Here is a 115,343-nt window from a genome sequence, read left to right on the forward strand (position 1 = left end):
AGTACCCAGAACACGTGATGGCCATTTTTCACCCACAGTGTTTGAACGTTATCAACGAAACGAAAAAGCCCTCATGGCTTCAATGTTGGAAATGTATGTATCAGGCGTTTCAACTCGTAAAGTATCAAAAATTGTGGAAGAACTTTGTGGTAAATCCGTCTCTAAGTCCTTCGTTTCTAGCTTAACAGAACAGCTAGAACCTATGGTTAACGAGTGGCAGAATCGTTTATTATCAGAAAAAAATTATCCTTACTTAATGACCGATGTACTCTATATAAAAGTACGAGAAGAAAATCGAGTACTCTCAAAAAGCTGTCATATAGCGATTGGAATAACCAAAGATGGCGACCGTGAAATTATCGGCTTCATGATTCAAAGTGGCGAAAGCGAAGAGACCTGGACAACATTTTTTGAATACCTAAAAGAACGCGGTTTACAAGGTACGGAACTCGTTATTTCTGATGCGCACAAAGGATTAGTCTCTGCCATTAGAAAATCCTTCACCAACGTAAGTTGGCAAAGATGCCAAGTTCACTTCCTAAGAAATATCTTTACCACCATTCCTAAAAAAAATTCAAAATCTTTCAGAGAAGCTGTTAAAGGAATTTTTAAGTTCACAGATATTAACTTAGCGCGTGAGGCTAAAAATCGATTGATTCATGATTATATCGATCAACCAAAATATTCAAAAGCTTGCGCATCATTGGATGATGGATTCGAAGACGCCTTTCAATATACCGTACAAGGAAATTCCCACAATCGACTAAAGAGTACCAATCTAATTGAACGACTGAATCAAGAAGTACGCAGAAGAGAAAAGATTATTCGCATCTTCCCCAATCAAACATCAGCCAATCGCTTAATTGGAGCCGTTCTTATGGACCTACATGATGAATGGATTTATTCTTCAAGAAAATACATCAATTTTGATAAGTAGAAATGGTAAAAACATTGTATAGCATTTTACACAGGAGTCTGGACTTGACTCTCTTTTAAAAAATCCTGTTTACAATATCTATCAATGTAATCAATAATTTCTGAATCTACATCTTTAACTTTACTCATTAAGTCATTATGTTGAAAATTTCTCAACAATAAGTAATTAATACTTATTGATACATCAAAAGAATTAAATTTTTCCTTATTAAATAACTCATTTAATAAAAATTTGATTAAATCACCATTATTCGTCTTTAATATAATTCTTAAAAATATATTGATATTATAATTTATAAAATTGTAATCAGTTAAAATAAGTCGTTTTATTTTACAAATAATTGCTTCATCTTGAAATAACTCATCTTCATAATATGCTAAATATCTAAGTACTTCATCTGAAGAGTATGTAATACCTTCTTTAGTAAAATATTTATCTAATATTTTTTTAAAATTTTCATGGTTGTGAGAATACGCTAAGTTATATAAATCATCTAAAAAATAACCTATATTATATTTATCATAGAAATAAGCAATGTCAATTTCTTTTTTATTAACGTAATGATTATACAATGCAGCATTCAATGTCTCATTTACTTCGTTAGATTTTCCTAGTTTTGTTTTATTTTCATTTAAATTTAGTTTAACTTTTCTATATGCATCAATTACTGCATTTTTAATCCTTGATGATACTAAATTTAATTCATCTTCCATAGTATTAAAAAATATATACAAATCATCTACATAACGAATAATTTGGAAACTTTCTATTTGAGGTTCATTCTGTAATACTGTCTCTAATTCATAATCAACCTTATCCAAATATATATAAGTTGCTAAATAAGATAAACTTGCACTATTTTCTACAGTAGGAAATTTGTTCCCACCGATTTGTTGTAATAATCTTTTATAAATCAAACTACTACGTGTATCAAGTACTTCTTCTCGTTCGTTTATTAATTTAAATAATAAGTTCATATCAATAGCATCAAAAAAATTGCTAATATCAAATTTATAAAAATTATCATATACACTTGAAAGTGCGTTTATATCTGCAAAAAATTTATCATAACTATTCTTATAAGAAAATTGATTTTCATTTAAATCACCTGAATAATAACACCGAACATTTTTCGACTTACGAGTGTATTCTTGATTGATATGATAACCTATTGCTTCTATGTAAAGATATACAAACGGAGAAACAAGAGACATATTTCTAAAAGAAGCACTTGTCTTTTGAGAGTAGTGAGATGGAAAATTAAAAGTGTTATATTCCTTAAAAATAGCTCCATTTTTAATAAAATTTTCAAAAAATTTTTCACTTGATATTATATTCTTACTATTTTCTGTTAACTTCGAAAATGGGTACCACTGAATGTAACTTTCTAGTTTTGACCCATTTAAATTAAAGAATGATTTACATACATTTTCCCAATCATTGAAATTTATATTAATCACTATTAAAATCCTCCCAATTAAATTACAAATTTATAATTATAATCCACCTTTATTTTTGGATTTTATTTTAAAATAAATTGTTCAAAATCTAATTTTTAGCTTTATTTGTGATAAGCTTCTCCTCGCATAATCTTAAACGCTCTATACACTTGCTCAATTAACACAACCCGCATCATTTGATGTGGAAATGTCATTTTGCTGAATGATAGTGCGTAGTTACTGCGTTGTAAGACGTCCTTGTGCAGGCCGTTTGATCCGCCAATGACGAATACAAAGTCGCTTTGCCCTTGGGTCATGCGTTGGTTTAATTCTTGGGCCAATCCTTCGGAAGATAGCATCTTTCCTTGTATTTCTAATGTAATGACTGTTGATTGCGGTTTGATTTTGGCTAGTATTCGTTGGCCTTCTTTTTCTTTTACTTGCTCGATTTCTTTGTCGCTCATATTTTCTGGTGCTTTTTCGTCTGGAACTTCTATGATGTCTATCTTGGTGTATGGGCCTAAACGTTTTTCATATTCTGCTATGGCTTGCTTCCAATATTTCTCTTTTAGTTTCCCTACAGCTAAAATGGTGATTTTCATGTCGTTTGGTCCTCCAAATTGTTATCAACTTTCCAGTTATCCACAAGTTATTAACTTGTTCACACTGTTCCCTCTTATTATACCAATATTTTTTGCAGTTTTTGATATTTTCCTGACATTTATGTCCAATTTTTAGTGTATAACTTGTGTATTTGTGGATAACTCTGTGGGCATTGTGGGTATTTCTTTTTAAATTGTACACAATTCTGGATAACTATCCCCATTTCTGTGGATAAACACCTTGATGTCTTATTACTTATCCCCTTTTTTATATCCCATATTTATCAACGGTTATCGCTTTTTTTCATAAAAAAACACTACCGTACCTCTTGTTTAAGAAATACAGTAGTATTGTTTTCAATATATTTTAGCTAGCTTTTCTACGTCGTACAGTCGCGATTAAACCTATACCTGTTATTAATACAAACATCGCTGCTGGGCTTGAACTTTGATCAGTTCCAGTTTTTGGTAACTGTTTCTCATGTGCGCTACCTTTAGGTGCTGACATGCTAGTCAATTGTTTCCCACTCTTACTTGATACAGCAGTTCCTTCTAATGTGCGACCAGAACCTTCTCTACCACTACTAACAGTTCCTCTATGCGTTGGTAACAACACAACTTTACTTGGCGCTGGTTGTTTCGCTGGATTCATCACTTTGTCTTTACCAATTGGTTGTGTATCTTTACCAGACTCACTACCTTTGCTACCTTGTTGTCCTTTAGCTGGTTGTTCACTTACTGCTGGTTTACCTAATAACATACGTTGTGGTTCTGTCGTATCATACTTAGCTAAGTTAGCTGTTTTTAAATAACTTGCTAGTACTTGATCTAATGAAATACCTTCTTCTCTAGGGCCACCGAACATACTATATCCGTCGCCACCTGATGCTGTGAAGTCATTCATCGTTACGTGATATACACGTTTTAAATCAATATTTTCAAACTTACCTGTCTCTTTATTTAAAATTTGAATAGCGTTAATTCGTTTGCCAGATGGTTTATTCATATCATAGTAAACACGGATTGAATCAGAGATATGTAGTAAACCACCATTCGCTGTTAATACTGTCTTACCATCTTTTTGTGTTGTTGGTGCGCCTAAACTATGTTCAAAAGCTGTCCAGACGTCTGAACCTTTTACATCAATTTGCGCAATCGTATTTCCAAATGGTAATACTGAAATTAAATCATAGCGTGTCACCTTACCTTTTGCGATAGAAGCGCGAATACCTCCACCATTTGTCACGGCAAAGTCAGTCTTTTTAGAGAAATTCTTAACGCCATATGCTTCCATAGCATCTGCAATCGCGTTTCCTAAATTTGTTTCACGCGTTCTAACATCATCTCTTTCTCCTTTGAAATCAATCGTATTATTTGGAATAATAACCTCTGCTGTTTGTGCTCTAAATGTTTGATCAGCTTGATTAATTTGTTCAGCTAATGCCTTGTTCGGTGTTACATTTTCAACGTCTTTAACATTAATCAATGATGGTTTAATATTTGATACCTCTCCATTGCGGTAATTAAATGTAATCTTACCGATATTCGCAAGTGCTGTACCTGTTTGTGCTAATGCATCATTGTTATAAATTTGACCATTTTGAAGTACAGTATGTGAATGTCCATCAATGACTGTAATACGTTTCTTCAATTGTGGATTTTGACTTAATTGTTTCACTAAGTAATCACCACGCCATGTTTCTTGTGTTGAAGGATCAATACCTAAATGAGATATAACAACAAATGTATCTACGTCTTTATAAATACGCATCATTTCTGCTGTCACACTTTGTAATGGATCTCTAAATTCAACACCTTTAATGCCTTCAGGTCTTGTTTTCGTCTTTGTTTCTGGTGTCGTTACGCCAATAATTCCATAACGAATACCATTTTTCGTTACAATCGTTGATGGTTTAAATGCGCGTTTCCCGTCTTTATAAACGTTAGTACTTAGCATCGGGAAGTCTAACATACCCTCTAACTTTTTCAACTGATCGTATCCAAAGTCAAATTCGTGGTTACCGACTGCCATAGCATCATAACCTACTGCATTCATTGCTTTAGCCATTTCTTCACCTTTAGACTGGTTTGAAAGTGGTAAACCTTGGAATGCGTCTCCTGCGTCTAACATTAAATCAGGCTTTTCTTGTTCTTTTACTGTTTTTAATTTAGCCATACCGATGACACGCCCTTTTTCTTCGGCTAGTCGGCCATGGATATCATTTGTATGTAATATTTTATGTGTTGTTGTTTGTGGTGCATTGGCAGCAAACATTCGTGGTGAAAGTGATGCTGTTTCAGCATTTGATAATTTGAATGTTGCTGTGCGAGTTGGTTTTTGTGTTGAGGCTTGTTGTGTATCTACATCGCGCGTTTCGTTTACTGTTGCTGAAACTGCTGTAGATGGTTTGTTAGATGGTGCGTTGGAAGTTACTTTGTTGTTTATATCATCAACTGTTCCCTGCGCTGATGCTGATACGTTGGTTGCCGCTTCTTCACCATAATGATGAGCCGCTTCCTTTGTTGGCGGTACTTGTTGCTTATCTGTTGTTGCTTTGTCTATCGTTGTTACTGCATGTGCTTTCATTGGTGTATGCTGCTCTGCCGCGTTCGAGACATGCCATAATCCCATTGCACTAAAAAGCAAAACGAGCCATACACTTGTTTTAAGTAATAAAGCTTTCATTTCGTTCCCTCCATTAACTGTCATACACCAATATATTATCATAATCCTTATATTAAAATGATTGATTTTATGTAAATTATTTATAAATTACATTTAATATCGAATTATTTTTTACATTTCAACTAGACCCTTAATTTCAACAACAGCCATTTCCCACCAACAACATAAAAAAGCACCCGATAAAGTCGTTTCACAGCAGTGCGGAACTTTATCGGATGACTCTCATTTATATTGTATATATTGGCGTTGGAATAGCTTTATCCGTATCACATAGCAATACTTCTTTTTCCGTATCAATATCGTGTTCGTTCAATACTTGGCCAACACTCATACGCGCCAAATCTTTCATGTTATTATCTTGTGATAAATGCGATAGGTAAATACGTTTCGTGTTACCTGTAATCACGTCTGTCATCGCATGACCCGCATCCTCATTAGATACATGACCCATATCGCCTAAAATACGTTGTTTCGTCTTCCATGGATAACGACACATTCTCAACATATCGACGTCATGATTACTCTCAAAAATAAACGCATCGCTGCCACGTATCATACCTTTCATACGATCAGACACGTAACCTGTATCCGTTAAAATCGTAAACTTCTTATAGTTATTATGGAAAATATAAAATTGCGGATCTATTGCATCATGTGACACGTTAAACGATTCAACATCGAAACCTGCAATAGATTTCGTTTCATAAGGGTTAAAAATGAATTTCTGATCCATAGGGATGCGACTATCTTTCTTTTCAATTGCCTGCCAAGTCTTTTCATTCGCATAAATTGGTAATTGATATTTACGCGCCAAAACACCTAATCCTTTAATATGATCAATATGTTCATGGGTTACTAAAATACCATTTAAATCTTGAATATTACGGTCAATTTGACTAAACAATTCTTCCATTTTCTTGCCAGTCAAACCAACATCAACTAATAGACTACCTTTTTCATTTTCTACAAAAGTGGCGTTACCTGTACTACCACTTGCTAATACACTCATGCGTATCAAGCGGCTCATCCTTTCTATTTAAGCAGTCAATCTCTCTAAATGACTGCAATATACATCAGTGCAAATATACGATTTTCCCTACAGAAACTATCAGTATATTAGCTGTTTTGTATACCTTTCCTATTATGTAACTTTAGTTCATCGACCGGTCTCTTATAATTAAATTTTGATAATCACGTGCAATGAATGTCCTAATTATTATAACAATGATTAGACAAATACTAAAGTTTTTAAAATAACAGTTACACTAATTTTACAATGCGGTTCTACTTAATATATGAATAAATGCGCAAGTTAGGACGCAAAAACATCAGCCATAATAAACCGTACCAGCAAAAAGCTAGCACCGCTTCTCACATATGATGAGCTTGCAATGCTAGCTTTTTACGATTCATATTAATGATTAATAATTTTAGGGTTATTATTTGTCGCTTCGACATAGTAAGTATTCGTTTTATCCTTACCGTCATGCTTCACTTTAATTTCCCAGTTTGGTTGTAACAATTGAACATTTGTTTCATTCACGACTGAGTAGTAACCGAGTCTAGCATTAATGACTTCATCACCTTTTTTCAAGTAACGATTATAATATAATGCCTCGATTGCTTTTCTCACACCAATCACTTGATGCTTTTTATCAGCACCATCTGTGGGCTTAATGTCATCCATCATTGATTGTTTATAACTAGCCGCTTTGTTATCTTCTATATTAAAGTTCAACATCGCTTTACTATTATTCAAAATCGGGAAATTATCATACGTTTGTTCGTATTTTACAGAACCAGAACTAATTTCACTTAATTGATATTCTGAACCTTTGAACACACGTTTGTTAACATAATCTTTCAAATCTTTTAAGTTATTGTCACTGACCTTTACCGATTGACTAATGTTCGCATTCAATAATTTTCCACCATCTGATGTGGTCAAATCCGAATCGCCCTTAGCTTTAGAACTAAAGTCTTTTGAACGCCCCGTAATTTGCTCTAATTTTATACCTTTAACTGATTTATTCAATATACTAGCCGGTACTTTAATTTCTTCTTGCTGAAAATTAACTTCATTGTTACTCTCAACCTCATTAATGTGTGAGCGATTGACTTTATTAACATAAATCGATACTAACACGATGTTGACAAGAATAAACACGAAAATGAAAAGTGTCTTTGTAAGTTTCCAGTTCATTTATTCAAGCCTCCCATCGTTATAAACATACCATTCGCCATCATATTCTACATACCAACGCGGTACGAGTTCACTGTTAATCTGCACTTCAATGTGATTATGATCTGAGTTATCCTGCATTTCGTAACCGATAGCGATGTTTGTTACTTTTTCAAAATTAATATCACTATTATTCGCTAAGCTTGAACGTACAGACTCTAATTTCGGCAATGTTTTATTATCCTCACTATTTAAAACAACGTCGGTGCGCAATAACGAACGACGATAATCAAAGACGCCTTTTTCACCCCAAGTGACTTGAATTTGATTAGAGCCTTCTTTATTAAACGTTGGATAACCGTTAAGGAAACGTTGATATGTTAACTCGCCTGACTGATTATTCGTACTAAACAATCTGAAGTCTTCGTTTAAGAAACCACCATGACCATTAATAAAATCAAAGGTTCCTGGAATTGTTTCTTCCATTTTGCTGGAACTTGCTTCATCTTCGGACAAGTTTTTATAATGGTATTTTTCATTTTTATCGTTATAGTTTGCGACACCTGTATTATTGTTGTAGGTTGTAACACCACTCTTTGAACTACGAACGATGGTTGAATCGTCAAATAGTATAGCATTCATTTTCTCAACACTAATCGTGTTAAATACCATGCGATATGTTTTTAACTTTTCAGGTTTACTTGGTGCAAAAACATGCGTCGTACGATCAATTGTATCTTTGTTTGTGATGATATCTGTGTATGGTTGCATATCTTTTTTCACTGCTGCTAATGCATCTAAAAAATGATCATTTTTCATTGTAGTTGTTAATTTTACGTAATCGTGGCGATCTTTGCTTATAGCATAAAGCACGATATTATCATCAGCATCATGATCTATGACCAAACGATTGAAATTGAAATGATTTGGTACTTTCGCATTCATGTTCAGTACTTGGCCAAGATATGTTGATAACGGTAAATCATACGTAAAATCGAATAATGTAAAATCACTGCTCAAATCAGGAATCATCAAGTTATGATTACGACGAACATGCTCCACGGACTTCACTTCTTTATTTTTTAAAGGTTTCGTCAGCTTATTCACATTAGAAACCGTCGCGATCGTACCTTCTGGATGATCATTTTTCGAATGAATAATCTGAAATGGCGTAATAGTTGTATCCATTTTGGCTGTCATAGGTGTCGTTAAAGGTTTCGTTTCACTCTTCTTACTATCTGTATTGTCGACATTTGCAATATCAGGAGAAAAGTTCCATACCATATATGTCAATACGACACTCATCAAGACGAGTAGTGCTAAAATGACAGATTTAATATGTTCCTTATTATTCATCCCAATCACCGTCTTCAATGACTTCACATGGAAGTGTGATAAAGATAGATGTGCCTTGACCTTCTACACTGTTTGCCCAAATACGACCATTGTGAGCTTCCACAATCTCTTTCGAAATGGCTAGTCCTAATCCAGTACCACCCATTTTACGCGTACGTGCCTTATCTACACGATAGAATCGGTCGAATATCTTATCGACTTTATTAATAGGAATACCGATGCCATTATCTTTAATACGAATCGTCATTCGATTATAAAGTGGATTTTGTTTCACGTGGAACTCGACACGTTTATCGCCTCTAGAATATTTCATCGCATTTGTAATGACATTATCAAATACTTGCGTCATTTTATCAGGATCAAATTCTGTGAAAATCGTCTTTTTCGGAATATCTCGGATAAATGTTGTATCTTTCGCAGACATTTCATGTCGATTAATAATTTTATTAATGAACATGTTAAAGTCGATAATTTCTTTATTGATTTGATCAGACTCATTATCCATTTTAGATAACTGTAGCAAGTCATTGACCAGTCGAATCATTCGTTCTGTTTCTTCACGGGTAACAGATAAAAATTGTGGCGCAAGTTCCTCATCTTTCCATGCACCTTCTTCAAGTGCTTCAATGTAACTATTCATGGAAGTTAAAGGTGTACGTAACTCATGTGATACATTGGCAACAAATTCACGACGCTCACGTTCAACTTGTTGTTGTTCAGTAACGTCATGTAACACAGCAATATAACCAGTTACAAATCCTGTTTCCTGCACAATCGTACTAAAGTTAACACGTGCGATTAGACCTTCTTCTTCATTTAAATCTAATAAGAAACTATCATTATTCTCTTGAATTTCTTCCAGTTTAAATTCATCTTCAAGACTTAATACACTTAACATGTAATAACCGATGATGTCTTCTTTCGCCATACCAAGCATCTTAAGTGCCATATCATTGACGATACGAATACGTCCACGACGGTCTGTTGCAATAATACCATCACTCATATGGGTGATAACTGAGTCCAGTCTACGTTTCTCACTTTCAGTATTAGCCTGCGCTTCTTGTACACGTTTAGACAAGTTATTAAATGCTAAAGCTAATTCGCCAATTTCATCATTACCATAAATCTTCACACGTTGCGTATAGTTACCTCTGGACATTTCGACCGTCTGGTTACGCATATCGGTGATTGGTTTGGTAATCGTTCGCGCTATAAAGAATCCTAGGATGACTGTGATTAATAATGAAATAGCTGTACCAACAATGAATATTTGATTTATATTATTTAATTGGTTATAAACGTCATTAATTTTTGATTCGATATAAATATTACCAATTACCTTTTTATCGACTTTAACGGGGATATTATATACCCAGACACGGTCCTTACCACCGCCATAATCTTTTAAAATTAAATGATCGTTTGATTGTCCTAGTGATAGTGCTTTTTGGACAGAACTATCATTCGCTTTTTGATTGATTAGACTACGGTTAGACTGCTTCGTCGTCGCAATAATAATTTGGTCTTTATCTATAAAACGAATTTCTCCAATTTCTTGACGGTTGGCATACTCACTTAATAAATTTTGAATATCTTTTTGTGCATTTACGGAGCCCTTTTCGTCATATACTTTTTCAATACTAATTTCTAATTGTTTAGCGTACTGCGTAATATTCTTCTTAAAATTATCAAGCAGCTCTTTTTCAAGGTTATTTGTAAAATACAGCCCGATAATTTGCATACCAATGATAATCAGTAATACATAAACAATTACAAGTTTAGTATGAAGGGATTGTAGTTGTTTTAGCCACTTCATTCGTTTCGACCTCTACTCATGTTGTTGGAGGAAATATCCAACGCCTCTACGCGTAACAATGTATTCAGGATGTGACGGATCATCTTCAATCTTTTCACGTAAACGACGAATCGTTACATCGACCGTACGTACATCGCCAAAGTAATCATAGCCCCATACTGTTTGTAATAAATGTTCACGTGTCATTACTTGTCCCATATGTTTTGATAAATAATGGAACAATTCAAATTCACGATGTGTTAATTCAATATCTTCGCCACGTTTTTTAATAGAATATGCGTCTGGATAAATCACAATATCTTTAATTGTGATTTCATTCGTTACATTTCCAGTGTCTTGTGCTGGTTGTGAGTAATGACGACGTAAGTTCGCTTTCACACGTGCGATTAATTCACGCGTACTAAACGGTTTCGTTACATAGTCATCTGCACCTAGTTCTAAACCAAGCACTTTATCAATTTCTGAATCTTTAGCAGTAAGCATTATAATTGGCATTTCGTATTTTTTGCGCACTTCACGACATACTTCCATACCATCACGACCAGGTAACATAATATCTAATAATACGATGTCTGGTTCTTCTTCATAAATTAAGTCGACTGCATCATTACCATCGTATGCACAGTACACATCGTATCCTTCTTTTTTTAAGTTAAATTCTAAAATATCAGCAATCGGTTTTTCATCATCAACTACAACAACTTTTCTAGCCATTTGCATAAACCTCTTTTCTTAAATCATTAATATTATTTTATCATTTTTTGTTCTTTATCGTTTATGTTTGTGTAAAAAATCACAGGATGTCGCTTACTATTTTTGTTATTGTGCGCATTTTCCGTCTTATAACGTATAGTAACCTATTATATAATTTACCATTTATAAGCTATTAATTCTATTTTCCAATATAAACTTATATATTAATATTTTTTATTAGTTTCTCACGGCGGATTGTGATAATGATATTTAACACAATCATGAGGGCCCTATTCCAATAATAAAATTAGGGTAATGGCAACTTCTAGTTGCACGTCATTGCTCAGAAAATAAATATCATTATTCGTTACTTTAACAATTGATGTTATGGAGAATTGGTGGCATATCACAACGAAGAAATATGTTGACAGTAGCATATGTTTGTATGTCTAATAAAGTTTTTTGTCTACGTTTATCTTTCATATCCAACCACTAAGTTACTTGAGGTTCATACATTATAAAGAAAATGGACGAACAGATAAATCAATATGATTATCATTCGTCCATATGTCTTTTATTAATATAATATTAAACGCAAAAAAATGCCTATCCTCTTGGATAGGCATTTGTACGGTCTCGACGGGAATCGAACCCGCGATCTCCTGCGTGACAGGCAGGCGTGTTAACCGCTACACTACGAGACCTAAAAAATGGTGACTCCTACGGGACTCGAACCCGTGTTACCGCCGTGAAAGGGCGGTGTCTTAACCGCTTGACCAAGGAGCCGTTCTTAAGCACAAGATAGATTATAGCACAGCCAATCTTGCCATGACAAGATATTTTTTACATAATTTTGCTATTATTTTTTGAAGAATGTTATAAGTGAAAAATTGCATTTTATTGGCAGTCTATTTATTATAATAATTACGCTATTTTTGAAATTTTTCCATTTTAGATACTTTCATTTACACTTACGTCTACTCTATTTTAATAGCTATTTTCGACATCAGACTTCTTACATTCAAGTATTTCATCTTAATTTTCGTTAAATATCATCTAATCTTCTAAATTATGACTAACAAATATCACCTTTACATTAGTATTTTTTATCTAATTAATCGAATCGATACAGAAGCAAACATAGCAAAAGCCTCCTACCAATAAAGATAGAAGGCTCATGTATTTATAATCATTGTGCATGACTTATATAAAGTTCTACCACAATTCTTTTAATAGGTTTGTTTGTTCTCTATCTGGACCAACTGAGAAGATAGAAATTTGTACATTACATAATTCTGAAATACGCTCTAAATATTTACGTGCATTTTCAGGTAATTCTTCTAAAGTACGCACATTTGTTACGTCTTCTGTCCAACCTGGTAACTCTTCAAAGATTGGTTTACAACGTTTTAATTGATCTAAGTTTGCTGGGTACTCAGTAATTTCTTTACCGTCTAATTCATAAGCTGTACAAATTTTCACTGTGTCTAGGCCTGTTAAAACATCAATTGAGTTAATAGATAAATCTGTAATACCACTTACACGACGAGAGTGACGTAATACAACTGAATCAAACCAACCTACACGACGAGGACGTCCTGTTGTTGTACCGTATTCACGACCAACTTCTCTAATATGATGTCCATCTTCATCGAATAATTCAGTAGGGAATGGACCATCACCAACACGTGATGTATAAGCTTTACATACACCAATTACCTTTGAAACGAATGTAGGACCTACACCTGTACCAACAGTAACGTTACCTGCAATTGGATTACTTGATGTAACGAATGGATATGTACCATGGTCGATATCTAACATTACACCTTGCGCACCTTCGAAAAGTACCTTTTCATCTGCTACAAATGCATCGTCTAAGATTTTTGATGTGTCTGTTACAAATTCTTTTAGACGTTGACCTGCTGCATAATATTCTTCAAAGATATCATCAAATGATGGACATGTTTCGTTAAACATACCTTTGAAATATGCTTGTTTATATTCAATGTTTGATTTTAATAATCTTTCGAATGTTTCTTTTTCAAGTAAATCTGCCATACGAATACCGATACGTTGAACTTTGTCTACATATGCTGGACCGATACCTTTTTTAGTTGTACCAATCTTATTGTCACCACGTAAACGTTCTTCATATTCATCTTGTGCTAAGTGATATGGTAAAATCACTTGCGCACGATTAGATATACGTAAATTACTTGTAGGAATGCCACGTTCATTTAATCCGTCTAATTCTTTCAATAGTGCAACTGGATCAACAACGACTCCGTTACCGATTACCGCTAATTTGTCTTTGTAAAAGATACCAGATGGTACTAAATGTAATTTATATGTTTCTCCGCCAAATTGAATGGTATGGCCTGCATTATTACCACCTGAAAAACGCGCGATAACATCTGACTGTTCTGCCAAGAAATCCGTTATTTTTCCTTTTCCTTCGTCTCCCCATTGTGTCCCAACTACTACGATTGATGACATGTGAGCACCTCCAAGTTTTTCTCATTTAACCATTTGATATTCTACCAATATCGAGACCATAATGCAAATAAAAATCGAACATTGCTTTTCGGCCTTTTTAAAAGAAAAATCATTTTAATAAATAGTCTTCAACGTCCTAAAAATACTTTAACAGAGGTGTTTCCAGCACTAATTCATCACTTAAAATACACAAACTTAACATATATCAACCCGTTCAGAACGAAATAAAAACCGTACAATTTTATCATTGGAATGATTATTGTACGGAAAAACTTTTTTTACATCATATCTGCATGTGCATAATCGATATCGGTAAATTTATTATATTGTTTCATAAAGTGTAACTTAACTGTGCCTGTTGGACCATTACGTTGCTTAGCAATGATGATTTCAATTTCACCGTTTTCATCATTCGTTTGTGGCTCAAAACCACCATCATCGTCTTCATCTTCATCGCCGCCACGGTTATAGTAATCATCACGGTATAAGAATGCAACGATATCGGCATCTTGCTCAATCGAACCAGATTCACGAATATCACTCATCATTGGACGTTTATCTTGTCGTTGTTCAACACCACGAGATAACTGACTTAATGCGATAACTGGACATTCTAATTCACGGGATAATGCTTTTAATGTACGAGAGATTTCAGAAACTTCCTGTTGTCTGTTATCGGACGCACGTGAACCACTACCTTGAATCAACTGTAAGTAGTCAATCACAATCATGTCTAAGCCATGTTCTTGCTTTAATCGACGACATTTAGAACGTAGATCATTAATTCGAATACCCGGTGTATCATCAATAAAAATCTTCGTACGTGATAATTTACCTACCGCTATAGTAAAACGACTCCAATCTTCCTCAGTCATAGTACCCGTTCTTAAGCGGTTTGAGTCAACATTACCAGAACTACAAATCATACGTGTGGCTAACTGATCAGCACCCATCTCTAGTGAGAAAATACCAACTGTATACATATCTTCATGCGTTGCAACTTTTTGTGCAATATTAAGTGCGAACGCAGTCTTACCTACAGATGGACGCGCTGCAAGGATAATTAAATCATTTCGGTTGAACCCTGCTGTCATTTGGTCTAAATCTCGATATCCTGTAGGAATACCTGGTGTTTGACCACTATTTTGATCAAGCTCTTCAGCTGTTTCATATACTTGTCCTAAGACGTCTCGAATGTCTTTAAAGCCATCGCTTTCACGAGAAGATGATAGCTCTAAAATTCGACGTTCTGCATCGCTTAAAATCGCATCTAGTTCAAGTTCATCATTATATCCATCATTGGCAATACTATCTGCAGTTTGAATCAATCTACGTTTTAATGCATGCTTAGAAACGATATCAGTATAATACTGAACATTTCGCGTCGTTGGTACATTTGTAGATAACTCTGCAAGATATTGCGGGCCACCCGCTTCATTCAACGTACCTTCCGTCGATAATTGATCCATCAATGTTACAACATCAATTTCTTTATTATCTTCATTTAAGTGCATCATTGCACGGAAAATATGTTGATGGGCACCCCTATAAAATGACTCAGGAAGCAACACTTCCTGAGTAGTATTAATCAATTCTGGATCTATAATAATTGAACCTAAGACAGACTGTTCAGCTTCATTGTTATGTGGCATTTGATTTTGCTCATACATTCTATCCATGAATGGTTACACCTCTTATTTCAATCCAACTTTATTGTTCAACTGTGTGTACGCGAATTGTACCTTCAACTTCTTTATCTAATTTAACAGGTACATTCGTATATCCTAGGGAATGAATTCCATTTGGTAAATCCATTTTACGTTTATCAATTTTAATATCATGTTGTGCTTTTAGTGCTTCAGCAATTTGTTTTGTACTTACTGATCCAAACAATTTACCACCTTCACCAGTTTTTGCTGATACTTCAACTTCAATGTTTGATAAAGTTTCTTTTAATGCTTTAGCATCTTCAATTTCTTGTTGGCGTTCTTGTTTTGCACGTTTTTTCTGTAACTCTAATTGTTTAAGGTTACCTGGTGTTGCTTCTACAGCATAATTCTTTTTCAATAAGAAGTTATTTGCATAACCTACTGGTACTTCTTTAACTTCACCTTTTTTACCTTTACCTTTAACATCTTGTGTAAAAATTACTTTCATGCATCTTCACTCCTACTTAATTGTTCTGTAATTGCTTGTTGTAATTGTGCTATCGCCTCTTCGACTGTCACACCTTTAAGTTGTGTTGCAGCATTGGTTAAATGTCCACCGCCACCAAGTGCTTCCATTGTTAACTGGACATTTACTGAACCGAGTGAACGCGCAGATATACCAATCAGATTATCTTCACGTCTCGCAACAACATATGATGCTTCAATACCTTCTAAACTTAACAGTTCATCTGCTGCTTGTGCAACTGTTACTGGATGATAAATTTTATCTTCTGAACCATGCGCAATGGCTATGCCATTATCTTCGACTTTTACAGTTCGAATTAATTCAGATCGATTAATGTAAGTATCCACATCATCTTTTAAGAAATGTTGCGTTAAAATCGTATCTGCACCATGTGCACGTAGATAACTCGCTGCATCGAATGTTCTTGATCCTGTTCGTAATGTAAAGTTTCTTGTATCTACAATAATACCTGCATACATCACTGTTGATTCAAGACGTGTTAAACGTTGTTCTGTTGGTTGATATTCCAGTAACTCTGTTACCAATTCAGCTGTCGAACTTGCATATGGTTCCATATATACCAACAATGGGTTAGAGATGAAGCTTTCACCACGTCTATGATGATCGATAACAACTTTACGATTTGCTTTATTTAAGACATTTTCATCTAAAACCAGTTCCGGTTTATGCGTATCAACAATCACTACGGTTGTCTTAGATGTCATCATATCCCAAGCATCATCTGATGTAATAAATCGCTCTCTTAACTCTGGCTTTTTATCAATTTCGTTCATCACGCGTCGTAATGTTGGATCAATGTCAGTTTCATTTAATACGATGTATGCTTCTAAATTATTCATCATTGCAAATCTAGACACACCGATTGCTGCACCAATTGCATCTAAGTCAGGACGTTTATGTCCCATGATAATGACTTTGTCACCCTCTGCAAGAATATCTTTTAACGCATGTGAGATCACACGTGCTCTTACACGAGTACGTTTCTCCATCGGGTCAGTCTTACCGCCATAGAAACGCACATTACCATTAATACTTTTAATTGCAACTTGGTCGCCACCGCGTCCTAATGCTAAGTCTAGGCCTGATTGTGATAATTCACCTAAGTCGATTAAATTTTCAGTACCTTCACCAACACCAATACTCAATGTTAATTGGGCACGATAACCAACACTTTTTTCACGTAATTGACTCAAGATATCAAATTTAGATTCTTCTAAGTCAGCTAATATTTTTTGATTTAAATAGGCTACGAATTGATCGGAACTATACCTTTTAAAGAATATATTATACTCAGTCGCCCATCGACTAATGACACGCGTTACCATTGAATTGATTTCCGAACGCTGCGTATCATTCATATTTTGAGTAATCTCATCGTAGTTATCTAAAAATAATGTCGCAATGATTGGTTTAGAATTTTCATATAGTTCATTTGTTTGTACTTGTTCAGTTATATCAAAGAAATAGAGGCAGTGATCATTCTCAGAATAACGTACTTGGAAATGATACTGATTATATTCTATTTCAACGGATTTCACTCTATCTAATTGCTTTAAAATGTTTGGAAATACTTCATTTACAGATTCAGAAATGACGTTTGCTTCCATATGATCTGTCATAAATTGGTTAACCCATTCGATGTGATCATTTTCATCTAAAACAATGATACCAATTGGTAAATGTTTGATTGCTTTATTATTTGTTGTCGAAATTTGAGCACTCAAACCATCTACATAACTATCCATTTTCATTAAAGCTTGTCTGAATAAAACGATGCTAACAATAATCATCACGACAAGAACGATAGATGCAATTAATGCTATAAGACTATTAAAGATAAACCATACACCCATTAAAACAATTGCTGTGATGATCATGATGACAAATGGTATTAGTAAAGCTTTCTTAGTGGACTGCCGATTCATTATTCCACCTCTATTCACTTTCTAGAATTATTTTTCATGATTCGCTTCAAATTCAAACTTAAATCGATAACACCAAGTAGTCCTACAATATGTGTCGTAGGTGTCAGTATTGTACCGATAATCAATAGTAAAATCGTTACTGCATTCGGCAAACCTTTCGCTTTACCAAAGAAATGAATAACACTTAAACCTTGAATATACATCACTAATGATAACACAAGTTGGAAGTTTAAAAGAATGCTCTGGAACACACTCGGTTGACCTGTAAATAATAAACATATGATAACAATAATGTATATCCATAATAAAATACCGCTCATTTGCCACGCGAAAAGTGGCTTAAATACAGGTGTAGCGATTTTAAATTTTCGTAAAATCGGAAATGTAACGATTAAGTTAATTAAGACGATTAAAAATGTAATGATAATGATGAAACCTGGTAATTGAACGGTCGCTTGTCTAAACCCTTCTTCTAATATTTGGGTCATATTCGCATCGGCACCGCTCATCGTAATCGCTTCATGTAATGTTTGCTTGAAAGGTTTTACTATGCTCGCTGATGGTGGAATTCTTCCGAATGTTTGTAGTAACATAAAAGCGATTAATGAAATTAAGCTCATCGCTACTGTTGTTACGTACAATATTCTTTCTTTAGACGTTTTTTCTTTAAGCAATTGACCAATAATTAAACTTGCAATTAAGACTAATATGATAGCACTTAAAACGAAAGTATTACCTAAAACAGTTGTTATAATTACTGTAATAAGTGCACTAATCCCGAAAGATTGTATTGATTTATTCCATAAAACGATACCTGGTATGGTTGCAAATAATGCAAATATTAGTCCTAAACCAGGCACTAGATATAAAGCTAAAGCGACAAATACCAACGTAATCGTTGCAATCATTGTTGCTTTAGGTTGTATTTTTGAAAACACATAAGCCACTCCCATATTTTTAACTATAGCTATTATTTTAACCTCTTTAATGGAAATTAACAATTTATAGATTGTATGCTTCTATTTCATTTAATTGAATAATAACTTTCATGTTTTATAAGTAATTAACATACTCATTTAAATCGCTTTTGTGTGCTTTCATTTTCAACATGATTATTTAATCCCACTACATAGCAATCAAACTTTATTTAGATTTACAATTCATTTCCACTCTCATGTACTCTAGATGTTTTTGAATATGATAACTATGATTTAGTGGCTTCATTCTTTGAAAATATATATTATTACTTGCGCTTAAAATGCTTTAAATTCAAAAAATGATATAAGTTAGGTGCCCAGGTACTAAAGTTTAATAAAAATCCGTCATGACCAACGTTATCAGGTACAAAGAAATGACGATGATATTTAAAACGTTCACCTAAAGCACGAACTTGATCGTCCGGATATAGCAAATCATCTATGAATCCCATCGTTAACACTTTTGTTTCTAAATTTTTAAAAACATGCGTTACGTCTGTGCGACCGCGGTCAATGTTGTGACTATCCAATACATCTAGCAGTGTCAGATAACAATTCAAATCAAAATGTTCTTTAAATTTATTACCTTGATGTTGTTGGTATGTGACTACTTCATCCGGCGTGAAACGTTCATCATAACTTTTTGATGATCGATATGTCAAAAAACCTAATTGGCGTGCAATACTTAGACCTTCCTTACCACCAAGATGAATGGCTTGCCTTGCAATTTCATTGAAAGCTCTACTATAAGATGATGTTCGGCTTGTTGCAGCAAGAATAATGGCTTTATCTACTTCAAACTGTTGATTGTAAAGTAGTTCCATTGCTTGCATACCTCCAAGACTTCCCCCTATTAAAATATTAATTTTGTCATAACCAAGGGCTTGTATACCTCGTTCATTCGCTCTGACAATATCTCTTAATGTTAATTTTTTAGGAAAATGAGGGTCGTTTAAAGGTGAGCTTGAACCGAAAGGACTACCAATAACATCAAATGTTAAAAATTGATAATCGTGAATGGGAATATATCCCCCATCAATAATTTCTCGCCACCACCCCGGATAATCATCTGTTCCATATGTTAAATGATTGCCAGTTAATGCATGACAAACTACAACTAATGGTTGTCCATGATAACCGACATGCTCATATCTCAAACGCAAGTTATCTATGACTTCCCCAGATTCTGTAATAAATTTCCCTAGATTTAAAGTATCTACTGTGTAATTTGTCATTGTTCTTTCCTCCTTAAACAAAAAAACTTCTCACCCTATTGAAAAGTAAGAAGTCTTTATACTTATCATTCGAGTAACTCGTTGGTTTTAGCACCGTGCTATAAAGTCGGTTGCTGAAGTATCACAGGGCCAAGTCCCTCAACTTCTCACAATAAGAAATATGAAATTGTTATGTGTTAGTTGAGATTCAGTGATGAATTACTTTTATCATTTAAAATGTTGTTATCATAGTCATGCGTTAGCCAAATCGCTTACGTATACACGATTCCCAATCTTAACATAGACGATTTGCATATCAGAATTTTCTGATTACTAACAGTTTACCTAAGTTTAAATATCTGTTCAATGATTTTCAGTTATTTTTAAAAGAAAAATCGTAATGCTGCCATGATAACAATCCCACTAATAATTGTAATAGTTAAACTACGCGTGATTATAGATAAAATAACCGTCGGAATGAGCGCGATAATGTAAGGGATGTTTAATGTATACCCCTCACCATGAGGCGTCTGCTGAATAATGCTGTCAATGACAAGTGCCGTAAATAGTGTGATTGGAATAAATGATAGCCATCTAACCACGACATCAGGCAATTGCACTTTTGAAATCATGATAAAAGGTATAATTCGAATTAATAGCGTTACGATACCACACAATAAAATAAGTATTAACATGTTCATATGAGTTATCATCGTTCCATCATCACTCCTAACGCTGCTGAAATTGTGGCTGCAATTAATATTGCTAGATATGAAGGCATAAACATACTTAGCGATAACATCATTACTATGACGGCAATAATGAGTACTATGTAAATTCTTAATCGCGATTTAGTAATTGATTCAAATTGCGCAATGGCCAAAAAGATAAACATAGCTGTGATAGCAAAGTCTAACCCTAACGTTTGCGGATTTGAGATATATTCGCCAAATAAAGCCCCAGCTACACACGAAATTGCCCAAAATAAATATGCTGTGATATTAAGCCCATGCATCCAGCGATCATTGATAGCTTCTCCTTTTAAATAAGGTGTAATGGCAACGCCAAACGTTTCGTCAGTTACTAATGAACCTAATCCAACACGGTTCCAAAACCCATATGTCTTGAAGTTTGGTGCAAGCGACATACTTAAAAGGAACATTCTTGAATTTACGATAAATACAGTTAGTACAATCGCTGATATCGGTGTACCTGCTATAAACAATGCGCACATAATAAATTGCGCAGCACCGGCATATATAACAAGACATAACAAGATAATTTCTAAAATACTAAAGTTTTGAGACGAAGCCACAATACCAAATGAAATACCAACACCGGCATAACCCAATAATGTTGGGATACACTCTTGCACGCCTTGTCTAAAACTTAAATGCGTTGTCATCTCAATTACCTCCTTTGTCACTTTTCATTTATATAATTACGAAAAAATAATATACCTAGTCTAATACAGTTCTATACCCTAAGCAATAACATTAGACGTCGGTTTGTCTGAGGTTAGACATACCGATGTCTTGAAATACTTCCGTCTTAACTTTTTAGTTTTGAGAATTTTCAATATTTTATTTAAGACTACCTCCATATTTTCTACGGATTTGTAGTTGTTTTTAAGTACTAATTTTATAATTTTTTATATCTAATGATGAGTCTGGGATATTGATTCGTGTCTCAAACACTTATAATCATCATCCCCTCACCCCCTACCCTACTGCATCGATATTACTCATACTACATCAACGAAATCAGTTTTTTATCGCTTAATTTCCTATAATAGTTTTGCTCAATTTTGTTACGTTTTAGATTGTTTTAGTTCATCATAATTATCCCGTATTGTTGCTATAATGAAATGCGTTCACCCCATTAAACCACAAACTTAATTTATTGTTGTTATGTGCATTGGCTCACTATTATACTTTTACAGCACAAAAAAAGTGGCGACAGCTTCGTCACCACTTTTTAAAATATTATTTAAAGTATCTTGCCCTTGCTTTAAGTATACGTAGATATATACTTTTTTAAAGTTTGTAGCTAAAGCCTTTATTTAACTGGTTTTGAAATTTGAGTTTTACCACCCATAAATGGTACTAATGCTTCTGGAATTGTTACTGTTCCATCTTCATTTTGGTAATTTTCAACAATAGCAGCAAATGTACGTCCAACTGCTAAACCACTACCATTTAATGTATGTGCTAATTCTGGTTTAGCTGCTTTGTCACGCTTGAAGCGGATGTTAGCACGACGCGCTTGGAAATCCGTACAGTTTGAGCATGAACTAATTTCTTTATAATCATTGTAGCTTGGTAACCAAACTTCTAAATCATATGTTTTGCTTGCACTAAATCCAATATCACCTGTACATAAAATAACACGACGGTATGGTAAACCTAACTCTTCTAGAATTGCTTCTGCGTTTGTTGTCATTTCTTCTAAAGCATTCCATGAATCTTCTGGTTGTTCAAAACATACCATTTCCACTTTATCGAATTGATGTAAACGAATTAATCCTCTTGTATCTCTACCTGCTGATCCTGCTTCACTTCGGAAACATGCAGATTGACCAGTGAATTTTTCAGGAAGTACACCTGGTTGAATAATTTCATTACGATAGAAATTCGTTAATGGTACTTCAGCAGTTGGAATTGTATATAATCCTTCTTTTTCTACTTTAAATAAATCTTCTTCAAATTTAGGTAATTGACCTGTACCATACATTGTATCTGCGTTCACAAGCTGTGGTACCATCATTTCTGTATAACCATGTTGTGTTGTATGTTTTGTAATCATATAGTTCATTAAAGCACGCTCTAATTGCGCACCTTCATTTGTTAAATATACAAAACGCGCACCTGAAACTTTTGCTGCACGATCAAAATCAGCCATTTTCAATTCTTCTACAATATCCCAATGTGCTTTTGGTTCAAATGAAAACTCACGTGGTGTACCCCACTTTTTAACTTCAACGTTATCTTCATCAGATTCACCTTGAGGTACATCATCACTTATTAAATTTGGAATACGACAAAGGATACCTGTCATTTTATTATCAATTTCATTTAATTGACTATCTTTTTCTTTAATATCGTCACCTAATGTGCGCATTTCAGCAATCACATCATCAGCATTTTCTTTATTACGTTTTTTTAATGCGATTTCTTCACTTACTTTATTACGACGTGCTTTCATTTCTTCTGTTGCACTAATTAATTTACGTCGTTGCTCATCCAATTCTAAAATTTCATCTACAACTTTTGGATCATCTCCGCGTAATTCAATTTTGCTCTTAACTGTGTCAGGCTCATTTCTGAATAATCTAATGTCTAACATTAACCTTCATCCTTTCCCAAATAATTATCATTTATTATGGAATGACGTACGTCTTTATTTTTTAGAAAATAAAAAAAGACCACATCCCTACAAGGGACGTGGTCTACGCGTTGCCACCCTATTTAACAATTTAAGTTATAAAGATACACTAAACCTAAATTGCACTTCACTAAAATAACGGTTATCACCGATTGTTCTTTTAAATTAAGTAGGTAGATTCATATATATGTTGATTCTTGTTCACACTAACCACAAGCTCTCTGATATCGAACACTATATATTACTTGTCCTACGAACAATGTCTTATTAAGTTATTTTTAATATAGCAAACTATATTTGCTTTTTCAAGTAACGATTTCAAACATCACTCATGTCGATTTAGTGACATGCAGTCGTTTGATAAATTGATTGCTTTAAATACTGTGCAACCGCTTCAATATCTTTATGAAATTGACGGTCATGTGTAATGGATGGCACGATACTTCGAAACTCCTCATATTTACGACGTGTTTTTGGTGATAAACCTTCAACACCTTTTAACTCTGCTGCTTGTAATGCAATAACACATTCGATTGCCAGCACACGTCTTGCATTTTCAATAATTTGATAACCATGTCTAGCAGCTGTAGTTCCCATAGATACGTGATCTTCTTGGTTCGCAGATGAAGTGATAGAATCAACACTCGCTGGATGCGCTAAAGTTTTATTTTCAGAAACGAGACTTGCAGCAGCATATTGCATAATCATCGCGCCACTTTGCAATCCTGGCTCTGGACTAAGAAACGCTGGTAAATCACCATTTAATTGAGGATTTACTAGTCGCTCTAAACGACGTTCCGATACGTTTGCTAATTCACTTACACCTAATTTAAGATGATCTAATGCAAAAGCAATAGGTTGTCCATGGAAGTTACCACCTGAAATAACAAACGTTTCATTTGCTTCCTCAAATATAAGTGGATTATCATTAGCCGCATTCATTTCAAATTCTAATTGCTGTTTAACATAATTGAATACTTGAAAACTCGCGCCATGGATTTGTGGTATACAACGCAACGTATATGCATCTTGTACACGTATTTCTGCTTGTCGCGTCGTTAATGTTGATCCTTCTAACCAATCACGCATACGCGCTGCCACATTAATCTGTTCTTGAAAATTACGAACAGCGTGCACATCATGTCTATATGCATCTATAATGCCATTAAGAGACTGATGCGTTAATGCAGCAATCCATTCAGATTGGTAACCTAAATCTTCTGATTCTATATAACTAATGACACCTTGAGCTGTCATAGCTTGCGTACCATTAATCAATGCTAAACCTTCTTTAGCCTGAAGGTTCAAAGGTTGTCTATTTAATTCTCTTAATACATCGTCACTATCCTTTTCTTCCCCTCTGTACAATACTTTCCCTTCACCAATTAATGCTAATGCTAAATGTGATAATGGCGCTAAATCTCCTGATGCACCGAGAGAGCCTTGCTGTGGAATTATCGGTATAATACGTTCATTTATAAAAAATTGTAATTGTCTCACTAATTCTAAAGTGGCACCTGAATGACCTTTTAATAATGTATTCAATCGTAAAATCATCATGACTAATGCTACTTCTTTTGAAAATGGCTCACCTAGTCCACAGGCATGTGAGCGTATCAGATTCACTTGTAATTCATTATATTGCGTCGGGTCTATACGTACATCACTAAATAACCCAAAACCTGTAGTAATACCGTAAACCGTTTCCTCATTTTCAATAATACGTTCAACTACCGCTCTACTTTTTTTGACACGTTCTAACGCATCATCAATAATTTCAATCTTTGATTGTTGTTGTAAAAATGATTTAATATCCTCAATTGTTAGTGTTTCACCATCTAAATATAAAGTCATATATGTTACCCCCTTGTTTATATTAAGTAACCCATCCTTCTTGAAGTATACGTTTTCATTTTTATTGAAACAATGGTTTTACGTACATTTATAACCTATTATCAGAGCACTATTGTAGTGCGTTAAAGGATATTAAGATTGTTGTAAGCATATTTAATAATTTATCTATTGACGAATTGCATATACAGGTATAGTATTTTCTATTGTATTTAACGACAAATAATAATGAATTCAGAAATTTATAATACATTTTGTTAAAAGTTACTATATATTTTTAAAATTGAATAAATTCGGAAAAGGCTTTTACATGGGAGGTTATATCACTATGGAAACGTTAAATTCTATTAACATTCCTAAGCGTAAAGAAGATTCACATAAAGGTGATTATGGCAAAATTTTATTAATTGGTGGATCTGCTAACTTAGGTGGTGCCATTATGTTAGCGGCTCGTGCATGTGTATTTAGCGGTAGTGGTTTAATCACTGTAGCTACACATCCAACAAATCATTCAGCATTACATTCTCGTTGCCCAGAAGCGATGGTTATTGATATTAATGATACGAAAATGTTGACGAAAATGATTGAAATGACTGACAGTATACTAATTGGTCCAGGTCTTGGCGTTGATTTCAAAGGAAATAATGCCATTACATTCCTACTACAAAATATACAACCGCATCAAAATTTAATCGTAGACGGCGATGCGATTACAATATTTAGTAAACTGAAACCGCAATTACCTACATGTCGCGTGATTTTTACTCCGCATCTCAAAGAATGGGAGCGATTAAGTGGTATTCCTATTGAGGAACAGACATATGAGCGTAATCGTGAAGCAGTTGATCGTTTAGGCGCAACTGTTGTACTTAAAAAACATGGTACTGAAATTTTCTTTAAAGATGAAGACTTTAAATTAACAATCGGTAGCCCAGCAATGGCGACTGGTGGTATGGGCGATACACTTGCTGGTATGATTACAAGTTTTGTTGGTCAATTTGATAACTTAAAAGAAGCGGTTATGAGTGCCACATATACACATAGTTTTATTGGCGAAAATCTTGCAAAAGATATGTATGTGGTGCCACCATCAAGACTTATCAATGAAATACCTTACGCAATGAAACAATTAGAAAGTTAATCATTACTAATCATTGAATATAGTACAGCATTACTTTCTAGCATAAAAATAAGACTCCCCTACATATAGGGAAGTCTTATTTTTTTATTATTCTTCATCTTCATCTGATGATTGTTGTATATCTTCTTCAACACGATCCATGAAATCTTGTCTTACTTCAATACGTCCATCTTCATCATTTTCTTCTGAATCAATCACTTCAGTATGAATTGCATTTCCTGGTGTTTCATCATTTACAACCGCTTCACGTTGTTGTTCAGTACCATCTTCAGATACAGTAGATTGTTCATCTTCATTTACTTCGTCTGCATCCTCTTTTACTTTAGCAACCGTTGAAACAAATTGATCATCGCCTAAGCGAATTAAGCGAACACCTTGTGCTGCACGACCATTTTGAGAAATATCTGCAACATCTAGTCGAATAATGACACCGGCATTAGTAACAATCATTAAATCTTCTTCACCAGTTACTGTAGTGATACATACAACATTACCATTACGCTCAGTAATCGTAGCTGTTTTAATACCTTTACCACCACGATTTGATAAACGATAGTCATTAACTGGCGTACGTTTACCATAACCATTTTCAGTAACTACTAATACTTCATCAACACTGTTTGCATGAGCTACATCAAGCCCTACAACTTCGTCACCTTCACGAAGTGTAATACCTTTCACACCCGTTGCTGTACGGCCTAAAGGACGTAATGTTGATTCAGGGAATCGAATTAATGATGCATGTGATGTACCAATCAAGATATCTTCTTGACCACTTGTTAAACGAACTGCAATTAACTCATCATCTTCTCTGAACGAAATCGCAATCTTACCATTTCTATTTATTCTTGAGAAGTTACTTAATGCTGAACGTTTAACGACACCACGCTTAGTTGCAAACACTAAGAAGTTGTCTTCACTTTCAAGGTCTTTAACAGCAATCATTGTACTAATGACTTCATCATTTTCAAGTTCAATAGCATTCACTACAGGAATACCTTTAGACTGTCTTGATAACTCAGGCACTTCATAACCTTTAAGTTTGTATACACGACCTTTGTTAGTAAAGAACAATACATGGTCATGTGTACTTAAAGTTACCAATTGACTGACAAAATCTTCTTCCAATGTATTCATACCTTGAACACCACGACCACCACGGTTTTGAGCACGATATGTAGATACCGGCAAACGTTTAATGTAGTTATTATGGCTTAGTGTAATTACTATTTGTTCTTCTGGAATTAAGTCTTCGTCCTCTAAGTCTTCAAATCCACCTAATTGAATTTCTGTACGACGATCATCACCGAAACGATCTCTAATTTCAGTCAATTCATCTCTAACTAACTGTAATAACACTTCTTCATCAGCTAAGATTGCTTCTAATTCACTAATATAATTTAATAACTCATTATATTCAGCTTCAATTTTGTCTCTCTCTAAACCTGTTAGACGTCTTAAACGCATGTCTAAAATAGCTTGAGCTTGTTTTTCAGAAAGTTTGAAGCGTTGTTGCAAGCTTTCCATTGCAACTTTATCTGTATCTGACTCACGAATCGTTGAAATAATTTCATCGATATGGTCAAGTGCGATACGTAATCCTTCTAAAATGTGGGCACGATCTTTAGCTTTACGTAAGTTGTATTGCGTACGTCTTCTAACAACTGTCTTTTGATGCTCTAAATAATGTACCAACGCTTCTTTTAAATTAATAAGCTTCGGTCTACCATTTACAAGTGCAATCATATTCACACCAAATGATGTTTGAAGTGGCGTTTGTTTGTATAAATTATTTAAAATGACACTAGCATTTGCATCCTTACGCACATCAATAACGACACGCACACCAGTACGTAAACTTGTTTCATCACGTAAATCAGTGATACCGTCAATTTTCTTGTCACGAACGAGTTCTGCAATTTTTTCAATCATACGAGCCTTATTCACTTGGAAAGGAATTTCAGTGACAACAATACGTTGACGTCCGCCTCCACGTTCTTCAATAACTGCACGAGAACGCATTTGAATTGAACCACGACCTGTTTCATATGCACGTCTAATACCACTCTTACCTAAAATAAGTCCAGCAGTAGGGAAATCAGGACCTTCAATATCCTCCATTAACTCAGCAATTGAAATATCAGGGTTCTTACTTAAGCTAAGTACACCATTGATTAATTCTGTTAAGTTATGTGGTGGAATATTCGTTGCCATACCTACCGCGATACCTGATGCACCATTGGCTAACAAGTTAGGGAATCGAGCAGGTAAGACTGACGGCTCTCTTTCATTACCATCATAGTTATCGATAAAATCTATTGTATCTTTATTAATATCACGTAACAGTTCAAGTGTGATTTTAGTCATACGCGCTTCAGTATAACGCATTGCTGCTGCGCCATCTCCATCCATTGAACCAAAGTTACCTTGGCCATCAACAAGCGGATAACGATAACTGAAATCTTGAGCCATACGTACCATTGCTTCATAAATAGATAAGTCACCATGAGGGTGATATTTACCCATTACGTCACCAACGATACGTGCTGATTTTTTATATGATTTATCCGGTGTCATACCTTGTTCATTTAATCCATATAGTATACGACGATGTACTGGTTTTAAACCGTCACGAACATCTGGCAATGCACGAGCAACGATAACACTCATCGCATAATCTAAAAATGATTCACGCATTTCACTGGTAATATTTCGTTCATTTATTCTTGATTGAGGTAATTCAGCCATCAAGAGTTCCTCCTTCAAAAGTTCAGTTCACAGCGCTTAGAAGTCTAAGTTTGCATAAACTGCATTATCTTCTATAAATTGTCTACGGTTTTCTACAACATCACCCATTAACATTTCAAATGTTTGGTCCGCTTCAATCGCATCTTCAAGTTTTACTTGTAAAAGAGCGCGGTGCTCAGGGTTCATTGTTGTTTCCCATAATTGATCTGCATTCATTTCTCCAAGACCTTTGTATCGTGCAATAGACCATTTTGGTGTTGGATTCAATTCAGATTTAAGTTTATCAAGTTCCCTATCATTGTATACATAATACTTTTGTTTACCTTGTGTCAGTTTATACAACGGTGGCTGTGCAATATACACATAGCCTGCTTCAATTAACGGTCTCATAAATCGATAGAAGAATGTTAATAACAATGTTCTAATATGCGCTCCATCCACATCGGCATCAGTCATAATGACGATTTTGTGATATCTTGCTTTCGCTAGATCAAAGTCGCCACCGATTCCTGTACCAAATGCTGTGATCATTTGACGAATTTCATTGTTATTCAAAATTCTATCTAATCGTGCTTTTTCAACATTTAATATCTTACCTCGTAATGGTAAAATCGCCTGCGTTCTAGAGTCACGACCAGATTTTGTAGACCCCCCGGCAGAGTCCCCTTCGACTAAGAAAATCTCACATTCTTCAGGACTTTTACTAGAGCAATCGGCTAATTTACCTGGAAGGCTTGCTACATCTAACGCTGATTTACGACGTGTTACTTCACGCGCTTTTTTCGCAGCAACACGTGCACGTGCCGCCATAATACCTTTTTCAACCACTGTACGTGCGACTTGTGGATTTTCATATAAAAATCGTTCAAAGTGCTCTGAGAATAATTTATCTACAACTTGACGCACTTCAGAATTACCTAATTTTGTCTTCGTTTGACCTTCGAATTGAGGATCACCATGTTTGATAGATATAATTGCTGTCATACCTTCACGTGTATCTTCACCAGAAAGTCTATCTTTTTCTTCTTTCATAATCTTGCTACTTAAACCATAACTATTTAAGACACGCGTTAATGCACGTTTGAATCCGTCTTCATGCGTACCACCTTCGTACGTATGAATGTTATTTGCGTAAGTTAAAAGATTTGTGGCATATCCTGAGTTATATTGAATCGCAATTTCTACTTCAATATCATCTTTAGATTGATGAATATAAATTGGCTCATCATGAATAGGTTCTTTATTTTCGTTCAATAACTCAACGTACGATTTAATACCGCCCTCATAGTGATAGGAGTCTTCTCTAACGTTTTCTTCATCACGTTCATCTCTTAATGTGATTTGAATTCCTTTGTTTAAGAAAGCAAGCTCTCTAATACGCTGCTGTAATGTTTCATAGTTGTATACAGTTGTCTCTGTGAAGATTTCTCCATCTGCTTTAAAACGAATGACAGTACCTGTCTTATCAGTTGTGCCAACTTCTTTTAAGTCAAATTGAGGTACACCTTTTTTATATGCTTGATGATATATAGTCTCATTTCTGTGTACATATACTTCTAAGTCTTGTGACAATGCGTTTACAACTGATGAACCAACACCATGTAAACCACCAGATACTTTGTATCCGCCACCGCCAAATTTACCACCAGCATGTAAAACAGTTAAAATAACTTCGACAGCTGGACGTCCCATTTTTTCTTGAATATCAACTGGGATACCACGTCCGTTATCCGTTACTTTAATCCAGTTATCTTTTTCAATAACAACTTCAATTTGATTTGCATAACCAGCTAATGCTTCATCGATACTATTATCGACAATTTCCCACACTAAATGGTGCAAACCTCTCTCTGAAGTCGATCCTATATACATACCTGGTCTTTTACGTACTGCTTCTAAACCTTCTAATACTTGTATTTGCCCAGCACCATAATTATCCGTGTTGTTTACATCTGACAATGCAGTCACCATCGCTTTCTGTTACTTTATAATTTCACCTTGATTAATACGATACAATTTAGCGTTATTCATGATTTCATGATCAATACCATCTACAGATGTCGTAGTGACAAATGTTTGTACTTTATGCTGAATCGTACTTAATAAATGCGTTTGACGCGAATCATCTAATTCACTGAGTACATCGTCTAATAATAAGATGGGATATTCCCCAACTTCGATATTCATTAACTCAATTTCAGCTAATTTAATGGACAAAGCCGTTGTACGTTGCTGTCCTTGAGAACCATATGTTTGAGCATCCATGCCATTCACATCAAAACTTATATCATCTCGATGTGGTCCGAATAAGCTAATGCCTCGTTCTTTTTCTCTTTGCATATTATCGCTAAGAATAGACATAATTTCTTCAAGTCGTGCCGCTTCATTTTGAGCATAATCAAATTTAAGACTAGGTAAATAATTCAGCGACAACGCTTCTTTATCATTTGTGATACCAGCATGAATCGGTTTAGCTAACGACTCTAGCTCTTGAATAAAATGTGCACGTTTATCAGTTACTTTCATTGCATATTCAGCAAACTGCTGATTTAATACTTCCAACATTGTTAAGTCCTTTTTTTGGCCTAATTGTAACTGCTTTAAGTAATTATTCTTTTGCTTTAAAATACGTTGGTATTGAGCTAAATCATTTAAGTAAACAGCAGAAATTTGGCCCAACTCCATATCTATAAAGCGTCGTCTTATTTGAGGAGAGCCTTTTACAATATTCAAATCTTCTGGCGCAAATAGAACCACATTGAGGTGTCCAATATATTGAGTTAGACGACTTTGCTCTAAGTGATTCACTTTGACTTGTTTACCTTTTTTAGTTATAAACATTGTTAATGGCATCGTGCCGTGTCTATAACTAAGCTCACCTTCTATTTTAGCATAATCAGCATTAAAACGTATGAGTTCCTTATCATTACTCGTTCTATGACTTTTTGCTAAAGCTAAGGTATAAATTGATTCAAGTAAATTTGTCTTTCCTTGTGCATTTTCTCCAATGAGGATATTCACGTCAGGATGACATTTCAACGTAACCTCATCATAGTTACGATAATTTTCTAATTGGAGTGTATTTAACTTCATTGTTCACCTTGATGAATGATTAAGAAAGAACCAGCATCTTCAGGTAATTCTGGGATATCTATACGATCTTGATGTTCTAACTTTTTACCGCGACGTGTTTCACGCACTCCATTAATTAATACTTCAACGTCTTGCAAGAACCATTTTGCTTGACCACCAGATTCAATAATCCCTTCTGTTTTTAGAAATTGACCTAAATTAATGTCTCCTTCTACTACAACTTCTTGAACCAAAATAATCACTCCATTTCTTTGTATGTCATTAATATATTATACCTTTTTTTGTCACAAATTTCATTTAAAATAGAGGTAGAAACCGTTTACATATAAATAATTAATTCTTATTTTTTGGCAATACTGTCATTTTCAATTTTTTAACGCTATTTAACGGCGTTTAACTTTTATATTCAACTTGTTATTGACTATTAAAATTTTAAATTTAAAGGGCATATAAGCACACTTATTAAATTTTGGATATATTTGTCATAAATTTAATTGGCGTCTTTTATTTGCTGTTTAAAATGCTGCCAAATTTATTTTACATACGCATCTAGAATTATTTTTGCCAAAAAATAAAGGATGACGTTTTAATTAATCACGTCATCCTTTATTTATATTTATTTTTAGTAAGTTCTGATTGGTAAAATTAATTGCGTTACCGAGTCGTCACCTTTTGGTTTTAGAATAAATGGTTTCATTGTACCGAAGAATTCAACTTCAACCTCATCATTATCGATTGCTTTTAAAGCATCCATCATATATTTAGAGTTGAATGAAATTTTCAGGCTACCACCTTCAACATCGTTTGCATCAACTTCTTCTTTTACAGTACCAATTTCTGGTGATGTAGAAGATAATTCAACAACGTCATCACCTGTACTTAATTTAATAACGTTGTTACCACCTTCACGTGCTAATAAAGAGGCACGATCAATCGCATGATAAAACTCCCCATTGTCTATACTTAATTTAATTTCATAGTTTTCAGGGAATAAACGTGTTGTATCAGGATAATGTCCTTCTAATAATCGAGAAATAAAGTTCACATTTCCAACTTTAAATAAAACTTGGTTTGAAGCAAAGAAGATATCAATGTCTTCTTCATTGTCAGACATAATTTTATTTAATTCAGCTAAAGCCTTACCTGGAATGATGACATTTTTGTTTTCAGAAACATCTTCTAACTGCAACTTTCTTACAGCCAAGCGGTGTGAGTCAGTCGCTGTGCATATTAATTCATTTTCTTGTATAAGCCAGTTCACACCAGTTAGTACTGGGCGTGTTTCTGAGGTGGACACTGCAAAATTTGTTTGTGCAATCACGTTTTTAAGCACTTTTACCGACAATTGAATTGCGTCATCTCTAGAAACTTGAGGTAATAAAGGATATTGATCTGGATCTAAGCCACTTAAATTAAATTCAGAATGACCTGATGTAATTAATGTCTGGAATTGTTCATTTGTAGATAATTTAACATCTTTACCAGGTAATTTTTTTATAATATCAACAAAGAATCGTCCAGGAAGTACTACTGAGCCTGTTTCTGAAATATTGACAATATCTTCGCCATCTACAGTTTTAGGAATAGTGATTTCTATTGAAATTTCAGAGTCTGAACCAGTTAATATAACTTCATGTTCTTTCGCATCGATTTTGATACCAGTTAATATAGGTAATGTTGTTCTTGGTGAAATAGCTTTTAATGTGTCATTTAATTGTGTAATAAAATAATCTCTTTTAATAGTGAATTCCATCATTAATTAAAACTCCTTCCAGTCGTTTATATATAATTATATAGGTTTTAAGTTCTTAGTAATAGTAGTAGGTGCTGTGGATTGGTGGATAAGTCTTAAAAACATAGATTTGGCGAAGTTATACACATGTTGATAACTTGTGTAGGGTGTGTATGACTTTTAAACATTATCCACAAAATGAGTTTTGCTCATCTTGCCACATTAGCATATAGAAATGTAAAAAATGATTGTTATCATTAGTGCTGTTATATAACAGATTACATTTCCCAAAGTTTCCTACTTATACATTTCTTATTTCTTTTTCAAGATTCTCTACTTCTTGTTTAAAAATAGGATCTTCTTTTAAATCTTTAGATATTTTTTCATGAGCATGAATGACGGTCGTATGATCACGCCCACCAAATTCTTCACCAATTTTAGGTAATGAGAAATCTGTAAGCTCTCTAGACAAGTACATAGCTATTTGACGCGGATATGCAATTGACTTTGTACGTTTTTTTGCACTGAAATCTTCAATTCTAACATTATAGTACTGGCCTACAATTTTTTGAATATCTTGGATGGTAATCTTTTTAGATTTTGGTGCTTGAATGATATCTTTTAAAGCTTCAGCAGTTAATTCAGTTGTAATTGGTTTTCCTAATAATTGTGAATATGCAAGTAAACGTGTTAATGCACCTTCTAATTCACGAATATTAGATTGAATTTGATTTGCTATATAATTTAAAGCTTCTGGTGGAATATCTAATTTTTCTTCTTCAATTTTCTTCTGCAAAATTGCCATTCGAGTTTCATAATCTGGTGGCGTAATATCAACAATTAGCCCCCATTCAAAGCGTGAACGTAATCGGTCTTCTAATTGTGCAATTTCCTTTGGTGGTCGATCACTCGAAATAACTATTTGCTTGTTATTCTGATGCAATTCATTAAAAGTATAGAAAAATTCTTCTTGTGTTTGTACCTTGTTTTGTATGAACTGAATATCATCGATTAATAAGACGTCGATATTACGATATCTTTCTCTGAAAGCTTCACCTTCGTTATCACGAATTGATTTAATAAATTCATTTGTGAATTTTTCACTTGATGTGTAAATCACTTTGGCATCTGGATTATTATCTAAAACATGATGACCAATGGCATGCATTAAATGGGTTTTTCCTAAACCAACACCTCCATAGATAAATAATGGATTGTACGCTTTGGCTGGTGCTTCGGCTACAGCTAAACTTGCTGCATGTGGAAAGCGGTTACCAGGTCCGATTACAAAAGTGTCAAATGTGTTATGGGCATTGAATTGCTCTCTACCAAGCACATGATTATCCTCAGTTGTTTCAGTAGAAGGTTTTGTTGTTTCTTTTGGAGTAGCAGTTTCATTATTACTATAATTTGCTAATTCTTCAGTAGTAATAAAGTGAGGTTTAACTTCATAGCCTACAACATCAAATAAGATTGCTTGGATAATTTCAGCATATTGTTGATTTAACCAATTTGCATTAAAAGGAATACTCGATAATACGATAGCTTCACCATCTTTAATCGTGTAAAGCTCAGTATCTTTTAGGAAAGTTGAGTAACTTACAGCTGATAATTTTTCTTGAGCAATTTCAAGCACTTTTTCCCAAATTTCTTTTTCCGACATAAATTTACTCCATCTTTCTTAAATTTTTAAGTTATACACAAAAATAACAGCCGTGGATAACTTCTAAACACACCATGTTAATAATTATCCACAAGTTAATAACAATCGGTGGATAACTTTATCCTGCTTATTAGTTATGCACAGTATTTTTATGTAAATATCAATAAATAAATCCTTATAAAATCATGAGTTGGACGACTTATCCACACAATTATACTTTTTCAGTTCTCTATATGTCAAATACCTGTGAATATGTTGCTAAAAATAGTATAACTTTGTGTGTAATTTCTAATTATCCACAATTCTGAAAACTATAAATGTGCATAAGTGGATAACTTTTCCTTCTATAGAATATCTGTTAGTGAGTGTATCAAAACAGCTTGGGAAATAATTTATAAAGTATGTATAAGAACTGTATAAGGTATTCAAACATTGTAAACACTCATGCTTCGGAGCAAACTCATGGTGATGTTATGAAATTTGATTGCTCGCATCGTGTATTTCTATCTTTAATCGATAAAAGTAAAAAAATTGAGCAGTAGTATAAAATGAACTTGCGTTATAAAAAGGATTTTGTTATATTGTAGTAGTTGCTTGAATTATGACTAGATAATCAATGAGCTAATACGAGAATTTTAATCTAAGAAACGCAAAATCTTATCTATTAAAGTGATCAGAGTCTGCATAATCTGGTATATTAGATAACTGTATAAAGATGGAGGTGTTTTGCATGGTAAAACGTACTTATCAACCAAATAAACGTAAACATAGTAAAGTTCATGGTTTCAGAAAACGCATGAGCACAAAAAATGGCCGTAAAGTTTTAGCGCGCCGTCGTCGTAAAGGCCGTAAAGTTTTATCTGCATAAGATCACTGACTCATCAGTGATCTTTTTTTTCGTTTAAATTAAGAATAAATAGAAATTTATGTTATAAGCTCAATAGAAGTTTAAATATAGCTTCAAATAAAAACGATAAATAAGCGAGTGATGTTATTGGAAAAAGATTACCGAATTAAAAAGAATGCAGATTTTCAGAGAATATATAAAAAAGGTCATTCTGTAGCCAACAGACAATTTGTTGTATACACTTGTAATAATAAAGAAATAGACCATTTTCGCTTAGGTATTAGTGTTTCTAAAAAACTAGGTAATGCAGTGTTAAGAAACAAGATTAAAAGAGCAATACGTGAAAATTTCAAAGTACATAAGTCGCATATATTGGCCAAAGATATTATTGTAATAGCAAGACAGCCAGCTAAAGATATGACGACTTTACAAATACAGAATAGTCTTGAGCACGTACTTAAAATTGCCAAAGTTTTTAATAAAAAGATTAAGTAAGGATAGGGTAGGGGAAGGAAAACATTAACCACTCAACGCATCCCGAAGTCTTACCTCAGACAAACGTAAGACTGACCTTAGGGTTATAATAACTTACTTTAAAATGTATTCACATCGTTGAAGGAGGAGAGTAGCAATATGGATTTAGATACAATTACGAGTATTTCAACACCAATGGGTGAAGGGGCAATTGGAATTGTTCGATTGTCTGGACCGCAAGCCGTTGAAATTGCTGACAAATTATATAAAGGAAAACATCTTTTAAATGATGTTCCATCACATACGATTAATTACGGTCATATTATTGATCCAGAGTCTAAAGAAGTGGTTGAAGAAGTTATGGTGTCTGTGTTAAGAGCGCCAAAAACATTTACACGCGAAGATATTATAGAAATTAATTGTCATGGTGGTATTTTAACTATTAATAGAGTGCTGGAACTTACTATGACATATGGCGCTAGGATGGCTGAGCCAGGTGAATTTACAAAACGTGCCTTTTTAAATGGTCGTATTGATTTATCTAAAGCTGAAGCAGTTATGGACTTTATTCGCTCGAAAACAGATAGAGCTTCTAAAGTTGCGATGAATCAAATTGAAGGTCGTCTAAGTGACTTAATCAAAAAACAACGTCAATCTATATTAGAGATACTCGCTCAAGTGGAAGTGAATATTGATTATCCTGAATACGATGATGTTGAAGATGCGACTACTGAATTTCTTTTAGAGCAGTCTAAAGAAATCAAACAGGAAATTAATCGTTTATTAGATACCGGTGCGCAGGGTAAAATTATGCGTGAAGGTTTATCTACAGTTATTGTTGGTAAACCAAACGTAGGTAAATCATCGATGTTAAATAATTTAATACAAGATAATAAAGCGATTGTAACTGAGGTAGCAGGTACGACTAGAGATGTCTTAGAAGAGTACGTCAATGTTCGTGGCGTGCCATTAAGATTAGTTGATACTGCTGGTATACGTGAGACAGAAGATATAGTAGAGAAGATTGGTGTTGAACGCTCTAGAAAGGCTCTTAGCCAAGCAGACTTAATTTTATTTGTATTAAACAATAACGAAGCATTGACTCAAGAAGATTACACATTATATGAAGTGGTTAAAAATGAAAATGTAATCGTAATTGTTAATAAAATGGATTTAGAGCAAAATATAGATATTAATGAAGTTAAAGATATGATAGGCGATACGCCATTAATTCAAACTTCAATGTTAAAACAAGAAGGTATTGATGAATTAGAAATACAAATTCGAGATTTGTTCTTTGGTGGAGAAGTACAAAATCAAGATATGACTTATGTTTCTAATTCAAGACATATTTCATTATTAAAACAAGCAAGACAAACGATACAAGATGCGATTGATGCAGCAGAATCTGGTGTGCCTATGGATATGGTACAAATTGATTTAACTAGAACTTGGGAAATATTAGGAGAAATTATTGGTGAGACTGCAAGTGATGAACTCATCGATCAGTTATTCAGTCAATTCTGCTTAGGTAAATAGTAATTGAATTAGACGGAATACCGTCTAAAGAAGGCTAGTAAGATATCAAATAAGGAGGTTTATATTGTGGCTCAAGAATATGATGTAATCGTTATAGGTGCGGGACATGCAGGTGTAGAAGCAGGTTTAGCATCTGCAAGACGTGGTGCTAAAACATTAATGCTAACAATAAATTTAGATAATATTGCATTTATGCCATGTAACCCATCTGTAGGAGGACCAGCTAAAGGTATCGTTGTTCGTGAAATTGATGCTTTAGGTGGACAAATGGCAAAAACAATCGATAAAACACACATTCAAATGAGAATGTTAAATACTGGTAAAGGACCTGCTGTAAGAGCACTAAGAGCGCAAGCAGATAAAGTACTTTATCAACAAGAAATGAAACGCGTGATTGAAGATGAAGAAAATTTGCATATAATGCAAGGTATGGTAGACGAACTTATTATAGAAGATAATGAAGTTAAAGGTGTACGTACAAATATTGGTACAGAGTATTTATCTAAAGCAGTAATTATTACAACGGGAACATTTTTACGTGGTGAAATCATTTTAGGTAATATGAAGTATTCAAGTGGACCAAATCACCAATTACCATCAATCACATTATCAGACAATTTAAGAGAACTTGGTTTTGATATTGTTCGTTTTAAAACAGGTACACCACCGCGTGTAAATTCAAAAACAATTGACTATTCGAAGACTGAAATACAACCAGGTGACGATGTAGGTCGTGCATTCAGCTTTGAAACAACAGAATATATATTAGATCAATTGCCATGTTGGTTAACGTATACTAATGCTGAAACACACAAAGTTATCGATGATAATTTACATCTATCTGCAATGTATTCAGGGATGATTAAAGGAACTGGGCCACGTTATTGCCCTTCAATTGAAGATAAATTTGTTCGATTTAATGATAAGCCGCGACATCAACTTTTCTTAGAGCCTGAAGGTCGTAATACAAATGAAGTATATGTGCAAGGATTGTCTACAAGTCTTCCTGAACATGTGCAACGTCAAATGTTAGAGACGATACCAGGTCTTGAAAAAGCAGATATGATGCGTGCCGGCTACGCAATTGAATATGATGCGATTGTGCCAACGCAGTTATGGCCTACACTTGAAACGAAAATGATTAAAAACTTATACACTGCAGGTCAAATTAATGGTACATCCGGTTATGAAGAAGCAGCAGGACAAGGATTGATGGCAGGTATTAACGCTGCAGGTAAAGTGTTAAACACAGGCGAAAAGATATTAAGTCGTTCAGATGCATATATAGGTGTATTAATCGATGATCTTGTAACTAAAGGTACTAATGAACCTTATCGTTTACTAACATCACGTGCAGAATATCGTTTGTTACTACGTCATGATAATGCTGATTTGAGATTGACGGATATGGGATATGAACTTGGTATGATTTCTGAAGAACGATATGCACGTTTTAATGAAAAACGTCAGCAAATTGATGCGGAAATTAAGCGTTTATCAGATATTCGTATTAAACCAAACGAACATACGCAAGCGATTATTGAACAACATGGTGGTTCTCGCTTAAAAGATGGTATTTTAGCTATCGATTTATTACGCAGACCTGAAATGACTTACGATATAATTTTAGAAATTTTAGAAGAAGAACATCAATTGAATGCAGATGTTGAAGAACAAGTAGAAATACAAACAAAATATGAAGGTTATATCAATAAATCACTACAACAAGTTGAGAAAGTTAAGCGTATGGAAGAGAAGAAAATTCCAGAAGACTTAGATTATAGTAAGATTGATAGTTTGGCGACTGAAGCGCGAGAAAAACTATCAGAAGTAAAACCTTTAAATATTGCACAAGCTTCTAGAATATCAGGGGTAAATCCAGCAGACATATCTATATTATTGATTTACTTAGAACAAGGTAAACTCCAAAGGGTGAGTGACTAATGACTGTAGAATGGTTAGCAGAACAATTAAAAGAACATAATATTGAATTAACTGAGACTCAAAAACAACAGTTTCAAACATATTATCGTTTACTTGTTGAATGGAATGAAAAGATGAATTTGACAAGTATTACAGATGAACACAATGTATATTTGAAACATTTTTATGATTCCATTGCACCTAGTTTTTATTTTGATTTTAATCAGCCTATAAGTATATGTGATGTAGGTGCTGGAGCTGGTTTTCCAAGTATTCCGTTAAAAATAATGTTTCCTCAGTTAAAAGTGACGATTGTTGATTCATTAAATAAGCGTATTCAATTTTTAAACCATTTAGCGTCAGAATTACAATTACAGGATGTCAGCTTTATACACGATAGAGCAGAAACATTTGGTAAGGGTGTCTACAGGGAGTCTTATGATGTTGTTACTGCAAGAGCAGTAGCTAGATTATCCGTGTTAAGTGAATTGTGTTTACCGCTAGTTAAAAAAGGTGGACAGTTTGTTGCATTAAAATCTTCAAAAGGTGAAGAAGAATTAGAAGAAGCAAAATTTGCAATTAGTGTGTTAGGTGGTAACGTTACAGAAACACATACCTTTGAATTGCCAGAAGATGCTGGAGAGCGCCAGATGTTCATTATTGATAAAAAAAGACAGACGCCGAAAAAGTATCCAAGAAAACCAGGGACGCCTAATAAGACTCCTTTACTTGAAAAATAATGCATAATCCTTTACAACTAACATAAAAGGAGCGAATGGATAATGAAAAAACCTTTTTCAAAATTATTTGGTTTGAAAAACAAAGATGACATCATTGGACATATTGAAGAAGATCGCAATAGTAATGTTGAATCCATTCAAATTGAACGTATCGTTCCCAACCGTTATCAACCAAGACAGGTGTTTGAACCAAATAAAATTAAAGAACTTGCTGAATCAATACATGAACATGGTTTATTACAGCCTATTGTTGTAAGACCGATTGAAGAAGATATGTTTGAAATTATTGCTGGAGAGCGCCGATTTAGAGCTATACAATCACTAAATTTACCTCAAGCAGACGTTATTATTCGTGATATGGATGATGAAGAGACGGCTGTTGTGGCATTAATTGAGAATATTCAAAGAGAAAATTTGTCTGTTGTTGAAGAAGCGGAAGCCTATAAGAAATTATTGGAAATTGGTGATACAACGCAAAGTGAATTGGCAAAAAGTTTAGGTAAAAGTCAAAGCTTTATTGCAAATAAGTTGCGTTTATTGAAGTTGGCGCCGAAAGTACTACTTCGCTTAAGAGAAGGTAAAATTACTGAACGCCATGCGAGAGCAGTATTATCATTGTCTGATAGCGAACAAGAAGCGTTGATTGAGCAAGTCATTGCACAAAAACTAAATGTGAAACAGACTGAAGATAGAGTACGCCAAAAAACGGGGCCCGAAAAAGTCAAAGCACAAAACCTTCGCTTTGCACAAGATGTCACTCAAGCACGAGATGAGGTAGGCAAAAGTATCCAAGCGATTCAACAAACAGGATTACATGTTGAGCATAAAGACAAAGATCATGAAGATTATTATGAAATAAAAATTCGAATATATAAACGTTAGTAGTAGGATGTCGTATACATGATGACTAACACATAAAAGACAAAGCTAAGATCATAACAGCTTTGTCTTTTTTTGTTTTACGTGAAACATAAAAATTTATATTTATATGATGATCAGGCTGGTACATAAATCAATGTTCTATGCTCTACGAAGTTATATTGGCAGTAGTTGACTGAACGAAAATGCGCTTGTAACAAGCTTTTTTCAATTCTAGTCAGGGGCCCCAACACAGAGAATTTCGAAAAGAAATTCTACAGGCAATGCGAGTTGGGGTGAGGGCCCTAACACAGAAGCTGACGAAAAGTCAGCTTACAATAATGTGCAAGTTGGCGGGGCCCCAACATAGAAGCTGGCGGAAAGTCAGCTTACAATAATGTGCAAGTTGGGGTGGGACAACGAAATAAATTTTGCGAAAATATCATTTCTGTCCCACTCCCTAATTTGAGCTGGATATACCTTTATTTGAACCCTTTATTGCTAGTTTATGAAAGTATCATGAAAGCTTTATGAACATCGCTTGAGTTGCCTTTACAGTAGAAAATTTAAGTTTTACACTTTGTGTGAATGATACGTTTTGTATTGAATTAATTATAGAAAGGTACGTTGAAGATGTTTTCAATTGGAAGTGCAATTCTTCATTTTGTCATTGGTGGTATCGCTGTTGCATTAGCTTCAATTATTGCTGATAAGGTAGGCGGTAAGTTAGGAGGCATTATAGCTACTATGCCGGCAGTCTTTCTTGCGGCTATTATCGCATTAGCTTTGGATCATCGTGGTACGCAATTAGTGGAGATGTCGATGAATCTTAGTACTGGAGCAATTGTCGGTATTCTGTCTTGTATATTAACTGTATTTTTGGCATCTCTCTACATTAAGCATAAAGGTTATCGGAAAGGCGCAATATTCACAGTTGTTTGTTGGTTTGTTATTTCCCTCGCAATATTCAGTATTAGACATTTATAGTTTGGAAAATGCGTGATAATTAGTTGTATTCAGTTATTAAGTAATAAATTATTGGAGGCAGAACATCATGAAATTAACATTAATGAAATTTTTTGTGGGGGGATTTGCAGTATTATTAAGTTATATTGTATCTGTAACACTACCTTGGAAAGAATTTGGCGGTATATTTGCAACGTTTCCGGCAGTATTTTTAGTGTCTATGTTTATTACAGGTATGCAATATGGTGATAAAGTCGCTGTGCATGTAAGTCGTGGCGCAGTGTTTGGTATGACAGGGGTATTAGTTTGTATTTTAGTTACATGGATGATGTTACATATGACGCACATGTGGTTGATTAGCATTATTGTTGGTTTCCTAAGCTGGTTCATCAGTGCAGTATGTATTTTTGAAGCGGTAGAATTTATAGCACAAAAAAGATTAGAAAAGCATAGTTGGAAAGCTGGAAAATCGAATAGTAAATAGTGTGAACGTAATCTCTTAAATAGGACTAACTTCGCAAGCATTGAATAGCATGGAAAAGTTGTATCATTAATAAATGAAATTCAAGTTGGCATTGAGAAAATTACAAGCGCGTAATCATACAGGTCTGTCTTAAGGGAGTCTTCGAACCCTTGTGTTGTCGTATGTCAAAACATTTAGTCAATCATACAGGTGACTTGATTTAACTTTATCTGATAGTCTGATTGTAATGATTGTACTAATTGAATGGAGGCGTATGTAATTGAATCTGAGTAAACAAATTAAAAAATATAGGGAACGAGATGGTTATTCACAAGAATATCTTGCTGAAAAGTTATATGTATCTAGGCAGAGTATTTCTAATTGGGAAAATGACAAAAGCTTACCAGACATACATAACTTATTAATGATGTGCGAATTGTTCAATGTAACTTTAGATGATTTAGTAAAAGGGACCATTCCATTTGTACCTGATATTAAAGCGCAACGAAGTCTTAACTTATGGACATATGTGATGCTTATTTTCATGACATTAGCTGCAATTTTAACAGGACCTTTAATTGTTTATTGGAATTGGGCTTGGGGTATAACGGTGATGGTCATTTATGGAATAGGTTATTATGCATCTATGAAAATAGAAGACTTTAAAAAAGTGCATAAAATGGATAACTACGATCGAATTGTTGCTTTTATGAATGGAAAAGATCCTAGTGAAGTACAAACGACTAAAGCTAGAAATATAAAAACAGGTGTACTTTCTTTCATAGCATTTGTTGGTGCAATCATTCTTATAGCTTTGATTAGTATGTATCTGGCAAATAAATTTTTATAAATCATCATCGTATCGTCTCATGATATCCAAAATAGCATAAAAAAATACCAACAAGATTTAGAACCTTGTTGGTAATCAAAGCGATTCATTTATAATGAGTCGTTTTATTTTGTAAGATTAAACAGTTTGTACGTTAACTGCTTGGTCTCCACGTTGACCTTCAGTGATTTCGAAAGTAACTTTTTGACCTTCTTCTAAAGTTTTGTAGCCATCGCTAGCGATACCTGAGAAATGTACGAATACGTCTCCGCCATTTTCTTGTTCGACGAAACCAAAACCTTTTTCTGCGTTAAACCATTTTACTGTACCGTTATTCATATAGAAAACCTCCGTGTGCTTTTGCACTTAATATTTGTAACAAATTCATAACTAAAAAAGAGGATATTCTAAACAAATACACTACAATTTAATTCACGAGCTTTTATTACGTAAGTCCAACTATACGCTCATATTGGCATAATGTACAGTGTTTTTTGAAAATAAATTAAAAAAGATTTTTAAAAACCTTAGAAACGTTGATTTAAAGGGGTTTATAAAAATAAAAAAATGTAGTCTTTTATGGTGTTTGCTAGTTTTCAAAGCGACATATCATTTAAACATGGCGATTTTATAAGCAATTCATAAAAAAACAAGCAGCGATAAACGCTACTTGTTGATATTAAAATCTGACTTGAAAGGTCATAGCAATGTTCTATACTGATGGAATGCGCTTATTTGCCTTTTTCTTCGCGGCGTTTTAAATAATAAGCGCCACCTAATAAACCAACTGGAATACCTATTATTGGTGTTGTAACTACGCTTAAGACAATAACAATCATTGCTAAAGCAATCACGTTATACCAAGTTACAGTCAAATTTTTCAAATCCTCGTATGATTGTTTTACTAATTCTCTAAATTTCATGATTCAATCTCTCCTTTTTTATAAATCAGTTAATAGTTATACTGCATTGCTTAAAATCAAAATCTCAATGAAGCATCTTTTAATCACAAGTGTTAAATGGTTTTCTTAATCAATTTGTTTGAATGTACAAAAGCGATTAAAGCAAAAGCAATGTAAATGAGTGTGTATACAACAATTACTATAATAACCGGCATGAAGGAAATATTACCCATCAATTTCATAAATGCTATGGCGGCGAATACTGCATGTAATATAGCAATCAATAATGGTAAACCGAAGTTGAAAGTAATTTTTAATAATAATCCCTTAAGCATATCTGTATGCGTAAAGCCTATGCGTTTTAATATTCTGAAGTTACTTAGTTCATCTTCAGTTTCATCCATTTGTTTAATATAAATAATACATCCAGCTGCTACTAAAAATGCTAATCCTAAAAATGATGTAACAAATATTAGAATACCGTTAGTAGCATCGACCTCTTTTTTCATGTCATCATACGTGATGACTTTGTCTCCAAACTGTTTTGCAATTGCTTGAGCTTTTTTCTTTTGTGATGTTTGTTTAATATCGTACCCATAAAAAGTATGAACGTTATTTTGTGTTTTCAACTGCTGATACTTTTCAGGACTTACTTCGACGACAGGTGAGTTGAAGCTTAGATTTAAAGGATAAACCTTACTTTTGTCTTCTTGTGTAACACGGAAAGTTTCATTCTTAGTTCCTTTTACTACTAAATCTTTGTTTAAATGGATATTAATAATGTTAGGAAGTGATTTTGTATTTGTAATGATGGCATTGTTACCAGTTAACTTTGTATTTGCACTTAAAATAGAATTCGTGCGACCTGAATCACTACCATTTTCCAAAGTAATAACCTCATCTTTAACATTATTTACAGTAATAGTTTCGTAAGCATTTTTAAAAAATGTAATATGTTGTTGGCTTAGTTTAGATTCAAATTGTTGCGCATCTTGAGAGGCGACCACGTTAAAATCATTGGGTGCCATTGATGTAAGGGTTTGATCTGTATTTGATTTAGATAATGCCGCAAAACACAATACAGTTACTGTAACTGCAGAAATAATTGCAATGATAGTTAAAGACATGGCATTTTTCTTCATTCGGTACATAATAGACGATGTAAATACAACATCTGTAATAGATACGCGTCCATTTTTAGATTTTTTCAAAGTTTTAAAAATCAGTGACACGGAACTTCTGAAGAATAAATAGGCGCCTACAACCGTTAAAAATAAAATGATAAACGGTGATGTCATAGCCATAGTTAGTGCTTTGAACGTACCAAACATTTCTGTCGCCATATAATAGCCTAGTGCAATCATAGCAATACCTAATACGCCTGAAATAACCTCTGCAGTCGTTACTTTCGCAGTTGTAACATCAGTCTTAATTGAGTCTTTCATCATTGATAAGATACTGCGTCTTTTTAAAAATAAACTACTTTGAAATAGAATCAGTATATACGCAATAACTAGCATTAAAATAGTTAAAACAAGGGCCATAGGTTCGAAATGTATCGATAAGTTAATCGATAACGACATCAATTTAGATACAATGGAAAGCAATAATTGTGCACCTGCAATGCCACATAATACACCGACAACACCTGTGATTAAAAATACAATCACTTGTTCAAGTGCTAACATTTTCAAAATGTTTTGTCGTGTTAAACCAATCAACTGAAATAGCGCAAATTCACGTGTACGGCGTTTCACGAATAAATGATTGGCATACATTAAAAAGATGACAATAATGATAAATAAAAATATTGATCCGACTAAAGCACCTTTCTTAATGATGGCCATCGAGTCGTCATTATTTACACCTTTAGTAAACTGTAAGGTTGTAAAACTGAAATATAAGACGATACTAAAAAATAATGAAAATAAATACATTGCATAATGTTTTAAGTTTTGGCGTAAGTTTTTGAAAACGATATGGTTAAATGTCATTTGAGACACCACCTAATACTGATTGAAGATGTACAATGTCTTCATAAAAGGCCTGTTTAGAACGTCCTTCCTGATAAAGTTGTGTATGAATTTGGCCATCTTTTAGCATGATGACACGTTCTGCAAAACTTGCTGCAACCGGATCATGTGTAACCATGACAATAGTTGTATCAAACGATTTATTCATTTCTTCCAAACGTTGTAATAGGTCATTTGCACTTTTCGAGTCGAGTGCGCCTGTTGGCTCATCTGCAAATATGATTTGTGGTTTGTGAACAAATGCTCTTGCTGCTGCAGTTCTTTGTTGTTGACCACCAGATAATTCGCTAGGGTATTTATTTCCTAGGTCATAAATACCTAATGCTGTCGTGATCGCTTTATAATTTTCTTCCATTGTTGCCTTCGACATTTTTTGAACAGATAAAGGTAACATAATGTTTTCTTTAACAGTTAATGTCGGCAGAATACTGTAATCTTGGAAGATGAAACCTAATGATTCTTTACGGAATTTGGCAAGTGCTTTTTGATTAAGTTTATTAAGCTCTTGTCCGTTAGCAAGCACGCTACCGCTAGAAATTTGGTCAATTGAACTTAGTACATTTAATAAGGTTGTCTTACCTGATCCAGAAGGCCCCATAATCGCAACGAATTCGCCTTTTTGTATGTCAAAGTTAATATCTTTAAGTGCTTGAAATGTGTGCTTTTTACCATATGTTTTTGAAACATGTTGCACTGATAATATCGTCATAGTATCACTCCTTTTGTATTTAATTTCATTTTAAATAATAAGTAGAACAGTAGCCTTTATCTAAACTTACAATTCAATGTTTGAATCTTACATAGTTGAAAGATATTAATATATCGTGATTTTCTCGGGTGAATTTGGATTATTGGAAAGCAATTCAACTAATTTGAGCATCGCAGTATTTGCACTGAGGAAATGTTTCTATAAGTTAAGATGAGGGAATTTAATCAATGAACAATAGTGGCACTAATGAAAATATAAAGAAGGCGTTGTTTGAAAGGAAATGATTGTTATGGGAAAAGGAAATCAAGGAATTAAATGGTCTAGTTTGATTATGGGTGTGCTGTTATTAATGTTAGCAGTTGTTATTTTTACGTTCCCAATTGAAAACTTTTATGCAATCACATGGTTAATTGGATTATTTGTATTGATTAATGGTGTGATTCAAATTGTTTATCGTAGAAAAGCCAAAGCTTTAGTTGGCGGTAACCAAAATTGGATTCTGTTTATGGGGATTGTAGATATTCTCTTTGGTCTTATTGTCATTTTTAATGTTGGTGCTAGCTCGGCATTTTTTATCTACATGTTTGCTTTTTGGTTTATTTTTAGTTCTATTGCTGGATTATTTACGTTTTCGGGTAGTGGTAGCTTAAAACTAATTTCAGTGATTTTTAATTTATTAGGTATTGTTTTCGGTGTCATTTTATTATTTAATCCATTAATGGGTATCGTCTTTATTTCGACGATGATTGCTATTGCATTTTTATTCGTAGGTGTCATTTATGTTGTAGATGCACTTGCTTAAGTAAAATGAAGCGGTTCAAAAGAAGGGTGTGGCATGAAGTTTGTGCCATATCCTTTTTGTTGTGTTTGCGCAGAGTGTCGATAAAGAAATACTTTTTCTTTAGAAATTAGTATTTATGTGCATCAGTTTTACTCATGCATGCCTATTTTCAAGTGAGTCTGAGACATAAATCAATGTTCTATGCTCTACAACGTTATATTGGCAGTGGGCCCCCAACACAGAGAAATTGGAATCCCAATTTCAACAAACAAAGCAAGTTGGCGGGGCCCCAACACAGAGAAATTGGAACCCCAATTTCTACAAACAATGCGAGTTGGGGTGGTACAACGAAATGAATTTTGTGAAAATATCATTTTTGTCCCATCCCCTGACGAACATGTGTATTAAAAAGGACGTTACCTACATTAAAGTAAGTTACGTCCGTATTTTTATGATTAATTTTCGCTGTTTTCAAGTCGACTAATAGTTACATTTAGTCCAAAATATTTTTCTAAAAAATGTTTATAGTTATCTTTAGTGACAGCTAACTTTTCTGAGATGCCATCCTTTGCTTTTGTCAAAGTTAAATGATTTTCAGACATTGTAGCACGGCCAAACGATTGTGGCATTGTAATTAATAAATGCTGTACAAATATTGAATCTGGATGCGTTTGATTATATTCAATATTTTTATCAAAATCTGCAATACATTTAGCTTTAAATTCAGCTTCATATTTTGTATGCCAATTATCATTTTCGAATTTTTGAACATAGAAAATATCCTTGTCTTCGTTGTTAAAGATAGCACGAAATGTACCACTGATGTCAGTAATCGGTTGTGTATGCTCTGACGAAGTAATAGGAATGGCGTGTAGAGGTAAGTCTCCAAAGCTAACATCAGTTACATAGAATACATCATTTATAGAAACAACAAGTGAAGCATGTGAACCGTTCAGACTGCGACCGCCACCGGGTGTATGAATAGTAGCTGACATTAATTCGGGATTAAATCCTTTTTGTTGTAAATAGGTTTTGAAAAATGTATTTAACTCATAACAAAAACCACCACGTTTATCATGAACAATTTTATTAAAAAGTGCATCGATATTTATAGATATCGGCTTACCATTTTGAACATCAATATTTTCAAAAGGTACAGTTAACATAAAACGAGTTGCATAATAATTTAATGCTTCAATACTCGGTCGATTATAACGAGATGAATCAATTTGTAAATAATTTTCTAACTTCGCAATATTCATAAGCATAACGCCTCCTGTATTAAAGATTATAGTTAAATTTTAAACAGAAATGCTGAAACTTTAAATTCGAAAGTACTGAATTTTGGATAAACACATTTTAAATAGAAAAATACGCTCTCAAAATGAAGTCATCTCTAAAAGAAACGATTTAAAGATGACTACTGAGAGCGTAGCATAATGGAAGAAGTGTGCAGGATGTCTAAAAATGTAACAATACAAAGGTAGTTGCAAGACAAGTTACTTTATTTAGACCATTTGTGTTCTATGCGACCAAACTTCCAAATTAAACTTGAAATAAGCCAAGTAATTAAAAATAAAGCAACTAGAATATAACCTAAATAATCAAATTCGATTGAACTAATAAATGCCCAAAATGCACCATGTAAGTCTAGTTTATCAGCAAGAATTTGTAGCAATTCAATCATCCCAATCACTAATGCAGCTATGACGGATATCGCAGTAATCGTTATATTGTAATAGATTTTGCGAATAGGATTGAAGAATGCCCAATTATAGGCATATTTCATTACAACACCATCTAAAGTATCCAACAAACTCATACCTGATGCGAATAAAATTGGTAAAGATAAGATTCCGATAAATGAAATGGCTTGTTGTGATGCGCCTGAAGAAAGAGCGAGTAACGCAATTTCACTAGCTGTATCAAAACCAAGTCCAAATAAAAAGCCAAGTGGCAATACGTGCCAACTACGCGTGATTAATTTGAAATAAGGTCCTACAAATCGAGAAACAAATCCTCTAGATTCAAGTAATGCATCGACTTCAGCTTCTTCAATGTGTTCACGACGTAATTTAGCGAACAAGTTAATTAAAGAGATTAAAATAATTAGATTCAACACACCGATAAGCAATAAAAAGAAACCTGAAACTAGTGTACCAATCGTTCCGCCAATATCTTGGAAATGTGGTAATTCATCTTTAGCCCATTTTACAGATATCCCTAAAAAAACAGCCATTAAAAATACGACAGATGAATGTCCAATTGAAAAGTAGAAACCAACACCAGGTGGATCTTTGCGTTGCTGTAATAATTTGCGAACCGTATTATCTATCGCGGCAATATGATCAGCATCAAATGCATGACGTAAACCTAATGTATATGCAAGAATCCCCATACCAAATAAGATATGATGGTCTTTTCCAGCAATCCATAAAAAACTAAACCCAATAACGTGTAATAAAATGACAATAGCTATGTATGGTAACCAGCTTAAGCGCTCATTTTTAAAAACAGTCAAAATATATCCTTCTTTCATAACATGATATTTAATCATACTGTATGTTCAATGTGCACTCTAGCAATAAGTGTTCATATAACAAAAATGTTATGCAAAATTATTTTTTTATATAAAAATATACATGTAACTGCAAAAGAATTTTTGCGATATATATAATTTAATACATTAACCAACAACAATGTAAGATGTTACTTTGCTTAACTTGGCATCCTTTTTATGATTTTCAAATTCAAAAAAATGAGCAAAATGAATCTCTTTACCAGTTTTTAATATTTCAATACCATGCATGGAACCTAAGAACCCATGTGTGATGCTGGAGTGGATATTGAGACTAGCAACCTGATTGTAATGATTAGATAGTTCTTGAATTAATATTTGAGGTCCGTATATGTCAAAGCGGCCAGGGACAGACCAAATAAATTCTGTTGTAACTAGTGAACGTAATAATTCAATATCTAATGCTGCTGTAGCAACTATAAAATCTATCATTTGTTGACGTTTAGGCGCATGATTGCATGACATATCTCCTGTTAATAAAAAAGGTAATGATGAATGAACTTCCGTTTTAAAATGTAGTTGGTGCTGAAATAAAGCTTGTTCCAATATTGATATAGCTTTAGGACCAACGCCATGCATCTCCATTAGAGATGACTTCGTATATTGTGATACTGCTTCTAATGTGTATATACCTTGTGAATTTAGCGCGCGTGTTGCTGGCTTTCCAATTTTAGGTAAAGTCATTTGTATCCATCCTTTATGTTGTATGGTAGTCTTTCTGGCAATATACCCTGATTTGTACAGAATTATTTATAAAATTAATATTGTTTAGTGGTTGGTGAATAAATGTGGGAAATATAAACAAAATGATATCTTTATCGAAATATTATTAGTAAAATCGTTATATTAGCTTAACTTAGTGAGCGTAACATGTTAAAAATTTGGGAGAGTAAGGAGGTATGTAAGTGAATACAGAATATAAAAAAGGTATATTTTTAGCACTCAGTGCATACATTCTGTGGGGAATACTACCTATATATTGGCAGTTCGTTGATGCAATAGGCGCATTTGAAATTTTAGCCTTTCGTATTATATTTTCAGTAATATTCATGATTTTCATACTCGCGGTTGGACAAAAACAACGCAATGCATTTCAACGAGATATGAATCAATTGTTAGCCAAGCCCATTCAATTACTAGCAATTGTCGTAGCAGGCTATGTCATTACATTAAATTGGGGTACATTTATTTGGGCTGTAACGAACGGACACGTCCTACAAACAAGTTTAGGTTATTATATAAATCCACTTGTTAGCATTTTGCTCGCACTTATCTTTTTAAAAGAAAGATTCAATAAATTTGAATGGCTAGCCATTTTATTCGCATTCATCGGTGTATTATATATGACGCTCAAGATTGGAGAATTCCCAATCGTCTCTATTATATTAGCGTTATCCTTTGGTACATACGGATTATTGAAAAAAGTAGTACATATTGATGCCATCAGCAGTATTACGATTGAATGTATTGTTACCGCACCTGCTGGACTAATATACGTTATTTATTTATGGCAGCAACATCAGATGTCATTTGGATTGAACATGTCATCATTTTGGTTATTATTTTCTGGTGCTATTACGGCAATACCACTAATCCTATTCTCAGCCGGAGCAAAACGTATTCCACTTTCGCTAATAGGATTTATTCAATACGTTGGACCAACAATAATGTTTGTACTCGGCATATTTGTTTTCAAAGAGCCTTTTAGTATAGATCAATTAATTACGTTTATATTTATTTGGACAGGTATTGTGTTATATAGTCTTTCTCAATACATTAAATTGAAGAAACATCCGGTCGCAAAAACCCTGTAAAATACGAGGAAAGATAATTATACGTGTTTTCAATTCCCTTTGTGTCATGATAAGGTGAGACTGAGGTATGTGTGCAGTAACAGTGACAGCCGTATAAATTTGAAATAAAGCACTTTCGTTGAATTCATAATTAAATGAATTTAAGCGAAAGTGTTTTTGTTTGATGATCTATGATACATAAGTAATGTTAATCAACGAAGCGCGTTTATACAGAAATGTATTTTATGTGATGTTACGGAATGATTTAAAGCGTTATATAGATTTTTAGTGAAGCATGCAAATGATTTAAAGGATAAACGTATTTTAAAAAGGGGAGCTTTGATTTAGCAAAGATTGATTTTAAATACAAATTAAAAAGCGCCCAAATCGATGAGATTCGAGCGCTAATTGGTATATTTTAAAATATACCAATTACTTTCATCCAAAGTGATCCTAAACCAATCCAGATAATAAAGTAGACGAAACCTAAGATCAAGTTCATTGTCCACCAATGTTTTTGAGTCACGTAACCTGAAGAGAATAGAATCGGCGCTGGACCACTACTATAGTGTGTTGTTGAAGCTAATAGGTTACCGAAGAAACCTAACATTAATGCACTGAATAATGGTGGTGCACCGGCTGCGATGGCAACGCCTAGTAATGCTGCATACATCGCACTGATATGTGCTGTAGAACTTGCAAATAAGTAATGTGAATAGAAGTAGAACAATATTAAAATGACCAGTACTATAGGCCAGCTTAATCCACCAAGACTTGTAGCAATGGATTTACTTAACCAAGGAATAAATCCAAGCTTGTTCAATTGGTCGGCCATTAACACTAACACTGAGAACCATACTAATGTGTTCCAAGCACCTGTTTCGTTTAAAATGTCTTGCCATGTTAAGACGCCTGTCAATAATAACAATGCTAGCGCGATAAAGGCCGTTAAAGTTGCATCAATATGAATGAAACTTCCGACAATCCATAGTGTTAGAGCAATGACAAAAATACCAATCATAAATTTTTCAGCTAAAGCGATTTTACCCATAGTCGCTAATTCATTTTCAGCCCAACTTTTAGCATTTGGTGTTTCTTTAACAGTTGGTGGATAAATTTTATAAATGATAAAAGGTACAACAATTAAGGAAACAAGTCCAGGAACTAAAGCAGCTAAGAACCAATTCATCCATGTAATGTGAACATTAGATGTGCTAGATGCTAAATTTTGTGCAAGGGGGTTACCGGCCATTGCAGTTAAAAACATAGCAGCAGTAATTAAGTTACCTTGGAATTCTGTGAAAACTAGAAATGCACCCATTTTGCGTGATGATTCGTCTTTCGGTTTCGAACCAAATGATTCAGAAAGTGATTTGATAATTGGGAACATGATTCCACCCGCACGCGCGGTATTACTTGGTGTAGCAGGCGCTAGAATTAAATCTACACCTACGATAGAATATGCTAAGCCTAATGTTTTTTTACCAAATAATTTGACGAAATGAAGTGCGATACGTCTACCAAGACCTGTTTTCACAAATCCTCTCGAAATGAAAAATGCCATAGCAATTAACCAAATGCTATTATTACCAAAACCAGCGACAGCCGTTTTCATGTCAACAATGCCAACGAGTACCATGATTGTAAATCCAATTATAGAGACAGCCCCGATTGGCATCGGTTGTGTAATACAAGCAATGATTGTCGCGACGAATATTGCGAACATATACCATGCAGTTGGATCCACAGCATCCGGTTTAAAAGGTGTAAGTGCCCAAATAAGGAGACCTACAACGATAGGGAGTATAAACTTACGATATTTAACCGTGTTTTCCATGTTAAAACGTCCTTCTTTCTATGTTTTATACATATTTCAATTTAAGAATAAAGCTAACTACAAAAGATGTACAGTAATAATTAAATATAAAATTAAATTAACAAAATCATTAATATAATTATTTTTCGAGAAGCGGTGAAGAAGAGAAATCATTGGTGTTTATTAAATTTAAAAGATTTTGAAAATGAACTAATATACTAAGAAATTAATTGATACAAGTTAACTTCATGCACTTGTATTCGTTATACTGTATATATTTTGCATAATAAAATAATAATATGAATTTTTGATAAATCCCTTGAATAAGAACTAAATTAGTTTATAATTTATCATTAGTATCCTATGGATATGACATAGAGTATAAGGAGGAGTTTTTATGAACAAAAATGTGTTGAAGTTTATGGTCTTTATAATGTTATTAAATATCATCACACCTTTATTTAATAAAAATGAAGCATTTGCAGCACGAGATATTTCATCAACGAATGTTACAGATTTAGCTGTATCACCGTCTAAGATAGAAGATGGTGGTAAAACGACAGTAAAAATGACATTCGACGATAAAAATGGAAAAATACAAAATGGTGACACGATTAAAGTGGCATGGCCGACAAGCGGTACAGTAAAGATAGAAGGTTATAGTAAAACAGTACCATTAACTGTTAAAGGTGAACAGGTGGGTCAAGCAGTTATTACACCAGACGGAGCAACAATTACATTCAATGATAAAGTAGAAAAATTAAGTGATGTTTCGGGATTTGCAGAATTTGAAGTACAAGGAAGAAATTTAACGCAAACAAATACTTCAGATGACAAAGTAGCTACGATAACATCTGGGAATAAATCAACGAATGTTACGGTTCATAAAAGTGAAGCGGGAACAAGTAGTGTTTTCTATTATAAAACGGGAGATATGCTGCCAGAAGATACGACACATGTACGATGGTCTTTAAATATTAATAATGAAAAAAGATATGTATCGAAAGATATTACTATAAAGGATCAGATTCAAGGTGGACAGCAGTTAGATTTAAGCACATTAAACATTAATGTGACAGGTACACATAGCAATTATTATAGTGGACAAAGTGCAATTACTGATTTTGAAAAAGCCTTTCCAGGTTCTAAAATAACTGTTGATAATACGAAGAACACAATTGATGTAACAATTCCACAAGGCTATGGGTCACTGAATAGTTTTTCAATTAACTACAAAACCAAAATTACGAATGAACAGCAAAAAGAGTTTGTTAATAATTCACAAGCTTGGTATCAAGAGCATGGTAAGGAAGAAGTGAACGGGAAATCATTTAATCATACTGTGCATAATATTAATGCTAATGCCGGTATTGAAGGTACTGTAAAAGGTGAATTAAAAGTTTTAAAACAGGATAAAGATACCAAGGCTCCTATAGCTAATGTAAAATTTAAACTTTCTAAAAAAGATGGATCAGTTGTAAAGGACAATCAAAAAGAAATTGAGATTATAACAGATGCAAACGGTATTGCTAATATTAAAGCGTTGCCTAGTGGAGACTATATTTTAAAAGAAATAGAGGCGCCAGCACCGTATACATTTGATAAGGATAAAGAATATCCGTTTACTATGAAAGATACAGATAATCAGGGATATTTTACCACTATTGAAAATGCAAAAGCGATAGAAAAAACAAAAGATGTTTCTGCTCAAAAGGTTTGGGAAGGCACTCAAAAAGTGAAACCAACGATTTATTTCAAGTTGTACGAACAAGATGACACTCAAAACACAACACCAGTAGACAAAGCAGAGATTAAAAAATTAGAAGATGGAACGACAAAAGTGACATGGTCTAATCTTCCGGAAAATGACAAAAATGGCAAGACTATTAAATATTTAGTTAAAGAAGTAAATGCTCAAGGTGAAGATACAACACCAGAAGGATATACTAAAAAAGAAAATGGTTTAGTGGTTACTAATACTGAAAAACCAATCGAAACAACATCAATTAGCGGTGAAAAAGTATGGGACGACAAAGACAATCAAGATGGTAAGAGACCAGAAAAAGTCAGTGTGAATTTATTGGCTAACGGAGAGAAAGTAGAAACGGTAGATGTAACATCTGAAACAAACTGGAAGTACGAATTCAAAGACTTACCGAAGTATGATGAAGGAAAGAAAATAGAATATACAGTGACCGAAGATCACGTAAAAGACTACACAACAGACATCAACGGTACGACAATAACGAACAAGTATACACCAGGAGAGACATCGGCAACAGTAACAAAAAATTGGGATGATAATAATAACCAAGACGGAAAACGACCAACTGAAATCAAAGTTGAATTATATCAAGATGGAAAAGCAACAGGAAAAACAGCAACATTAAATGAATCTAATAACTGGACACATACGTGGACAGGATTAGATGAAAAAGCAAAAGGTCAACAAGTAAAATACACAGTCGAGGAATTAACAAAAGTTAAAGGTTATACAACACATGTGGATAACAATGATATGGGTAACTTGATTGTGACGAATAAATATACGCCAGAAAAACCTAATAAACCAATCTATCCTGAAAAACCAAAAGACAAAACACCACCAAATAAACCTGATCATTCTAATAAAGTTAAACCAACTCCCCCAGATGAGCTATCAAAAGTGGATAAGGTTGATCAACCTAAAGATAATAAAACCAAACCTGAAAATCCTCTAAAAGAATTACCAAAAACTGGTATGAAGATTATAACTTCTTGGATTACATGGGTATTTATAGGTATATTGGGATTGTATTTAATTTTAAGAAAAAGATTTAACTCATAAACCATTATAATTATTTTTATAGATATGGCTATTCCTAGTTCTATGTATAATACATGATATTAATAGGTCACTTTTAATCTGTATGTAAGCAGACTAAAAGTGGCCTTTTAAACAAATAAAAAAATCCATTAACGTGTTGTTAACGGTTAATAAGCACATATTTATTTTAAATTTTTTAATATACGAGACATTTCTTCAATTTTACCAGCATGAAGTGGGATGTGAATGGCATTTAATACTAATAACTCTTCTAAGTTATTACAACCGACAATTGGCTGTTTCAATTCAATTGCTAAATCATCTTCAGTTAGATTTCGTGCACGTTCAGGTAATGTTTGGAGACCTTCTAAAATCGTTTCAATATTCGGTACTTCCTCCTTCCATTCATCTGGAGACGAACCATTTCCGAATAAAGGTCTATATATATTTAAATCAATATTCTCTTTACCAGCAACAGCTAAGGCTGATTCAAAAATTGTTAATACATGCCCAAATTGCCAATGAATGGTATTAGAAAAAGGCTTATGATAATCATCAAGTACCTTTTCAACTTTCCAAGTATCATACACATTTACTAAATATCCTAAACCCATATCAATGACATCAAATACTGTTTTTGTAGTCATTATTAATTCCTCCCCCATAAATAAAACATACTTCCGTAAGTATTACCCTATTAACAAATTTGTTAGTCATTTAAGGAATGTATTTTGTTGTTACTCTTATAACTATTCTGTTGTGCCTAGAGCTATACGTAAATCATCGTCATCAGAAATAGCTTCAATAGCTGCAGTCAGCCCTGTAACAATGTTTTCTAATGTCATTGATGGTGTATCGGATTTACCATCAATCTGCTCTGGTATGTATGGCACATGAATAAATCCGAATCGAAGAAGAGGGTAATGCTTATCTTGTAAATAACCTAAGTGATAAAGTACGTGATTACATACGAACGTACCTGCGCTATTTGAAAGTGCTCCTGGAAGTCCTTGGTTAATAATACTTTGAGTCATTGCTTTAACTGGTAAATTTGAAAAATAAGCTGGCGCACCGTCTAAATGAATGGCTTGATCAATAGGTTGAAAATCATCATTATCTGGAATACGCGCATCATCAATATTTATAGCAACACGTTCTGGTGTGATGGCACTTCTCCCACCAGCTTGTCCTATCGATAACACAATATCATAGTGATTAGATGCTAATGCTGTATTTATCATAGTATCTACTTTCTTAAAAGAGGTTGGTAGTTTTAGTTTATCGATTGTATGTGTGCCAATAATATCTTCTAGTTGAGTCACAGCTTCCCAAGAAGGATTAATATCTTGATTGTCAAAAGGCGCAAACCCTGTTACTAAAATGTGCATTTTAAGACACCCCGCAGTATTAAAATTTAATTTAGTATAACATGCGCATAATTAAAAACATATCAGGTTATGTATGCGCATAAAAAACAGCCTTGAACAACCTTTATAAATCGGATTTTCAAAGCGTGTTTTGATAGGTATTTAATTAAAACTAAGCATGTTGATGTAAATCATCAAAGTTTGTTAAACGTTGTTGCCACTCATTATCACTAATATTATTTGCTTGAACATAACGATTACGCTCATGTTTAGCACATTCATAAGAGCATGCACCTAAATATTTGGCTTCATTTTCTTCAGAAACTAATATTTGTTTATTACATTCTGGGTTAGCGCAATTAATATAACGTTCACATGGTTTGCCATCAAACCAATCCTTACCAATAATTGTTTTTTCAACTTGGTTGATATCAACACTGATACGATCATCAAATACATACATTTTACCGTCCCAATATTGACCTTTTGTTTCAGGGTCTTTACCATATGTAGCTATACCGCCGTGAAGCTGCGCTACATCTTCGAAACCTTCTTTTAAAAGCCATCCAGAAAATTTTTCACATCGAATGCCACCTGTACAGTACGTAACCACTTTTTTATCTGCAAATAACGCTTTATTCTCTTTAATCCAGTCAGGCAAATCTCTAAAGCGCGTGATATTTGGACGAATTGCACCTCGGAAATGACCTAAATCAAATTCATAATCATTACGTGCATCAATAATGACTGTGTCATCATCTTCAAGAGCTTTTCTAAATTCTACAGGTGATAAATATTGGCCAGTTGTGTGTCTTGGATCGACGTCTTCTTCTAAATCTAAAGCAACAATCTCTTTTCGAGGACGTACATGCATTTTCTTAAAAGCATGTCCTTCAGCTTCATCAATTTTAAACACCATATCTTTGAATCGTTCATCGGCATGCATATGTGCCATATATTGTTCGGTTTCTTCTTTTGTACCAGATAATGTGCCGTTAATACCTTCTGTAGAAACAAGAATTCTACCTTTTAAATGGTGTGCTTTACAAAAGGCTAAGTGATCCTGAGCAAACTGTTCAGGGTCATCAATCGTCGTATATTTATAATATAAAAGAACTTGATAGTTCATAGGTTAATCTCCTTCTAAAAACATGTTATAAGCATGTTAATTTTTAAAATAAAGCGTCAATACGCATATTTGTCTACGTCCATCATTTTAACAGAGTTGTATTGTCATTCAATATTTCTAGCTTGAAATCAGCCACTAGACCGATAAAATAGATAAATGAAAACGTTATCATTTGATTTAAATGTTCCCTTGTTTAAAATAAAAATGATAGTTAAAACGAATGAAATGAAAGGAATGATCATGATGTCACAACAAGATTTACCTACATTATTTTATAGCGGGAAGTCTAATAGTGCTGTTCCAATTATATCTGAAAGTAAATTACAAACAATTACAGCTGAACCATGGCTTGAAATTTCCAAAAAAGGATTGCAATTAGAAGGATTGAACTTTGATCGGCAAGGACAACTATTTTTATTGGATGTATTCGAAGGTAATATTTTCAAAGTCAATCCTGAAACGAAGGAAATTAAACAACCTTTTGTAAGCCATAAAGCAAATCCTGCAGCAATCAAAATACATAAAGATGGCCGATTATTCGTTTGTTATTTAGGAGATTTTAAATCTACAGGAGGCATTTTTGCAGCTACAGAAAATGGTGACAACATACAAGATATCATTGAAGATCTTTCAACAACATATTGTATTGATGACATGGTATTTGATTCTAAAGGTGGATTTTATTTTACAGATTTTAGAGGATACTCTACCAACCCGCTAGGAGGCGTTTATTATGTTACGCCAGACTTTAAAAGAGTAACACCTATTATTCAAAATATCAGTGTAGCTAATGGTATTGCTTTAAGTACAGATGAAAAAGTACTATGGGTAACTGAAACGACCGCAAATCGATTACACCGTATTGCACTTGAAGATGATGGTGTGACGATACAACCATTTGGAGCTACCATACCGTACTATTTTACAGGTCATGAAGGACCAGACTCATGTTGTATTGATAGAGATGATAATTTATATGTGGCAATGTATGGTCAAGGCCGAGTATTAGTATTTAATAAAAGGGGTTATCCAATAGGACAAATATTGATACCAGGCCGAGATGAAGGGCATATGTTACGTTCTACGCATCCGCAATTTATACCTGGCACAAATCAACTCATCATTTGTTCCAATGATATAGAAATGGGCGGAGGATCTATGCTTTATACGGTTAATGGCTTTGCAAAAGGTCATCAAAGTTTTCAGTTTCAATAAGACCTACCTGAATGAAAGGCGTCTTAATATAAGTTTAAATCTTAGCGATTTTTAATTAGAAGTTAAAAAATGCCAACTATACCTAGGGATGATATAGTTGGCGTTTCGTATATATTAAAACAATGAGGATTGTGTAATGAGATTATTCTGAGATTGAAAATTCAGCTGATGCTTCGAATTTCACATCTTTACCTAGCATTACTCCACCAGTTTCAAGTGCTTGGTTAAAGTTAATGCCATATTTTTCTCTATTGATTGTACCAGTAACAATAATACCTGTTACTTGAGAACCATCCATAGGATTCTTACTTACTCCGTTGAATTCAACGTCGAATGTTTCTTCGTTAGTGATACCTTTAATTGTTAAATCACCAACAACTTTGTTTTCAGTAACTGATTTTGTTTCAAATGTGATTTTATCAAATTCATCAGTACCAAAGAAATCACCAGATTTTAAGTGGTTATCACGTGCTTCGTTTTTAGTGTTAATTGAGCTTGGAATAATTGTTGCAGTAGCTTTCAAAGTACTGAAGTCATTAATATCTCCTTCAACAGCGACATCAAATTGATCGAATGAACCTTTCACTTTAGAAACCATTAAATGTTTAATTTGGAATTCTAAACTACTGTGTGCACCATCAAAAGTAAAGTTTGTCATAATATAAAACCTCCATATTTTTATCTCTTAGATATATTTTTTATACTTGATATACATACAATACCACCTACAAAATAAAGATGCAAGCATTTTATTTCGAATTCGAATTTTTTCTGTGATGTATTTAAAGAATGACCTATAAAACACCACACTATTGTTATACCCTAGTCAATTAATTCAAACATAAATAAGTGTAACCAACGTTCAATAAATTTAGTTAATGAGATAAATCTGACTATTATTATCATTTTTATAGTCACTACTATTGACTTTGTATCAAGTGACTCGTACTATTTTAATATAATTCTGAAAATTCAAAATATGGAACATTAAATATGTAGATAATATTTTTTTGAAGTTTTAAAAAAAGGAGGCATTTTATGGGAAATTATTTGGTATTGCAATCAGATTTTGGACTTAGTGATGGCGCTGTAAGTGCAATGTATGGAGTTGCATATACTGTAAGTGATGATATACGTGTCGAAAACTTAACGCATGATATACCACCGTATGACATTTGGGTAGCATCATATCGTTTATATCAAACTGTAAAATACTGGCCTAAAGGCACAGTTTTTGTATCAGTGGTAGACCCAGGTGTAGGTAGTGATAGGCGGAGCATTGCTTGCTTAACATATTCAGGTCATTACATTATTACACCTGATAATGGTTCTTTAAGTCATATTAAACATTACGAAGGTATTAAAAAAGTTATCGAAATTGATGAAGTGAAAAGCCGATTGCCTCATTCGGAAGAAAGTCATACTTTTCATGGTAGAGATGTCTATGCATACAATGGTGCGAGATTAGCTGCAAATAAGATAGCGTTTGAACGTCTCGGTCAGGCAATTAATGTTGATAGTATTGAGGCATTAGAAATAAGAGAAGCGACAAAAAATGAGGATTCTGTTACAGGAAGCATTGATATTTTAGATATCAGATTTGGGTCATTATGGACAAATATTCCATTGGCATTCTTAAAATCCTTGGAAATTGTTCATGGTAATAATTTGGTGGTAACAATTTATTATCAAGATAAGAAAGTCTATCAAAATATTATTAAATTTGCGCGATCGTTTGCAGATGTTAATGTGGGTGAACCTCTTGTGTATGTTAACTCGCTAGTAAATATTGGTGTAGCGGTCAATCAAGACTCATTTTCAGATTTATATCATATCGGTACTGGAAATGATTGGACGATTCATTTATCTAAAGCACCATCAATTTAATGAATTTTTTATGTAAGGAGTAATGAAGATGAAAAAACAAGATATTTCAGTTAAAACTGTTGTTGCGATTGGTATAGGAGCAGCGGTATTTGTGATTTTAGGGCGTTTTGTTGTAATACCAACAGGTTTTCCTAATACGAATATAGAAACATCTTATGCATTTTTAGCATTAATATCTGCAATATTTGGGCCTTTTGCTGGTTTAATGACTGGATTAGTTGGACACGCTATTAAAGATTTCACGACATACGGTAGTGCTTGGTGGAGTTGGGTTATTTGTTCAGGAATTATAGGCTGTTTATATGGATGGATTGGCCTAAAATTAAATCTTTCTTCAGGCCGATTTTCTAGGAAATCGATGATTTATTTTAATATCGGTCAAATTATTGCGAATATTATTTGCTGGGCACTTATTGCACCAACATTAGATATTTTGATTTATAACGAACCAGCTAACAAGGTTTATACACAAGGTGTTATCTCTGCAGTATTAAATATTATTTCTGTTGGTATTATTGGGACAATATTATTAAAAGCATATGCTTCATCTCAAATTAAAAAAGGTAGTTTACGTAAGGAATAGTTATTTTGTTGAATCAGATATGTAAATGAATGTAGAAAGGTAATGATATATCATGACTGAACCAATTATCTCGTTCAAAGACTTTAGTTTTCAATATCATAGTCAAGCAACACCTACATTACAGAATATAAATGTTGATATTTATCCAGGAGAAAAAGTGCTAGTAGTTGGTGCTTCAGGTAGTGGTAAATCGACTTTTGCAAATTGCATAAACGGATTAATTCCATTTAAAACTAGAGGTAACATAACTGGGGAACTATATATAAATAATCAAGATGCAACTGTTGGTTGTTTACATGAAAGATCTAATGTTGTTGGTACAGTTTTACAAGATACAGATGGACAGTTCATAGGCTTAACAGCAGCTGAAGATATGGCCTTTTTATTAGAAAATAATTGTGTTGAACAAGATGATATGAAGAAAAATGTAAGTTATTGGGCTGAAAAAGTTGGCATGATAGAACATTTAAATCACCGACCGCAAGATTTATCTGGAGGTCAAAAACAACGCGTTTCATTAGGTGGTATATTAATCCATCGTACCCCTATTTTAATATTGGATGAGCCACTAGCCAATTTAGATCCTGCGACAGGACATGAAACGATGAGATTACTAAATAATATTCATGAAGAAACAAAGTCAACGATGATTGTTGTAGAACATCGTTTAGAAGAATCATTAGATGATACATTTGATAGAGTTCTCCTTTTTAAAGATGGGAAAATCATCGCTAATACAACGCCTAGTGATTTGCTAAAATCATCTAAGCTTAAAGAAGCAGGCATACGTGAACCATTATACTGTACAGCGCTTAAATATGCAGAAGTAGATGTTGAATCCATTGATAACTTAGCGAATTTACGTGAAGTTTGTATGAGTGAACATGTTAAATTTAAAGTGAAAAAATGGATAGATAAAACATCTTCAAATGATGATAATAAGTACAAATCTGAACCGCTATTAGAATTAAATGAGGTGTGTGTTCAATATAGTGACTATAGTAATAGTGTACTTAATAATGTTCAATTAAATGTTTATAGAAGAGAAATGCTTAGTATAGTTGGTCACAATGGTACCGGCAAATCAACACTTGCTAAAGCAATTTGTGGATTTTTAGATATAACAGGTAATATCCAATTTTGTAATAAGGGATTTAATCAATTGTCAATTAGTGAACGATCTGAATTCGTAGGTTATGTGATGCAAAATCCAAATCATATGATTTCCGAAAAAATGATTTACGATGAAGTAGCATTAGGGTTAAGAGCACGAGGTATGAAAGAATCAGATATAAAGATACGGGTAGAGAATGTGCTCAAAATATGCGGACTTTATGCATTTCGGAATTGGCCAATTGTAGCTTTAAGCTATGGTCAAAAAAAGAGGGTCACTATAGCATCTGTTTTAGTCTTAAATCCGGAAATAATCATATTGGATGAACCGACTGCTGGTCAAGATTTCTATCATTATAATGAGATAATGTCATTTTTAATTGAGCTAAACAGACAGGGGAAGACGATTATTATGATTACTCATGATATGCATTTATTGTCTGAGTATAGTTCAAGAACAGTTGTATTATCAAAAGGTCAAGTCGTTGCTGATACCACGCCAGTATTGGTTTTAAATGATAAAAAAACCTGTGAGATTGCATCATTGAGACAAACATCGCTATTTGAAATGGCCGAATATATAGGGATTAGCGAGCCACAGAAATTAGTACAATTATTTATTAACCATGATAGGAAGGTGAGACGCCAATGAATCAATATAATACTATAGGTTTTCACCCGGGAAATAGTCGTATTCATCAATTAAATGCGACTGTTAAACTTTTATTCTTATTAGTTGTTTCTATTTCTGCAATGGTGACTTATGACACAAGATATTTAATTTTAATTAGTGCTTCATCTATTTTATTGTTCAAATATGCTCATATTGAATGGAAACAAGTTCGTTTTGTTGTTAAATTCATTCTGTTTTTCACAATATTAAATATTATTGCCGTATACATATTTGATCCTGAATATGGTGTGAAGATTTATAATCAGCGTACAGAGTTAATCAATGGTATTGGTCGATTTACGCTAACATCACAGGAATTATTCTATCTTTTTAATCTAATATTAAAATATATTAGTACAGTTCCTTTAGCGTTAATATTTTTATTCACAACGAATCCGAGTCATTTTGCTGCAAGTTTAAATCAGCTAGGTGTGAATTATAAAATCAGTTACGCAGTCTCACTAGCATTAAGGTATATTCCAGATATTCAAGAAACATATTTTAATATTTCACAAGCGCAACAAGCAAGAGGATATGATAATTCGAAAAAGGCGAAATTTACTAGCCGTGTTAAAGGTATCAAACGCATTGTGTTACCTTTAATATTTTCTAGTATCGAAAGAATTGACACTATTAGTACTGCTATGGAGTTAAGACAATTCGGACAGTATAAAAGGAGAACCTGGTACGTCAAAAAACAATTAAAAAAAGATGATTATGTTGTTTTGTGTTTGACATTAATACTTCTGATGTTAGTAGTTACATTATTCTTTTTAAATAATAGTCGATATTTCAACCCGTGGCATTAGTATTCATATAAATAGTCTTTAAATAGAAATAGGAGGGAGACATTTAATGATAAATACTGAAAGATTAAATTTAATGATTCCGAGTTCCTCGCATTTAATTGAACTTTATAATATTTGTAGTCATCCACAAGCAAATATATACACTCCCAAAGGTTTACATAATTCCAAATTAGACACACAACGGTGGATTGAAAAATGGCGAAACCATTGGCAACAATATCAATTTGGTTACTTTGTATTGGTGAAAAAAATAGATTGTAGTGTTATTGGTATTTGTGGATATGAATATCGACAATTAAAGCAAGAAACAGTACTAAATTTATTTTATAAATTACATCCAAGTTTTGAAGGACAAGGGTACGCATGTGAGGCTATTACAGCAATCACAAATTTTGTGAATTATATCGATCAAGAAACAGTAAAAGTTATCAGGACAAATAAGTGTAATCAACGTTCAATAAATTTAGCAGAAAGGCTTAATTTCAAGCGAGACGATACAATGGACGACATTATCAGTCAAGGAGATATTGTGTTTTATAAATAAAATACTATGACATTATCTAAAAAATAAAATTAAAATCCCAACAGTTTCTTAAAAAGTTATGAGCTACATAATAAAAATGTTATAATTGTGCATAATAAAACATAGGGAGAATGTTTAATGCATAAAAAATATTTATTGCTATTTTTTCTGTTATTATCAGTTGCATTGTTATTTAGCTGTTCCAAGCAAAATGAGAAAGCTCAAAATAAATCTGTTAATCCAAATGAGTATGCAAAGCATAAATCGAAAATGGATGAACATTGGGAAACATATCACGGCCAAGTTTATCATGTGTTTTATCATCCATTAATTACAGACCCAAAAGTTGCGTTTACAGGAGATACACACCAAGCTAAGGGCAACAATGATTGGATGATTACTGTAAGTGAATTTAAAAAATCATTGAACGAATTATATAAAAATAATTACATCATCGTTAATCCACATGATGTATACGACTTATCATCTCATCATGTAAAAGCCAAAAAAATAAAATTGCCGAAAGGTAAAAAGCCACTAATCATCTCAATTGATGATATGAATTACTATAGTTACATGAGACACCATGGTTATGCTGACCGCTTAGTACTTGATAAAAATAAGCATGTTGTATCTGAAACGACAGACTCAAAAGGCCATGCTACTTATTCTGATGACAATGATATCGTGCCAATTTTAAATAAATTTGTAAAAGAGCATCCAGATTTTTCTTTAAATGGTGAAAAAGGTGTTGTTGCTTTAACCGGTTATGAGGGCGTATTAGGTTATCGCACGAATGAATTAACGAGTAAAGATTATACAAAGAATAAAAAGGCAGCTGAGGAAGTTGTTCGCGCAATGAAACGGGATGGATGGTCATTTGCGAGTCATTCATATGGTCACATTAATTTTGAAAAAACATCTTTATATGGTATTAAACGTGATACTAAAAGATGGAAAGATGAAGTTGAACCAATTGTAGGTAAAACAGATATGTTTGTATTTCCACATGGCGCACAGGATAGACATACACAAGCGTATGATTATTTGGTAGATGAAGCAGAGTTTAAGTTTATTGCAGGTGTCGGTCCAAACAATTTTACAGATATATCAGCAACGAACGTTTACCAAGATAGGGTTGCGATCGATGGTCTAAACTTATTTGAATTTAAATATAAACTCAAACCATTTTTTAATCCTGAAAATGTATATAGTAAAAAAGATAGACAATTCTTTAAAGGTAATCGGGATTATGAAGAATAGTTAAATTTAATAAAAAGATAGAAAGAAAATAACTTTACATAATAAGGCAAGGACAATATGTGCAAGAAGTACAACTTCAATATAAAAATCTTGGTTAAGCATTTTTATAGGCACAAATGTCTTGCCTTTTTTATTTGAAAAAATTTAAGACCAATACACCGAATTTTCTGAAAAAGGTTGTAATGTATTGCTAAAAATGATAAGTTATTAAGCATATTACACTTTAGTATGGTAGAGAAGTAAAGTGAACAACAAAAATACCAAGTGATTTTAAATACAGTATTGAAAGTAAAGGGTGGTCGAGTGAATAATTCAGAACAATTAATTGCGTTAAAAGAATCGGAAACAGCATTTTTAAAATATTTTAATAAAGCGGATTATGAGTTAGTTGATTTTAGTGTGGTTGAAAAGTTGGACTGGAAACAATTGAACCATGAGGATTTGCAGCAGATGGGTGAGCGAAATTTTTGGCAACATGAGCATCAAATTTATGCACTTCGAAATGATTTTACAGATCAATTATTACGTTATTACTCAATGTATCCAACTGCAGCAACAAAAGTGGCATACACAGGTTTAATCATTCGGAATAATGAAACGGCTGTACAAGTTGGTTTGGAAAACTATGCACCATCATTAGCGAATGTACAACAGAGCTTAAAGCTATTTATTCAGTTTATTCAACAGCAGTTGAGAGACAACGTGCATTTTGTTGTATTGGGACATTATCAATTGCTTGATGCCTTACTCGATAAATCGTTACAAACACCAGACATACTATCAATGATTGAGGAACGTAATTTATCGGGATTGGTTACATATTTGTCTACTGAACATCCAATCGTGCAAATCTTGAAAGAGAATACGCAACAACAATTAAATGTATTGGAGCGCTATATTCCAAATGACCATCCAGCACTCGTTGAATTAAAAATATGGGAACGTTGGTTACATACACAAGGTTACAATGACATCCATTTAGATATTACTGCACAGCCACCTAGATCCTATTACACAGGTTTATTTATTCAATGTCATTTTGCTGAAAATGAATCTCGAGTTTTAACAGGTGGTTATTACAAAGGAAGCATCGAAGGGTTTGGATTAGGATTAACACTTTAAGTAAGGGAGTATGCACAATGTTAAGAATCGCCATAGCAAAAGGGCGTCTAATGGATAGTTTAATTAACTATTTAGATGCAATTGAATTTACGACATTATCAGAAACATTAAAAAATAGAGAACGCCAATTATTATTAAGTGTAGATAATATAGAATGCATTTTAGTAAAAGGGAGTGACGTGCCAATCTATGTGGAACAAGGAATTGCAGATATTGGTATCGTTGGTAGCGACATTTTAGATGAGCGTCATTACAATGTTAATAATTTGTTGGATATGCCTTTTGGAGCATGTCATTTTGCGGTCGCAGCGAAACCCGAAACGACAAAATATCATAAAATCGCAACGAGTTATGTCCATACTGCCGAAGCATATTTTAAATCAAAAGGCATTGATGTCGAATTGATTAAATTGAGTGGTTCTGTTGAATTAGCTTGTGTCGTCGATATGGTAGACGGAATTGTCGACATCGTTCAAACAGGTACTACTCTAGAAGCGAACGGACTGGTTGAAAAGCAACATATTAGTGATATCAATGCAAGATTAATCACTAATAAAGCTGCTTATTTTAAAAAATCACAATTAATTGAGCAATTTATTCGCTCTTTGGAGGTGTCTATAGCCAATGCTTAATGCACAACAATTTTTAAATCAATTTTCATTAGAAGCACCATTAGATGAGTCATTGTATCCAATTATTCGCGATATTTGTCAGGAAGTTAAAGTTCATGGAGATAAGGCTTTGAAAATGTATAATCTAACATTCGATCATACGAAAACAGATCATTTAGAAATTAGTCATGAACAAATTAAAGCAGCATTTGACACATTAGATGAAAAAACAAAACAAGCATTACAACAAAGTTATGAAAGAATTAAAGCATATCAAGAAAGTATTAAGCAGACGAATCAACAGTTAGAAAAATCAGTGGAGTGTTATGAAATATACCATCCACTAGAAAGTGTGGGTATTTATGTGCCTGGTGGCAAAGCAAGTTATCCATCAACGGTTCTAATGACAGCGACTTTAGCACAAGTAGCGGGTGTAGAAAATATTGTTGTTGTGACACCACCTCAACCTAACGGAGTATCCCAAGAGGTATTAGCTGCATGTTATATTACGCAAGTTAATCAAGTGTTTCAAGTTGGTGGTGCTCAAAGTATTGCTGCATTGACTTATGGAACAAAAACAATACCTAAAGTTGATAAGATTGTAGGTCCAGGTAACCAATTTGTTGCATATGCCAAAAAATATTTATTTGGACAGGTAGGTATTGATCAAATTGCAGGACCAACAGAAATAGCACTGATTATTGATGACACCGCAGATTTAGATGCCATCGTATATGATGTATTTGCGCAAGCAGAACATGATGAATTAGCACGTACATATGTCATTAGTGAAGATGCGCAAGTCCTTAAAGATTTAGAATCACGTATTGCTAAAGCATTGCCTAATGTGGACAGATACGACATTGTTTCTAAAAGTATCGCTAATCAACACTACCTTATCCATGCTAGTAATTTTGATGAAGCATGCCACGTTATGAATACAATCGCGCCTGAACATGCGTCGATTCAAACAGTAAATCCTCAACCATATATTGAAAAAGTGAAATATGTGGGCGCATTGTTTATTGGACATTATTCGCCAGAGGTTATAGGTGATTATGTCGCTGGACCTAGTCATGTATTACCTACAAATAGAACAGCTAGATTTACCAATGGGTTATCGGTCAATGATTTCTTAACACGGAACACGGTCATCCATTTATCAAAAGATACGTTTGAACAAATTGCTGATTCAGCACAACATATTGCTCATGTTGAAGCATTATACAATCACCAACAGTCCATTTTAATACGTCAGTCTTAGGGGAGTGTAATTGAAATGATTTATATTGATAAAAATGAAAGCCCAGTTACGCCGTTGGATGAAAAAACAATGACGTCTATTATTAGTGCAACGCCATATAATTTATATCCTGATGCAGCATATGAACAATTCAAGGATGCTTATGCTAAATTTTACGGATTATCGTCTGAACAGATTATTGCAGGAAATGGCTCTGATGAATTGATTCAAAAGTTAATGCTGATCATGCCAGAAGGTCCGGCATTAACGCTAAATCCAGATTTTTTTATGTATCAAGCATATGCGGCACAAGTAAATCGTGAAATTGCATTTGTAGATGCAGGATCAGATTTAACGTTTGATTTGGAAACCATTTTAACGAAAATCGATGAAGTACAACCATCATTTTTTATTATGAGTAATCCACATAACCCTTCAGGCAAGCAATTTGATACGGCATTTTTAACAGCTATTGCAGATAAGATGAAAGCAATAAACGGATACTTTGTCATTGATGAAGCATATTTAGATTATGGCATGGCATATGACGTGGAACTGGCACCACACATCTTAAGAATGCGTACATTATCAAAGGCGTTTGGAATTGCCGGCTTAAGATTAGGCGTCTTAATTAGTACTGCTGAAACGATACAGCGTATTCAAACAATAGAACATCCATATCCATTAAATGTATTTACGCTAAATATTGCGACTTATATTTTTAGACATAGAGAAGAGACAAGTCGATTTTTAACAATGCAACGCCAATTAGCTGAGCAGTTAAAACAAATATTTGATACACATGTTGCAGATAAAATGTCAGTATTTCCATCAAATGCCAATTTTGTACTTACTAAAGGTTCAGCAGCGCAACAATTAGGACAATACGTATATGAACAAGGATTTAAACCTCGTTTTTATGATGAGCAGGTAATGAAAGGCTATGTAAGATATTCAATTGCAACAGCATCACAGTTAAAGCAATTAGAAGAAATTGTTAAAGAATGGAGTGCAAAATATGATTTATCAAAAACAACGAAACACAGCTGAAACACAACTAAATATTTCAATATCAGATGACCAGTCACCATCGCATATTAATACAGGTGTGGGCTTTTTAAATCATATGTTAACTTTGTTTACATTTCATAGTGGACTGTCGTTAAACATCGAGGCACAAGGTGATATTGACGTAGATGATCACCACGTAACTGAAGATATCGGCATTGTCATTGGTCAATTGTTACTTGAAATGATTAAAGATAAAAAGCATTTCGTTCGTTATGGAACGATGTACATTCCAATGGATGAAACATTAGCACGTGTCGTTGTGGATATAAGTGGGCGTCCATACTTATCTTTCAATGCAACGTTAAGTAAAGAAAAAGTTGGTACGTTTGATACGGAGTTAGTTGAAGAATTTTTTAGAGCAGTCGTAATCAATGCAAGATTAACAACGCATATTGATTTGATTCGTGGTGGTAATACACACCATGAAATTGAAGCTATATTCAAAGCATTTTCCCGTGCATTAGGCATAGCGCTAACTGCAACTGATGATCAGCGTGTGCCGTCATCGAAAGGTGTGATTGAATGATTGTCATCGTTGATTATGGATTAGGGAATATTAGTAATGTAAAACGCGCTATTGAACATTTGGGGTATGAGGTGGTTGTCTCAAATAAGCAAAATATAATCGATCAAGCAGAAACAATCATATTACCGGGTGTCGGTCATTTTAAAGATGCGATGTCAGAGATAAAGCGATTAAATCTCGATGCAATATTGGCTAAGAATACTGATAAGAAAATGATCGGTATTTGCTTAGGCATGCAATTAATGTATGAGCATAGTGATGAAGGCGATGCATCTGGATTAGGGTTTATCCCAGGAAATATTTCGCGTATCCAAACAGAATACCCAGTGCCGCACTTAGGTTGGAATAATTTAGTGAGTAAGCATCCTATGTTAAATCAAGATGTTTACTTCGTACATTCTTACCAAGCGCCGATGTCAGAAAATGTAATTGCATATGCGCAGTATGGTACTGATATTCCAGCAATCGTCCAATTTAACAATTATATTGGTATTCAATTCCATCCTGAAAAAAGCGGTACATATGGGTTACAAATTTTGCGTCAGGCAATACAAGGGGGATTTATAAATGATTGAATTATGGCCAGCGATTGATTTGATTGGGTCAACAAGTGTGAGGTTAACAGAGGGTAAATATAATAGTGAAGAAAAAATGTCGCGTTCGGCTGAAGAAAGTATTGCTTACTATAGTCAATTTGAATGTGTGAATCGTATTCATATCGTCGACTTGATAGGTGCTAAGGCACAGCATGCCCGAGAGTTTGATTATATTAAGTCATTGAGGAGATTAACAACCAAAGATATTGAAGTAGGTGGTGGCATTCGTACGAAGTCACAAATCATGGACTACTTTGCCGCAGGGATTAATTATTGCATAGTTGGAACGAAAGGCATTCAAGATACTGATTGGCTTAAAGAGATGGCACATACATTTCCAGGTCGCATTTATTTATCTGTTGATGCTTATGGCGAGGATATTAAAGTGAACGGGTGGGAAGAGGACACAGAGTTGAATTTATTTAGTTTTGTGAGACAGTTATCGGATATACCTCTTGGAGGCATTATATATACTGATATTGCTAAAGATGGCAAAATGTCCGGACCTAACTTTGAATTAACTGGTCAATTAGTAAAGGCAACGACGATTCCTGTCATCGCGTCTGGTGGTATTAGACATCAGCAAGATATTCAACGATTAGCGTCGCTAAATGTTCACGCTGCTATTATAGGAAAGGCTGCACATCAAGCATCATTTTGGGAGGGGCTAAAATGATTAAAAAACGTATCATTCCATGTTTAGATGTCAAAGATGGTCGTGTCGTTAAAGGGATTCAATTTAAAGGATTAAGGGATATTGGGAATCCTGTTGATTTAGCAATGTATTACAATGAAGCGGGGGCTGATGAGTTAGTATTTTTAGACATCTCTAAGACGGAAGAGGGTCATAGCTTAATGCTAGAAGTGATTGAACAGACAGCGTCACGCTTGTTTATCCCTCTTACTGTAGGGGGTGGGATTCAAAGCCTTGATGATATTACCCAATTGTTAAATCATGGTGCAGATAAAGTATCATTAAATTCAAGTGCTTTAAAAAATCCACAGCTAATTAAACAAGCGAGTGATAAATTCGGTAGACAATGCATCTGCATAGCAATTGATAGCTATTATGATCCTGAAAGAAAAGCACATTATTGTTGTACGCATGGTGGTAAAAAAATGACAAATATTAAAGTATATGACTGGGTACAGCAAGTAGAACAGTTAGGCGCAGGTGAGCTCCTCGTTACAAGTATGGGGCATGATGGTATGAAACAAGGATTTGATATTGAGCATCTTGCAAAAATAAAATCCCTTGTAAATATTCCAATCATTGCTTCTGGTGGTGGTGGCAATGCACAACACTTTGTAGAATTATTTGATCAGACGGATGTTTCTGCAGGTTTAGCTGCAAGTATATTACATGATCGAGAAACGACGGTTCAATCTATTAAAGAAGTGATACAGCAAGGGGGTATAGCAGTAAGATGACCAATTACAAAATTGATTTTAGCAAAGGTTTAGTGCCAGCAATTTTACAAGATAATCAAACAAAACAAGTATTGATGTTGGGTTATATGAATCAAGAAGCTTTTGATAAAACGATAGAAGATGGTGTGGTATGTTTCTATTCGCGGTCGAAACAACGGCTATGGACAAAAGGCGAAACATCTGGTCATACCCAACGTGTTAAAGATATTCATGTAGATTGCGACAATGACACTATTTTAATTGATGTCATACCAAATGGACCAACATGTCATACAGGCAGTCAAAGTTGTTTTAACACAGAAGTTCCATTTTCAGTGCAAACATTAGCGCAGACAGTTCAAGATAGTGCCCAATCCAATAATGAAAAGTCATATACAAAATATTTATTAACAGAAGGTATAGAAAAGATTACAAAAAAATATGGTGAAGAAGCTTTTGAAGTCGTAATTGAAGCAATTAAAGGTGACAAAAAAGCATTTGTAAGTGAAGTAGCAGATGAACTTTATCATTTATTTGTCTTGATGCATGCGCTAGGCGTCGATTTTTCAGAAATTGAGGCAGAATTAGCGCGCAGACATCATAAGCGCAATAACTTTAAAGGCGAACGACAAAATATCGAACAGTGGTAAAACAAGAATGGACTGAGATATAGAGAAAAGGATCATGGCTTATACTTATACACTTACAAATATTGTGGAAAACGTGACATTTTCAATTTTAAAATACGACACCAACATATTTTAACTATGAATGCTGTGATGGTACTAAAGTTGCGAACTCGTTATAGATAAGTAGTGGATAATCACAATACGAAATCAAAAATAATTATGAAAAGTAAATTGAGCAACTCAGGAATAGATGTCACTGTTAAAGATGTTGAAAAGTATATGAATCGATATAATGAAGTTATGAAGGGAAAAATGGCGAAAAAGCTAAAAAGTTATGTTTGTCGTTACTACCTATTAATATCATAGTTGTCTTTATATTCTTTGTATTTATACTGTGAATAAAAATATATCTAGCCTGAAATAGAAATGTCATAGCCTATTTAAAAGACAATCTCCATTAGAACTAAGATGTGCATCCCGAAAGTTGGACTAAAAAACTAACTTTATGGGGTGTATTTTTATGCTAATCATCATAAATTCGAGATTAAGTTAAAGGTAGTTCAAGAGTAATTAAACAATAAATTAAAAATAACACGACATATACTTTGAGAAGAGAACATGCAATGGTATATATCAATCAAAGTTACGAGCATAATGGTTTATCCTGAGAAAATCATTGTAGAAGAAATGATATTTTTAGGTTTAAAATACGACACCAGCAAACATTATAACTGTGATAGCTCATAAATCCCCCCCATACAGCTAATTTAAAAAAATAATACATCATTGGAATCAAGACCCAAGCATGTAAATATTAAAAATCACAAAAGATATATGTAAAAAAGTTACAATTTGCATAATTAAATTGTGTCTAATTATTGACTAATTAAATTTTGCCAAATATAATATTAATTAATAATTTGAAATGATTAGCGTATACACTTTAAATTCTCTTTGGAGAATATATTTTTTAAATACAAATGTAAACGCTTTCTCGTCAAATTAAACAATAGAAAGGATGGTCATTATGAGTGCTTGGTTAAGTAAATTATTTGAGTTTATTCCTCGAATAATTATCAATTTGTTTATCTAAAATAAAAAAATAGAGGTGCTGACAATGATGAAAAGTCAAAATAAGTATAGTATTCGTAAATTTAGTGTAGGTGCATCTTCCATTTTAATAGCTACATTACTATTTTTAAGTGGTGGACAAGCACAAGCAGCTGAGAAGCAAGTGAATATGGGAAATTCACAGGAGGATACAGTTACAGCACAATCTATTGGGGATCAACAAACTAGGGAAAATGCTAATTATCAACGTGAAAACGGTGTTGACGAACAGCAACATACTGAAAATTTAACTAAGAACTTGCATAATGATAAAACAATATCAGAAGAAAATCATCGTAAAACAGATGATTTGAATAAAGATCAACTAAAGGATGATAAAAAATCATCGCTTAATAATAAAAATATTCAACGTGATACAACAAAAAATAACAATGCTAATCCTAGCGATGTAAATCAAGGGTTAGAACAGGCTATTAATGATGACAAACAAAGTAAAGTGGCGTCACAGCAACAGTCAAAAGAGGCAGATAATAGTCAAGATTCAAACGCTAATAACAATCTACCTTCACAAAGTCGAACAAAGGAAGCACTACCATTAAATAAGTCAAATCAAACAAGCCAACGAGAAATTGTTAATAAGTCAGAAATAGAAAAAGTACAACCACAACAAAATAATCAAGCGAATGATAAAATTACTAACTACAATTTTAACAATGAACAAGAAGTGAAACCTCAAAAAGACGAAAAAACACTATCAGTTTCAGATTTAAAAAACAATCAAAAATCACCAGTAGAACCAACAAAGGACAATGACAAGAAAAATGGATTAAATTTATTGAAAAGTAGTGCAGTAGCAACGTTACCAAATAAAGGGACAAAGGAACTTACTGCAAAAGCGAAAGGTGATCAAACGAATAAAGTTGCCAAACAAGGGCAGTATAAAAATCAAGATCCTATCGTTTTAGTGCATGGTTTCAATGGGTTTACAGATGATATTAATCCTTCAGTGTTAGCTCATTATTGGGGCGGTAATAAAATGAACATTCGCCAAGATTTAGAAGAAAATGGTTACAAAACTTATGAAGCAAGTATAAGTGCTTTTGGAAGTAACTATGACCGCGTAGTTGAACTTTATTATTATATTAAAGGCGGTCGTGTAGATTATGGTGCAGCACATGCAGCAAAATATGGACATGAACGTTATGGAAAAACATACGAAGGAATTTACAAAGACTGGAAACCAGGACAGAAGGTACACCTAGTTGGACATAGTATGGGCGGTCAAACGATACGTCAACTAGAAGAATTACTGCGTAATGGTAATCGTGAAGAAATAGAGTATCAAAAGAAACATGGTGGCGAAATTTCTCCACTATTCAAAGGTAATAATGACAATATGATTTCATCAATTACTACTTTAGGAACACCACATAATGGTACACACGCATCAGATTTAGCTGGTAATGAAGCTTTAGTGAGACAAATCGTATTTGATATCGGTAAAATGTTTGGTAATAAAAATTCAAGAGTAGACTTCGGGTTGGCTCAATGGGGTCTAAAACAAAAGCCAAATGAATCATATATTGATTATGTCAAACGCGTTAAACAATCTAATTTATGGAAATCAAAAGATAATGGATTTTACGATCTGACGCGTGAGGGTGCAACAGATTTAAATCGTAAAACGTCGTTGAACCCTAACATTGTGTATAAAACATACACTGGTGAAGCAACGCACAAAGCATTAAATAGCGATAGACAAAAAGCAGACTTAAATATGTTTTTCCCATTTGTGATTACTGGTAACTTAATCGGTAAAGCTACTGAAAAAGAATGGCGAGAAAACGATGGTTTAGTATCCGTTATTTCTTCTCAACATCCATTTAATCAAGCTTATACAAATGCGACGGATAAAATTCAAAAAGGCATTTGGCAAGTAACGCCTACAAAACATGATTGGGATCATGTTGACTTTGTCGGACAAGATAGTTCTGATACAGTGCGCACAAGAGAAGAATTACAAGATTTTTGGCATCATTTAGCAGACGATTTAGTGAAAACTGAAAAGGTGACTGATACTAAGCAAGCATAATTTATAAAGTAAAGGGAGGTATATACAATGACAGCAGACTTCTTTCAATTAATCGGATCATTATTTAGAATTCTAAAAGAATTATTCAAGTAATATCTTGGCGGGGCCCCAACAAAGAGAAATTGGATTCCCAATTTCAACAGGCAATGAAAGTTGGGGTGGGACGACGAAATAAATTTTGCGAAAATATCATTTCTGTCCCACTCCCATTGGCATTTACGTAGTTTAAATGTGCAATAAGAATATATGCATAACAAATATTAAACACGCGGTAAAACGAAGTCAGTCAATTCAAACTGATTTCGCCCACCGCGTGTTTTTAACATAGCTTAATAATTAATAAGCATTAATGTTCAATTTATATGGTTGTTTTCCAATAATAAACCTAAAGATATAGAATTCACGCAATATCATACCGACACCTATACATAATCCTAAAATGAATAGTAGTGATATCGCTAGAAAGACCATTGTATTATCCTCAAATATATTTGTATATGCAAACAATGAGTCTAGAATGATTGGATGTAATAAATAAATAAAGAATGAGAAAGCACTAATCATTTGAATCGTATTAAATAACATTGTTTTAAAATGCGTGCAAATACCCAAGATAACAATAAACATAATACTATTATATGGTGTTAATGAATATGAAAACCTGGTAACGTTCCAATAGTCTCCATTTGCTAACGCAATAAACACAAAATAAGTAGCTACAGCTAATACAATCATAATAACTAAATAACGTTCTAAGAAATTTAAAACACGTTCGTAGTTATAACCCATATATGCACCTAAAAAGAAATAAAAAATCCATCCGAATATTATAGTGTTTTCACTTAATGGATAATAGTGTAGCACGGTATCGTGAAACGCTGTGTTGTTCGTAAAGTAATATAAAAATGATTGCTGTAAAATAAAAGATAACAATAATAATATTTTACTATTGAATAGGTTATAGTTAATTTTAAAAATGATATAACTCAAAATAAAGAATTGCATGATAACAACGATAAAATAGCCATACCATTGACCTAATAGGACATTTTCAATGAATTGTTTATTGAAACTTGAATCTGTTAATAATGATTCACTATAACTGTAAAACAATCCCATTAATATGTAAGGAATAAGTATATATTTTACGCGTGTAGTTAGGTATCTATAGGTGACTTTTTGGTAATTCAAGGTTGTCAGTAACTGTGACAAGATAATAAAGCAAGGTGTACCAAAAATCACAATATTACGAATGTAAAATTGTAATACTAAGGATCCTCCCTCCAAATTTTCATGTTTTAAAGTAATTTGTGTAAGTAAATGTGTGATAATAATAATTGCACATATAATAGCACGTAAATATACGAGTTCAAGTCTAATCTTTTTCATGGAATCCGTCCCATCTCTTAATTAAATGCTCAAAAGCATCATCACTAATTAATATTCTAGGGATGTAATAATCATTGGAGTTCGGAGTGACTGCTTTTTCCTCTAATGAAAAACCGTATTTTAACCCAGCTTTTTTGATTACCGGTAATTTATCGTCATTCATCAAGCCATAAGGATAGGCTATAGTTTTCTGCGACTTTTTAAAGTTTTTAGTTAGATATTTTTCACTTTTGTTTAAATCTTTTATGATTGTAGCTTCAGAAGCTTTCATTAATTTTGACTTATTATTTTTAGATAAGTTATGCAAATCGTGGGTATGTGTTTCAAATTCCCATAACCCAGTTTTATACATTTCTTTTAGTTCTTTTTTACTAATCATATCGAGGTTGTGAAAGTTTTCTTCCCCAACATGACCTGTGATAATAAATCCAGTTGCCGGTATTTTATATTTTTTTAAGATTGGATAAGCATTTTCATAAATAGTTTTATCCATATCATCAAAGTTAATCCATACACTTCGTTTTGGAAACTTACCTTTTTTCTTGTAATATAAAAATTCTTTCAAGGTTAAAAATTTAGCATCATGTGATTTTAGCCATTTTATTTGAGATTCAAATTGTGATTGACTAACACTATAATTTTTAATTTCTTTACTACTAGAAAAGAAGTAAATGAAATTATTCAGAAAATTCGCTTTTCTTACACGGTGATAATTTAATGCCAGAGCACTATTTTCTTTATATTTCAGTTTTTTAGGTGGATCGTCATCTGCATTTGCAATATGATGACCATCCAGTGTGCTTACAGGCAATATGATCAAGATACTCAACACTAAAATTATTAATTTTCTATACTTCACGATTCTCTTCCTCTCTGCCATTTTTGAATCAATATGCTAATTGTAAAAAATACAAAAATGATAATCGCGAAAATGCCCATAGTTTCAAATATATCTAAAATTTCAGTATTTTCAATGTTTAAAGCAACACGTATTGTATTGATACTTTCGTCATGAATTTCAAATATAGTACCAATATAAACGAGTAGAACAACTAAACAATATATCCAAAAGACACACGATATAGCGATAAGTGCTGTTTCTCTTACAATATTTAGCGATGATTTTAGCGTTGGGTATTCCCTCTGTCTGGGCTTGACCATGTTGCGTAACCACCTTTCTTACGTTTTAATGCTTTTGGAAATGCGACAAGAACTACTGCTGCGTTAATAATCCAGTATACTGTCGGATACCAACTTACAAATATGAGTCCAGCCATATTCTTTTTCTCGTAGCGACTATCAATAAAGAGTGCGACTGTAAATTGAATAACGTTTATAAAAGTCATAGTAAATGATGATAGTAGAAATATTGAAAAACTATATGTCATAAATGTATAGTCTAAGAAGTTTGCTGTTATGAACAAATAGCCTAAATATAGAAGCACTATACATACCCATAAAATTGAGATGATTTGCTCAAACATCAAAATATATAAAGGAAACCTTTTCGTTTTCATTGTGCTAAAAAAGTCTCGTAGTAATACTTCGTGTCCCCCTTGAGCCCATCTCACGCGTTGCTTCCAAAGACCTCCCAATGTTTCTGGAACCAACATCCAACACATGGCAAGCGGTTCATACTTAATACGATATCCACGTAAATGCAATTTCCAAGAAACTGCAATATCTTCGGTAATCATATCAGTATCCCAGTAGCCAACATCGACAACTGCACTTTTTTTAAATAGAGTGAAGACACCCGAAATAGTATTGACTGCGCCAGCAAGTGTCTGACTTCGCTTAATACAGCCAATTAAACTTGCATATTCTATCGTTTGAATTTTACCTAAAATAGAACTCTTATTTCGAATTCTAGGATTACCTGTAACCGCACCAAGTTTTGGATCATGTTTGAAATTTTCAATCATATAATATGGTGCATCTTGATCAACGATAGTATCTGCATCCAAGCACATTACATAATCATATGAAGCCTGTTTAATACCTTGATTGAGTGCGTTGGCTTTACCTCTGTTTTCTTGTAAATCGACGAAAATAAAGTCATTATTTTCTTTAATTTTATAGATGAGTTCTGCTGTATTATCTGAACTTCCATCATTAATGATAATAATTTCTTTTTTCTCGTATTTGAGTGCAAGAACATTAGACAACGTATCTTCAATCGTTTCACTTTCGTTATAACAGGCAAGTAAAAATGTAATGCCTTCTAATTCATCCACATTTATGTCAGGCTTCTTGTTCAATGAATATCTAATTTCTCTGGTAAAATAGAAATAAATTGAACCGACAATCCAGTAAATAGACATAAATACAGGATAAAAAAGCAAAAAGTTAAAAAATTGCAATTTCTTTACCTACCTTTCGTTAGTTAGGTTGTAAGCCATATGGTAATTGATAGTATTTTAATTTGCAATAGATTGTTGTTATAATTAAACGGAAATATTTGTAATTGCAGCTTAATTTTCCTGTAACATAGTGTGATTAATTTTCAGTAGGGGGTTATAAAAATTGAAGGATAAGATTATTGATAACGCAATAACCTTATTTTCAGAGAAGGGGTATGACGGTACAACACTTGATGATATAGCTAAAAGTGTAAATATAAAAAAAACGAGTTTATATTACCATTTTGACTCGAAAAAAAGTATTTACGAACAAAGTGTTAAATGCTGTTTTGATTACCTTAATAATATTATTATGATGAATCAAAATAAATCGAACTATTCAATTGATGCTTTATATCAATTCTTATTTGAGTTTATTTTCGACATCGAAGAAAGGTATATTAGAATGTACGTTCAATTATCTAATACGCCTGAGGAATTTTCTGGAAATATTTACGGACAAATACAAGATTTAAATCAATCGTTAAGTAAAGAGATAGCAAAATTCTATGATGAATCAAAGATAAAGATGACAAAAGAAGACTTTCAGAATTTAATATTGCTGTTTCTTGAAAGTTGGTATTTGAAAGCATCCTTTTCGCAAAAATTTGGAGCAGTGGAAGAAAGTAAAAGTCAATTCAAAGATGAAGTGTATTCGCTACTAAATATATTTTTGAAGAAATAATTTTTGTTACTAGTTTGTAATAATTAACTTACTTTTGTAAAAAAAGATATGAGATTATTTTTTAAAATCTATATAAAGTTGACAATACAACTCGAAATTGATAATATTATTCTTTATATTTGTGAATGGTTAAGTTTGTCTTTGAACATATTATAAAAATGTAATGTTCCCCTGAAAAGAATAAGTTGTCATCTAATTACAGGAAATCCGCATAAATTAGATGAAATGGAAAGTAATAATTAATAATTTATTGATAAGCGCCTATGTGATGGTAAATCATGACATAGACGCTTTTTTATATAAGTTTAAAATGTAAATAAAAATTATATAAATTACCCACATCTTTTTAAAAGATGTGGGCTTTATTATCGTTAACCCAACTCACAGTGACGGGTTACGCAAGGTATTGAACTACCGAGTACGGGCACGCTCGGTGTTGTAAAGAGAAAATAATCAAGTAATGATGATGCTTCTACTCGATTATAAGAAAGCTATGATAGAGTACGATGGTATCTAGGTTTATTACTGATAGGTTTGGATATTTGAAGTTAGGCAACATTATATCTTGAACGAAAATATAAATAAATTATACATAACAGTCAAGAATCATGATATAATTTTAAACGATAAAATATTTATATAAAAAATTAGAGAAAATGTAGTTGTGTATGTTTTGTGGTCGTTAAACTAGATATAATTGTCCGATTTATAAAACATACATAATGAATACAATGATTGATTATGTGGAGGAAACCATGAAAGAAAAGTTTGATTTAGTAAAACTATTAAATATTCTAAAGAAGAATATTAAATTATTGCTTATTTTGCCGGCAATATGTCTTGTAGTAAGTGCGGCATTAACCTTTTTTGTTATGCCTGACAAATATACTGCTTCTACTCAAATATTAGTGAACATGAAAAAGTCCTCAAGTGATTTAGCTTTCCAAAATGTTCAAAGTAGTTTGCAGTCTGTTAATACATATACGGAAATTATCAAAAGTCCAAGAATTCTAGATAAAGTATCTAGAGAGTTTGACGGTCAGTATTCAACAGCTGAGTTGAATTCGTTTTTAAAAGTAACCAATCAAACAAACTCTCAGATTATTACTGTATCAGTTACAACTGGGAATAAATCTGAATCTGACAAAATTGTTAATAGAATATCTAAAGTTTTTGCACATGACATGCCTAAAATTATGAGTGTTGATAATGTTACAATACTTTCCTCAGCACATGATAATGCTGTAAAAGTATCTCCAATAGTATCTGTCAACTTAGTGATCAATATCATTGTTGGTATTGTTTTAGCAATATTGATTATTTTCTTAAAAGAACTATTAGATAAGCGTATTAAGACTGAAGAAGATGTTGAATCGCAACTAGGATTACCTATTTTAGGTTCAATACAAAAATTTTAATTTACGAGGAATTACCATGACGAATACACGAAGAAGTACATCAAGTTTAATTGTCCATGAACAACCAAAGTCACCTATTAGCGAGAAATTTCGAGGCATAAGATCAAATATTATGTTTGCAAATCCTGACAGTGCAGTTCAAAGCATTGTAATCACTTCAGAGGCACCAGGCGCAGGTAAGTCTACAATTGCAGCAAATTTAGCAGTTGCATATGCACAAGCAGGTTATAAAACATTAATCGTAGACGGGGATATGCGTAAGCCTACGCAACACTATATTTTTAATTTGCCAAACAATGAAGGACTTTCAAGTTTATTGCTAAATTGGTCAACTTATCAAGACAGTATTATCTCAACTGAAATTCAAGATTTAGACGTCTTGACGTCTGGGCCAATCCCACCGAATCCGTCAGAGTTAATTACATCAAGGGCATTTGCAAATTTATATGACACGTTATTGATGAATTATAACTTTGTTATTATCGATACGCCACCAGTGAACACAGTTACAGATGCGCAATTATTTTCAAAGTTTACCGGCAATGTTGTCTACGTAGTTAATTCGGAAAATAATAATAAAGATGAAGTTAAAAAAGGAAAAGAACTTATTGAAGCAACAGGTGCTAAATTATTAGGTGTAGTCTTAAATAGAATGCCTAAAGATAAAAGTGCTAGTTACTATGCATATTATGGGACTGATGAATCATGATTGATATTCATAACCATATATTAGTTGATATAGATGATGGTCCTAAAACAATTGAAAAGAGTATTGCACTATTAAAGCAAGCTAAGGATGAAGGTGTAACAAGTATTGTAGCGACACCTCATCATTTGCATCCGAGATATGATAATACATTTCAACAAGTGCTTGTGAAATTGGCGGAGTTAAGAACGCACCCAGAAGTTCAAGCATTGGATATTAAATTATTTCCCGGGCAAGAAATTAGAATTACAGATTCGATTCTGCAAGGCTTAGATAATGGTAGTATTCAAGGTATTAATCGTTCGAAATATTTACTAATTGAATTTCCAACGGGCGAAGTACCACATTATACAAAACAATTGTTTTTTGAAATACAATCGAGAGGCTACATACCAATCATTGCACATCCTGAAAGAAATAGAAGTATCGCCAAAAACCCAGAAATATTATATGAACTTGTTGCAAATGGGGCATTGAGTCAATTAACATCGAGTTCTTTAGTTGGTGGATTTGGAAAAAACATTCAAAAGTTATCATTACAATTTATAGAATGTAATTTGGCTCATTTTGTAGCCTCAGATGCACATTCATGTGACCAAAGACCATTTTTGATGCAAGAATTATTTCACAATCATAAATTGAAGAAATATTCGAATGACATTGAAGCATTACTTCGAAATGCCAGTTCAGTAATCAATGATAATTTTGTTTATTTAGACAGACCGACTAAGCTAGGAAAAGTGAAGTCGTTTTTGAAATGGTTTTAACTAAATATATTTTTTCTAATTAGACTGGTATACATGTACCAGTCTTTTTGAGTATGCTTAAAATGAATTATAATCATGATTATTTGCAAATTCGTATAATACAACTTGTCTAATTGATTAAGGCGAATGGCTTTTAATAAAAAGACTCGTTTTTTATAGTGAAGGTAGTTTGAAAATAATGAATATATAGATGAAGGTATTACTTTTGATATATAGGGCTAAGGAAGTGTTTTTATGGTATTAAGAAAAGTAATCATGCAGGACTTAGATCAAATTATTGCACTTGAAAATATTGGTTTTTCACCGGAAGAAGCTGCAACACCAGAGGCATTGAAATTGAGAATTGAACAAATTCAAGAAACTTTTATTGTAGCTGAAAAGAATGATGAAGTGATTGGATATATCAACGGTCCTGTCATAAAAGAGCGTTACATTAGCGATGATTTATTTAAAAATGTCCCCACAAATAATAGTGAAGGTGGTTATATTAGTGTGTTAGGTCTTGTTGTAGCACCAAATTATCAAGGTCAAGGTATTGCAGGTCGCTTACTAAACTATTTTGAAAATCTTGCTAAGAATCAACATCGACATGGTGTAACGTTAACATGTCGAGAATCATTAATTTCATTTTATGAAAAATATGGGTATCGTAATGAAGGTGTATCAGAATCATGTCATGGCGGTATTAAATGGTATAACCTTGTTAAAAATATAAAAAAGGATGATGAGGTGTAAATATGGCAGTTGTTTATGTAGCAGGAGGGTGTCTATGGGGTGTTGAAGCATTTTTCACAACAATACCAGGAATTATACATACAGAAGCAGGAAGAGCAAATGGAAGAAGCTCTAAATTAGATAGTCCTTATGATGGTTATGCTGAATGTGTCAAACTTCATTTCGATGATCGTATGTTAACAATTACAGACATCATGAATTATTTATTTGAAATCATTGATCCATACAGTGTGAATCGACAAGGAAATGATATTGGAGAAAAGTATCGAACGGGTTTATATAGTTGTGTAGATGACCACTTAATTGAAGCGTGTCAGTTCATTGAACGACGTAAAGACAGAGATCAAATTGCAGTGGAAGTCTTACCGCTGTCTAACTACATTAAAAGTGCTGAAGAACATCAGCAACATTTGGAAAAATATCCAGAAGATATGCATATGTGTCATATTTCAAAAGATTTGCTAAATAAATACAAGTGATTTTCAGAGGAGAATAGATGTTTAAATTAACCGAAATCGGAGAAATACCTAGATATACTAAGAAAAGAGGTAGGTATTATGCATACGTTTGATGCACAATCATTAACTGCTAGAGAAAACTATAAATTATTAATTGGTTCAATTATTCCACGACCTATAGCTTTTGTTACAACATTAAATCAAGATGCATCAGTAAATGCAGCACCATTTAGTTTTTTAATATAGTTAATAATCATCCGCCAATGATTGCTATTGCAGTTCAACGTGCAGGAGGTAAGAGAAAAGATACTGCCTTGAATATAGAGCGGACTGGAGACTTTGTTGTGCATATTACAGACGAAGATAATGTTCAAGATATTAATGAGACTGCAGCGCCGTTAGCATATGGTGACAGTGAGTTGAGCCGTACAGAATTATCACTTTTAACTTCTACAACGATTAAGACGCCAGGAATTAAAGACGCGAAAATGAGATTCGAATGTAAACTATCGCAAATGATATTGATTGGAGATGTATTAGATGGGGCTGACTTAATAATAGGCGAAATTGTAACTTATCATATTGATGACAGTATTTATGAGGGTAATTTTAAAATCAATCCACACGCATTACAGGCTGTTTCTCGTTTAGCCGGAAATGATTATGCTAAATTAGGGGGAATATTTACAATAAAGAGACCAGAAAAATAATAAAACACATGCTATAGCGGTGTACCGTTTATGAATTGAATCAAAAGTACACAGGTGCTAAAGTATGTGCTTCTAAAATGAAGACTATTTTTTATTACAAGAAAATGTATCTAGTAAACTTAAAGTAGCAAGTCCTAATAAATCTAATGCATGTTGCGCACCTTTTTTTCCATGACCAGCTTCGAAATGTTTGTAAGCAGCTACACTTAAAATACCTATTGTTGATAGGGAAGCAAGGCGAGAAATGTTTTTATTGATAAAGCTAGCTGAGTATAAAGCAGCAGTAGTTGCTTCTGCAATGCCTACGTATTTTACAAGTTCTTTTTGCAAGCCAAAAGTATGTTCAAACAGTTCAATCATACCCTTATCTTCTTGCAATTTAGGTTTACTGGCTTGGTATAGCTCTTTCGCAAGTTTTAAATTGGTCACGTAACGTAAAATCATATTTTTATTCCTCCCAATATTTGATTTTTTGAAAAACGGTTGTTTTATCATTTTACCCGTTTCTTCAAAAATGAATCTCTTATGTAACATATGTAGTTCAGGAATGTTTGCTATGGAAATATAATTCTATTCACTCAAAATATATGAATTTAATGTGTGGTTTTATCGAGTTGCTCTTTTAATTTGGTTAGATTGTTTTTTAGAGAAGCGGTACTATTTTTAAGTGCATCAACAGATTTACCTTCGTTTTGAGACATTGCGTTTATAACAGCATGAAGTTCAGTTTCTAACATGTCGGCGTCACCTTTAGCATTAGAACTTAATACTTTAATATCTCTTAAAAGGCTATCTGATAGTAGGGTATTTTTGCCAGTTACCAATTTCGAATTGTAATTCCAAGCACTGCTTAATTCAATAGCATCTAAATCGGTTATATGATTATTTGTTCTCATTATACTTTCCTCCCTCGATGGAAATTACATTAGTATCCGATTTTAAACGGCCATTTCCATCTACCATTGACGGGGAAATATCATCTTTATAAAACTGTACAAATTTTGTGCTAGGATATGATTGCATAACGTCATTTATAGATTTTTGAAGGTTCCAAGCATAGTTTTTTACTGTTTCTCTATTTTTTTCTTTATCATAATAAACAATGAACTCTGATTTCGTATTTTTTTGTATTTTTGGATATTTGTTAATCAAAGATTGTAACTGTTGATTGAATGCATCACCTTTTAAGTGCATAACAGGTTTGAATTCTTTTTTGAACTTATCCAGATCATCGATACTGTCTGTGTTGAAATTCAAATATTGTTTAGTCACACCATTGAATTCTTGTTTCTTTTGAAGTTTTTCATTCATGGCATAATAACCATTTTTATCAACTTCTGATTTGAATTTTAATCGAGCTTGTTCAATTTCATGTTCATAACGTTTGTACATCATGGCTGAAACGGCTGCTGATGTTTCATTTATATGACCAGGTGTAAATGTTGTGATAGCTACGCCATTTCTAGATTCAACAAATATCAGTCTAAATTGAAAGGGAACGTCATAATTGACAGTACCGACGACTAATAAACCATCTACCTTACTTTTCTCGCTAAATCCAGATTTATTAGTATAGGCCTCGACTAAATTAATTTTACAATCATAACCAAATGTATCTTTCACATAGTCTTTATATTTTTTTATAGCTTCATCTTTATGTTTTTTCAGAAATACTTCATTTCTTTTTTTATGTTCACCAATATATTGACCATCATAATCTTTGACGCTAACCGTCTTTGGAATATCTTTTGTTTGGTTCTTTGGTATGAAAGAGCAACCGCTTACTATCATTGATGTGCATAATATGAAGCCTATCAGTTTTCTCATTTTTAATGACTCCTCATGATAAGTAGTATTTTGGGTATATATATTTTTTTTTGACATTGCGCTACTTTATTTCTTTTTGAATCTCTTCCCAATTTCCACCAGACATAGTTATTTTATTAGTTTTATTTTCTAACTTACCATCTTCTCCAATTTCAGATGGAGAAACACTGTCTTTATAAAAATACATCATTTTCGATCCAGGTATTTTTTTCATTGTGTCATTGGTTGGTATTTGTAAATCCCATGAATATTTATTAACATTTTTTGTGCTTTTCTTATCATAATATGCAATAAAGTCAGATTTCATGCTTTTCTTAATTTCAGGATATTTATTAATTAAATTTTGTAACTGTTGATTGAATGCATCTCCTTTTAAGTGCATAACAGGTTTGAATTCTTTTTTGAACTTATCCAGATCATCGATACTATCTGTTCTGAAATTCAAGTATTGCCTTGTAACGCCGTTAAATTCTTGTTTTACTTGAAGTTTTTCGCTCATCGCATAATAGCTATCTTTTTCAATTTCACATTTAAGCTTTAATCGAGCTTGTTCAATTTCATGTTCATACCGTTTGTACATCATGGCTGAAACGGCCGCTGATGTTTCATTTATATGACCAGGTGTAAATGTTGAAATTATTATGCCATTTCCAGATTCAACAAAAAGCAATTGGAGTTGAAAAGGAACGTCATAATTGACAGTACCAACCACTGAGATACCATCTACCTTACTTTTCTCGCTAAATCCAGATTTATTAGTATAGGCCTCAACTAAATTAATTTTACAATCATAACCAAATGTATCTTTCACATAGTCTTTATATTTTTTTATAGCTTCATCTTTATGTTTTTTCAGAAATACTTCATTTCTTTTTTTATGTTCACCAATATATTGACCATCATAATCTTTGATGCTAACCGTCTTTGGAATATCTTTTGTTTGGTACTTTGGTATGAAAGAGCAACCGCTTACTATGATTGATGTGCATAATAAGGTTCGCATAATTTTTCTCATATCTTCATTAGCTCCTTTGTATTAGCTGTTTTTCAGTTGATAGGTAAATCATACAAAAACTAAAATAATGTTATTCAATATTATTATAAGCTAATCTTGATTATATTAACTAATATTAATTAAATTAACAAAAAACATCATTAAATATTAATTGCATAAATCTTTATCTGAAATTTTCGAATCAAGAACGCAAATTATAAGCAACCATGTCATATATAGTTTCTACTTATAAATAAATTGATTATTTATATTAGACGCTTATGTCATGAGAGCGTAACCTTAAATGTAATTACTAATAAGGGGTGAGGATAGAATGAATTATTCGCCGAAGCAAGGTGTAAGGAGTCATGGCTTACCACACGATCCATTTAAAAGTAGTACAGTACCACGTCCGATAGGGTGGATCTCTACTGTATCGAAAGATGGGAAAGATAATTTAGCACCTTATAGTCAGTATCAAAACTTAACTTGGGATCCGCCTATGGTTATGTTCGCAGCAAATCAATCTGTTCTTGGTGATCATGAGCGTAAAGATACAGTAAAAAATGCAGAAGAGACAGGGTGGTTTGTATGGAACATGGCCACGTATGATTTAAGAGAAGCTGTTAATTTATCGTCGAAGGCACTACCACCTGAAGAGGATGAATTTGAATATGCAGGTGTGACGAAAGAAGCATGTATAGAAGCACCAGGTTATCGAGTCAAAGAATCGCCAGTACATTTTGAATGTGAGTACGTTCAAACGATTCGTATTCCGACAGGAGACCCTGTATCAACAGTTGATATTGTTATAGGAAGAGTTGCTCAGGTTCATATTGACGATAAGGTCATTCTTGATAATGGTAAATTAGACATTAAGTCGATTAAACCTATTGCTAGGTTAGGATATTATGATTACACGGTTGTGAATGAAATATTTGAAATGAAAGCACCATCAGCTTCTAAAGAAGAGCTTGCAGGTTTAGAAGGAAGAAATTTTGATAATCAATCAGATAACAAGAAATAATGAATTCAATCATTTTCAATACATCGGAACTACACGTTGAAATTAGTTTCGATGTATTTTTATATTTCAAAACCGGGAAGCGATATGTCGCTATATTTATAATTTTAAAGAAGAATTTTTTAGAAATTCAGATATATAACACTAGGTTTATTGAAAATATATTGATATTACTTTAATATTAAAGATGTATTATAAATATAATATTTATCTTTTAGTTGTAAATTGACTATTAATGAATAAAAGGTGGATGATAAATACATTTTAATAAAAAGAAGTTTTTACCAAATAAATAAAAGATGTCCAAGATGATAAGCACTGATTTCAAAATTATATAAACATAATAAGGCATGTTATTCAGAATATAGTTAAAAAATTATACTAAATCTCACACAATAAAGAAAGCGATTTCATCAAAGAATATACTTTTGAGAAAAATTGGATTTTGACAAATTAAGTATTTTTTATTTAAAAAAAGAGTTGTATTAAATTGAATAATGGCATATATTATAATCTAATGAATGTAAAGATAATACAAGGAGTTATTACATGAGTAAAAGACAGAAAGAATTTCATGACAGCTTAGCAAATGAAAAAACAAGAGTAAGACTTTATAAATCTGGAAAAAATTGGGTGAAATCCGGAATTAAAGAAATAGAAATGTTCAAAATAATGGGACTACCATTTATTAGTCATAGTATGGTGAGTCAAGATAATCAAAGCATTAGTAAAAAAATGACTGGATACGGACTGAAAACGACGGCAGTGATCGGCGGGGCTTTCACGGTAAACATGTTGCATGACCAGCAAGCTTTTGCGGCTTCTGATGCACCATTAACATCTGAATTAAATACACAAAGTGAAACAGTAGGTAATCAAAATTCAACGACAATCGATGCATCAACATCAACAGCCGATTCCACAAGCGTAACGAAAAATAGTAGTTCGGTACAAACATCAAATAGTGACACAGTCTCAAGTGAAAAGTCTGAAAATGTCACTTCGACAACTAATAGTACAAGCAATCAACAAGAAAAATTGACATCTACATCAGAATCAACATCCTCAAAGAATACTACATCAAGTTCTGATACTAAATCTGTAACTTCAACTTCAAGTACAGAACAACCAATTAATACATCAACAAATCAAAGTACTGCATCAAATAACACTTCACAAAGCACAACGCCAACTTCAGCCAACTTAAACAAAACTAGTACAACGTCAACTAGCACTGCACCAGTAAAACTTCGAACTTTCAGTCGCTTAGCTATGTCAACATTTGCGTCAGCAGCGACGACAACCGCATTAACTGCTAATACAATTACAGTTAATAAAGATAACTTAAAACAATATATGACAACTTCAGGTAATGCCACTTATGACCAAAGTACAGGGGTCGTAACGTTAACGCAAGATACTTACAGTCAAAAAGGTGCCATTACATTAGGAACACGTATTGACTCTAATAAGAGTTTTCATTTTTCTGGAAAAGTAAATTTAGGTAATAAATACGAAGGTAATGGAAATGGTGGAGATGGTATCGGCTTTGCCTTTTCGCCAGGTGTATTAGGTGAAACAGGGTTAAACGGTGCCGCAGTAGGTATTGGTGGCTTAAGTAACGCATTTGGTTTCAAATTGGATACGTATCACAATACATCTAAACCAAATTCAGCTGCAAAGGCGAATGCTGACCCATCTAATGTAGCTGGTGGAGGTGCGTTTGGTGCCTTTGTTACAACAGATAGTACTGGCGTTGCGACAACGTACACATCAAGTTCAACAGCTGATAATGCTGCGAAGTTAAAAGTTCAACCTACAAACAACACGTTCCAAAATTTTGATATTACTTATAATGGTGATACAAAGGTTATGACTGTAACGTATGCAGGTCAAACATGGACACGTAATATTTCGGATTGGATTACGAAAAGTGGTACGACCAACTTTTCATTATCAATGACAGCCTCAACAGGTGGCGCGACAAATTTACAACAAGTACAATTTGGAACATTCGAATATACAGAGTCTGCTGTTACACAAGTGAGATACGTTGATGTAACAACAGGTAAAGATATTATTCCACCAAAAACATATTCAGGAAATGTTGATCAAGTCGTGACAATCGATAATCAACAATCTGCATTGACTGCTAAAGGATATAACTACACATCTGTCGATAGTTCATATGCATCAACTTATAATGATACAAATAAAACTGTAAAAATGACGAATGCTGGACAATCAGTGACATATTATTTTACTGATGTAAAAGCACCAACTGTAACTGTAGGCAATCAAACCATTGAAGTGGGTAAAACAATGAATCCTATTGTGTTGACTACAACGGATAATGGTACAGGGACTGTGACAAATACAGTTACAGGATTACCAAGCGGATTAAGTTATGATAGTGCAACGAATTCAATCATTGGGACACCAACAAAAATTGGTCAATCAACAGTGACAGTAGTATCTACTGACCAAGCAAATAACAAATCGACGACAACTTTTACAATAAATGTTGTGGATACGACAGCACCAACAGTGACGCCAATAGGAGATAAATCATCAGAAGTTTTTTCTCCAATATCACCGATTAAAATTGCTACGCAGGACAATAGTGGTAATGCAGTAACAAATACAGTCACAGGATTGCCGTCTGGATTAACATTCGATAGCACAAATAATACTATTAGTGGTACACCAACAAACATTGGTACAAGTACTATTACAATCGTTTCTACAGATGCGAGTGGTAACAAAACGACAACCACTTTTAAATATGAAGTAACAAGAAATAGCATGAGTGATTCCGTATCAACATCGGGAAGTACCCAACAATCACAAAGTGTGTCAACAAGTAAAGCTGACTCACAAAGTGCTTCTACGAGCACATCTGGTTCAATAATGACTTCAACATCAGCTAGTACCTCGAAATCGACAAGTGTAAGCCTATCTGATTCTGTGAGTGCATCTAAGTCATTAAGCACATCTGAAAGTAATAGTGTATCAAGCTCAACAAGCACAAGTTTAGTGAATTCACAAAGTGTATCATCAAGCATGTCAGGTTCAGTTAGTAAATCAACATCATTAAGCGATTCTATTTCGAACTCTAGCAGTACTGAAAAATCAGAGAGTGTCTCAACAAGTACATCTGATTCATTGCGTACATCAACATCGTTAAGTGATTCAGTAAGCATGAGTACATCAGGAAGCTTGTCTAAGTCACAAAGCTTATCAACAAGTACATCCGATTCGGCTAGTACATCACAATCGGTAAGTGATAGTACATCAAATTCAATTAGTACATCAGAATCATTAAGTGAGTCAGGTAGTACATCAGAATCTATAAGTATTTCTAATAGCATTTCGAATTCAGTGAGTGCATCAACAAGTAAATCGGAATCACAAAGTACATCAATATCATTAAGTACAAGTGATTCTAAATCGATGAGTACATCAGAATCATTAAGCGATTCAACGAGCACAAGTGATTCAGTATCTGGATCATTAAGTGTAGCGGGGTCACAAAGTGTCTCAACAAGCACATCAGACTCAATGAGCACGTCTGAAATGATAAGCGATTCTATGAGTACAAGTGGATCATTAGCTGCATCAGACAGTAAATCAATGTCCGTAAGTAGTTCGATGAGCACGTCTCAGTCAGGTAGTACATCAGAATCATTAAGTGATTCGATAAGTACATCGGATTCTGACAGTAAGTCATTATCATTGAGTACAAGTCAGTCTGGCTCAACAAGCACATCAACATCAACAAGTAGTTCAGTACGTATGTCGGAATCACTAAGTACATCTGGTTCAATGAGCACAAGTCAATCCGATTCAACAAGCATATCAACGTCGTTTAGTGATTCAACGAGTGATAGCAAATCAGCTTCAACTGCATCAAGTGAATCAATATCACAAAGTGTATCAACAAGTACATCTGGTTCGGTAAGTACTTCGACATCGTTAAGTACAAGTAATTCAGAACGCACATCAACATCTATGAGTGATTCCACAAGCTTAAGTACATCAGAGTCTGATTCAACGAGCGACTCAACGTCGACGAGCGATTCTATCAGTGAAGCGATATCTGGTTCAGAGAGTACGTCTATATCATTAAGTGAATCAAATAGTACAAGTGATTCAGAATCACAAAGTGCATCTGCCTTTTTAAGTGAATCATTAAGTGTAAGTACGTCTGAATCAACATCAGAGTCAGTGAGTAGTTTGACAAGTGCGAGTACGTCATTATCAGACAGTACATCAGAATCTGGTAGCACTTCAACATCATTAAGTAATTCAACAAGTGGTAGTTCGTCCATTTCAACATCGACAAGTAACAGTGAATCAACGTCAACGTTTAAGAGCGAGAGTGTTTCAACATCACTGAGTACGTCAACGAGTACAAGTTTGTCTGACTCTACAAGTCTGTCAACATCATTAAGTGATTCCACAAGTGATAGTAAGTCTGATTCATTAAGTACATCAATGTTGACAAGTGATTCAATCAGTACAAGTAAATCTGATTCCATTAGTACATCCACATCATTAAGTGGTTCTACAAGTGAAAGTGAATCCGACTCAACATCATCAAGTGAAAGTAAATCCGATTCAACATCAATGAGCATAAGTATGTCCCAATCAACATCAGGAAGTACAAGTACGTCAACGAGTACAAGTTTGTCTGACTCAACGAGTACGTCATTGTCACTAAGTGCATCAATGAATCAAAGCGGCGTAGACTCAAACTCAGCAAGCCAAAGTGCCTCAACCTCAACAAGTACAAGCACGAGCGAATCCGATTCACAAAGCACATCATCATATACAAGTCAGTCAACAAGCCAAAGTGAATCCACATCGACATCAACGTCACTAAGCGATTCAACAAGTATATCTAAAAGTACAAGCCAATCAGGTTCAACAAGCACCTCTGCATCATTAAGTGGTTCAGAAAGCGAATCCGATTCACAAAGCATATCAACAAGCACAAGTGAGTCAAAATCAGAAAGTACATCCACATCGCTCAGTGACTCAACAAGTACAAGCAACTCAGGATCAGCAAGTACGTCAACATCGCTCAGTAACTCAGCGAGCATTAGTGAATCCGATTCGTCGTCAACATCATTAAGTGATTCAACGTCAGCGTCAATGCAAAGCAGTGAATCCGATTCACAAAGCACATCAACGTCATTAAGTAATTCACAAAGTACATCAACATCAATCCGAATGTCGACTATTGCAAGTGAGTCAGTATCGGAAAGTACATCAGAATCTGGCTCAACATCAGAAAGTACAAGTGAATCCGATTCAACATCAACATCATTAAGCGATTCACAAAGCACATCAAGAAGTACAAGTGCATCTGGATCGGCAAGTACATCAACATCAACAAGTGACTCTCGTAGTACATCAGCTTCAACTAGTACTTCGATGCGTACAAGTACGCTTGATTCACAAAGTATGTCGCTTTCAACAAGTACATCAACAAGTGTGAGTGATTCAACGTCATTATCTGATAGTGTGAGTGATTCAACATCAGACTCAACAAGTACGAGTACATCTGGTTCGATGAGTGCGTCTATATCGTTAAGTGATTCGACAAGCACATCAACATCGGCTAGTGAAGTAATGAGCGCAAGCATATCTGATTCACAAAGTATGTCAGAATCTGTAAATGATTCAGAAAGTGTAAGTGAATCTAATTCTGAAAGTGACTCAAAATCGATGAGTGGTTCAACAAGCGTAAGTGATTCTGGCTCATTGAGCGTCTCAACGTCATTAAGAAAATCAGAAAGTGTAAGCGAGTCTAGTTCATTGAGTGGCTCACAATCGATGAGTGATTCAGTAAGCACAAGCGATTCGTCATCATTAAGTGTATCGACGTCACAAAGAAGTTCAGAAAGCGTGAGTGAATCTGATTCATTAAGTGATTCAAAATCAACAAGTGGTTCGACTTCAACAAGTACATCAGGTTCATTGAGCACTTCGACATCATTAAGTGGTTCAGAAAGTGTAAGCGAGTCTAGCTCGCTAAGTGATTCAATATCAATGAGTGATTCTACTAGTACAAGTGACTCCGACTCATTAAGTGGATCAATATCTTTAAGTGGTTCCATAAGTCTTAGCACTTCTGATTCATTAAGTGATTCAAAATCATTGAGTAGCTCGCAAAGTATGAGTGGATCAGAATCAACGTCAACAAGTGTGAGCGATTCGCAGTCAAGCTCAACAAGTAATAGTCAATTTGACTCTATGAGCATCAGTGCATCAGAAAGTGACTCAATGTCTACAAGCGATTCGTCTAGCATCAGTGGATCAAATTCAACGAGTACATCACTTTCAACATCTGATTCAATGAGCGGAAGCGTATCAGTTTCAACATCGACAAGTTTAAGTGACTCAATATCAGGTTCAATAAGTGTAAGTGACTCGAGCTCAACGAGTACATCAGAGTCGCTAAGTGATTCTATGGCACAAAGCCAGTCAACAAGCACAAGCGCATCAGGTTCGTTAAGCACATCGATATCATTATCAATGTCAGCAAGTGCAAGTACATCGACATCACAAAGCACGTCGGTGTCGACGTCATTATCAACATCAGACAGTATAAGTGATTCGACTTCAATAAGTATCAGTGGTTCACAAAGTGCTGTAGAATCAGAATCTACAAGTGATTCAAATTCTATCAGTGACTCAGAATCATTGAGTACATCTGGCTCAGACTCGACATCGACAAGCACATCGGACTCGACAAGTACATCATTATCATTAAGCACGTCAGGCTCAACAAGTGGTTCAGTACGTATGTCGGAATCACAAAGTACATCTGGTTCAATGAGCACAAGTCAATCCGATTCAACAAGCATATCAGAATCATTAAGTTCGTCTAATTCAGGTTCAACAAGCGTATCAGAATCATTAAGTACGTCTGGTTCAGGTTTAACGAGCGTATCTGACTCATCGAGTACGTCTAGTTCCTTAAGTACATCTGGTTCAACGAGTGTATCTGACTCAACATCAATGAGTGAATCTAATTCAGCGAGTATTTCAATGTCACAAAGTATTTCCGGATCAACAAGTGGTTCAACTTCGATAAGTACATCTGAATCATTAAGTATGTCTGGTTCAACGCACAACTCGACTTCAGTGAGCGACTCAGATTCGATAAGTACATCTAATTCTGGAAGTATGTCTAATTCGATAAGACACTTCACTTCTCTAAGTACTTCTGGGTTAATGAGTTTGAGTGATTCTAATTCAATGAGTGATTCAGACTCAGTTTCAATGAGCAATTCAATGTCATTGAGCACATCCGATTCGACAAGCACATCCGAATCGCTGAGTGCATCTATGTCCGGTTCACAAAGCATTTCAGAGTCAATGTCAGCAAGTATGTCCGACTCAGTTTCAATGAGCGACTCAACATCATCAAGTATGTCTAACTCAATGTCAATGAGTACATCAGAATCTAACTCAATACATCCGTCAAATTCGATGAGTACGAGTCAGACTCATTTCACGAGCACATCTATTTCAACAAGTGAGTCCATAGCACCAAATACAAATGAATCTCAGTCAACATTAAGTGCGACATCTGTATCATCAAAACATGATGCTGAACCTGCGCAAAGTGAAGAAAGATTGCCAGATACAGGTGACTCAATAAAACAAAATGGATTACTAGGTGGCGTTATGACATTATTAGTTGGTTTAGGTTTAATGAAGAGAAAGAAAAAGAAAGATGAAAATGATCAAGATGATTCTCAAGCATAAATTGAATTTATAGCTGGCTAAAATTAAAAAGACTGGGGCGTTGTTCACTAAAAAATCTATATCAGATTTTAATAATTAGTGAAATATCCTTAGTCTTTTTAATGTTTTTGATATAAAAGAGGTGTAACATGTTAAAACTTTTACAACAATACGAATATAAAATTATATATAAACGTATACTTTACACATGTTTTATCTTGTTTATTTATATATTAGGTACAAATATTTCTATCGTTTCGTATAACGATATGCAAGTAAAACATGAGTCGTTTTTTAAAATAACTATTTCTAATATGGGTGGAGACGTTAATACTTTAAACATTTTTACTTTGGGATTAGGTCCGTGGCTAACATCAATGATTATCTTGATGCTGATTTCTTATCGGAATATGGATAAATACATGAAACAAACAAGTCTTGAGAAGCATTATAAAGAGCGCATCTTAACATTAATTTTAAGTGTTATTCAAAGTTATTTTGTGATTCATGAATATGTTTCGAAAGAACGTGTTCATCAAGACAATATTTACTTAACAATATTGATTTTGGTTAATGGAACGATGTTATTAGTTTGGTTAGCTGACAAAAATAGTCGTTACGGCATCGCAGGACCAATGCCGATTGTAATGGTTAGCATTATTAAATCAATGATGCATCAAAAAATGGAATATATAGATGCAAGTCATATTGTGATTGCGTTGTTAATCATCCTTGTGATAATCACATTGTTTATCCTATTATTCATTGAATTAGTAGAAGTTAGAATTCCGTATATTGATTTGATGAATGTCTCGGCTACAAATATGAAATCTTATTTGTCTTGGAAGGTTAATCCTGCAGGCAGTATTACATTAATGATGAGCATTTCAGCTTTTGTTTTCTTAAAGAGTGGCATTCATTTTATTTTATCAATTTTTAATAAAAGCATATCAGATGACATGCCAATGCTGACGTTTGATAGCCCAGTAGGTATTTCAGTATATTTAGTGATTCAAATGTTATTGGGTTATTTTTTATCGAGATTTTTAATAAATACAAAACAAAAATCAAAAGACTTCTTGAAAAGTGGTAATTATTTTTCAGAAGTTAAACCTGGTAAGGATACAGAACGTTACTTAAATTATCAAGCACGACGCGTATGTTGGTTTGGATCGGCATTAGTTACAATCATTATTGGTATACCGCTTTATTTCACATTGTTTGTACCGCATTTATCTACTGAAATTTATTTCTCAGTACAACTGATTGTATTAGTTTACATCAGTATTAATATTGCAGAAACAATTCGTACATATTTATATTTTGATAAATATAAGCCATTTTTAAACCAGTATTGGTAAGGAGGTAATTATGAAATACTTTATTCCAGCTTGGTATGATGACCAACGATGGTGGCAAGACACGACTGTGCCGTATTATCAGACGCAAAATAAGACGGAATTTGACGATATGATTAGTTTAATGGGGATGCACCTTGAAAATAATTTAGATTATCAACTGATTGTTCTCAATCATGCGCCGAATATAAGAACATTTTTACATCGATATGATTTGTATGAAACAAAGTATTGGTCTGTGTTTGATGAAATTCAAGGATTCAGTCACCATGCGCCACAAGCGATTAATTATCATCACTTAAAATGGCCGGATGATGTTGAGTTTGTGTACACGCCGTATTTATTAAAATGTGTGACGAGTGAACAGACCTATACAAATATTTATTTTAGTCAAGAAGGATATTCAATTTGGTTTGAAGAATTTGAAAGAGATCAGTTACAACGGCGTTATATTTTTGATGATAGAGGTTATTTATCAGCTATACGTTATTTTGATAATCAGGGAGAGGCTTCTTACCAAGAATATTTAACGATTAATGGAGATTGTGTGCTTTATGAAAACTTTAAAAATGGACGAGTCACTGTTTCAAAAAGATATCAACATCACTATCAACAAACAGAATATAACAATATGGCTCAACTAATTGAAGAAAAATTTCAAGCAATGATTGCACAACAAATACACGAAGATGATCATGTGATTGTGGCTTCAGATGCTAGGCACAATCGACAAATAGCCAATCATATTCCGGCGAAATTATTAAGTTATTCATTTTTTAAAAATAGAAATGAAACTGTGTCAGATGAGGAATATCAATCTATCGTAAAGAATGCCCATTTAATTGTTGATAGTGTGCAACTAGAACGTGATTTAATTAGTCATCAAGAGAAGTATCAGCGAGAGAATACAATGATTCGAATCACGCCATTTGAAACGAGACAATCACCTAATATAAGTAGTCAATTGATGGAAACATTTATAGGTGTATGGATAGATGGTATGAGTGACGCTGATTTGCAACAAATGATGCAACGACTTGTGGATTATATCGCACAAGAAGATAATTACCGTTTAATTTTATTAACGCGCCATCAAAATGACATACCGATGTGGCTTCGTGAATGTATTGCGTCGGTAAATGAGGAATACCAAGCTAAACAGAATGCGGATGTTAATGTTTCAGCATTAATGACACCTGAAGATCAAGATGACATCATTGCTGTTAAGACGATACATGCTGAACATGATGTTGTAGAAGCATTGCGGACGTTGCGACTTGTGATAGATATGTCAAAAGAACCTGATTTGTATTTACAAATTAGTGCAATTAGCGCTGGGATTCCACAAATTAATGGTCAACAAACAGATTACGTCTCTGATTATGACAATGGCCGTATTATAAATACAGTTGATGAATTAGATGATGCGTTAAATTATTATTTGTTTTATTTGAAAAATTGGAATTATGCGTACGCCTATTCTTTAAAATTAATAGATGCATATGCTTCTAAGAATATTATTAATCAGCTCGATGAGTTAATAGAAGGTGAAAATGATGCCACGTAAATTTAGAGTTTTGCAAATTGGAGGAGACGATTTAGAACCTATTTTCCAACACAAAAAAGGTGTGAGTTGGGATTACTTCGATATTGGATTGTTTGAATTTGATAGTGGTTATGTAGAGGCTATTGAAGCGATTGTTGAAGCTGAAGGGCGCTTTGATTTTATCTATATTCAAGCACCATACTCGGAGACATTAACGAATTTATTACAAATGATAAGCGAACCATACAATACGTATGTTGATGAATCATTTTGGTCTGTTGAATATGAACAAGACGAAAATGTCCAAAAATACGTTGTTCAACCATTACATTACCGGAACATTGAAGAACGTAATAATAAATTAGAGGCAGTTAGCTTCTCAGGACAGTATGGAGATAAGGTTTCTCCTAAGTTAGCACTTGTTCATCCGAATTTTAAAGGAGATATCGTTTACCAAGGTAATTCAGAGCTCACGTTGAGTGGAGAATTTGGAAAAGAATTTAAACCTATCGCATCTTGGCAAAATAATCTCGTTTACGATAAAGATAAAGTCATTCAAATATGGCCAGAATTTGATATTGATGGTGCGGTCGAGTTGCAATATACATTTAGATTGATTCAGACTGGCGCTGATGGTGCATTAATTGAACAAATCATATTGACTGATGATATGTTAGATAGTCCTTTAGAGATACCTACGAAACCATTTGATGCTTATATAAGTGTAACTGTTAAGGCGCGTGGCAACGGGACGGTACATTTAGGACCTATACACAAACGATGGTCTAGATTAGACATGGGTCAATTTTTACTTGGTGGTAGTCGTTTCGTAGATAGTCAACGACAGGAATTTATTTATTATTTTCACCCTGGTGATATGAAACCACCACTAAACGTATATTTTAGTGGTTATCGAACAGCGGAAGGTTTCGAAGGATATTATATGATGAAACGTATGAATGCACCGTTTTTACTTATCGGCGATCCTCGTGTTGAAGGTGGTAGCTTTTATATCGGTTCATCTGAATATGAACAAGGTATTATCAATGTTATTGACGAGACATTAGAAAAGCTGAATTTTAAACCACATGAATTAATATTATCTGGTTTATCTATGGGGTCATTTGGTGCCTTGTATTATGGTGCTCAGTTAAATCCTCAGGCAATTATTGTTGGTAAACCACTTGTTAATATTGGAACGATTGCTGAACATATGCGATTACTTAGACCAGAAGAGTTCGGCACAGCATTAGACGTCCTGGTGTCTAATGAAGGTGATACATCTCAAGCGTCGATAAAGGCATTAAATCAAAAATTTTGGCAAACATTTCAAAAGAAATCATTGTCACAAACTGTTTTTGCCATAGCATATATGCAACATGATGATTATGATCCACATGCATTTCAAGAGCTACTACCTGTATTGACAGCACACCAAGCAAGAGTGATGAATCGCAGTATTCCTGGGCGACATAATGATGATTCACCTACCATTGCAAGTTGGTTTGTTAATTTTTACAACATTATTTTGGAAGACAAGTTTGGGAGAGTTCAACATGCTGAAAAACAAAACATTTAAAGTTACTTGGAATTATATTTCACAAACTACATTTATGTATGGCTCAAAAGTATCATTTTCAAATGGTGAAGTGACTTTTATAAATCCTTTGATGCCCTCTGGATTACCGATTCATGAGTGGTTGATGTTAAAACAATTTTCAAAATATAAAAGTGCGCCAAGTTTACCAATTTTGCGTAGAGGACAGTATTATAAATTGCATTTTGATTTTGATGCAACGCCTGCTGGTTCAGTGTATTTTATCATCATTTTTTATAATAAAAATGGCACAAAACTAAGTACTGAGATTGTAAAGTCAAATAGTATTACGATTCAATATCCTGATGAAGCCTATGCTTATAAAATAAAAATGATGAATGCAGCATCGACGAGTCTTATATTTAGATGTTTAACAATTACAGAGATGACGCATCAAGATGATTTAGAGTATAAAAGCATGCGGGTGACGAAGATAGGTGATGACCAATATGGAAATGATAGGATCAATGTCATTATTGCAGAACCATCTGACGCCTATCCAACTATTTCGAATGATTTTTTGAAACCGTTTGGTCATGTTTGGCTCGTTGAACGTTGGATGGACGGCAATATCGAGGAAAATATTAAGCAACTAAAGAATGATTTGCAAAGTCAAGATACCATAAAGGCTATTAATTTGATTAGTTATGGGTCAAAGTCAAATGTTTTTGCAACTTATGTCGCTCAGCATTTAGATTGCAAAGTGTATCGTACAAGCCATGAAGATGATGATTTAAAAGATTGGTTTAAAGAACATGTCCCAGGAAATCATGAACTAAAAGATACAAATGTCGAGGTTTATTTTAAAGAAGAGCAAGACAACCATCTAAATTATATGTCACGTTTAATGAATCCAGTACGATTTTTAGATTACTTAGATGTATCGAAACTGAATGGTGGGGAAGTAAATGAAACATAAACTAGATGTTACGATAAACGAATTAAGACTAAAGTCGATTAGAAAAATAGTGAAACGCATCAATACATGGAGCGATGAAGTTAAATCATATTCTGATGATGCGTTAAAACAAAAGACAATAGAATTTAAAAAACGTTTAGCATCAGGAGTTGATACACTAGACACATTGTTACCTGAAGCTTATGCAGTGGCACGTGAAGCGAGCTGGAGAGTATTAGGTATGTATCCTAAAGAAGTTCAGTTAATCGGAGCGATTGTATTGCATGAAGGTAACATTGCGGAGATGCAAACAGGCGAAGGTAAAACATTAACAGCAACGATGCCTTTATATTTAAATGCACTTTCGGGAAAAGGAACATATTTAATTACAACGAATGATTATTTAGCGAAGCGTGATTTTGAAGAGATGCAACCATTATATGAATGGTTAGGTTTAACTGCTTCATTAGGTTTTGTTGATATTGTGGATTATGAGTATCAAAAAGGGGAAAAACGTAATATATATGAACATGATATTATATATACAACTAATGGACGTCTCGGTTTTGATTATTTAATTGATAATTTGGCAGATAGTGCGGAAGGAAAATTTTTACCACAATTAAATTACGGTATTATTGATGAAGTGGACTCAATCATTTTAGATGCTGCTCAAACACCATTAGTTATTTCGGGCGCACCAAGATTACAATCAAATCTATTTCATATTGTGAAAGAGTTTGTAGATACATTGATTGAAGACGTGCATTTTAAAATGAAGAAGACCAAAAAAGAAATATGGCTGTTAAATCAAGGTATTGAAGCGGCACAATCATACTTTAATGTTGAAGATTTATATAGCGAAAAAGCGATGGTCCTAGTGCGTAATATTAATCTAGCACTGCGCGCGCAATATTTGTTTGAATCTAATGTCGATTATTTCGTATATAATGGTGATATTGTTTTAATTGACCGTATTACAGGTCGTATGTTACCGGGAACTAAGTTGCAAGCTGGACTTCACCAAGCTATTGAAGCGAAAGAAGGTATGGAGGTTTCAACAGATAAAAGTGTTATGGCAACAATTACCTTCCAGAATTTATTTAAACTTTTTGGATCATTTTCAGGTATGACAGCTACAGGAAAATTAGGCGAATCAGAGTTCTTTGATTTGTATTCAAAAATAGTCGTACAAGTACCAACTGATAAAGCGATTCAACGTATCGATGAACCAGATAAAGTGTTTCGTTCAGTTGATGAGAAAAACATCGCGATGATTCATGATATAGTTGAACTTCATGAAACGGGGCGACCGGTTTTACTCATAACGAGAACTGCTGAAGCGGCTGAATACTTTTCGAAAGTATTATTCCAAATGGATATTCCTAATAATTTACTCATTGCGCAAAATGTTGCAAAAGAAGCGCAGATGATAGCTGAAGCAGGGCAAATTGGTTCCATGACTGTTGCGACTAGTATGGCAGGTCGAGGCACAGATATTAAACTTGGTGAAGGTGTCGAAGCATTAGGTGGATTAGCTGTTATTATTCATGAGCATATGGAAAATAGCCGTGTAGACAGGCAATTACGTGGTCGTTCTGGTAGACAAGGAGATCCAGGATCATCTTGTATATATATTTCACTAGATGATTATTTAGTTAAGCGATGGAGCGATAGTAATTTAGCGGAAAATAATCAATTATATTCATTAGATGCACAACGATTATCGCAAAGTAGTTTGTTTAATCGCAAAGTTAAGCAAATTGTAGTTAAAGCGCAGCGTATCTCGGAAGAACAAGGGGTTAAAGCTCGTGAAATGGCTAATGAATTTGAAAAAAGCATTAGTATACAGCGAGATCTTGTATACGAGGAACGCAATCGAGTTTTAGAAATAGATGATGCTGAGAATCGAGATTTTAAAGCGTTAGCTAAAGATGTATTTGAAATGTTTGTAAATGAGGAAAAGGTGCTAACAAAATCGCGTGTTGTCGAGTATATTTATCAAAATTTAAGTTTCCAATTTAATAAAGATGTGGCTTGTGTTAATTTTAAAGATAAGCAAGCAGTAGTGACATTTTTATTAGAGCAATTTGAAAAGCAAGTAGCTTTGAATCGTAAAAACATGCAAAGTGCATATTATTATAATATTTTCGTTCAAAAAGTCTTTTTGAAAGCAATTGATTCATGTTGGTTAGAACAAGTCGACTATTTACAACAATTAAAAGCAAGCGTTAATCAACGACAAAATGGGCAACGTAACGCTATTTTTGAATACCATAGAGTTGCATTAGATTCATTTGAAGTTATGACACGAAATATCAAAAAAAGAATGGTGAAAAATATTTGTCAAAGCATGATTACATTTGATAAAGAGGGTATGCCAGTTATACATTTTCCATAAATGAAAAGGGGTAGCGCATGACAATATATAATATAAACTTTGGTATAGGCTGGGCGAGTAGCGGTGTTGAATATGCACAAGCTTACCGTGCTAAATTATTGAGACGTACAAATCAAGACACTAAATTTGTGTTTTTAGATTTTATACAGTCAGAGAACATACAGACATTAACGCAAAACATTGGGTTTGAAGATCAAGAAGTTATTTGGTTGTATCAGTATTTTAGTGACATTTCTATAGCGCCAACAACGTACACGTTAGATGACATTGAACGTGAGCTTGGTCATGATATTAGTTTTAGAGAAAGAAATGGTAAGATAGTCCGCCTATATTTTAATGGGAAATCCTCATTTGTAACATGTTATCTGCAAAATGAACAAAAAGACATTGTGGATCGTGCAGAATTTGTAATTAATAGTATGTTAGTACGTAAAGATTTTTATAGTTATACACGCATATTTTCTGAGTATTATGCACCAGCTGATAATAAAGCGAAATTATATATGCGACAATTCTATAATGAAAATGGCTCCATCGCTTATAACGAATATATTGATGGAGACAGCTCTATATATGTGTTTGAAGATGCGGTGTTGTATAACAAAACGGAATTTATTGCATACTTTTTACAACGATTGAATTTAACCCGAGACGATATTGTCATATTAGACCGCGCTTCTGATATTGGTCAGGCTGTTTTGCAGCATAAAGGTGATAGTAAAGTTGGTGTTGTGATTCATGCTGATCATTATAGTAATAATATGATGAGTGAGCAGCATATACTATGGAACAATTATTATGAATATCAATTTTCAAAAGCTAAATACATTGATTTCTTTATTACAGCAACAGATATTCAAAATCATATGGTTTGTCGACAATTTGAGCAATATCAAGGTTATCGTCCACGTGTTTATACTATTCCTGTGGGAAGCATTGATGCATTATCATATCCAACGTTATCAAGAAAGTCATATGCGATGATTAGTGCATCTCGTTTAGCAAATGAGAAACATATTGATTGGCTTGTTAAAGCAGTTATCGTGGCTAAACGACAAGTGCCAGAATTAACATTTGATATTTATGGAGAAGGTAGCGAGAAGACGCGACTGCGTAAAATTATTGATACACACCGCGCGCAAGATTATATTCGTTTACTAGGGCATGTTAAACTTGATGAAATTTATTCTGATTATGAGTTGTTTCTTTCTGCATCAACTAGTGAAGGTTTTGGGTTAACACTAATGGAAGCGGTAGGCTCAGGACTAGGTATGATTGGATTAAATGTGAATTATGGTAACCCAACCTTTATTCGAGATGGGGAAAATGGCTACTTGGTACCTTTTGATACCGATGAAGATAGTGTGGATGATGTTGTCGCAAAACTAGCTCATGCCATTGTAATGTATTTTAACAATGGTCCCCAGACACCACATGACATCTCTTATGAAGTGGCACAGCAATTTATGACTCAAGATATTATTTTAAAATGGGAAACATTAGTTCAAGAGGTGCTGCATGATTAAATTATTTGATTATTTTAACGATCATTCACGAAAGTTATATGAGTCTTTTAAAGCCAGTAAGTTGGAGGAAGATTTAACAATTGTACTCAATGACAATGGCTTTTTACCGGACGATGTTATATCACCGTATCAATTTTTTGCAGATAATCATAATTCAGAAAATATGAAACCACGATTTTTTAATCAGGTTACTGTACCAGCTTTTTGGGAAATTAAAGGTAACAACAATTCGGCTACAATTAATGATATGGGACGTCTACGAGGCAAAATATTTTATCAAAGTGGAGAGCGCTCTAGAATTGTTAGTCGTGTCGAATGGTTTGATGACCAACAACGTGTCCGATTTGTCGATTATTATTCTAAGAATGGTATTAAATTTGCACAAACTGTTTACGATTTAAATCGTAAAGCGATCTTGAAGAAATATATGACAGCAGAAGGTAAAGAAGTGATTTATGAAAATTTTGTAACATCTGATGTCATATTGGATTGGCAAGGGAAGTCTTACTTTTTCCCTTCAAAGCTCGCATTCGTATTATTTTTTATCAAGCAACTTGAAATTACGGAACATCATTTCGTTATTAACTCACTAGCCCTACCATTTTCAGTGTTATATAATTTGCCATCAAATGGTAGTGATGTTTTGGTATGGCAAGAACAGTGCGATGGTAATGTCCCGGGAAATATGCAATTGATGTGTAAAGGTGATATGAAGCGACATTGTAATATTATTATTCCAGATAAAAACGAATATGAAACGATGCTCAATATAGCAGACGCAAAGGTTCAATCTCGTATTTTACAAGGCGGATATCTATATAATTATCGTAGTCGTAATAGATATACTAAAGAAATTTTAATATTAACTAACTCGGATCAACTTCGTAACATCAAGGTATTGGTTGAAACTTTACCAGATTTTAAGTTTCACATCGCTGCTATTACAGAGATGTCTGATAAGCTAATGCAACTTGATCAATATGCTAATGTGCACTTATACCCATCTATTAATATAGACAGGGTAAATGAACTATACCAGTTATGTGATATTTATCTTGATATCAATGAGGGTAATGAAATTTTAAATGCGGTGGAACAAGCGTTTGACTATGAGTTGTTGATTTTAGGTTATCGTCAAACAGCACACCATGCTAAAGTAACACTATCAGAGCACTTATTTGAGCATAATGATGAGATAACAATGGAAAGTAAAGACCAATTAATACAAATGTTAGAAAGTTTGAAAGATCAACAACAGTTTCGAGATGCTTTATTAGCACAAAAAGCACATGCACACGAAATCTCGCGTGAACAATTCGAGCAAGTTTTTAAACAGGCGCTCGAAAGCTAAAAAGAAAAAGCAGTCTAAAATAAAGCATCATTTAATATAAAAGATTTGACGTAATATGATGTTAGCGACATGGACAATATGATATTACGTCATGCTTTTTTTGTTTATTTAAATATAAGCTAAGTAATAAGTGGATAATTACTAACAACAATAACTAGATAGATAAGTGTAAATTTCTTGTAAACAGGTATATAATAGTATGTAATTCTTTTAAGGAAGTAAGTGAGAAAGGAGTATGTTGATGGCTAAATATCGAGGGAAACCGTTTCAATTATATGTAAAGTTATCGTGTTCGACAATGTTGGCGACTAGTATCATTTTAACGAATATCTTGCCGTACGATGCCCAAGCTGCATCTGAAAAGGATACTGAAATTTCAACAGAGATATTATCTAAGCAAGATTTATTAGACAAAGTTGACAAAGCAAATCGTCAAATTGAGCAATTAAAACAGTTATCGGCTTCATCTAAAGCACATTATAAAGCACAACTAAATGAAGCGAAAACAGCATCGCAAATAGATGAAATCATTAAACGAGCTAATGAGTTGGATAGCAAAGACAATAAAGGATTTCAAATTGAAATGAACGGTCAAAGTGATATAGACAGTAAATTAGATCAATTGCTTAAAGATTTAAATGAGGTTTCTTCAAAGGTTGATAGGGGTCAACAAAGTGGCGAGGACGATCTTAATGCAATGAAAAATGATGTGTCACAAACGGCTACAACAAAACATGGAGAAAAAGATGATAAAAATGATGAAGCAATGGTAAATAAGGCGTTAGAAGACTTAGACCATTTGAATCAGCAAATACACAAATCGAAAGATACATCGGAAGATCCAGCAGTGTCTACAACAGATAATAATCATGAAGTAGCTAAAACGCCAAATAATGATGGTTCTGGACATATTGTGTTAAATAAATTTCTTTCAAATGAAGAGAATCAAAGCCATAGTAATCGACTCACTGATAAATTACAAGGAAGCGATAAAATTAATCATGCTATGATTGAAAAAATGGCTAAAAGTAATGCCTCAACGCAACATTACACATATCATAAACTGAATACGTTACAATCTTTAGATCAACGTATTGCAAATACGCAACTTCCTAAAAATCAAAAATCAGACTTAATGAGCGAAGTAAATAAGACGAAAGAGCGTATAAAAAGTCAACGAAATATTATTTTGGAAGAACTTGCACGTACTGATGATAAAAAGCATGCTACACAAAGCATTTTAGAAAGTATATTTAATAAAGACGAGGCAGATAAAATTCTAAAAGATATACGTGTTGATGGTAAAACAGATCAACAAATTGCAGATCAAATTACTCGTCATATTGATCAACTATCTCTGACAACGAGTGATGATTTATTAACGTCATTGATTGATCAATCACAAGATAAGTCGCTATTGATTTCTCAAATTTTACAAACGAAATTAGGAAAAGCTGAAGCAGATAAATTGGCTAAAGATTGGACGAATAAAGGATTATCAAATCGCCAAATCGTTGACCAATTGAAGAAACATTTTGCATCAACTGGCGACACGTCTTCAGATGATATATTAAAAGCAATTTTGAATAATGCCAAAGATAAAAAACAAGCAATTGAAACGATTTTAGCAACACGTATAGAAAGACAAAAGGCAAAATTACTGGCTGATTTAATTACTAAAATAGAAACAGATCAAAATAAAATTTTTAATTTAGTTAAATCGGCATTGAATGGTAAAGCGGATGATTTATTGAATTTACAAAAGAGACTCAATCAAACGAAAAAAGATATAGACTATGTTTTATCACCAATAGTAAATCGTCCAAGTTTACTAGATAGATTGAATAAAAATGGGAAAACAACAGATTTAAATAAGTTAGCAAATTTAATGAATCAAGGATCAAATTTATTAGACAGTATTCCAGATATACCCACACCAAAGCCAGAAAAGACGTTAACACTTGGTAAAGGTAATGGATTGTTAAGTGGATTATTAAATGCTGATGGTAATGTATCTTTGCCTAAAGCGGGGGAAACGATAAAAGAACATTGGTTGCCGATATCTGTAATTGTTGGTGCAATGGGTGTACTAATGATTTGGTTATCACGACGCAATAAGTTGAAAAATAAAGCATAATTATATTGGGGGAAGAGCATCTATATATTTTTTAAGTATATAAGACGTCTTATTTCCCCCCTTAAATTATTGTGAAGTATATGCAAAATGCAATGAATAGATTGTCCATCATTTTAACGTTATAATGAATTTAACGACTTAGAACTACACAAGTAAAGGAGAATGAAGATGTCTCGAAAAACGGCGCTATTAGTTTTGGATATGCAAGAAGGTATAGCGAGTAGTGTACCTAGAATAAAAAATATTATTAAAGCGAATCAGAGAGCAATTGAAGCAGCAAGACAACATCGAATACCAGTCATTTTCATACGTTTAGTGTTAGATAAGCATTTTAATGATGTCTCCTCGAGTAATAAAGTGTTTTCAACAATTAAAGCTCAAGGATATGCGATTACTGAAGCAGATGCGTCTACACGAATACTTGAAGACTTAGCACCACTAGAAGATGAGCCGATTATTTCTAAGCGACGCTTTAGCGCATTTACAGGTAGTTACTTGGAAGTTTATTTACGTGCAAATGATATTAATCATTTAGTATTAACGGGTGTCTCTACAAGTGGAGCTGTATTGAGCACGGCATTAGAAAGTGTAGATAAAGACTATTATATTACTGTTTTAGAAGATGCTGTTGGTGATAGATCAGATGATAAACATGACTTTATTATTGAACAAATTTTATCACGCTCATGTGACATTGAATCCGTAGAGTCATGGAAAAGTAGTTTATAGTTAATATAACGTCAATTAAAGCTCGGCAGTAATGTTTGAGAATAAGTACATTTGCTCATATTTATAAAATGTGTGAGATGGCAATTGAAACGGATATGATGAGGAACATTTGAACATAAAATAATATATTTATATAAAATGACCCGAGGCATTCAGTTCGAACTGAATGCCTCGGGTTTAATTGAATAAGAAATCGGACTTATGAACAGAAATATGTTTAAGTCCGAACTCCTTGTTTATACTTATAAATTTTACGGGTTTAATATAATACTTATTTACCTGTAATATATGATAATTCTTCAGCGGCAGATGCGTTGATAGTTCTATGAGAAATGATACCTAATCCTTTAACATTGGATTCTGAAATAACGATAGAACCATCACTGTTAACTTTTTCAACAAATGCTACATGACCGTAATGTTGATCTGCACCAAATTGTCCAGCCTCAAATACAACAGCAGCATGACGTTTTGGTGTATGACTTACTTGATAATCACGGTATTGAGCTCGATTATTCCAATTATGTGCATCACCTAAATCACCTGAGATAGATGTACCAAATTGTTTCATACGGTTATATACGTACCAAGTACATTGGCCATGTGGATATGGCATACTATCAGATACCTCGCGGAAAGGTTTGAATTCATCTGATGAATCATCATAATCCTTGATAGAACGTTCATATTTATCTAAATCTGGCATGCGTTCATCGTCAAACTGAGTTAATTGATAGTGTTTAATAATACTGTTTAATTTCTTAGCATAGTTTGGATCTGTAGCATATGTTTTAGATAAGTGTGATGTTGCATCTTTATAAGAATCGGCTTCCGATTTCCATGTTGGTTTATAAATTGTTCGATTGCCATCAATACCATTTTTAATAAGGTCAGAGTAATCTTTTAGTGATTCTTTCGTGCTTGGATATTTTCGGAATCCAGCATTAATACTATACAATTGATTACCATCAGCTTCTAATGTGTTAAAAGGAACAGAATTCCCTTCAAAAGCACCTTTGATACCGAATAAATTATGGTTTGGTGACTTAGCTAAAGCACTACGACCTGAGTCAGATTCTAAGATTGCTTGGGCAATCATGACAGACGCATAAATATCGTTATCTTGACCAATGCGATGTGCATCTTTAGCAATTGATTTTACAAATTGACGTGTATCTTTTGAGTCAACAACGTTAAATTGTCCACTATCATCATTGTTAGATATACTAGGATCTGTTTCGAATAATGATGTTGCACGTGTATCCTTTTGATTAACATCGTTATTGAATGATTGAGCAGGTTTAGATTTATGTTTCAATTCATCTTGTGTTGGTAACTGTGGATTCTTTGTATTAGATTTTTCATTTTTGTCTTTTTTAGATTGAGATGCGTAATCTTTTTGTGTTTTCTTTGCATCTTCACTGTATTGATCCAAAATAGAGTCTAAAGCCGAATCTGACATTGATTGATTATCTTTCGATGAAGATTTTTGATTTGCTTTATCGTCACTTGCTGGTTGACTATTTGATTGATTTGGTTGTGTTGGCTTTGGCGAATTTGGTTGCTTGTTAGATGTACTTGGTTTTGTATTGTTTGATTTAGGTGCTTTTTGATTGTCTGCTTTATCTTGTTTAGATGATTGCGTATCAGTGTCATTTTTGATGCTATTGTCACTGTTTTTATTCGAATCATTTGTTGACTTTTCACCATTACGAGGTTGTTCGTAATCAGAAATATCCGAATTTAAATTGAATAAGTTTTGGATTAAAGTTGTTAATGAGTAATTATCATCGTATT

At 33.6% G+C, this 115,343-nt stretch carries 91 protein-coding genes, 2 tRNA genes, 3 pseudogenes, 1 riboswitch and 1 other annotated feature (1 of these 98 cut by a window edge); of the genes and pseudogenes, 49 read left to right on the forward strand and 47 right to left on the reverse strand.

Annotation, left to right across the window (positions count from 1 at the left end; genetic code table 11):
• Positions 1-937: IS256-like element IS256 family transposase (locus JV528_RS03760; RefSeq protein ID WP_194378056.1), on the forward strand; the 937-nt coding region annotated here is incomplete at its 5' end.
• Positions 938-963: 26 nt separating this feature from the next.
• On the opposite strand, the gene JV528_RS03765 is transcribed toward JV528_RS03760, so the two are convergent.
• From JV528_RS03765 to hutH, 20 genes are all read right to left on the reverse strand, one after another.
• Positions 964-2,397: an AbiA family abortive infection protein gene (locus tag JV528_RS03765; RefSeq protein WP_204259413.1), complete on the reverse strand. Its 1,434-nt coding sequence runs from the start codon at positions 2,395-2,397 to the stop codon at positions 964-966.
• A gap of 101 nt (positions 2,398-2,498) precedes the next feature.
• Positions 2,499-2,978, reverse strand: coding sequence for a 23S rRNA (pseudouridine(1915)-N(3))-methyltransferase RlmH (gene rlmH / locus JV528_RS03770; RefSeq protein ID WP_000704775.1), 480 nt, complete (start codon positions 2,976-2,978; stop codon positions 2,499-2,501).
• A 367-nt stretch (positions 2,979-3,345) separates the two neighbouring features.
• Complete coding sequence (adsA, locus tag JV528_RS03775) at positions 3,346-5,664, reverse strand: LPXTG-anchored adenosine synthase AdsA (protein WP_000645746.1); 2,319 nt, start codon at positions 5,662-5,664, stop codon at positions 3,346-3,348.
• Between the two features lie 226 nt (positions 5,665-5,890).
• Positions 5,891-6,691 (reverse strand): MBL fold metallo-hydrolase, encoded by an 801-nt coding sequence (locus JV528_RS03780; protein WP_000088649.1) that lies wholly within the window; start codon positions 6,689-6,691, stop codon positions 5,891-5,893.
• Between the two features lie 387 nt (positions 6,692-7,078).
• Positions 7,079-7,867, reverse strand: a complete 789-nt coding sequence (locus tag JV528_RS03785) for a two-component system regulatory protein YycI (RefSeq protein WP_045172593.1) — start codon at positions 7,865-7,867, stop codon at positions 7,079-7,081.
• Positions 7,868-9,202, reverse strand: coding sequence for a two-component system activity regulator YycH (gene yycH / locus JV528_RS03790; protein ID WP_204177554.1), 1,335 nt, complete (start codon positions 9,200-9,202; stop codon positions 7,868-7,870). It lies immediately after the preceding gene.
• The gene (gene walK / locus JV528_RS03795; RefSeq protein ID WP_000871607.1) at positions 9,195-11,021 is read right to left on the reverse strand and encodes a cell wall metabolism sensor histidine kinase WalK; all 1,827 of its coding nucleotides are present in this window, start codon (positions 11,019-11,021) and stop codon (positions 9,195-9,197) included. The genes yycH and walK overlap by 8 nt, the downstream gene beginning before the upstream one ends.
• A 12-nt stretch (positions 11,022-11,033) precedes the next feature.
• A complete protein-coding gene (gene yycF, locus JV528_RS03800; protein ID WP_000101976.1) occupies positions 11,034-11,735 on the reverse strand; it encodes a response regulator YycF in 702 nt (233 codons plus the stop codon).
• Between the two features lie 610 nt (positions 11,736-12,345).
• Positions 12,346-12,418 (reverse strand) — tRNA-Asp (locus tag JV528_RS03805).
• 7 nt (positions 12,419-12,425) lie between these two features.
• Positions 12,426-12,500: transfer RNA gene (locus JV528_RS03810), tRNA-Glu, on the reverse strand.
• Positions 12,501-12,929: 429 nt separating this feature from the next.
• Positions 12,930-14,213 (reverse strand): adenylosuccinate synthase, encoded by a 1,284-nt coding sequence (locus JV528_RS03815; protein ID WP_000095327.1) that lies wholly within the window; start codon positions 14,211-14,213, stop codon positions 12,930-12,932.
• A 278-nt stretch (positions 14,214-14,491) separates the two neighbouring features.
• On the reverse strand, positions 14,492-15,892 hold the full coding sequence (gene dnaB, locus JV528_RS03820; RefSeq protein WP_204177557.1) for a replicative DNA helicase: 1,401 nt from the start codon (positions 15,890-15,892) through the stop codon (positions 14,492-14,494).
• Positions 15,893-15,923: 31 nt separating this feature from the next.
• Positions 15,924-16,370 carry a 50S ribosomal protein L9 gene (rplI, locus tag JV528_RS03825; protein ID WP_000864305.1) on the reverse strand — a complete coding sequence of 149 codons (447 nt, stop codon included), beginning with the start codon at positions 16,368-16,370 and terminating at the stop codon, positions 15,924-15,926.
• Positions 16,367-18,334 (reverse strand): cyclic-di-AMP phosphodiesterase GdpP, encoded by a 1,968-nt coding sequence (gdpP, locus tag JV528_RS03830; RefSeq protein ID WP_001081646.1) that lies wholly within the window; start codon positions 18,332-18,334, stop codon positions 16,367-16,369. Before gdpP ends, rplI begins: the two co-directional genes overlap by 4 nt.
• Positions 18,335-18,348: 14 nt before the next feature.
• On the reverse strand, positions 18,349-19,287 hold the full coding sequence (locus JV528_RS03835; RefSeq protein ID WP_204177559.1) for a YybS family protein: 939 nt from the start codon (positions 19,285-19,287) through the stop codon (positions 18,349-18,351).
• A 290-nt stretch (positions 19,288-19,577) separates the two neighbouring features.
• The gene (metX, locus tag JV528_RS03840) at positions 19,578-20,546 is read right to left on the reverse strand and encodes a homoserine O-acetyltransferase MetX (protein ID WP_204177561.1); all 969 of its coding nucleotides are present in this window, start codon (positions 20,544-20,546) and stop codon (positions 19,578-19,580) included.
• A gap of 59 nt (positions 20,547-20,605) precedes the next feature.
• A riboswitch (SAM riboswitch) is annotated at positions 20,606-20,704 on the reverse strand.
• Positions 20,705-20,908: 204 nt separating this feature from the next.
• On the reverse strand, positions 20,909-21,238 hold the full coding sequence (locus JV528_RS03845; RefSeq protein ID WP_000628050.1) for an AzlD domain-containing protein: 330 nt from the start codon (positions 21,236-21,238) through the stop codon (positions 20,909-20,911).
• The gene (locus JV528_RS03850; protein ID WP_000207098.1) at positions 21,235-21,930 is read right to left on the reverse strand and encodes an AzlC family ABC transporter permease; all 696 of its coding nucleotides are present in this window, start codon (positions 21,928-21,930) and stop codon (positions 21,235-21,237) included. The genes JV528_RS03845 and JV528_RS03850 overlap by 4 nt, the downstream gene beginning before the upstream one ends.
• 653 nt (positions 21,931-22,583) lie before the next feature.
• Positions 22,584-23,870, reverse strand: coding sequence for a serine--tRNA ligase (gene serS / locus JV528_RS03855; protein ID WP_000884330.1), 1,287 nt, complete (start codon positions 23,868-23,870; stop codon positions 22,584-22,586).
• 89 nt (positions 23,871-23,959) lie between these two features.
• Positions 23,960-24,169, reverse strand: a binding site (T-box leader).
• A gap of 79 nt (positions 24,170-24,248) precedes the next feature.
• Complete coding sequence (gene hutH, locus JV528_RS03860) at positions 24,249-25,763, reverse strand: histidine ammonia-lyase (RefSeq protein WP_000177468.1); 1,515 nt, start codon at positions 25,761-25,763, stop codon at positions 24,249-24,251.
• Between the two features lie 325 nt (positions 25,764-26,088).
• Between hutH and JV528_RS03865 the strand changes: the two genes are divergently transcribed.
• Entirely contained in the window at positions 26,089-26,901 is an 813-nt protein-coding gene (locus JV528_RS03865; protein ID WP_000449218.1) for an NAD(P)H-hydrate dehydratase, read from the forward strand.
• Positions 26,902-26,988: 87 nt separating this feature from the next.
• Here the strand turns inward: JV528_RS03865 and gyrA are convergent, their stop codons facing one another.
• The 6 genes from gyrA to dnaA form a co-directional block, all read right to left on the reverse strand.
• Positions 26,989-29,649 (reverse strand): DNA gyrase subunit A, encoded by a 2,661-nt coding sequence (gene gyrA, locus JV528_RS03870; RefSeq protein ID WP_204177563.1) that lies wholly within the window; start codon positions 29,647-29,649, stop codon positions 26,989-26,991.
• A 36-nt stretch (positions 29,650-29,685) separates the two neighbouring features.
• Positions 29,686-31,620 carry a DNA topoisomerase (ATP-hydrolyzing) subunit B gene (gene gyrB / locus JV528_RS03875; protein ID WP_000255586.1) on the reverse strand — a complete coding sequence of 645 codons (1,935 nt, stop codon included), beginning with the start codon at positions 31,618-31,620 and terminating at the stop codon, positions 29,686-29,688.
• A gap of 9 nt (positions 31,621-31,629) precedes the next feature.
• On the reverse strand, positions 31,630-32,742 hold the full coding sequence (gene recF / locus JV528_RS03880) for a DNA replication/repair protein RecF (RefSeq protein ID WP_000775113.1): 1,113 nt from the start codon (positions 32,740-32,742) through the stop codon (positions 31,630-31,632).
• Positions 32,739-32,984 carry a S4 domain-containing protein YaaA gene (gene yaaA, locus JV528_RS03885; protein ID WP_001789359.1) on the reverse strand — a complete coding sequence of 82 codons (246 nt, stop codon included), beginning with the start codon at positions 32,982-32,984 and terminating at the stop codon, positions 32,739-32,741. The genes recF and yaaA overlap by 4 nt, the downstream gene beginning before the upstream one ends.
• A gap of 380 nt (positions 32,985-33,364) precedes the next feature.
• Positions 33,365-34,498 carry a DNA polymerase III subunit beta gene (gene dnaN, locus JV528_RS03890; RefSeq protein WP_000969811.1) on the reverse strand — a complete coding sequence of 378 codons (1,134 nt, stop codon included), beginning with the start codon at positions 34,496-34,498 and terminating at the stop codon, positions 33,365-33,367.
• A 277-nt stretch (positions 34,499-34,775) separates the two neighbouring features.
• Positions 34,776-36,137: a chromosomal replication initiator protein DnaA gene (dnaA, locus tag JV528_RS03895; RefSeq protein WP_001290433.1), complete on the reverse strand. Its 1,362-nt coding sequence runs from the start codon at positions 36,135-36,137 to the stop codon at positions 34,776-34,778.
• A gap of 730 nt (positions 36,138-36,867) precedes the next feature.
• On the opposite strand from dnaA, the gene rpmH reads away from it, so the two are divergent.
• The 9 genes from rpmH (at position 36,868) to JV528_RS03940 (ending at position 44,797) form a co-directional block, all read left to right on the forward strand.
• Positions 36,868-37,005: a 50S ribosomal protein L34 gene (rpmH, locus tag JV528_RS03900; protein ID WP_000240855.1), complete on the forward strand. Its 138-nt coding sequence runs from the start codon at positions 36,868-36,870 to the stop codon at positions 37,003-37,005.
• Positions 37,006-37,125: 120 nt separating this feature from the next.
• The gene (gene rnpA / locus JV528_RS03905; protein ID WP_204177618.1) at positions 37,126-37,479 is read left to right on the forward strand and encodes a ribonuclease P protein component; all 354 of its coding nucleotides are present in this window, start codon (positions 37,126-37,128) and stop codon (positions 37,477-37,479) included.
• A 138-nt stretch (positions 37,480-37,617) separates the two neighbouring features.
• The gene (gene mnmE, locus JV528_RS03910) at positions 37,618-38,997 is read left to right on the forward strand and encodes a tRNA uridine-5-carboxymethylaminomethyl(34) synthesis GTPase MnmE (RefSeq protein WP_204177565.1); all 1,380 of its coding nucleotides are present in this window, start codon (positions 37,618-37,620) and stop codon (positions 38,995-38,997) included.
• 66 nt (positions 38,998-39,063) lie between these two features.
• Positions 39,064-40,941, forward strand: a complete 1,878-nt coding sequence (gene mnmG / locus JV528_RS03915) for a tRNA uridine-5-carboxymethylaminomethyl(34) synthesis enzyme MnmG (RefSeq protein ID WP_000046621.1) — start codon at positions 39,064-39,066, stop codon at positions 40,939-40,941.
• Entirely contained in the window at positions 40,941-41,660 is a 720-nt protein-coding gene (gene rsmG / locus JV528_RS03920) for a 16S rRNA (guanine(527)-N(7))-methyltransferase RsmG (RefSeq protein ID WP_000215593.1), read from the forward strand. Before mnmG ends, rsmG begins: the two co-directional genes overlap by 1 nt.
• 42 nt (positions 41,661-41,702) lie before the next feature.
• Positions 41,703-42,542, forward strand: a complete 840-nt coding sequence (noc, locus tag JV528_RS03925) for a nucleoid occlusion protein (RefSeq protein ID WP_000742837.1) — start codon at positions 41,703-41,705, stop codon at positions 42,540-42,542.
• 609 nt (positions 42,543-43,151) lie between these two features.
• Positions 43,152-43,505, forward strand: coding sequence for a DUF3147 family protein (locus tag JV528_RS03930; protein WP_000491379.1), 354 nt, complete (start codon positions 43,152-43,154; stop codon positions 43,503-43,505).
• Between the two features lie 67 nt (positions 43,506-43,572).
• Positions 43,573-43,968, forward strand: coding sequence for a DUF3147 family protein (locus JV528_RS03935; protein WP_000779134.1), 396 nt, complete (start codon positions 43,573-43,575; stop codon positions 43,966-43,968).
• A gap of 259 nt (positions 43,969-44,227) precedes the next feature.
• Positions 44,228-44,797: a helix-turn-helix transcriptional regulator gene (locus JV528_RS03940; RefSeq protein ID WP_031927787.1), complete on the forward strand. Its 570-nt coding sequence runs from the start codon at positions 44,228-44,230 to the stop codon at positions 44,795-44,797.
• Between the two features lie 117 nt (positions 44,798-44,914).
• Here JV528_RS03940 and JV528_RS03945 read toward each other — a convergent pair whose 3' ends face one another.
• The 4 genes from JV528_RS03945 to vraD all read right to left on the reverse strand — a co-directional run bounded on the left by JV528_RS03945 (position 44,915) and on the right by vraD (position 48,420).
• On the reverse strand, positions 44,915-45,115 hold the full coding sequence (locus JV528_RS03945; protein WP_204177566.1) for a cold-shock protein: 201 nt from the start codon (positions 45,113-45,115) through the stop codon (positions 44,915-44,917).
• A 392-nt stretch (positions 45,116-45,507) separates the two neighbouring features.
• Positions 45,508-45,699, reverse strand: coding sequence for a peptide resistance ABC transporter activity modulator VraH (vraH, locus tag JV528_RS03950; protein ID WP_000672036.1), 192 nt, complete (start codon positions 45,697-45,699; stop codon positions 45,508-45,510).
• Between the two features lie 92 nt (positions 45,700-45,791).
• The gene (vraE, locus tag JV528_RS03955; protein WP_204177567.1) at positions 45,792-47,672 is read right to left on the reverse strand and encodes an ABC transporter permease; all 1,881 of its coding nucleotides are present in this window, start codon (positions 47,670-47,672) and stop codon (positions 45,792-45,794) included.
• Positions 47,662-48,420 carry an ABC transporter ATP-binding protein gene (vraD, locus tag JV528_RS03960; RefSeq protein WP_204177568.1) on the reverse strand — a complete coding sequence of 253 codons (759 nt, stop codon included), beginning with the start codon at positions 48,418-48,420 and terminating at the stop codon, positions 47,662-47,664. The genes vraE and vraD overlap by 11 nt, the downstream gene beginning before the upstream one ends.
• A 289-nt stretch (positions 48,421-48,709) precedes the next feature.
• Here vraD and JV528_RS03965 point away from each other — a divergent pair, with 289 nt between their 5' ends.
• On the forward strand, positions 48,710-49,222 hold the full coding sequence (locus tag JV528_RS03965; protein WP_204177569.1) for an HdeD family acid-resistance protein: 513 nt from the start codon (positions 48,710-48,712) through the stop codon (positions 49,220-49,222).
• Positions 49,223-49,656: 434 nt separating this feature from the next.
• Here JV528_RS03965 and JV528_RS03970 read toward each other — a convergent pair whose 3' ends face one another.
• The 3 genes from JV528_RS03970 to JV528_RS03980 all read right to left on the reverse strand — a co-directional run bounded on the left by JV528_RS03970 (position 49,657) and on the right by JV528_RS03980 (position 52,463).
• Entirely contained in the window at positions 49,657-50,463 is an 807-nt protein-coding gene (locus JV528_RS03970; protein ID WP_204177570.1) for an arylamine N-acetyltransferase family protein, read from the reverse strand.
• A gap of 242 nt (positions 50,464-50,705) precedes the next feature.
• A complete protein-coding gene (locus tag JV528_RS03975; protein WP_204177571.1) occupies positions 50,706-51,722 on the reverse strand; it encodes a HoxN/HupN/NixA family nickel/cobalt transporter in 1,017 nt (338 codons plus the stop codon).
• Between the two features lie 165 nt (positions 51,723-51,887).
• Positions 51,888-52,463 (reverse strand): helix-hairpin-helix domain-containing protein, encoded by a 576-nt coding sequence (locus JV528_RS03980; protein ID WP_204177573.1) that lies wholly within the window; start codon positions 52,461-52,463, stop codon positions 51,888-51,890.
• 221 nt (positions 52,464-52,684) lie between these two features.
• Between JV528_RS03980 and rarD the strand changes: the two genes are divergently transcribed.
• On the forward strand, positions 52,685-53,593 hold the full coding sequence (gene rarD / locus JV528_RS03985; protein ID WP_001091175.1) for an EamA family transporter RarD: 909 nt from the start codon (positions 52,685-52,687) through the stop codon (positions 53,591-53,593).
• 397 nt (positions 53,594-53,990) lie between these two features.
• Here rarD and JV528_RS03990 read toward each other — a convergent pair whose 3' ends face one another.
• Complete coding sequence (locus JV528_RS03990; RefSeq protein ID WP_000432343.1) at positions 53,991-55,409, reverse strand: anion permease; 1,419 nt, start codon at positions 55,407-55,409, stop codon at positions 53,991-53,993.
• A gap of 376 nt (positions 55,410-55,785) precedes the next feature.
• On the opposite strand from JV528_RS03990, the pseudogene cna reads away from it, so the two are divergent.
• Positions 55,786-57,945, forward strand: a pseudogene (cna, locus tag JV528_RS03995) (collagen adhesin Cna); the annotation flags it as partial.
• A 431-nt stretch (positions 57,946-58,376) separates the two neighbouring features.
• On the opposite strand, the gene bstA reads toward cna, so the two are convergent.
• The 3 genes from bstA to trhO form a co-directional block, all read right to left on the reverse strand.
• Positions 58,377-58,841 (reverse strand): bacillithiol transferase BstA, encoded by a 465-nt coding sequence (bstA, locus tag JV528_RS04000; protein ID WP_000208926.1) that lies wholly within the window; start codon positions 58,839-58,841, stop codon positions 58,377-58,379.
• Positions 58,842-58,943: 102 nt separating this feature from the next.
• Positions 58,944-59,582: a pyroglutamyl-peptidase I gene (gene pcp / locus JV528_RS04005; RefSeq protein WP_204177577.1), complete on the reverse strand. Its 639-nt coding sequence runs from the start codon at positions 59,580-59,582 to the stop codon at positions 58,944-58,946.
• A 151-nt stretch (positions 59,583-59,733) separates the two neighbouring features.
• Entirely contained in the window at positions 59,734-60,690 is a 957-nt protein-coding gene (gene trhO, locus JV528_RS04010) for an oxygen-dependent tRNA uridine(34) hydroxylase TrhO (protein WP_001109294.1), read from the reverse strand.
• A 243-nt stretch (positions 60,691-60,933) separates the two neighbouring features.
• On the opposite strand from trhO, the gene JV528_RS04015 reads away from it, so the two are divergent.
• Positions 60,934-61,905, forward strand: coding sequence for an SMP-30/gluconolactonase/LRE family protein (locus JV528_RS04015; RefSeq protein ID WP_204177579.1), 972 nt, complete (start codon positions 60,934-60,936; stop codon positions 61,903-61,905).
• A 142-nt stretch (positions 61,906-62,047) separates the two neighbouring features.
• Here JV528_RS04015 and JV528_RS04020 read toward each other — a convergent pair whose 3' ends face one another.
• A complete protein-coding gene (locus JV528_RS04020; RefSeq protein ID WP_000181123.1) occupies positions 62,048-62,563 on the reverse strand; it encodes a YceI family protein in 516 nt (171 codons plus the stop codon).
• A 380-nt stretch (positions 62,564-62,943) separates the two neighbouring features.
• Between JV528_RS04020 and JV528_RS04025 the strand changes: the two genes are divergently transcribed.
• From JV528_RS04025 to lip1, 16 genes and pseudogenes are all read left to right on the forward strand, one after another.
• On the forward strand, positions 62,944-63,792 hold the full coding sequence (locus tag JV528_RS04025) for an SAM hydrolase/SAM-dependent halogenase family protein (RefSeq protein ID WP_204177582.1): 849 nt from the start codon (positions 62,944-62,946) through the stop codon (positions 63,790-63,792).
• Between the two features lie 28 nt (positions 63,793-63,820).
• Positions 63,821-64,375, forward strand: a complete 555-nt coding sequence (locus JV528_RS04030) for an ECF-type riboflavin transporter substrate-binding protein (RefSeq protein WP_000743714.1) — start codon at positions 63,821-63,823, stop codon at positions 64,373-64,375.
• Positions 64,376-64,427: 52 nt separating this feature from the next.
• A complete protein-coding gene (locus tag JV528_RS04035; protein WP_204177583.1) occupies positions 64,428-66,140 on the forward strand; it encodes an ABC transporter ATP-binding protein in 1,713 nt (570 codons plus the stop codon).
• Positions 66,137-66,970: an energy-coupling factor transporter transmembrane component T family protein gene (locus tag JV528_RS04040; RefSeq protein ID WP_001077818.1), complete on the forward strand. Its 834-nt coding sequence runs from the start codon at positions 66,137-66,139 to the stop codon at positions 66,968-66,970. Before JV528_RS04035 ends, JV528_RS04040 begins: the two co-directional genes overlap by 4 nt.
• A gap of 46 nt (positions 66,971-67,016) precedes the next feature.
• A complete protein-coding gene (locus JV528_RS04045) occupies positions 67,017-67,514 on the forward strand; it encodes a GNAT family N-acetyltransferase (protein WP_000610980.1) in 498 nt (165 codons plus the stop codon).
• A gap of 117 nt (positions 67,515-67,631) precedes the next feature.
• Positions 67,632-68,756: a polysaccharide deacetylase family protein gene (locus JV528_RS04050; protein ID WP_204177584.1), complete on the forward strand. Its 1,125-nt coding sequence runs from the start codon at positions 67,632-67,634 to the stop codon at positions 68,754-68,756.
• A gap of 303 nt (positions 68,757-69,059) precedes the next feature.
• Positions 69,060-69,878: an ATP phosphoribosyltransferase regulatory subunit gene (locus tag JV528_RS04055; protein WP_162636097.1), complete on the forward strand. Its 819-nt coding sequence runs from the start codon at positions 69,060-69,062 to the stop codon at positions 69,876-69,878.
• Between the two features lie 17 nt (positions 69,879-69,895).
• Positions 69,896-70,510 carry an ATP phosphoribosyltransferase gene (gene hisG / locus JV528_RS04060; protein ID WP_000944131.1) on the forward strand — a complete coding sequence of 205 codons (615 nt, stop codon included), beginning with the start codon at positions 69,896-69,898 and terminating at the stop codon, positions 70,508-70,510.
• Positions 70,503-71,753: a histidinol dehydrogenase gene (gene hisD, locus JV528_RS04065; protein WP_115289873.1), complete on the forward strand. Its 1,251-nt coding sequence runs from the start codon at positions 70,503-70,505 to the stop codon at positions 71,751-71,753. Before hisG ends, hisD begins: the two co-directional genes overlap by 8 nt.
• Before the next feature lie 15 nt (positions 71,754-71,768).
• Positions 71,769-72,782, forward strand: a complete 1,014-nt coding sequence (locus tag JV528_RS04070) for a pyridoxal phosphate-dependent aminotransferase (protein ID WP_204177585.1) — start codon at positions 71,769-71,771, stop codon at positions 72,780-72,782.
• Positions 72,751-73,329: an imidazoleglycerol-phosphate dehydratase HisB gene (gene hisB / locus JV528_RS04075; protein ID WP_000640270.1), complete on the forward strand. Its 579-nt coding sequence runs from the start codon at positions 72,751-72,753 to the stop codon at positions 73,327-73,329. The genes JV528_RS04070 and hisB overlap by 32 nt, the downstream gene beginning before the upstream one ends.
• A complete protein-coding gene (hisH, locus tag JV528_RS04080; RefSeq protein WP_000635613.1) occupies positions 73,326-73,904 on the forward strand; it encodes an imidazole glycerol phosphate synthase subunit HisH in 579 nt (192 codons plus the stop codon). Before hisB ends, hisH begins: the two co-directional genes overlap by 4 nt.
• Positions 73,897-74,601 (forward strand): 1-(5-phosphoribosyl)-5-((5-phosphoribosylamino)methylideneamino)imidazole-4-carboxamide isomerase, encoded by a 705-nt coding sequence (gene hisA, locus JV528_RS04085; protein ID WP_204177586.1) that lies wholly within the window; start codon positions 73,897-73,899, stop codon positions 74,599-74,601. The genes hisH and hisA overlap by 8 nt, the downstream gene beginning before the upstream one ends.
• Positions 74,598-75,985, forward strand: a pseudogene (hisF, locus tag JV528_RS14630) (imidazole glycerol phosphate synthase subunit HisF). The gene hisA and the pseudogene hisF overlap by 4 nt, the downstream one beginning before the upstream one ends.
• 198 nt (positions 75,986-76,183) lie before the next feature.
• Positions 76,184-76,330, forward strand: coding sequence for a hypothetical protein (locus JV528_RS04100; protein WP_001803763.1), 147 nt, complete (start codon positions 76,184-76,186; stop codon positions 76,328-76,330).
• A gap of 754 nt (positions 76,331-77,084) precedes the next feature.
• Entirely contained in the window at positions 77,085-79,127 is a 2,043-nt protein-coding gene (gene lip1, locus JV528_RS04105; RefSeq protein WP_204177587.1) for a YSIRK-targeted triacylglycerol lipase, read from the forward strand.
• Positions 79,128-79,463: 336 nt separating this feature from the next.
• On the opposite strand, the gene icaC is transcribed toward lip1, so the two are convergent.
• The 4 genes from icaC to icaA are packed head-to-tail and all read right to left on the reverse strand — an operon-like array spanning position 79,464 to position 82,879.
• Positions 79,464-80,516: an acyltransferase family protein gene (gene icaC / locus JV528_RS04110; protein ID WP_204177588.1), complete on the reverse strand. Its 1,053-nt coding sequence runs from the start codon at positions 80,514-80,516 to the stop codon at positions 79,464-79,466.
• The gene (gene icaB / locus JV528_RS04115) at positions 80,503-81,375 is read right to left on the reverse strand and encodes an intercellular adhesin biosynthesis polysaccharide N-deacetylase (protein WP_204177590.1); all 873 of its coding nucleotides are present in this window, start codon (positions 81,373-81,375) and stop codon (positions 80,503-80,505) included. The genes icaC and icaB overlap by 14 nt, the downstream gene beginning before the upstream one ends.
• Positions 81,372-81,677: an intracellular adhesion protein IcaD gene (gene icaD, locus JV528_RS04120; RefSeq protein ID WP_000240580.1), complete on the reverse strand. Its 306-nt coding sequence runs from the start codon at positions 81,675-81,677 to the stop codon at positions 81,372-81,374. Before icaD ends, icaB begins: the two co-directional genes overlap by 4 nt.
• Positions 81,641-82,879, reverse strand: coding sequence for a poly-beta-1,6 N-acetyl-D-glucosamine synthase IcaA (icaA, locus tag JV528_RS04125; RefSeq protein ID WP_204177592.1), 1,239 nt, complete (start codon positions 82,877-82,879; stop codon positions 81,641-81,643). Before icaA ends, icaD begins: the two co-directional genes overlap by 37 nt.
• 163 nt (positions 82,880-83,042) lie before the next feature.
• On the opposite strand from icaA, the gene icaR reads away from it, so the two are divergent.
• From icaR to JV528_RS04160, 7 genes and pseudogenes are all read left to right on the forward strand, one after another.
• Positions 83,043-83,603, forward strand: a complete 561-nt coding sequence (gene icaR / locus JV528_RS04130) for an ica operon transcriptional regulator IcaR (RefSeq protein WP_061640493.1) — start codon at positions 83,043-83,045, stop codon at positions 83,601-83,603.
• Positions 83,604-84,358: 755 nt separating this feature from the next.
• Positions 84,359-85,021, forward strand: a complete 663-nt coding sequence (locus tag JV528_RS04135; protein ID WP_204177594.1) for a YveK family protein — start codon at positions 84,359-84,361, stop codon at positions 85,019-85,021.
• Between the two features lie 16 nt (positions 85,022-85,037).
• Complete coding sequence (locus JV528_RS04140; RefSeq protein WP_000185863.1) at positions 85,038-85,730, forward strand: polysaccharide biosynthesis tyrosine autokinase; 693 nt, start codon at positions 85,038-85,040, stop codon at positions 85,728-85,730.
• On the forward strand, positions 85,727-86,494 hold the full coding sequence (locus tag JV528_RS04145) for a tyrosine-protein phosphatase (RefSeq protein ID WP_031885477.1): 768 nt from the start codon (positions 85,727-85,729) through the stop codon (positions 86,492-86,494). Before JV528_RS04140 ends, JV528_RS04145 begins: the two co-directional genes overlap by 4 nt.
• A gap of 234 nt (positions 86,495-86,728) precedes the next feature.
• Positions 86,729-87,229: a GNAT family N-acetyltransferase gene (locus JV528_RS04150; protein WP_000244266.1), complete on the forward strand. Its 501-nt coding sequence runs from the start codon at positions 86,729-86,731 to the stop codon at positions 87,227-87,229.
• A 2-nt stretch (positions 87,230-87,231) separates the two neighbouring features.
• On the forward strand, positions 87,232-87,708 hold the full coding sequence (locus JV528_RS04155; RefSeq protein WP_204177595.1) for a peptide-methionine (S)-S-oxide reductase: 477 nt from the start codon (positions 87,232-87,234) through the stop codon (positions 87,706-87,708).
• A 78-nt stretch (positions 87,709-87,786) separates the two neighbouring features.
• A pseudogene (locus JV528_RS04160) lies at positions 87,787-88,397 on the forward strand (flavin reductase family protein).
• Between the two features lie 84 nt (positions 88,398-88,481).
• Here JV528_RS04160 and JV528_RS04165 read toward each other — a convergent pair.
• The 4 genes from JV528_RS04165 to JV528_RS04180 form a co-directional block, all read right to left on the reverse strand.
• Positions 88,482-88,841, reverse strand: coding sequence for a hypothetical protein (locus JV528_RS04165; protein ID WP_000603495.1), 360 nt, complete (start codon positions 88,839-88,841; stop codon positions 88,482-88,484).
• A 149-nt stretch (positions 88,842-88,990) separates the two neighbouring features.
• The gene (locus JV528_RS04170; RefSeq protein ID WP_204177596.1) at positions 88,991-89,293 is read right to left on the reverse strand and encodes a hypothetical protein; all 303 of its coding nucleotides are present in this window, start codon (positions 89,291-89,293) and stop codon (positions 88,991-88,993) included.
• Positions 89,280-90,224, reverse strand: a complete 945-nt coding sequence (locus JV528_RS04175) for a hypothetical protein (protein ID WP_204177597.1) — start codon at positions 90,222-90,224, stop codon at positions 89,280-89,282. Before JV528_RS04175 ends, JV528_RS04170 begins: the two co-directional genes overlap by 14 nt.
• A 61-nt stretch (positions 90,225-90,285) precedes the next feature.
• Positions 90,286-91,239 carry a hypothetical protein gene (locus JV528_RS04180; RefSeq protein WP_204177598.1) on the reverse strand — a complete coding sequence of 318 codons (954 nt, stop codon included), beginning with the start codon at positions 91,237-91,239 and terminating at the stop codon, positions 90,286-90,288.
• A 313-nt stretch (positions 91,240-91,552) separates the two neighbouring features.
• On the opposite strand from JV528_RS04180, the gene JV528_RS04185 reads away from it, so the two are divergent.
• From JV528_RS04185 to JV528_RS04235, 11 genes are all read left to right on the forward strand, one after another.
• Positions 91,553-92,245, forward strand: a complete 693-nt coding sequence (locus tag JV528_RS04185; RefSeq protein ID WP_001109874.1) for a flavin reductase family protein — start codon at positions 91,553-91,555, stop codon at positions 92,243-92,245.
• A 546-nt stretch (positions 92,246-92,791) separates the two neighbouring features.
• Positions 92,792-100,024 (forward strand): serine-rich repeat glycoprotein adhesin SasA, encoded by a 7,233-nt coding sequence (gene sasA, locus JV528_RS04190; RefSeq protein ID WP_204177599.1) that lies wholly within the window; start codon positions 92,792-92,794, stop codon positions 100,022-100,024.
• Positions 100,025-100,152: 128 nt separating this feature from the next.
• Positions 100,153-101,364, forward strand: coding sequence for an accessory Sec system protein translocase subunit SecY2 (gene secY2 / locus JV528_RS04195; protein WP_204177600.1), 1,212 nt, complete (start codon positions 100,153-100,155; stop codon positions 101,362-101,364).
• Between the two features lie 10 nt (positions 101,365-101,374).
• Positions 101,375-102,928, forward strand: a complete 1,554-nt coding sequence (asp1, locus tag JV528_RS04200) for an accessory Sec system protein Asp1 (protein WP_204177601.1) — start codon at positions 101,375-101,377, stop codon at positions 102,926-102,928.
• The gene (gene asp2 / locus JV528_RS04205) at positions 102,918-104,486 is read left to right on the forward strand and encodes an accessory Sec system protein Asp2 (RefSeq protein ID WP_204177620.1); all 1,569 of its coding nucleotides are present in this window, start codon (positions 102,918-102,920) and stop codon (positions 104,484-104,486) included. Before asp1 ends, asp2 begins: the two co-directional genes overlap by 11 nt.
• Positions 104,464-105,423, forward strand: a complete 960-nt coding sequence (gene asp3 / locus JV528_RS04210) for an accessory Sec system protein Asp3 (protein WP_204177603.1) — start codon at positions 104,464-104,466, stop codon at positions 105,421-105,423. The genes asp2 and asp3 overlap by 23 nt, the downstream gene beginning before the upstream one ends.
• The gene (gene secA2, locus JV528_RS04215) at positions 105,413-107,803 is read left to right on the forward strand and encodes an accessory Sec system translocase SecA2 (RefSeq protein ID WP_115295981.1); all 2,391 of its coding nucleotides are present in this window, start codon (positions 105,413-105,415) and stop codon (positions 107,801-107,803) included. The genes asp3 and secA2 overlap by 11 nt, the downstream gene beginning before the upstream one ends.
• Positions 107,804-107,820: 17 nt before the next feature.
• On the forward strand, positions 107,821-109,329 hold the full coding sequence (gene gtfA, locus JV528_RS04220; protein ID WP_000158415.1) for an accessory Sec system glycosyltransferase GtfA: 1,509 nt from the start codon (positions 107,821-107,823) through the stop codon (positions 109,327-109,329).
• Positions 109,322-110,680 (forward strand): accessory Sec system glycosylation chaperone GtfB, encoded by a 1,359-nt coding sequence (gene gtfB, locus JV528_RS04225; protein ID WP_204177605.1) that lies wholly within the window; start codon positions 109,322-109,324, stop codon positions 110,678-110,680. The genes gtfA and gtfB overlap by 8 nt, the downstream gene beginning before the upstream one ends.
• Positions 110,681-110,921: 241 nt before the next feature.
• A complete protein-coding gene (locus JV528_RS04230) occupies positions 110,922-112,817 on the forward strand; it encodes a GA module-containing protein (protein ID WP_204177606.1) in 1,896 nt (631 codons plus the stop codon).
• Positions 112,818-112,985: 168 nt separating this feature from the next.
• The gene (locus JV528_RS04235) at positions 112,986-113,546 is read left to right on the forward strand and encodes a cysteine hydrolase family protein (RefSeq protein WP_000088195.1); all 561 of its coding nucleotides are present in this window, start codon (positions 112,986-112,988) and stop codon (positions 113,544-113,546) included.
• A gap of 271 nt (positions 113,547-113,817) precedes the next feature.
• Here JV528_RS04235 and JV528_RS04240 read toward each other — a convergent pair whose 3' ends face one another.
• Positions 113,818-115,343, reverse strand: the 3' portion of a protein-coding gene (locus tag JV528_RS04240) for an amidase domain-containing protein (protein ID WP_001125620.1). It continues 334 nt past the right edge of the window; 1,526 of the gene's 1,860 nt are visible here — the last part of the coding sequence; the start codon falls outside the window, past its right edge; the stop codon is at positions 113,818-113,820.

Source organism: Staphylococcus sp. GDB20D11A (assembly GCF_016893255.1).
In the GTDB taxonomy this organism is placed as follows: Bacteria; Bacillota; Bacilli; order Staphylococcales; family Staphylococcaceae; genus Staphylococcus; species Staphylococcus aureus.

Excerpts from the sequence above, each read along its gene's own strand:
- rlmH (WP_000704775.1), bottom strand. The coding sequence starts at position 2,978 with ATGAAAATCACCATTTTAGCTGTAGGGAAACTAAAAGAGAAATATTGG.
- adsA (WP_000645746.1), bottom strand. The coding sequence starts at position 5,664 with ATGAAAGCTTTATTACTTAAAACAAGTGTATGGCTCGTTTTGCTTTTT.
- JV528_RS03780 (WP_000088649.1), bottom strand. The coding sequence starts at position 6,691 with ATGAGCCGCTTGATACGCATGAGTGTATTAGCAAGTGGTAGTACAGGT.
- JV528_RS03785 (WP_045172593.1), bottom strand. The coding sequence starts at position 7,867 with ATGAACTGGAAACTTACAAAGACACTTTTCATTTTCGTGTTTATTCTT.
- yycH (WP_204177554.1), bottom strand. The coding sequence starts at position 9,202 with ATGAATAATAAGGAACATATTAAATCTGTCATTTTAGCACTACTCGTC.
- walK (WP_000871607.1), bottom strand. The coding sequence starts at position 11,021 with ATGAAGTGGCTAAAACAACTACAATCCCTTCATACTAAACTTGTAATT.
- yycF (WP_000101976.1), bottom strand. The coding sequence starts at position 11,735 with ATGGCTAGAAAAGTTGTTGTAGTTGATGATGAAAAACCGATTGCTGAT.
- JV528_RS03815 (WP_000095327.1), bottom strand. The coding sequence starts at position 14,213 with ATGTCATCAATCGTAGTAGTTGGGACACAATGGGGAGACGAAGGAAAA.
- dnaB (WP_204177557.1), bottom strand. The coding sequence starts at position 15,892 with ATGGATAGAATGTATGAGCAAAATCAAATGCCACATAACAATGAAGCT.
- rplI (WP_000864305.1), bottom strand. The coding sequence starts at position 16,370 with ATGAAAGTAATTTTTACACAAGATGTTAAAGGTAAAGGTAAAAAAGGT.
- gdpP (WP_001081646.1), bottom strand. The coding sequence starts at position 18,334 with ATGAATCGGCAGTCCACTAAGAAAGCTTTACTAATACCATTTGTCATC.
- JV528_RS03835 (WP_204177559.1), bottom strand. The coding sequence starts at position 19,287 with ATGGGAGTGGCTTATGTGTTTTCAAAAATACAACCTAAAGCAACAATG.
- metX (WP_204177561.1), bottom strand. The coding sequence starts at position 20,546 with ATGACAAATTACACAGTAGATACTTTAAATCTAGGGAAATTTATTACA.
- JV528_RS03845 (WP_000628050.1), bottom strand. The coding sequence starts at position 21,238 with ATGATAACTCATATGAACATGTTAATACTTATTTTATTGTGTGGTATC.
- JV528_RS03850 (WP_000207098.1), bottom strand. The coding sequence starts at position 21,930 with ATGACAACGCATTTAAGTTTTAGACAAGGCGTGCAAGAGTGTATCCCA.
- serS (WP_000884330.1), bottom strand. The coding sequence starts at position 23,870 with ATGTTAGACATTAGATTATTCAGAAATGAGCCTGACACAGTTAAGAGC.
- hutH (WP_000177468.1), bottom strand. The coding sequence starts at position 25,763 with ATGACTTTATATTTAGATGGTGAAACACTAACAATTGAGGATATTAAA.
- JV528_RS03865 (WP_000449218.1), top strand. The coding sequence starts at position 26,089 with ATGGAAACGTTAAATTCTATTAACATTCCTAAGCGTAAAGAAGATTCA.
- gyrA (WP_204177563.1), bottom strand. The coding sequence starts at position 29,649 with ATGGCTGAATTACCTCAATCAAGAATAAATGAACGAAATATTACCAGT.
- gyrB (WP_000255586.1), bottom strand. The coding sequence starts at position 31,620 with ATGGTGACTGCATTGTCAGATGTAAACAACACGGATAATTATGGTGCT.
- recF (WP_000775113.1), bottom strand. The coding sequence starts at position 32,742 with ATGAAGTTAAATACACTCCAATTAGAAAATTATCGTAACTATGATGAG.
- dnaN (WP_000969811.1), bottom strand. The coding sequence starts at position 34,498 with ATGATGGAATTCACTATTAAAAGAGATTATTTTATTACACAATTAAAT.
- dnaA (WP_001290433.1), bottom strand. The coding sequence starts at position 36,137 with ATGTCGGAAAAAGAAATTTGGGAAAAAGTGCTTGAAATTGCTCAAGAA.
- rpmH (WP_000240855.1), top strand. The coding sequence starts at position 36,868 with ATGGTAAAACGTACTTATCAACCAAATAAACGTAAACATAGTAAAGTT.
- rnpA (WP_204177618.1), top strand. The coding sequence starts at position 37,126 with ATGTTATTGGAAAAAGATTACCGAATTAAAAAGAATGCAGATTTTCAG.
- mnmE (WP_204177565.1), top strand. The coding sequence starts at position 37,618 with ATGGATTTAGATACAATTACGAGTATTTCAACACCAATGGGTGAAGGG.
- rsmG (WP_000215593.1), top strand. The coding sequence starts at position 40,941 with ATGACTGTAGAATGGTTAGCAGAACAATTAAAAGAACATAATATTGAA.
- noc (WP_000742837.1), top strand. The coding sequence starts at position 41,703 with ATGAAAAAACCTTTTTCAAAATTATTTGGTTTGAAAAACAAAGATGAC.
- JV528_RS03930 (WP_000491379.1), top strand. The coding sequence starts at position 43,152 with ATGTTTTCAATTGGAAGTGCAATTCTTCATTTTGTCATTGGTGGTATC.
- JV528_RS03935 (WP_000779134.1), top strand. The coding sequence starts at position 43,573 with ATGAAATTAACATTAATGAAATTTTTTGTGGGGGGATTTGCAGTATTA.
- JV528_RS03945 (WP_204177566.1), bottom strand. The coding sequence starts at position 45,115 with ATGAATAACGGTACAGTAAAATGGTTTAACGCAGAAAAAGGTTTTGGT.
- vraH (WP_000672036.1), bottom strand. The coding sequence starts at position 45,699 with ATGAAATTTAGAGAATTAGTAAAACAATCATACGAGGATTTGAAAAAT.
- vraE (WP_204177567.1), bottom strand. The coding sequence starts at position 47,672 with ATGACATTTAACCATATCGTTTTCAAAAACTTACGCCAAAACTTAAAA.
- vraD (WP_204177568.1), bottom strand. The coding sequence starts at position 48,420 with ATGACGATATTATCAGTGCAACATGTTTCAAAAACATATGGTAAAAAG.
- JV528_RS03965 (WP_204177569.1), top strand. The coding sequence starts at position 48,710 with ATGGGAAAAGGAAATCAAGGAATTAAATGGTCTAGTTTGATTATGGGT.
- JV528_RS03970 (WP_204177570.1), bottom strand. The coding sequence starts at position 50,463 with ATGAATATTGCGAAGTTAGAAAATTATTTACAAATTGATTCATCTCGT.
- JV528_RS03980 (WP_204177573.1), bottom strand. The coding sequence starts at position 52,463 with ATGACTTTACCTAAAATTGGAAAGCCAGCAACACGCGCGCTAAATTCA.
- JV528_RS03990 (WP_000432343.1), bottom strand. The coding sequence starts at position 55,409 with ATGGAAAACACGGTTAAATATCGTAAGTTTATACTCCCTATCGTTGTA.
- bstA (WP_000208926.1), bottom strand. The coding sequence starts at position 58,841 with ATGACTACAAAAACAGTATTTGATGTCATTGATATGGGTTTAGGATAT.
- pcp (WP_204177577.1), bottom strand. The coding sequence starts at position 59,582 with ATGCACATTTTAGTAACAGGGTTTGCGCCTTTTGACAATCAAGATATT.
- trhO (WP_001109294.1), bottom strand. The coding sequence starts at position 60,690 with ATGAACTATCAAGTTCTTTTATATTATAAATATACGACGATTGATGAC.
- JV528_RS04015 (WP_204177579.1), top strand. The coding sequence starts at position 60,934 with ATGTCACAACAAGATTTACCTACATTATTTTATAGCGGGAAGTCTAAT.
- JV528_RS04020 (WP_000181123.1), bottom strand. The coding sequence starts at position 62,563 with ATGACAAACTTTACTTTTGATGGTGCACACAGTAGTTTAGAATTCCAA.
- JV528_RS04025 (WP_204177582.1), top strand. The coding sequence starts at position 62,944 with ATGGGAAATTATTTGGTATTGCAATCAGATTTTGGACTTAGTGATGGC.
- JV528_RS04030 (WP_000743714.1), top strand. The coding sequence starts at position 63,821 with ATGAAAAAACAAGATATTTCAGTTAAAACTGTTGTTGCGATTGGTATA.
- JV528_RS04035 (WP_204177583.1), top strand. The coding sequence starts at position 64,428 with ATGACTGAACCAATTATCTCGTTCAAAGACTTTAGTTTTCAATATCAT.
- JV528_RS04040 (WP_001077818.1), top strand. The coding sequence starts at position 66,137 with ATGAATCAATATAATACTATAGGTTTTCACCCGGGAAATAGTCGTATT.
- JV528_RS04045 (WP_000610980.1), top strand. The coding sequence starts at position 67,017 with ATGATAAATACTGAAAGATTAAATTTAATGATTCCGAGTTCCTCGCAT.
- JV528_RS04050 (WP_204177584.1), top strand. The coding sequence starts at position 67,632 with ATGCATAAAAAATATTTATTGCTATTTTTTCTGTTATTATCAGTTGCA.
- hisG (WP_000944131.1), top strand. The coding sequence starts at position 69,896 with ATGTTAAGAATCGCCATAGCAAAAGGGCGTCTAATGGATAGTTTAATT.
- hisD (WP_115289873.1), top strand. The coding sequence starts at position 70,503 with ATGCTTAATGCACAACAATTTTTAAATCAATTTTCATTAGAAGCACCA.
- JV528_RS04070 (WP_204177585.1), top strand. The coding sequence starts at position 71,769 with ATGATTTATATTGATAAAAATGAAAGCCCAGTTACGCCGTTGGATGAA.
- hisB (WP_000640270.1), top strand. The coding sequence starts at position 72,751 with ATGATTTATCAAAAACAACGAAACACAGCTGAAACACAACTAAATATT.
- hisH (WP_000635613.1), top strand. The coding sequence starts at position 73,326 with ATGATTGTCATCGTTGATTATGGATTAGGGAATATTAGTAATGTAAAA.
- hisA (WP_204177586.1), top strand. The coding sequence starts at position 73,897 with ATGATTGAATTATGGCCAGCGATTGATTTGATTGGGTCAACAAGTGTG.
- JV528_RS04100 (WP_001803763.1), top strand. The coding sequence starts at position 76,184 with ATGAAAAGTAAATTGAGCAACTCAGGAATAGATGTCACTGTTAAAGAT.
- lip1 (WP_204177587.1), top strand. The coding sequence starts at position 77,085 with ATGAAAAGTCAAAATAAGTATAGTATTCGTAAATTTAGTGTAGGTGCA.
- icaC (WP_204177588.1), bottom strand. The coding sequence starts at position 80,516 with ATGAAAAAGATTAGACTTGAACTCGTATATTTACGTGCTATTATATGT.
- icaD (WP_000240580.1), bottom strand. The coding sequence starts at position 81,677 with ATGGTCAAGCCCAGACAGAGGGAATACCCAACGCTAAAATCATCGCTA.
- JV528_RS04135 (WP_204177594.1), top strand. The coding sequence starts at position 84,359 with ATGAAAGAAAAGTTTGATTTAGTAAAACTATTAAATATTCTAAAGAAG.
- JV528_RS04140 (WP_000185863.1), top strand. The coding sequence starts at position 85,038 with ATGACGAATACACGAAGAAGTACATCAAGTTTAATTGTCCATGAACAA.
- JV528_RS04145 (WP_031885477.1), top strand. The coding sequence starts at position 85,727 with ATGATTGATATTCATAACCATATATTAGTTGATATAGATGATGGTCCT.
- JV528_RS04150 (WP_000244266.1), top strand. The coding sequence starts at position 86,729 with ATGGTATTAAGAAAAGTAATCATGCAGGACTTAGATCAAATTATTGCA.
- JV528_RS04155 (WP_204177595.1), top strand. The coding sequence starts at position 87,232 with ATGGCAGTTGTTTATGTAGCAGGAGGGTGTCTATGGGGTGTTGAAGCA.
- JV528_RS04165 (WP_000603495.1), bottom strand. The coding sequence starts at position 88,841 with ATGATTTTACGTTACGTGACCAATTTAAAACTTGCGAAAGAGCTATAC.
- JV528_RS04170 (WP_204177596.1), bottom strand. The coding sequence starts at position 89,293 with ATGAGAACAAATAATCATATAACCGATTTAGATGCTATTGAATTAAGC.
- JV528_RS04175 (WP_204177597.1), bottom strand. The coding sequence starts at position 90,224 with ATGAGAAAACTGATAGGCTTCATATTATGCACATCAATGATAGTAAGC.
- JV528_RS04180 (WP_204177598.1), bottom strand. The coding sequence starts at position 91,239 with ATGAGAAAAATTATGCGAACCTTATTATGCACATCAATCATAGTAAGC.
- JV528_RS04185 (WP_001109874.1), top strand. The coding sequence starts at position 91,553 with ATGAATTATTCGCCGAAGCAAGGTGTAAGGAGTCATGGCTTACCACAC.
- sasA (WP_204177599.1), top strand. The coding sequence starts at position 92,792 with ATGAGTAAAAGACAGAAAGAATTTCATGACAGCTTAGCAAATGAAAAA.
- secY2 (WP_204177600.1), top strand. The coding sequence starts at position 100,153 with ATGTTAAAACTTTTACAACAATACGAATATAAAATTATATATAAACGT.
- asp1 (WP_204177601.1), top strand. The coding sequence starts at position 101,375 with ATGAAATACTTTATTCCAGCTTGGTATGATGACCAACGATGGTGGCAA.
- asp2 (WP_204177620.1), top strand. The coding sequence starts at position 102,918 with ATGCCACGTAAATTTAGAGTTTTGCAAATTGGAGGAGACGATTTAGAA.
- asp3 (WP_204177603.1), top strand. The coding sequence starts at position 104,464 with ATGCTGAAAAACAAAACATTTAAAGTTACTTGGAATTATATTTCACAA.
- secA2 (WP_115295981.1), top strand. The coding sequence starts at position 105,413 with ATGAAACATAAACTAGATGTTACGATAAACGAATTAAGACTAAAGTCG.
- gtfA (WP_000158415.1), top strand. The coding sequence starts at position 107,821 with ATGACAATATATAATATAAACTTTGGTATAGGCTGGGCGAGTAGCGGT.
- gtfB (WP_204177605.1), top strand. The coding sequence starts at position 109,322 with ATGATTAAATTATTTGATTATTTTAACGATCATTCACGAAAGTTATAT.
- JV528_RS04230 (WP_204177606.1), top strand. The coding sequence starts at position 110,922 with ATGGCTAAATATCGAGGGAAACCGTTTCAATTATATGTAAAGTTATCG.
- JV528_RS04235 (WP_000088195.1), top strand. The coding sequence starts at position 112,986 with ATGTCTCGAAAAACGGCGCTATTAGTTTTGGATATGCAAGAAGGTATA.